The sequence below is a fragment of the Nocardia sp. NPDC024068 genome (assembly GCF_040638875.1).
Classification (GTDB): Bacteria; Actinomycetota; Actinomycetes; order Mycobacteriales; family Mycobacteriaceae; genus Nocardia.
This window is the reverse complement of sequence record NZ_JBEZYU010000001.1, coordinates 424,972-539,414: the sequence shown is the minus strand read 5'-3', so window position 1 is coordinate 539,414 and position 114,443 is coordinate 424,972. Positions and strand designations below refer to the sequence as shown.

General features: G+C 69.6%; 105 protein-coding genes and 1 pseudogene. 50 read left to right on the top strand and 56 right to left on the bottom strand.

The features are described 5' to 3' along the window. Positions 1-89 precede the first annotated feature (89 nt). The 4 genes from AB0F41_RS02330 (at position 90) to AB0F41_RS02315 (ending at position 4,316) form a co-directional block, all read left to right on the top strand. Positions 90-1,211 carry an acyl-CoA dehydrogenase family protein gene (locus AB0F41_RS02330; RefSeq protein WP_357420860.1) on the top strand — a complete coding sequence of 374 codons (1,122 nt, stop codon included), beginning with the start codon at positions 90-92 and terminating at the stop codon, positions 1,209-1,211. Continuing rightward, positions 1,208-2,443 (top strand): acyl-CoA dehydrogenase family protein, encoded by a 1,236-nt coding sequence (locus AB0F41_RS02325; protein ID WP_357420859.1) that lies wholly within the window; start codon positions 1,208-1,210, stop codon positions 2,441-2,443. The genes AB0F41_RS02330 and AB0F41_RS02325 overlap by 4 nt, the downstream gene beginning before the upstream one ends. Positions 2,444-2,769: 326 nt before the next feature. Continuing rightward, positions 2,770-3,864: a molybdopterin-dependent oxidoreductase gene (locus AB0F41_RS02320; protein WP_357420858.1), complete on the top strand. Its 1,095-nt coding sequence runs from the start codon at positions 2,770-2,772 to the stop codon at positions 3,862-3,864. Continuing rightward, the gene (locus tag AB0F41_RS02315; RefSeq protein WP_357420857.1) at positions 3,861-4,316 is read left to right on the top strand and encodes a hypothetical protein; all 456 of its coding nucleotides are present in this window, start codon (positions 3,861-3,863) and stop codon (positions 4,314-4,316) included. Before AB0F41_RS02320 ends, AB0F41_RS02315 begins: the two co-directional genes overlap by 4 nt. A 22-nt stretch (positions 4,317-4,338) precedes the next feature. Here the strand turns inward: AB0F41_RS02315 and AB0F41_RS02310 are convergent, their stop codons facing one another. Next, a complete protein-coding gene (locus tag AB0F41_RS02310; protein WP_357420856.1) occupies positions 4,339-5,391 on the bottom strand; it encodes a phosphotransferase family protein in 1,053 nt (350 codons plus the stop codon). A gap of 125 nt (positions 5,392-5,516) precedes the next feature. Next, the gene (locus AB0F41_RS02305; RefSeq protein WP_357420855.1) at positions 5,517-6,041 is read right to left on the bottom strand and encodes a VOC family protein; all 525 of its coding nucleotides are present in this window, start codon (positions 6,039-6,041) and stop codon (positions 5,517-5,519) included. 163 nt (positions 6,042-6,204) lie between these two features. On the opposite strand from AB0F41_RS02305, the gene AB0F41_RS02300 reads away from it, so the two are divergent. The 3 genes from AB0F41_RS02300 (at position 6,205) to AB0F41_RS02290 (ending at position 10,274) form a co-directional block, all read left to right on the top strand. After that, on the top strand, positions 6,205-7,299 hold the full coding sequence (locus AB0F41_RS02300; protein WP_357420854.1) for a PQQ-dependent sugar dehydrogenase: 1,095 nt from the start codon (positions 6,205-6,207) through the stop codon (positions 7,297-7,299). A gap of 123 nt (positions 7,300-7,422) precedes the next feature. Next, positions 7,423-9,732, top strand: coding sequence for an esterase-like activity of phytase family protein (locus tag AB0F41_RS02295; RefSeq protein ID WP_357420853.1), 2,310 nt, complete (start codon positions 7,423-7,425; stop codon positions 9,730-9,732). A gap of 80 nt (positions 9,733-9,812) precedes the next feature. Continuing rightward, positions 9,813-10,274: a hypothetical protein gene (locus AB0F41_RS02290; RefSeq protein WP_357420852.1), complete on the top strand. Its 462-nt coding sequence runs from the start codon at positions 9,813-9,815 to the stop codon at positions 10,272-10,274. Here the strand turns inward: AB0F41_RS02290 and zapE are convergent. After that, entirely contained in the window at positions 10,268-11,338 is a 1,071-nt protein-coding gene (zapE, locus tag AB0F41_RS02285) for a cell division protein ZapE (RefSeq protein ID WP_357420851.1), read from the bottom strand. The genes AB0F41_RS02290 and zapE overlap by 7 nt on opposite strands. A gap of 93 nt (positions 11,339-11,431) precedes the next feature. Continuing rightward, the gene (locus AB0F41_RS02280; protein ID WP_357420850.1) at positions 11,432-12,898 is read right to left on the bottom strand and encodes an NAD(P)/FAD-dependent oxidoreductase; all 1,467 of its coding nucleotides are present in this window, start codon (positions 12,896-12,898) and stop codon (positions 11,432-11,434) included. Positions 12,899-13,147: 249 nt separating this feature from the next. Here AB0F41_RS02280 and AB0F41_RS02275 point away from each other — a divergent pair, with 249 nt between their 5' ends. From AB0F41_RS02275 to AB0F41_RS02260, 4 genes are all read left to right on the top strand, one after another. Beyond that, the gene (locus AB0F41_RS02275; RefSeq protein WP_357420849.1) at positions 13,148-13,636 is read left to right on the top strand and encodes an FBP domain-containing protein; all 489 of its coding nucleotides are present in this window, start codon (positions 13,148-13,150) and stop codon (positions 13,634-13,636) included. Positions 13,637-13,858: 222 nt separating this feature from the next. Next, positions 13,859-14,734 (top strand): nucleotidyltransferase domain-containing protein, encoded by an 876-nt coding sequence (locus AB0F41_RS02270; protein ID WP_357420848.1) that lies wholly within the window; start codon positions 13,859-13,861, stop codon positions 14,732-14,734. Between the two features lie 152 nt (positions 14,735-14,886). Next, the gene (locus tag AB0F41_RS02265; protein ID WP_357420847.1) at positions 14,887-15,252 is read left to right on the top strand and encodes a metalloregulator ArsR/SmtB family transcription factor; all 366 of its coding nucleotides are present in this window, start codon (positions 14,887-14,889) and stop codon (positions 15,250-15,252) included. Between the two features lies 1 nt (position 15,253). Continuing rightward, complete coding sequence (locus tag AB0F41_RS02260; protein WP_357420846.1) at positions 15,254-15,811, top strand: SRPBCC domain-containing protein; 558 nt, start codon at positions 15,254-15,256, stop codon at positions 15,809-15,811. A 12-nt stretch (positions 15,812-15,823) separates the two neighbouring features. Here AB0F41_RS02260 and AB0F41_RS02255 read toward each other — a convergent pair whose 3' ends face one another. After that, positions 15,824-16,822: a zinc-binding dehydrogenase gene (locus tag AB0F41_RS02255; protein ID WP_357420845.1), complete on the bottom strand. Its 999-nt coding sequence runs from the start codon at positions 16,820-16,822 to the stop codon at positions 15,824-15,826. A gap of 177 nt (positions 16,823-16,999) precedes the next feature. On the opposite strand from AB0F41_RS02255, the gene AB0F41_RS02250 reads away from it, so the two are divergent. Then, positions 17,000-18,055, top strand: a complete 1,056-nt coding sequence (locus AB0F41_RS02250; protein ID WP_357420988.1) for an NAD-dependent epimerase/dehydratase family protein — start codon at positions 17,000-17,002, stop codon at positions 18,053-18,055. Positions 18,056-18,180: 125 nt separating this feature from the next. On the opposite strand, the gene AB0F41_RS02245 is transcribed toward AB0F41_RS02250, so the two are convergent. The 3 genes from AB0F41_RS02245 to AB0F41_RS02235 are packed head-to-tail and all read right to left on the bottom strand — an operon-like array spanning position 18,181 to position 21,347. Next, a complete protein-coding gene (locus AB0F41_RS02245) occupies positions 18,181-19,206 on the bottom strand; it encodes a HAMP domain-containing sensor histidine kinase (protein ID WP_357420844.1) in 1,026 nt (341 codons plus the stop codon). Continuing rightward, positions 19,199-19,927: a response regulator transcription factor gene (locus tag AB0F41_RS02240; protein WP_357420843.1), complete on the bottom strand. Its 729-nt coding sequence runs from the start codon at positions 19,925-19,927 to the stop codon at positions 19,199-19,201. The genes AB0F41_RS02245 and AB0F41_RS02240 overlap by 8 nt, the downstream gene beginning before the upstream one ends. A 7-nt stretch (positions 19,928-19,934) precedes the next feature. Further along, positions 19,935-21,347 (bottom strand): hypothetical protein, encoded by a 1,413-nt coding sequence (locus tag AB0F41_RS02235; RefSeq protein WP_357420987.1) that lies wholly within the window; start codon positions 21,345-21,347, stop codon positions 19,935-19,937. A gap of 122 nt (positions 21,348-21,469) precedes the next feature. On the opposite strand from AB0F41_RS02235, the gene AB0F41_RS02230 reads away from it, so the two are divergent. The 3 genes from AB0F41_RS02230 to AB0F41_RS02220 are packed head-to-tail and all read left to right on the top strand — an operon-like array spanning position 21,470 to position 23,573. Next, positions 21,470-22,141: a glycosyltransferase family 2 protein gene (locus tag AB0F41_RS02230; RefSeq protein ID WP_357420842.1), complete on the top strand. Its 672-nt coding sequence runs from the start codon at positions 21,470-21,472 to the stop codon at positions 22,139-22,141. Continuing rightward, a complete protein-coding gene (locus AB0F41_RS02225; RefSeq protein ID WP_357420841.1) occupies positions 22,138-22,845 on the top strand; it encodes a DUF2064 domain-containing protein in 708 nt (235 codons plus the stop codon). Before AB0F41_RS02230 ends, AB0F41_RS02225 begins: the two co-directional genes overlap by 4 nt. After that, the gene (locus AB0F41_RS02220) at positions 22,842-23,573 is read left to right on the top strand and encodes a class I SAM-dependent methyltransferase (RefSeq protein WP_357420840.1); all 732 of its coding nucleotides are present in this window, start codon (positions 22,842-22,844) and stop codon (positions 23,571-23,573) included. The genes AB0F41_RS02225 and AB0F41_RS02220 overlap by 4 nt, the downstream gene beginning before the upstream one ends. On the opposite strand, the gene AB0F41_RS02215 is transcribed toward AB0F41_RS02220, so the two are convergent. From AB0F41_RS02215 to AB0F41_RS02205, 3 genes are all read right to left on the bottom strand, one after another. Next, complete coding sequence (locus AB0F41_RS02215; protein WP_357420839.1) at positions 23,543-24,028, bottom strand: nucleoside deaminase; 486 nt, start codon at positions 24,026-24,028, stop codon at positions 23,543-23,545. The genes AB0F41_RS02220 and AB0F41_RS02215 overlap by 31 nt on opposite strands. 111 nt (positions 24,029-24,139) lie before the next feature. Further along, entirely contained in the window at positions 24,140-25,864 is a 1,725-nt protein-coding gene (locus tag AB0F41_RS02210; RefSeq protein WP_357420838.1) for a cutinase family protein, read from the bottom strand. 102 nt (positions 25,865-25,966) lie between these two features. After that, on the bottom strand, positions 25,967-27,547 hold the full coding sequence (locus AB0F41_RS02205; RefSeq protein ID WP_357420837.1) for a putative glycoside hydrolase: 1,581 nt from the start codon (positions 27,545-27,547) through the stop codon (positions 25,967-25,969). Between the two features lie 121 nt (positions 27,548-27,668). Between AB0F41_RS02205 and AB0F41_RS02200 the strand changes: the two genes are divergently transcribed. Then, positions 27,669-28,676 (top strand): polysaccharide deacetylase family protein, encoded by a 1,008-nt coding sequence (locus AB0F41_RS02200; protein ID WP_357420836.1) that lies wholly within the window; start codon positions 27,669-27,671, stop codon positions 28,674-28,676. A 16-nt stretch (positions 28,677-28,692) separates the two neighbouring features. Here AB0F41_RS02200 and AB0F41_RS02195 read toward each other — a convergent pair whose 3' ends face one another. The 3 genes from AB0F41_RS02195 to AB0F41_RS02185 form a co-directional block, all read right to left on the bottom strand. Then, positions 28,693-29,658, bottom strand: a complete 966-nt coding sequence (locus AB0F41_RS02195) for a TIGR00341 family protein (protein WP_357420835.1) — start codon at positions 29,656-29,658, stop codon at positions 28,693-28,695. A gap of 9 nt (positions 29,659-29,667) precedes the next feature. Beyond that, positions 29,668-29,871, bottom strand: a complete 204-nt coding sequence (locus tag AB0F41_RS02190; protein ID WP_357420834.1) for a hypothetical protein — start codon at positions 29,869-29,871, stop codon at positions 29,668-29,670. A 165-nt stretch (positions 29,872-30,036) separates the two neighbouring features. Next, entirely contained in the window at positions 30,037-32,670 is a 2,634-nt protein-coding gene (locus AB0F41_RS02185) for a LuxR C-terminal-related transcriptional regulator (RefSeq protein ID WP_357420833.1), read from the bottom strand. Positions 32,671-32,892: 222 nt separating this feature from the next. Here AB0F41_RS02185 and AB0F41_RS02180 point away from each other — a divergent pair, with 222 nt between their 5' ends. From AB0F41_RS02180 to AB0F41_RS02155, 6 genes are all read left to right on the top strand, one after another. Beyond that, the gene (locus AB0F41_RS02180) at positions 32,893-33,267 is read left to right on the top strand and encodes an SHOCT domain-containing protein (RefSeq protein WP_357420832.1); all 375 of its coding nucleotides are present in this window, start codon (positions 32,893-32,895) and stop codon (positions 33,265-33,267) included. A 35-nt stretch (positions 33,268-33,302) separates the two neighbouring features. Then, entirely contained in the window at positions 33,303-34,415 is a 1,113-nt protein-coding gene (locus tag AB0F41_RS02175) for an AI-2E family transporter (RefSeq protein WP_357420986.1), read from the top strand. A gap of 92 nt (positions 34,416-34,507) precedes the next feature. After that, positions 34,508-34,933 carry a hypothetical protein gene (locus AB0F41_RS02170; RefSeq protein WP_357420831.1) on the top strand — a complete coding sequence of 142 codons (426 nt, stop codon included), beginning with the start codon at positions 34,508-34,510 and terminating at the stop codon, positions 34,931-34,933. A 58-nt stretch (positions 34,934-34,991) separates the two neighbouring features. Next, positions 34,992-36,683, top strand: coding sequence for a SulP family inorganic anion transporter (locus AB0F41_RS02165; RefSeq protein ID WP_357420830.1), 1,692 nt, complete (start codon positions 34,992-34,994; stop codon positions 36,681-36,683). Positions 36,684-36,736: 53 nt separating this feature from the next. After that, the gene (locus AB0F41_RS02160) at positions 36,737-37,396 is read left to right on the top strand and encodes a GAP family protein (protein WP_357420829.1); all 660 of its coding nucleotides are present in this window, start codon (positions 36,737-36,739) and stop codon (positions 37,394-37,396) included. Further along, positions 37,393-39,102, top strand: coding sequence for a SulP family inorganic anion transporter (locus AB0F41_RS02155; protein ID WP_357420828.1), 1,710 nt, complete (start codon positions 37,393-37,395; stop codon positions 39,100-39,102). Before AB0F41_RS02160 ends, AB0F41_RS02155 begins: the two co-directional genes overlap by 4 nt. Before the next feature lie 23 nt (positions 39,103-39,125). Here the strand turns inward: AB0F41_RS02155 and AB0F41_RS02150 are convergent, their stop codons facing one another. Next, positions 39,126-39,356 carry a LapA family protein gene (locus tag AB0F41_RS02150; RefSeq protein ID WP_357420827.1) on the bottom strand — a complete coding sequence of 77 codons (231 nt, stop codon included), beginning with the start codon at positions 39,354-39,356 and terminating at the stop codon, positions 39,126-39,128. Between the two features lie 286 nt (positions 39,357-39,642). On the opposite strand from AB0F41_RS02150, the gene AB0F41_RS02145 reads away from it, so the two are divergent. Further along, positions 39,643-41,460, top strand: a complete 1,818-nt coding sequence (locus AB0F41_RS02145; protein ID WP_357420985.1) for an alkyl sulfatase dimerization domain-containing protein — start codon at positions 39,643-39,645, stop codon at positions 41,458-41,460. A 236-nt stretch (positions 41,461-41,696) separates the two neighbouring features. Beyond that, positions 41,697-42,107, top strand: a complete 411-nt coding sequence (locus AB0F41_RS02140) for a hypothetical protein (RefSeq protein WP_357420826.1) — start codon at positions 41,697-41,699, stop codon at positions 42,105-42,107. 3 nt (positions 42,108-42,110) lie between these two features. Here AB0F41_RS02140 and AB0F41_RS02135 read toward each other — a convergent pair whose 3' ends face one another. The 7 genes from AB0F41_RS02135 to AB0F41_RS02105 form a co-directional block, all read right to left on the bottom strand. After that, entirely contained in the window at positions 42,111-42,830 is a 720-nt protein-coding gene (locus AB0F41_RS02135; protein WP_357420825.1) for a response regulator, read from the bottom strand. Further along, on the bottom strand, positions 42,830-45,373 hold the full coding sequence (locus tag AB0F41_RS02130; RefSeq protein ID WP_357420824.1) for a sensor histidine kinase KdpD: 2,544 nt from the start codon (positions 45,371-45,373) through the stop codon (positions 42,830-42,832). Before AB0F41_RS02130 ends, AB0F41_RS02135 begins: the two co-directional genes overlap by 1 nt. A 26-nt stretch (positions 45,374-45,399) precedes the next feature. Next, entirely contained in the window at positions 45,400-46,341 is a 942-nt protein-coding gene (locus AB0F41_RS02125; protein ID WP_357420823.1) for a potassium-transporting ATPase subunit C, read from the bottom strand. A 1-nt stretch (position 46,342) separates the two neighbouring features. Further along, complete coding sequence (gene kdpB / locus AB0F41_RS02120) at positions 46,343-48,493, bottom strand: potassium-transporting ATPase subunit KdpB (protein ID WP_357420822.1); 2,151 nt, start codon at positions 48,491-48,493, stop codon at positions 46,343-46,345. Beyond that, on the bottom strand, positions 48,493-50,163 hold the full coding sequence (gene kdpA, locus AB0F41_RS02115) for a potassium-transporting ATPase subunit KdpA (RefSeq protein ID WP_357420821.1): 1,671 nt from the start codon (positions 50,161-50,163) through the stop codon (positions 48,493-48,495). Before kdpA ends, kdpB begins: the two co-directional genes overlap by 1 nt. Further along, positions 50,164-50,253, bottom strand: coding sequence for a potassium-transporting ATPase subunit F (locus AB0F41_RS02110; protein ID WP_082681168.1), 90 nt, complete (start codon positions 50,251-50,253; stop codon positions 50,164-50,166). Between the two features lie 598 nt (positions 50,254-50,851). After that, positions 50,852-52,174 carry a bifunctional o-acetylhomoserine/o-acetylserine sulfhydrylase gene (locus AB0F41_RS02105; RefSeq protein ID WP_357420820.1) on the bottom strand — a complete coding sequence of 441 codons (1,323 nt, stop codon included), beginning with the start codon at positions 52,172-52,174 and terminating at the stop codon, positions 50,852-50,854. A gap of 292 nt (positions 52,175-52,466) precedes the next feature. On the opposite strand from AB0F41_RS02105, the gene AB0F41_RS02100 reads away from it, so the two are divergent. Both AB0F41_RS02100 and AB0F41_RS02095 read left to right on the top strand, forming a co-directional pair. Beyond that, positions 52,467-53,690, top strand: a complete 1,224-nt coding sequence (locus AB0F41_RS02100; RefSeq protein WP_357420819.1) for a cytochrome P450 — start codon at positions 52,467-52,469, stop codon at positions 53,688-53,690. 24 nt (positions 53,691-53,714) lie between these two features. Beyond that, positions 53,715-54,302, top strand: a complete 588-nt coding sequence (locus tag AB0F41_RS02095) for a TetR/AcrR family transcriptional regulator (RefSeq protein ID WP_357420818.1) — start codon at positions 53,715-53,717, stop codon at positions 54,300-54,302. 64 nt (positions 54,303-54,366) lie between these two features. Here AB0F41_RS02095 and AB0F41_RS02090 read toward each other — a convergent pair whose 3' ends face one another. Beyond that, positions 54,367-54,972 (bottom strand): TetR/AcrR family transcriptional regulator, encoded by a 606-nt coding sequence (locus AB0F41_RS02090; protein ID WP_357420817.1) that lies wholly within the window; start codon positions 54,970-54,972, stop codon positions 54,367-54,369. Positions 54,973-55,103: 131 nt separating this feature from the next. On the opposite strand from AB0F41_RS02090, the gene AB0F41_RS02085 reads away from it, so the two are divergent. After that, on the top strand, positions 55,104-55,847 hold the full coding sequence (locus AB0F41_RS02085) for a maleylpyruvate isomerase family mycothiol-dependent enzyme (protein ID WP_357420816.1): 744 nt from the start codon (positions 55,104-55,106) through the stop codon (positions 55,845-55,847). 83 nt (positions 55,848-55,930) lie between these two features. After that, the gene (locus AB0F41_RS02080; RefSeq protein WP_357420815.1) at positions 55,931-56,755 is read left to right on the top strand and encodes a cyclase family protein; all 825 of its coding nucleotides are present in this window, start codon (positions 55,931-55,933) and stop codon (positions 56,753-56,755) included. A 4-nt stretch (positions 56,756-56,759) separates the two neighbouring features. Here AB0F41_RS02080 and AB0F41_RS02075 read toward each other — a convergent pair whose 3' ends face one another. From AB0F41_RS02075 to AB0F41_RS02045, 7 genes and pseudogenes are all read right to left on the bottom strand, one after another. Continuing rightward, positions 56,760-58,424 (bottom strand): FUSC family protein, encoded by a 1,665-nt coding sequence (locus AB0F41_RS02075; RefSeq protein WP_357420814.1) that lies wholly within the window; start codon positions 58,422-58,424, stop codon positions 56,760-56,762. A gap of 25 nt (positions 58,425-58,449) precedes the next feature. Further along, positions 58,450-59,427, bottom strand: coding sequence for a glycine betaine ABC transporter substrate-binding protein (locus tag AB0F41_RS02070; RefSeq protein ID WP_357420813.1), 978 nt, complete (start codon positions 59,425-59,427; stop codon positions 58,450-58,452). A gap of 13 nt (positions 59,428-59,440) precedes the next feature. Beyond that, the gene (locus AB0F41_RS02065) at positions 59,441-60,232 is read right to left on the bottom strand and encodes an ABC transporter permease (RefSeq protein ID WP_357420812.1); all 792 of its coding nucleotides are present in this window, start codon (positions 60,230-60,232) and stop codon (positions 59,441-59,443) included. Beyond that, on the bottom strand, positions 60,229-61,401 hold the full coding sequence (locus AB0F41_RS02060) for an ATP-binding cassette domain-containing protein (protein WP_357420811.1): 1,173 nt from the start codon (positions 61,399-61,401) through the stop codon (positions 60,229-60,231). The genes AB0F41_RS02065 and AB0F41_RS02060 overlap by 4 nt, the downstream gene beginning before the upstream one ends. Then, positions 61,394-62,044 (bottom strand): ABC transporter permease, encoded by a 651-nt coding sequence (locus tag AB0F41_RS02055; RefSeq protein WP_357420984.1) that lies wholly within the window; start codon positions 62,042-62,044, stop codon positions 61,394-61,396. Before AB0F41_RS02055 ends, AB0F41_RS02060 begins: the two co-directional genes overlap by 8 nt. 588 nt (positions 62,045-62,632) lie before the next feature. Next, positions 62,633-64,119: pseudogene (locus AB0F41_RS02050) on the bottom strand (ornithine decarboxylase). Next, positions 64,109-64,432: a hypothetical protein gene (locus AB0F41_RS02045; RefSeq protein WP_357420810.1), complete on the bottom strand. Its 324-nt coding sequence runs from the start codon at positions 64,430-64,432 to the stop codon at positions 64,109-64,111. The pseudogene AB0F41_RS02050 and the gene AB0F41_RS02045 overlap by 11 nt, the downstream one beginning before the upstream one ends. Positions 64,433-65,058: 626 nt before the next feature. On the opposite strand from AB0F41_RS02045, the gene AB0F41_RS02040 reads away from it, so the two are divergent. Continuing rightward, positions 65,059-65,526 carry a PPOX class F420-dependent oxidoreductase gene (locus AB0F41_RS02040; RefSeq protein ID WP_357420809.1) on the top strand — a complete coding sequence of 156 codons (468 nt, stop codon included), beginning with the start codon at positions 65,059-65,061 and terminating at the stop codon, positions 65,524-65,526. 46 nt (positions 65,527-65,572) lie between these two features. Here AB0F41_RS02040 and AB0F41_RS02035 read toward each other — a convergent pair whose 3' ends face one another. From AB0F41_RS02035 to AB0F41_RS02015, 5 genes are all read right to left on the bottom strand, one after another. After that, positions 65,573-66,544, bottom strand: a complete 972-nt coding sequence (locus AB0F41_RS02035) for a glycerate kinase (protein ID WP_357420808.1) — start codon at positions 66,542-66,544, stop codon at positions 65,573-65,575. A gap of 72 nt (positions 66,545-66,616) precedes the next feature. Further along, a complete protein-coding gene (locus AB0F41_RS02030; RefSeq protein WP_357420807.1) occupies positions 66,617-68,074 on the bottom strand; it encodes a catalase in 1,458 nt (485 codons plus the stop codon). Between the two features lie 260 nt (positions 68,075-68,334). Beyond that, on the bottom strand, positions 68,335-69,399 hold the full coding sequence (locus AB0F41_RS02025) for a tartrate dehydrogenase (RefSeq protein WP_357420806.1): 1,065 nt from the start codon (positions 69,397-69,399) through the stop codon (positions 68,335-68,337). Then, complete coding sequence (locus AB0F41_RS02020) at positions 69,396-70,868, bottom strand: NAD-dependent succinate-semialdehyde dehydrogenase (RefSeq protein ID WP_357420805.1); 1,473 nt, start codon at positions 70,866-70,868, stop codon at positions 69,396-69,398. The genes AB0F41_RS02025 and AB0F41_RS02020 overlap by 4 nt, the downstream gene beginning before the upstream one ends. A gap of 115 nt (positions 70,869-70,983) precedes the next feature. Further along, entirely contained in the window at positions 70,984-71,949 is a 966-nt protein-coding gene (locus AB0F41_RS02015; protein WP_357420804.1) for an endonuclease/exonuclease/phosphatase family protein, read from the bottom strand. 252 nt (positions 71,950-72,201) lie between these two features. Between AB0F41_RS02015 and trpB the strand changes: the two genes are divergently transcribed. The 5 genes from trpB to AB0F41_RS01990 all read left to right on the top strand — a co-directional run bounded on the left by trpB (position 72,202) and on the right by AB0F41_RS01990 (position 77,592). Then, the gene (gene trpB, locus AB0F41_RS02010) at positions 72,202-73,443 is read left to right on the top strand and encodes a tryptophan synthase subunit beta (protein ID WP_357420803.1); all 1,242 of its coding nucleotides are present in this window, start codon (positions 72,202-72,204) and stop codon (positions 73,441-73,443) included. A 262-nt stretch (positions 73,444-73,705) separates the two neighbouring features. Continuing rightward, positions 73,706-75,169, top strand: coding sequence for a DHA2 family efflux MFS transporter permease subunit (locus AB0F41_RS02005; protein ID WP_357420802.1), 1,464 nt, complete (start codon positions 73,706-73,708; stop codon positions 75,167-75,169). Between the two features lie 80 nt (positions 75,170-75,249). Next, complete coding sequence (locus tag AB0F41_RS02000) at positions 75,250-76,077, top strand: mycofactocin-coupled SDR family oxidoreductase (RefSeq protein WP_357420801.1); 828 nt, start codon at positions 75,250-75,252, stop codon at positions 76,075-76,077. A gap of 151 nt (positions 76,078-76,228) precedes the next feature. Further along, positions 76,229-76,702 (top strand): hypothetical protein, encoded by a 474-nt coding sequence (locus tag AB0F41_RS01995; RefSeq protein WP_357420800.1) that lies wholly within the window; start codon positions 76,229-76,231, stop codon positions 76,700-76,702. Positions 76,703-76,806: 104 nt separating this feature from the next. Further along, entirely contained in the window at positions 76,807-77,592 is a 786-nt protein-coding gene (locus AB0F41_RS01990; protein ID WP_357420799.1) for an IclR family transcriptional regulator, read from the top strand. Positions 77,593-77,619: 27 nt separating this feature from the next. Here the strand turns inward: AB0F41_RS01990 and AB0F41_RS01985 are convergent, their stop codons facing one another. The 9 genes from AB0F41_RS01985 to AB0F41_RS01945 all read right to left on the bottom strand — a co-directional run bounded on the left by AB0F41_RS01985 (position 77,620) and on the right by AB0F41_RS01945 (position 88,111). Beyond that, positions 77,620-78,612: a D-glycerate dehydrogenase gene (locus AB0F41_RS01985; protein ID WP_357420798.1), complete on the bottom strand. Its 993-nt coding sequence runs from the start codon at positions 78,610-78,612 to the stop codon at positions 77,620-77,622. Beyond that, positions 78,609-79,547 carry a hydroxymethylglutaryl-CoA lyase gene (locus tag AB0F41_RS01980; RefSeq protein ID WP_357420797.1) on the bottom strand — a complete coding sequence of 313 codons (939 nt, stop codon included), beginning with the start codon at positions 79,545-79,547 and terminating at the stop codon, positions 78,609-78,611. Before AB0F41_RS01980 ends, AB0F41_RS01985 begins: the two co-directional genes overlap by 4 nt. Further along, positions 79,544-80,785: a CoA transferase gene (locus AB0F41_RS01975; RefSeq protein ID WP_357420796.1), complete on the bottom strand. Its 1,242-nt coding sequence runs from the start codon at positions 80,783-80,785 to the stop codon at positions 79,544-79,546. The genes AB0F41_RS01980 and AB0F41_RS01975 overlap by 4 nt, the downstream gene beginning before the upstream one ends. Positions 80,786-80,850: 65 nt before the next feature. Next, positions 80,851-82,260 carry an SLC13 family permease gene (locus AB0F41_RS01970; protein WP_357420795.1) on the bottom strand — a complete coding sequence of 470 codons (1,410 nt, stop codon included), beginning with the start codon at positions 82,258-82,260 and terminating at the stop codon, positions 80,851-80,853. Between the two features lie 138 nt (positions 82,261-82,398). Beyond that, on the bottom strand, positions 82,399-82,827 hold the full coding sequence (locus tag AB0F41_RS01965) for a hypothetical protein (RefSeq protein ID WP_357420794.1): 429 nt from the start codon (positions 82,825-82,827) through the stop codon (positions 82,399-82,401). Next, positions 82,824-84,434, bottom strand: coding sequence for a GMC family oxidoreductase (locus AB0F41_RS01960; protein ID WP_357420793.1), 1,611 nt, complete (start codon positions 84,432-84,434; stop codon positions 82,824-82,826). Before AB0F41_RS01960 ends, AB0F41_RS01965 begins: the two co-directional genes overlap by 4 nt. Before the next feature lie 36 nt (positions 84,435-84,470). Next, positions 84,471-85,985: an aldehyde dehydrogenase family protein gene (locus tag AB0F41_RS01955; protein WP_357420792.1), complete on the bottom strand. Its 1,515-nt coding sequence runs from the start codon at positions 85,983-85,985 to the stop codon at positions 84,471-84,473. Continuing rightward, positions 85,982-86,716, bottom strand: a complete 735-nt coding sequence (locus AB0F41_RS01950; RefSeq protein ID WP_357420791.1) for a GntR family transcriptional regulator — start codon at positions 86,714-86,716, stop codon at positions 85,982-85,984. The genes AB0F41_RS01955 and AB0F41_RS01950 overlap by 4 nt, the downstream gene beginning before the upstream one ends. Positions 86,717-86,752: 36 nt before the next feature. Further along, the gene (locus tag AB0F41_RS01945; RefSeq protein WP_357420790.1) at positions 86,753-88,111 is read right to left on the bottom strand and encodes an MFS transporter; all 1,359 of its coding nucleotides are present in this window, start codon (positions 88,109-88,111) and stop codon (positions 86,753-86,755) included. Between the two features lie 527 nt (positions 88,112-88,638). On the opposite strand from AB0F41_RS01945, the gene AB0F41_RS01940 reads away from it, so the two are divergent. After that, positions 88,639-89,436: a VOC family protein gene (locus AB0F41_RS01940; RefSeq protein ID WP_357420789.1), complete on the top strand. Its 798-nt coding sequence runs from the start codon at positions 88,639-88,641 to the stop codon at positions 89,434-89,436. An 81-nt stretch (positions 89,437-89,517) separates the two neighbouring features. Here the strand turns inward: AB0F41_RS01940 and AB0F41_RS01935 are convergent, their stop codons facing one another. The 4 genes from AB0F41_RS01935 to AB0F41_RS01920 form a co-directional block, all read right to left on the bottom strand. Continuing rightward, complete coding sequence (locus AB0F41_RS01935; RefSeq protein WP_357420788.1) at positions 89,518-89,700, bottom strand: hypothetical protein; 183 nt, start codon at positions 89,698-89,700, stop codon at positions 89,518-89,520. Between the two features lie 31 nt (positions 89,701-89,731). After that, positions 89,732-90,793, bottom strand: a complete 1,062-nt coding sequence (locus tag AB0F41_RS01930; RefSeq protein WP_357420787.1) for a Vms1/Ankzf1 family peptidyl-tRNA hydrolase — start codon at positions 90,791-90,793, stop codon at positions 89,732-89,734. A gap of 58 nt (positions 90,794-90,851) precedes the next feature. Next, on the bottom strand, positions 90,852-91,826 hold the full coding sequence (locus AB0F41_RS01925) for a TIGR03557 family F420-dependent LLM class oxidoreductase (RefSeq protein ID WP_357420786.1): 975 nt from the start codon (positions 91,824-91,826) through the stop codon (positions 90,852-90,854). 121 nt (positions 91,827-91,947) lie between these two features. Beyond that, entirely contained in the window at positions 91,948-92,823 is an 876-nt protein-coding gene (locus tag AB0F41_RS01920; protein ID WP_357420785.1) for an alpha/beta hydrolase, read from the bottom strand. Between the two features lie 78 nt (positions 92,824-92,901). Between AB0F41_RS01920 and AB0F41_RS01915 the strand changes: the two genes are divergently transcribed. Then, complete coding sequence (locus tag AB0F41_RS01915; protein WP_357420784.1) at positions 92,902-93,678, top strand: helix-turn-helix domain-containing protein; 777 nt, start codon at positions 92,902-92,904, stop codon at positions 93,676-93,678. A gap of 88 nt (positions 93,679-93,766) precedes the next feature. After that, on the top strand, positions 93,767-94,594 hold the full coding sequence (locus AB0F41_RS01910) for a YceI family protein (protein WP_357420783.1): 828 nt from the start codon (positions 93,767-93,769) through the stop codon (positions 94,592-94,594). A 10-nt stretch (positions 94,595-94,604) separates the two neighbouring features. Here AB0F41_RS01910 and AB0F41_RS01905 read toward each other — a convergent pair whose 3' ends face one another. Together AB0F41_RS01905 and AB0F41_RS01900 are read right to left on the bottom strand one after the other, a co-directional pair. Beyond that, positions 94,605-95,819: a flavin-dependent oxidoreductase gene (locus AB0F41_RS01905; RefSeq protein ID WP_357420782.1), complete on the bottom strand. Its 1,215-nt coding sequence runs from the start codon at positions 95,817-95,819 to the stop codon at positions 94,605-94,607. Next, a complete protein-coding gene (locus tag AB0F41_RS01900; protein WP_357420781.1) occupies positions 95,816-96,271 on the bottom strand; it encodes a hypothetical protein in 456 nt (151 codons plus the stop codon). Before AB0F41_RS01900 ends, AB0F41_RS01905 begins: the two co-directional genes overlap by 4 nt. A 234-nt stretch (positions 96,272-96,505) precedes the next feature. On the opposite strand from AB0F41_RS01900, the gene AB0F41_RS01895 reads away from it, so the two are divergent. Together AB0F41_RS01895 and AB0F41_RS01890 are read left to right on the top strand one after the other, a co-directional pair. Next, on the top strand, positions 96,506-97,585 hold the full coding sequence (locus AB0F41_RS01895; protein ID WP_357420780.1) for a dihydrodipicolinate reductase: 1,080 nt from the start codon (positions 96,506-96,508) through the stop codon (positions 97,583-97,585). Next, positions 97,582-98,097, top strand: coding sequence for a carboxymuconolactone decarboxylase family protein (locus tag AB0F41_RS01890; RefSeq protein ID WP_357420779.1), 516 nt, complete (start codon positions 97,582-97,584; stop codon positions 98,095-98,097). The genes AB0F41_RS01895 and AB0F41_RS01890 overlap by 4 nt, the downstream gene beginning before the upstream one ends. Positions 98,098-98,121: 24 nt before the next feature. Here AB0F41_RS01890 and AB0F41_RS01885 read toward each other — a convergent pair whose 3' ends face one another. The 3 genes from AB0F41_RS01885 to AB0F41_RS01875 form a co-directional block, all read right to left on the bottom strand. Further along, positions 98,122-98,850, bottom strand: coding sequence for a CoA pyrophosphatase (locus tag AB0F41_RS01885; RefSeq protein WP_357420778.1), 729 nt, complete (start codon positions 98,848-98,850; stop codon positions 98,122-98,124). A 64-nt stretch (positions 98,851-98,914) separates the two neighbouring features. After that, complete coding sequence (gene lexA / locus AB0F41_RS01880; protein WP_357420983.1) at positions 98,915-99,526, bottom strand: transcriptional repressor LexA; 612 nt, start codon at positions 99,524-99,526, stop codon at positions 98,915-98,917. A gap of 90 nt (positions 99,527-99,616) precedes the next feature. Next, entirely contained in the window at positions 99,617-100,210 is a 594-nt protein-coding gene (locus AB0F41_RS01875) for an NAD(P)H-dependent oxidoreductase (RefSeq protein WP_357420777.1), read from the bottom strand. Between the two features lie 223 nt (positions 100,211-100,433). Between AB0F41_RS01875 and AB0F41_RS01870 the strand changes: the two genes are divergently transcribed. Beyond that, positions 100,434-102,014, top strand: a complete 1,581-nt coding sequence (locus AB0F41_RS01870) for a Na+/H+ antiporter (RefSeq protein ID WP_357420776.1) — start codon at positions 100,434-100,436, stop codon at positions 102,012-102,014. An 81-nt stretch (positions 102,015-102,095) separates the two neighbouring features. Here AB0F41_RS01870 and AB0F41_RS01865 read toward each other — a convergent pair whose 3' ends face one another. Then, positions 102,096-102,425, bottom strand: coding sequence for a plasmid stabilization protein (locus AB0F41_RS01865; protein ID WP_357420775.1), 330 nt, complete (start codon positions 102,423-102,425; stop codon positions 102,096-102,098). Between the two features lie 83 nt (positions 102,426-102,508). After that, positions 102,509-103,021 (bottom strand): MarR family winged helix-turn-helix transcriptional regulator, encoded by a 513-nt coding sequence (locus AB0F41_RS01860; RefSeq protein WP_357420774.1) that lies wholly within the window; start codon positions 103,019-103,021, stop codon positions 102,509-102,511. Between the two features lie 77 nt (positions 103,022-103,098). Between AB0F41_RS01860 and AB0F41_RS01855 the strand changes: the two genes are divergently transcribed. The 10 genes from AB0F41_RS01855 (at position 103,099) to AB0F41_RS01810 (ending at position 112,848) form a co-directional block, all read left to right on the top strand. Continuing rightward, positions 103,099-105,156 carry an MMPL family transporter gene (locus AB0F41_RS01855; RefSeq protein WP_357420773.1) on the top strand — a complete coding sequence of 686 codons (2,058 nt, stop codon included), beginning with the start codon at positions 103,099-103,101 and terminating at the stop codon, positions 105,154-105,156. Between the two features lie 32 nt (positions 105,157-105,188). Beyond that, complete coding sequence (locus AB0F41_RS01850; RefSeq protein ID WP_357420772.1) at positions 105,189-106,169, top strand: DMT family transporter; 981 nt, start codon at positions 105,189-105,191, stop codon at positions 106,167-106,169. Positions 106,170-106,279: 110 nt separating this feature from the next. Then, positions 106,280-107,422, top strand: a complete 1,143-nt coding sequence (locus AB0F41_RS01845; RefSeq protein WP_357420771.1) for an ABC transporter substrate-binding protein — start codon at positions 106,280-106,282, stop codon at positions 107,420-107,422. After that, entirely contained in the window at positions 107,403-108,491 is a 1,089-nt protein-coding gene (locus tag AB0F41_RS01840; protein ID WP_357420770.1) for an iron ABC transporter permease, read from the top strand. Before AB0F41_RS01845 ends, AB0F41_RS01840 begins: the two co-directional genes overlap by 20 nt. Beyond that, complete coding sequence (locus AB0F41_RS01835; RefSeq protein ID WP_357420769.1) at positions 108,484-109,239, top strand: ABC transporter ATP-binding protein; 756 nt, start codon at positions 108,484-108,486, stop codon at positions 109,237-109,239. The genes AB0F41_RS01840 and AB0F41_RS01835 overlap by 8 nt, the downstream gene beginning before the upstream one ends. Then, positions 109,236-109,853, top strand: a complete 618-nt coding sequence (locus tag AB0F41_RS01830; RefSeq protein WP_357420768.1) for a hypothetical protein — start codon at positions 109,236-109,238, stop codon at positions 109,851-109,853. Before AB0F41_RS01835 ends, AB0F41_RS01830 begins: the two co-directional genes overlap by 4 nt. Next, positions 109,850-110,500: a hypothetical protein gene (locus AB0F41_RS01825; RefSeq protein WP_357420767.1), complete on the top strand. Its 651-nt coding sequence runs from the start codon at positions 109,850-109,852 to the stop codon at positions 110,498-110,500. The genes AB0F41_RS01830 and AB0F41_RS01825 overlap by 4 nt, the downstream gene beginning before the upstream one ends. Then, entirely contained in the window at positions 110,494-110,991 is a 498-nt protein-coding gene (locus tag AB0F41_RS01820; RefSeq protein ID WP_357420766.1) for a hypothetical protein, read from the top strand. The genes AB0F41_RS01825 and AB0F41_RS01820 overlap by 7 nt, the downstream gene beginning before the upstream one ends. Positions 110,992-111,155: 164 nt before the next feature. After that, a complete protein-coding gene (locus tag AB0F41_RS01815) occupies positions 111,156-111,527 on the top strand; it encodes a VOC family protein (RefSeq protein ID WP_357420765.1) in 372 nt (123 codons plus the stop codon). A gap of 19 nt (positions 111,528-111,546) precedes the next feature. Beyond that, complete coding sequence (locus tag AB0F41_RS01810; RefSeq protein WP_357420764.1) at positions 111,547-112,848, top strand: deoxyribodipyrimidine photo-lyase; 1,302 nt, start codon at positions 111,547-111,549, stop codon at positions 112,846-112,848. A gap of 146 nt (positions 112,849-112,994) precedes the next feature. Here the strand turns inward: AB0F41_RS01810 and AB0F41_RS01805 are convergent, their stop codons facing one another. Continuing rightward, on the bottom strand, positions 112,995-114,014 hold the full coding sequence (locus AB0F41_RS01805) for a DoxX family protein (protein ID WP_357420763.1): 1,020 nt from the start codon (positions 114,012-114,014) through the stop codon (positions 112,995-112,997). Between the last annotated feature and the right edge of the window lie 429 nt (positions 114,015-114,443).

Below are 114,443 nucleotides of genomic sequence, written 5' to 3'. Positions count from 1 at the left end.
ATCGGAGGCCGCGCCGATTCGTCGGCTCCGTGCCGTCGCGGTGTTCACCGCTGCATCGCAGCCGAGAAAACGCCGCATCGGAGGACCACATGCTGTTCGATATCACGCCTGAACAGGAGTTCTTCCGTTCCACCACGGCGAAGTTCCTGAGCGCGCGGGCCCCGGCGGCCCAGCTGCGCGCACTCCGATACGACGAGCACGGATTCGAAGCGCAGTACTGGAGTCGCGGAGCCGAACTCGGCTGGACCTCGCTGCTGGCGGGGCAGGATTCGATCAGCGGCCGGCCGGTCGTGGATCTCACGCTGATCGCCTACGAATTCGGCCGCCATGCCGCACCGGGCCCACTGGTCCCGGCCAATATCGCGGCCGCCGCGTTGAACGACACCGGCACTCATCCGGAGGTCCTCGCCGAACTGGTATCCGGTGAATCCGTCGCGACCTGGTGTCATGCCGAACCCACGCCGCATCACGCGCTCGGGGCGGTCGGGCTGGAGATTCGCGCCGACGGCGGGGATCTGGTGCTCGACGGCGTCAAACAACCGGTCGAGTCGGCCGGGGCGGCCCGGTACCTGCTGGTCACCGGGCGGTGCGAGGGCGGGCTCACCCAGGTTCTGGTGCCCGCGGACGCCCCCGGGGTGTCGGTGACCCCACTGCGCTCTCCCGATATCACCCGCCGGTTCTCGGCGGTCGCCTTCGACGGTGTCCGGGTTCCCCGCACCGCGCTGGTGGGTGAACTCGGTGCGGGTGCACAACAGATCGAGCGGCAGCTGGAACTGGCGGTGGCGGTGCAGTGCGCCGAAACGACCGGGTCCATGCAGACAGGGTTCGAGATGGTGCTCGACTGGGTGTCCGACCGCTATTCGTTCGGGCGCCCGCTGGCGTCGTATCAGGCGCTGAAACACCGGATCGCCGATCTGAAATCGTGGCTGGAGGCGGGGCACGCGATCGCCGACAGCGCCGCCGCCGCGGTCGACGCGCGCAGTCCGGAAGCGGGCGCGCTGACCGATGCCGCGCAGGCGTTCATCGGGCAGCACGGCCCGGAACTCCTCCAGGACTGTGTACAACTGCACGGCGGTATCGGCCTGACCTTCGAACACGATCTGCATCTGTTCCTGCGTCGCGCCACCGTCAACCGCATGCTGTACGGCACGCCGGCCGAACACCGCCGCCGCCTCGCCGACCGTCGCATCGAACAGGAGCTGCCGGTATGACCGTCGAAACCGTCGAGAACTTCCGGCTGCGGGCCCGCGCCTGGATCCGGGCCGAACTCGGCCCCTACCGTGCCGAAGCCACCTCCGGGCTGCGGAAAACGGCGCGCGCCGACGAGCTGGCGGCGGTCGCCTACGACCGGCAGCTGCAGCGCAGGTTCTACGACGCCGGGTTCGCCGGTATCGCCATCCCGGCCGACTACGGCGGGCAGGGACTCACCGCCGCCCATCAGCGGGCCTTCACCGACGAACTCGCCGGTTACGAATATCCGTCCCGGTTCCAGGTTCCGACCATGTCGCCGTGCGCGGCGGTGCTGCTCGATTTCGGCACCGAGGAGCAGAAGCGCCGCCATATTCCGGCCATGCTGCGCGGTGAGGAGATCTGGATGCAGTTCCTCTCTGAACCCAGCGGCGGCTCCGATGTGGCGGGTGCGGTGACCACCGCGGTCCGTGACGGTGACGACTGGGTGCTCAACGGCGCCAAGATCTGGACCACCGGCGCCTGGTACTCCGACTGGGCCCTGTGCCTGGCCCGGACCAACTGGGATGTTCCCAAACACCGCGGGCTCACCGTATTCATCCTGCCGATCCAGCAGCCGGGAATCGCGGTGCATCAGATCGAGATGCTCAACGGCGCCCAGGATTTCTGCCAGGAATTCCTCACCGATGTCCGCGTACCCGATTCCGACCGGATCGGTGCCGTGGACGACGGCTGGACGGTCGGGACCCGGTGGATGTTCCACGAACGGCTGCTCTCGGAATCCCCGTACACGACGGTGCCGGAGAAACCCGCCATATCCGATCGCACCCCGGTGGAGATCGCCCACCACGCCGGAACCCTGGACGACCCCGGAGTCCGTGATCTCATCGGTGAATCGGAGATGCTCGAGATCGTCGGCACCGAATTGCAACGGCGGCTGGGCGCCGGGATGGTGTCGGGCGCGATATCCGATCATTCGGCCGCCCTCGGCCGCCTGTTCCGCGGGCTCGCCGAAACACGGCGGGCGACGATCGAATTCGAGATCGCCGGGTCCGGCGGCGCGGTGTGGACCGAGGAACTCGGCGATATCGGGGATACGTTCCTGATGCGTCAGGTGAGTTGTATCGGGGGCGGGACCACCGAGATGGCACGCAATGTGATCAGTGAACGGGTGCTCGGTATGCCGCGGGAAGCGCGTTCCGATCACAACGTCCCCTTCCGGGACGTTCCTCGAGGCGGTCGCCGGTCCTCGTGACGCCCACGTGGGCGGTGGCGAGCGAGCTGCGGAAGATCTGTCCAGGGCTGCGGCTCATCACGGGCGGCGGCACCACATAGGCTGGGACATCCGGGTGATCCACAGATATTGCGAACGGTCGCCCGGCCGGATCGGACGGCCCAAGATCGGTGGCCCGGCGACTCGGCCGCGCGACCCGCTGGTCATGTCACGGATTTCGCCGGTTCGACGCCTAGCGTGACAGGTATGTCCCCAGATCGGACCGATACCGCCGGGCGGCGCACCGGCCCGGGCCGGTGCCGCGATGCAGCCGGCTCCCCGTCCGGCCCGCGCGGGCGGTCTCGTCGATGAGCGGGCGGGGGCCCGACGTCGCCGCCAGGGTCGGGCGGTGGCTGGGCGCCGCGATAGTCGTCTGTTTCCTCACCGGGCTGCTCAGTCATCTGATCCAGCACCCGCCCGGGTGGTTCCGGTGGCCGGCGAACCCGGCCTGGCTGTACCGCGTCACCCAGGGCACCCATGTGCTGTCCGGTATCGCCGCGATACCGCTGGTGCTGGTGAAACTGTGGGCCGTGTACCCGCGACTGTTCGCCCGCCCGATTCTGGGCGGGCCGCGGCGGGTCCTCGAACGGTTGTCGATCGCGGTCCTGGTCGGGTCGGTCCTGTTCCAGCTCGCCACCGGTCTGTCGAATATCGCGCAGTTCTACTGGTGGGATTTCTATTTCCCGTCGGCCCACTACGCGATGGCCTACATCGCCGTGGGGGCGCTGGCCGTCCATCTCGCGGTGAAACTGCCGGTGATCCGCGACGCCCTGGGCGCGCGGCCGGGCCCGCCGCCCGATACCGCGACCCGGTTGTCACGCCGGGCCGCGCTGGCCGGAGCCGGTGTCGCGGCCGTCGCGGCCGTTCTCACCGTGGCCGGGCAGTCGGTCGGGTTTCTACGCCCGCTCGCGGTGCTGGCCCCGCGCAGCGGGAAGGGGCCGCAGGGACTTCCGGTGAACCGCACGGCGGCCCGGGCCGGTATCGAAGAACCGGCCCGTGACCCCGCCTACCGCTTGACCGTGGTCGTCGGCGCGCAGCGCCGCGAGTTCACCCGCACCGAACTCCTCGCGCTTCCCCAGACGGCCGTGCGTCTTCCCATTGCCTGCGTAGAAGGATGGAGCGCCACCGCCCACTGGACCGGAATCCGGCTCCGGGATCTCCTCGCGGCGGTAGGGGAGTCCCGGGTCGGCGATGTCGGGTTCGAATCACTGGAACCCACCGGCCTGTATCGGGTGTCTCGACTCCCGCACCCCCATGTGGTCGACGACCGCACCCTGATCGCGCTCACTGTCAACGGTGAGACCCTGGATCTCGATCACGGATACCCGTGCCGCCTCATCGCACCCAATCGCCCCGGTGTGCTGCAGACGAAATGGTTGTCCCGGATAGAGGTGCTCGGATGACCGGCACCCGCGTCCTGCTCCTGCTCGGTGGTCTGGCGCTCGCCGGATACGGAGCCACCCTGCTCGTGGACCTGGGCCCCGACGTCGTCCGTGAGATCGCCCTCTGGGCGCTCCTCGCGATCGCGGCGCACGACGCGGTGTTCGCTCCGCTCTGCGCGGCCGCCGGATACTCGGTGGGCAGGGCGGTCCCGGCGAACTGGTGGGGTGCCCTCACCTGCGGCGCGGTGTGCACCGTCACGCTGATCCTGGTGGCGCTTCCGGTCCTGCTGGCACCGGCGTCCGACAACGCGAGTCTTCTCGACCGCAACTACCCGGTGGGACTCGCGGTCGCGGTCGCGGTGGTGTGGACGCTGCTGTTGTGCGGCCATCTGATGAACCGCCGTCGACATGGTGGATGGGCGAAACGGTTCTCCGGATCTGTGGCCGGGGACGGAAACTCGGGGCAGCGCTGACTCGGGGCAGCGCTGACAACGATCAGCGTGTTCCGCTTGTCGTCAGGATCTCGCGCGCGGCGTCGGCGAGCCGCGCCGGGCGCCGGGAGAGCTCCGCCACGTCGACGTCCTGTGCACCCATCACCCCGGCGCGGAAGCGTGCCGCCACCCCCTCCGCGATGGCCGCCAGCCGCCACAGGGCGAAGGCCTGGTAGTAGGGCAGATCGTCGAGAGCGCGACCCGTGGCGTCGGCATAGCGCGACAGCACGGCATCGAGGTCGAGGTAGCCCGCCGCGGGTTCGGGGGCCCAGCCGAACACCTCCGCCGACGACCAGGAGGCCGCGAGCCAGCCGATATCGGCCATCACATCACCGACGGTCCACAGCTCCCAGTCCAGGACCGCCCGGACGGTGCCGTCGGTCCCGATCAGCAGATTGCCCGGGCGGAAGTCGCCATGGGCGATACCGGTCCACCGTTCGGCCGGCATGTTGCGGGTCAGCAGTTCGTGGACATCCCAGAGTGGGCCCGGACCGACACCGCCGGCGCTCAGCTGGCGATGCCAGCGGCGCAACTGACGTTCGAGATAGCTCCCGGATCTGCGCAACTCGGCCAGTGGGCCGGTGGTGGTATCCACGGCGTGGACCGCTGCGAGCGTATCGACGATAGCGCGGGACGCGGCGGCCCGGCTCGCGCGCGGAATACCGGCGGCCGCTTCGGCATCGTCCGGGACTATCCCGTCCACGAATTCCATGACGTAGAAGTCCGCGCCGGTCACGGCATGGTCGGTGCAGCAACCCAGGACCGGCGGGACCGGGACCGGGCTGTCGGCGAGCAGGTCGAGGATCCGGAACTCCCGCACCACATCGTGCGCGGAGGCCAGGACGTGCCCGGTGGGCGGGCGGCGGAGAACCCAGCGGGATCCGGCCTCATCGTGCACGCGATAGGTGAGATTGGACCGGCCACCGGTGATCAGGCCGAAACGCAGGGGTGGCTCGACCCGGGGGAGATGCTCGGCGAACCAGGTCGTGACGCGCTCCACGTCGATACCGGCGGGCGCCGACCCGGGCGTCGCTTCGTCGTACTCGTCGGGGGTCATCGATGCGCCATCTCCTCGGGTCCTGCCACCGCGGCCGTACCGCGGTTCGTCCAACGAGGTCAGTCTCCTATAAATGAGACGTTTTGCGCCAGTGTTTCATAGTGGGCGGGGCGGCGGCGATGACGTCAGGATCGGTTGCCGTGGCGGGCGTAGAGGTGGCGGTCGGTGCGGGGGCCGCCGGAGGTGTGGGCGCCGTAGCGGGCGATCTCGGCGTCCAGGTCGAGGGGTCGGGTGGGGGGAACGCCGGGGCCGAGTTCGGCGGCTACCAGGTGGTCGGGGACCAGCCAGGTGACCTCGAACTCGATACCGTCCGGGTCGCGTCCGTACAGGGCCTTGGTCGCGGCGTGGTTCGCGGCACCGGTCAGCGCGTCCGCCTCGCGGAGGCGGGTGCGGGCGCCGGCGAGGTCGGTGAGGGTTTCCACCTCCCAGGCCAGGTGGTAGAGGCCGACCGAGCCGTCGGGGGCGCGTTCACCGCGCGCCTGGAACAGGCCGAGGTCGTGGTCGTTCGCGGAGGCGGTCCCGCGCAGGAACGCGGCGCCCGGGAAATCGGCGGGGAGACGTTCGAAGCCCAGTACCCGGGTGTAGAAGTCGACGCTGCGTTCCACGTCGGAGACGAAGAGCACCGCATGGTTGAGGCTACGGATCGACATTCGGCACTCCTGGCTGTCGGACTCGGTGGCGCGGGTACCTCCGACCCTACGTTCCCCGGTGCTGCGTGAACCTCCGGCTTCCGGCCGGTGAGGTCGGCGATCCCGGAGGCCCGGCCGCGTAGCCTGAACTGATCCCGGTCCTCGGAGACGGAAGTGGCTCGGTATGGGTGTGAGGTGGCCTCGGATCAGGCTTTCCGGAACGTTCGCGGCAGCGGTGGTGCTGGCGACGGCCCTCGTCGCCTGCTCGGACGAGACCGCCGAAACGCCCGGTTCGTCGTCGAAGCCGCACCCGGCGCCGGCCGTGTTCGGTGCGACGTCGGTGGTGACGGACCGGCTCGCGGCCCCGTGGTCGATCGCGTTCCACGGTGGTGTCGCGCTGATCGGGGAACGTGATTCCGCCCGCGTCCTCGAACTCGATGCGCGCGGCGGTACGCGTGCGGTCGCCACGATTCCCGGGGTGGCCGGAACGGGGGAGGGCGGGATGCTCGGGATCGCGGTGCGCGACGGGAACCTCTACGTCTACTCCACGACGCCGGACGGAAACCGCCTCCAGCGATACCCGCTCACGGGGCAGCCCGGATCGCTGGGAATCGGACCGGGAGAAACGCTGCTGAACGAGATTGCCTCGGCGCGTTACCACAACGGAGGCCGTATCGCCTTCGGGCCCGACGGGATGCTGTACGCGACCGTCGGAGACGCCGGTGACCGTGCGAGTGCGCAGGACCGGAATGCGCTGACCGGCAAGATTCTGCGGATGACGCCCGAGGGGCGGGTGCCGCGGGACAACCCGTTTCCCGGGTCCCTCGTCTACAGCTATGGGCACCGGAATCCGCAGGGCATCGGATGGGCCGCGGACGGAACCCTGTACGCGTCCGAGTTCGGCCAGGACACCTGGGACGAGCTCAACATCATCGAGGCGGGCGGCAACTACGGGTGGCCCGAAGTCGAAGGGGCCGCGGGGCGTCCGGAGTTCATCGACCCGGTGCAGCAGTGGGAGCCCGCCGTCGCGAGCCCCAGCGGTGTGGCGGTCACCGAGGATGCGCTGTTCGTCGCCAACCTGCGCGGCGAGCGGCTCCGTGAGATCCCGCTTTCCGATCCGTCCGTATCGGCCGAACATCTGGCCGGTGAGTACGGGCGCTTGCGGGACGTGGTGACCGCGCCGGACGGCGCCCTCTGGGTGCTGACCAACAACACCGACGGCCGCGGTGACCCCCGCCCCGGCGACGACCGGGTGCTCCGCATCGTCCCGGGCCGGTGAGTCCGGCGCCCCTCCGTTGTTGGACGCTTGTCCGTTTCCCCGATTTCACCGAAGTCCCCCCGGCAGCTCACCTACCGGCGTCAAGCTCACTCGACTGCCCGGTAGAGCTGAATTCGAGGAACAATGACGACGGCGAAGACGGGTCGAGTGCTGGCGGTGGCCGCTGCCGTAGCCCTGTTGGTGGCTGGATGCTCGGGCGACGGGAACGACGGGGCCGGCTCCTCGATCCAGTGGAAACTGCCGGACTCGCAGCGTTATCACCGGGCGTCCACCTATCCGGTGTACCTGAACCGGCCGGCCGGGGAGCCGCTCGATACCGAGACGGTGGCCGAGATCTCGACCGTCACCCCGGACGGCAACACCGTCATCTACACCGACGCCGCCGCCAAACGTATCGGGTTCCTCGATATCCGTGATCCGGCGAAGCCCGCGGGCCTGGGCACACTGTCGTTGAAGGAGCTGGGCCACGCCGACGATCAGCCGACATCGGTGGTCGCGTACGGCGGGTACGTGCTGGTGGTCGTCGACACCACCGGCGGCGATTTCGCGAAGCCCGCGGGCCGCCTCGATATAGTGCGCGTCGCCGACCGGACCCGGGTGCGCAGTATCGATCTCGGTGGACAGCCGGATTCGATCGCCGTGAGCCCGGACGGGTCCTTCGCGGCGATCGCGATGGAGAATCAGCGCGACGAGGAATTCGCGCCGGCGGGCGGCGAAGAGGGGGATCTGCCGCAGCCGCCGACCGGGTTCGTCCAGCTCATCGGCCTCGCCGGAGTACCGGACGCGTGGACGGCCCGCAAGGTCGATTTCGATGTGGAGGCGGCCCGGGCCGCGGGTCTGGACAGTCCCGAGGACCTCGAACCCGAATACGTGAGTATCAACTCGCGCGGTCAGGTCGCGGTGACGCTGCAGGAGAACAACGGTATCGCCGTGATCGACGGGACCACCGCGACGGTGACGTCGATCTTCGAGGCCGGGTCCGTGGCCGTGAACGGTATCGACACCGCGGAGGACGGCGTGCTCGACCAGACGGGTTCGATCCCGGCGGCGCCCCGCGAACCCGATGCGATCGGCTGGATCGGCGACGACCATCTCGCGACCGCCAACGAGGGCGACTGGAAGGGCGGCACCCGCGGTTGGTCGATCTTCGACGCCGCGACCGGTGCGGTGGTGTGGGACGCCGGGAACTCGGTCGAGCGGCTCGCGGTACAGACCGGTCTGCACAGCGAAGGGCGTGCCGAAGCGAAGGGGCCGGAGCCCGAAGGTCTCGCGATCACCGAGATCGGCGGCCGGCCGGTGGCGCTGGTCGCCTCCGAACGCGGCAATTTCGTCGCCGTATACGACATCGGTGAGGTGACGGCTCCGAAGTTCCTCCAGATCCTGCCGACGACGCCGGGTCCGGAAGGTGTCGTGCCCGTTCCGCAACGGGATCTGCTGGTGATCGCCTCGGAAACCGATGACGCCGAGGGCCGGGTCCGCGCCGCGGTGAATATCTACGGATTCGGCGAGGCGTTCGCCGGCGGCTCGGGCACACCGGCTTTCCCGTCGATCGTGTCCGCCGAGGCCGGCGGAACGCCGATCGGGTGGGGTGCGCTCGGTGCCCTGTCCGCCGACCCGGCCGCCGCGGGCCGGCTGTACACCGCTACCGATATCGCCTACGGTCCGGCGCGCATCCTCGGGGTGGACGTGACACGCTCGCCCGCGGTCATCGATCGCGAGCTCGCGATCACCGAGAACGGCGCGCCGGTGGCGCTCGATATCGAAGGGTTGTCGGCACGGCCCGGCGGCGGTTTCGTGCTGGCCGTCGAGGGGGAGAAAGGGCCCGGCAACGAGCTGATCACCGTCGCCGCGGACGGTGGAATCGAACAGCGGGTCGCATTACCGGCCGAGATCGCGGCCGGGCTGGGCGGTCAGGGACTCGAAGGGGTCGCGGTCGACGGGGACGCGATCTGGGTGGTGTTGCAGCGGGAACTCGAGGGTGACCCGAAGGGTGTCGCCCGGATCGGTCGCTATACCCCGGCCGGCGATGCGTGGGAGTGGTTCGGCTACCGGTTGGAGAAAACGGCCGCGAAGGGCGATTGGGTCGGACTGTCCGAAATCGCGGTGCACGATGGCGGATTACTGATTCTCGAACGCGATAAACTCAACGGCCCGGACGCCGCCCTCAAAGCCGTCTACCGCGTCGAGATCCCCACCGTGAGCGGTGTGACCGGTGCCGGTGCGCCCCCGCAGGTTTTGCCGAAGAAACTGGTGCGGGATCTGCTGCCGGATCTGCGGGCCACCCGCGGTTTCGCCCAGGAGAAGGTCGAGGGTCTCACTGTCGGCGGTAACGGGAACCTGTTCGTGGTCACCGATAACGACGGCCTCGACGACGCGAACGGCGAAACGGTGTTCCTCGATCTAGGCCCGGCCGGGGCCGCGCTCGGGAACTGACGCCGTGCGCACCCGGTGGCTCGATGGGAGCCGGACCTTCCCGGCGGCGCGCGCGCCCCACACGCTCTAGGCTCTGACCCATGGGACTCGACGTGTACGCGGTCCGGCCCAGCCAGGAGCGGGTGACCGATATGGCGGCCTTCCAGCAGCTACAGGCGACGCCGGAGGAGGAGCGGGGAGAGTTCGGATGGCTGCATCCGGCCGATCTCACACCCTTCCACGATCTCCCGCGCGATTTCGCCGAGGGCGGCCTGTTCTGGCCGTCCGACGGCGACCCCACCGGGTTCCGGGGGCAGGTGTACGAGAAATGGGTGTCCGACGAGTTCCGGATGAGCCTGTACGACCTGTTCGACCCGGACGATGTGCGGGTCCTGCTGGAGCGCGTGGACGAATGGTTCGACCGCGCCGATGCCGGGGATGCGCAGGTTCCGCTGTTCGGCCACGACAGCGACGACGGGCACGCGCTCGAGCGGGTGCGGGCCTTCGCGGCGTTCCTGCGAGCCGCGGCGGACCAGGATCTCTGGTTCTTCCCGGACTACTGATCCACGCGGGCGGCCGCCGGGCCGGCGCCCTGTAGCAGGGACAGCCGGCTGGCGGTGCGGTGGATATCCGGGGGCAGGTGGTCGCCGGAGAGGCATGCGGTGAGCGGCGCCGCCGCGATGAGGTCGGCGGTGATATCGCGGTCGCAGAGCACGTCGACGAGGTTGGCGAAACGCTGGACGGCATCGCGGGTGGTACCGGACAGGACCGGGATGCCGGAGAGGGTCCAGCGGCGGAAACGATCGGTGAGTGCCAGATAGTCGATGGTGGAGTGGGGGCGGTCGCACAGTTCCGTGAAATCGAACCAGACCGCCTCGCCGCGGACGGCGCGCGCGAGAACGGTGTGGGTGCCGACCGTGACCGGTCGCCGTTCGGCGGGCAGTGGGGCGTGCAGGCCGGCGGCGGTCAACTGTTCTCCGGTACCCGGCCAGAGGTAGCGGCCGCCGCGGAAGCCGGCCGGCACCGGCCCGGCCCGGTGGGTGCGGCGATAGTCCCGGGGGCCATCCACGGCGACGATATCGAGTGTCCGCTCCAGTGCGGCCGCGACCGGTTCGATCAAATGGTGGAACAGCGGATTGGGCAGCAGACCCGAGGGCGGATAGTTCGACGTGGCCACCAGAATGATCCGCTGTGCGAAAAGGGAGCCCAGCACCCGGCCGATGATGGTGGCGTCGCCGGGGTCGTGCACATGGAATTCGTCGAAACACACCAGGCGGTAATCGCCGAGCAGATCCCGCACCGCCCGATCACAGGCGTCGCGCGCGCCGCGGTGGGCGGCGTAGCGGCCGTGGAACTCGCGGAAGAATTCGTGGAAATGCACCCGGTGCCTGCGGGTGGGTGCGGCGTCGTAGAAGGTATCGGCGAGCCAGCTCTTACCGCGGCCCACCGGACCCCAGAGGTATACCCCGCGCGGGGTCGCACCGAATACCTTTCGGCGCCCGGATAATTCGGAACCCAGTTGGGAGAGCCGGGCCGCGGCGGCGCGTTGCGGGTCGTCGAGAACGAATCCGCGGCGCCGTGCCGCCGACTCGAAGACATCCGGTGCCCATCCGCTCGATTTCCCCACCGCGATACCTCCTCCGGGTCCCGGAGCCAGCCTGGCAGGCCGGCGCCACCGAGCCCAGAGACGAGTCGCACATGTGAGGATCGTCGCGGTGGATCACGCGGCGGGAGTGAGGGTGTAGTCGTCCGGGTCGAGGGTGCGCACCCGGCGCCGGTAACGGGTGACGGTGCCGGGCCAGTTGTTGGTGATCTTGCCGGCCGCGTTGCGATACCAGCTGGAGCAGAAGTTCCAGGGGGTGCGGTCGAGACGTTTCTGCAACTCGTCGTTGAACGCCCGCTCGGTCTCGGCGCGGACCTCGAGGGTATGCCCGGGAGTGGCGTCGAGCAGCTGCACCGCCTGGCGGATATAGCGCGACTGCGATTCGATCATGTAGATGATCGAGCCGACGCCGAGGTTGGTATTCGGTCCGTACACCATGAACAGATTCGGGAATTCCGGCACCGTGATCCCGTAGTAGGCGTGCGCGCCGTCGGCCCAGGTGTCGGCGAGTTCGCGTCCACCGCGCCCCCGGATCCGCATCGGCCACAGGAATTCGGTGCCCTTGAATCCGGTGCCGTAGATGATCACATCGGCTTCGTGGAGGGTGCCGTCGCCGGTGCGGACGCCCTGCGCGGTGATCTCGGTGACGGCCGCGGTGGTGACCTCGACATTGGGCCGGGTGAGCGCCGGGTAGTAGTCGCTGGAGAACAGGGTGCGTTTACAGGCGATCGGGTAGTCGGGGGTCAGTTTCGCGCGGAGTTCGGGGTCGTCGACATTCTTGGTGAGATTGCGCGCCGCCATCCGGGAGACCAGCCGGCTGATGATCGGCAGTTCCACCAGTCCCAACGAGGAGATTTCGGCGGTGAGCCACCAGCCGAGTCGTTCCAGCAGCAGCATGCCGGGAATCTTGGCGAAGAGTTTGTGCTGGATGGGGGAGTAGTCGGTATCGAATTTGGGCAGCACCCAGGCGGGGGTGCGCTGGAACAGAGTGAGCTGCGCGACCTGCGGCTGGATCGCCGGAACGTATTGGATGGCGCTCGCGCCGGTGCCGATACACGCCACCCGCTTACCCGTGAGATCGACGCCGTGGTCCCACAGCGCGGAGTGGAAGGCGGAACCGGTGAAGCTCCCGATCCCCGGGATATCCGGCAGTTGCGGGCGCGACAGCTGGCCGACCGCGGAGATCAGGACATCCGCCACGCGGGTGTCGCCGTCGGCGGAATGGACGGTCCAGCGGCCGGATTCCTCGTCGAAGACGGCATCGGTGACCTCGACGTCGAATTCGATCCGGTCGAGTAGCCCGTGCCGTTCGGTGACGCCGCGCAGGTATGCGTGGATCGCCGCCTGACCCGAGTAGCGCTGCGGCCAGTCGGGCTTCTGTTCGAAGGAGTAGGAGTACAGCGGGGACGGCACATCACAGGCCGCGCCGGGATAGGTGTTCTCCCGCCACACCCCGCCGAGATCGGGGGCCTTCTCCAGAATGGTGATGTCGCCGAACCCGTGGCGGCGTAGTTCGATCGCCACGCCGATCCCGCCGAATCCGGCGCCGATGACGAGAACCGACACCGGGCATCCCGCACTCATATGAACTCCTGTTCCTTCGTGTGTTCTATCTCACTTTAGAACGCCGGTGGGGAGCCGGATCGATACTTTCGGCCAAAGATCGGCGGCCGCCCGGCGCGGCCGCGACCGGGAGAGCCGGTGAAACCGAAGGCCACCGGGGTGGTGCCGGGTGCGGCGGCTCTCCGGACGGGTGCGGAAAAATGTTTGCCCCGGGTGGCGGGCACCCGATAGGTTGTCGCGGTTTGTCCACTACACGCAAGGAGACACCCCGTGCAACCCCTGACCGAGCCGGAGATCAGAGCGTCGTTCGTGAACTGTTCGAAGGGCGACGCCAAACGGCTCACCCTGCCCCCCGATCTCGCCGGCCGTCCCTGGGCGGATCTGGACTTCCTGGGCTGGGCCGATCCCGGACTTCCGGGCCGCGCCTACCTGGTGGTGCCCGAGGAGGCGGGATTCGCCGGTATCGCGCTGCGCTTCGAGACCGGCGGACCGCGCCGCTCCCAGATGTGCACGATCTGTTCGACCACCCACAGCAACGGTGGGGTCGTACTGATGACGGCACGTAAGGCCGGTGAAGCCGGGCGGCGCGGCAATACGACGGGCACCTATATCTGCGACGATCTGGCCTGTTCGCTGTACGCCCGGCGTAAGAAGACCCCGGCGATGGGTCGCGCGTACCGCGACGATTTCGATTCCGAGGACCGGATCCGCCAGGTACAGGACAACGTGACCGCATTCCTGGCCCGGGTCCGCAGCTGATCATCATCTGAAGTTCAACCGACAGCACAAGAAAGAGGTCGAGGCTCGTGCGCCGATCTTCGAGACCCGTCTCCGGTGTTCCGGACTCCCCGTCACGCGGGAATCCGGAACACCGTGCTCCCTCCCCGGCCGGGGCGGCCCGATATGCGGGCCGTGCCGGTCGGGGAGGGGGAATTCCACGCGTACCGTCCCGGATCCGAACGCGGGATTAGCCTGGGTGCCATGACCCGATACGGCGGCGAACAGGCGGCGTCAGGGGATTCCGGGAATTCCGGCCCACCGCCGCCCGCCGTCCCGGCGGCCGAACCGGGGGCTGCCGGGAGCCGGGCGATACCGCCCGGGATACGGGCCTATCTCGAGCGGCTCGTCGGCCGGGTGGAAGCCGTGTACGGCCGGTATCTGACCGGCGTATACGCGGTCGGATCGCTGGCTCTGGGCGACTATCGGCACGGCCGCAGCGATATCGATATCGCGGTGGTCGTTGCGCCCGTCGCGCCCGGGGAATCGGCACGCGAGCTCGCCCGGGTGCTGGCTCATCCGGAATTCCACTGTCCCGCGGCCGGACTCGAGCTGGTGGTCTACGACGCGGATTTCGCCGCGACGCCGTCGCCGCGGGCGGGATATCTGCTGAATCTGAATACCGGCGCGGCTCTGCCGGAGGTCGCCGATCTCGATTCCGGCCGGGCGCCGGATTTCTGGTTCGTCATCGACCGGGCCATCGCCTACCAGAGTGGCCTGGTGCTCGCCGGACCTCCCGCGCGGGAAGTGCTGGCGGCGCCGCGGCGGGACCTGGTGCTCGCCGCGATCGGGGATTCGGTGCGCGAACACGCCACCGCACCCGGTCATCCGGCGGACAACCGGGTGCTCAATGGATGTCGTTCGGTGGTGTTCTGCCGCACCGGGCGGTGGACGGCGAAACGGGCGGCGGCGCGGGTCATCGCGGCATCGGAGCCGCGATTCCGGGCGCTGGTGGTGGCGGCGGTCCGTAGTTTCGAGCGGCCGCGCGGCGCGGCGGAGACCCTCCCGGCCGCGGCGGTGGGCGATTTCTCCGCCTGGGTGGCGCAGGTCGTGGCGGCGGCACAAGGCGCGACCCGCTGACCGCATGCCGCATGCCCGGAGGCCTGAGGCCTGAGGCCTGAGGCCGCATGCCGGACGCGGACCTCGGTCATATCTGCGCCTTTATCAGCGCGGATTCTTTCCGGCGGGCATATTCCTTGACAGGAATATGCCTAGGGAGGAATTATGGGGCCGTGGCACGCGATGTATTCGAGGTTCTCGCCGACCCCACCCGGCGGCGGATCCTCGACCTGCTCCGCAACGGTGAACGCACCGTCGGTGATCTGGTGGATGCGCTCGGGACCGCACAGCCCAATGTGTCGAAACATCTGAAGATGCTCGACGCGGCGGCGCTGGTGCGGGTACGGGTGGACGGCCCGCGCCGGCACTACGGTCTCGCGCCGGCCCGGCTCCGGGAGATCGATGCGTGGCTGGCCCCGTTCCGGGAGATATGGGCCGACCGGCTCGACGAATTCGAGCGCTATCTCGATGCCATGCCCGATGAGGCACTGCCCGGCGAGGCGACTCCCGGCGCCCCCAACAGCGACAACGAGGAGTGACATGACCGAAACGACCGAACGTCTCGGCGAGGTGCTGCGCGACGGTGACCGTCTGGGCACCCGCTACGAACGCCGGCTGGCGCATCCGCCGGCCAAGGTCTGGCGGGCGCTCACCGAATCCGAGCATCTGCGGGCCTGGTTCCCGGCCGATATCGTCGGCGAGCGCCGCGCGGGTGCGGAGATCCGGCTGCGGTTCTGGCCGGAATCGGTCGAACACGCCGAGGCGGAACTCACCGAAGTGGGTGTCGACCTCGACGATCCGGAACTGCCCGGCCGCATCCTCACCTGGGAACCGCCCCGGGTCTTCGAATTCCTCTGGGACGACGAACATCTGCGGTTCGACGTGCTCGAGGACGGTGCCGGAACCCGGTTGCTCTGCACGGTCTGGTTCGGGCGGCCGGGACCGCGGGGGCATTCCGGAACGGCCGCGGGCTACCACGTCTGCCTGGATTCGCTGCGGGATTCACTCGACGCGGGGCCGGGTGGAATTCCCGACCCCGCGCAGATCGGCGCGCTCGAGAGCCGTTACGACGACCTCATCGAGCAGACTTCCGCCTGAGCCCCGGGCCCGTCATTCCGGGATGACCAGGGTGCGGCCCAGGGCGGACCGGTTCTCGATCGCGGTATGCGCCCGCGCGGCGTCGGCGAGCGGGTAGGTCTGGCCGACGACGACCTCCACCCGTCCGGCCGCGACCTCGCCGAGCATCCGGGTGGCGTAGGCGGACCGGTGATCACCGCCGGTGGGGAGGTCGAACAGGCTCAGCACCTCGACACCACGTTCCCGGGGCTGTTCCGATCCGGTATCGGCGAATTCCCCGGCGGCGGCGCCGTAGCCGATGAACCTGCCCTTATCGGCGGTGATCGCCAGCGCGGCGTCGCCCGGCTGCCCGCCGGCGCCGTCGAACACCACATCCGGGCCGCGGCCGCCGGTCGCGGCCCGGACCCGTTCGGCCCACCCGGGCTCGGAGTAATCGATCGCCGTTGCGGCGCCGAGCCTGCGGGCCAGGGCGAGTTTCGCCTCGCCACGGGCTGCGGCGATCACCTCGGCGCCGGCCTGCCGTGCCAGCTGGGTCAGCAGGGTGCCGAGTCCGCCCGCCGCCGCGGTGATCAGGACAGTATCTCCGGGGCGGACGGCGGCGCGGTCGAAGGCCGCCGACGCGGTGTGGCCGTCGTGGACCAGGGCGGTGGCCTGCTCGACGGTGACATCGCCGGGAATCTCGGTGAGATGCGCGAGCTCGGTCAGCGCCGATTCGGCGTAGCCGCCGATGGGCAGGCCGCCGCCGATACCGCTGGCGGCGGTGGGGGCGGCGACCCGCTTGCCCAGGAGGGCCGGATCGACATCCGATCCCACCGCCGTGATCACGCCGCCGATCGCCCCGCCGGGTACGTACGGCGGCCGGACGGGGAAGAAATCGGTTCCCCACCCCGACCGCAACCGGGTGTCGAGGAACATGACATCGGCCGCCGCCACCCGCACCAGGACCTGCCCGGCCGCGGGCTCCGGGTCCGGCAGTTCGTGTAGTTCCAGTACCTCGGGCCCGCCGAATTCCCTGACCTGCACCGCTCGCACGATGAACCTCCTCCGGTTCGTTTCCGTCGAATATCCACAGTCTCGAACCTTTAGTTAAGTTCAGGTCAAGTGCGGTGTTGTCACGACCCGTTTCGGACACGCCACGGCGGGGATAGGTATGACGAATCCGTGACATCGGCGCTCGCGTCCCACGTCCGGCGCGGTGCGGCGGGCAGGATCGGGAGGATGCGAGTACTGCTGACCGGCGCGGCCGGGTTCATCGGGTCCCATATCCACACCGCATTGCTCGCGGCCGGACACGAGGTGGTGGCCGCCGACCTGATGCTGCCCGCCGCGCACGGACCGGACGCGCACCCGCCCGCCGGGGTCTCCCGTATCGATATCCGCGAGCCCGCCGCCCTCGACGCCGCGCTGCGCGGTGTGGACGTCGTCTGTCATCAGGCCGCGGTGGTGGGCGCCGGGGTGAACACCCAGGACGCGCCCGCCTACGCCGGTCACAACGACTACGGCACGGCGGTTCTGCTGGCCGCGATGGAGCGGGCCGGATGCGCCCGGCTGGTCCTCGCCTCCTCGATGGTCGTCTACGGGGAGGGGCTGTACCGCGGACGCGACGGGGTGGTCGCGGTGGGTCCGCGCACCGACGCCGACCTCGCGGCGGGCCGGTACGAGCACCGGCACGAGGGCGAGGAACTCGACTGGGCGCCGGTACCCGAGGACACGCCGTCGCGGCCCCGCAGCCTGTACGCGGCCAGCAAGGTGGCGCAGGAGAACTACGCGACGGCCTGGGTCGCGGCGACCGGTGCGGCGGTCACGGCGCTGCGCTACCACAATGTCTACGGTCCCGGAATGCCCAGGGATACGCCGTATTCCGGGGTGGCGGCGATCTTCCGTTCGGCGCTGGCCGCCGGGCGGGCGCCGCAGGTGTTCGAGGACGGCGGCCAGACCAGGGATTTCGTGCACGTCAGCGATATCGCCGCCGCGAACCTGGCCGCGGTCGAGGCCCGGCTGCCGGGGTTCGTCCCGCTGAACATCTGCTCCGGGCAGCCGATCACCATCGGCGCTGTCGCCCGGACCCTGGCCGCCGCGCACGGCGGCCCCGATCCGGTGACCACCGGCGGGGCCCGGCCCGGCGATGTCCGGCATATCGTCGCCGACCCCACCCGCGCCCGGCGGATCCTCGGCTTCACGGCACAGGTGCGCCCCGAAGAAGGCCTGGTGGAGTTCGCCTCGGCACCGCTACGGGGCACCGCGGCGGCCGCGCCGATCGGCTGAACCGGCCTTTCGTGTCCGGCCTTACGGAATCCCGATCGCTGCCGTGGGCCGCCCACCGATATCGCGCCCGAGGCGGGTGCGGGGTGTGGAATCGGTGCGCGCCGCGTCAACGGCACCGCGGCGAACTACCCGGGTTCGGCCGGTAGCCGGATCTCGAAGCGGCAGCCGACGTCCCGGTTGGCGGCGGTGATCGCGCCCCGATGCGCTTCGACCAGGCCCGCGGCGATGGCCAGGCCCATTCCGCTGCCCGTCGGCACACCGTTGTCCGCGACCGGCGAGCGCACCGCCGTACCGCGATAGGCCACTTCGAAGATCCGGGGCAGATCGCCCGCGGCGATACCCGGCCCGGAATCGTCGACCCTGGTCCACACCTGGCCGTCGGCATGCCCGGCGGTGATCACCACCTCGCCGCCGGGCGGGGTGTGGGCGATCGCGTTGGACACCAGATTCGCCAGTACCCGGCCGAGTGCGTGATCGTCGGCGGAAACCGGTAGCGGGGCCGCGGGCTGGCGGGCGGTGAACCCCACCCCCGCCCGATCGGCGGTGGCCCGGTGGGCGGAGTAGATCTCGTCGATCAGTTCCCGCAGATCCAAGGGTTCCAGGTCCAGGCGCAGCGCACCCGCGGAGATCTTGGACATCTCGAACAGATCGTCGACCATCCGGGAGAGACGGTGGGTCTCCCGGCCGATCTGGTCGGCGTACCGGGCGATATCGGCCGGATCGTTCACCACGCCGTCCGACAGTGCCTCGGTCATCGCGCGGATACCGGCCAGCGGGGTGCGCAGATCGTGGCTCACCCAGGCCACCAGTTCCCGGCGGGACTGTTCGGCGGCCCGTTCCTGCTCCCGGATCTGCTTCTCCCATACCGTTTTCCGGGCCTGCTCGCGGCCCAGCAGGATGGCCGCCGGAACGGTCACCGCGGCCACCAGCAGCAGGACCAGGGAGGTGCGCCGGAACTCGGCGGTGAACATCAATCCGCTGACACCGGTGATTCCGGCCAGGGTCGCCAGCGTCGGGATGAGGACGAGTACGGCCATACTCGCGGTGAGCGAGCGGTCCCGCAGTGCGCGCAGAGCGAGCGCGCCGGCCAGCACCACCGGTAGCGAACACGCCAGGGTATACCCGATGATCTCCAGCAGGTTCTCAGGCATCGGGCGGCTCCGCGATGAGGCCATCGGTGGGCTCCGTGTGGAGATCGTCGCGCCCCCAGGCGTACCCGCGACCCCAGACGGTGTCGATGCGGTGGTCCGCGCCCAATTTGGCGCGCAGCCGTTTGATATGCACGGTGACGGTGGACAGATCGCCGAAGTCCCAGCCCCACACCCGATCCAGCAGCTCCTCACGGCTGTACACCCGGCCCGGATTGCGCAGCAGGAACGCCAGCAGATCGAATTCGCGGGGGGTGAGCTGGAGTGGGAGATCACCAGCGAAGGCCAGCTGGGCCGCCGGGTTCACCGTGACCGGGCCGTCGCGCAGGACCCGCCGATCGGTGGCGGGTCCGCGGTGGGAGCGGCGCAGTACCGAGGCGACCCGCAAGGCCAGTTCGCGCGGGCTGAACGGTTTGGTGACGTAATCGTCCGCGCCCGCCTCCAGTCCCAGGACCCGGTCGTCCTCGTCGCCGAGAGCGGTGAGCAGGATGATCGGGGTGTCCGGGTGATCGCCCGCGCGAATGGTCCGGCACAGGTCGATCCCGGTGGGCGCCGGCATCATCACATCCAGAACGGCCAGTTCCACCTCGCCGGCGGTCCGGGTCAGCGCGTCGTGGGCAGCGCGGCCGTCACCGGTTTCCAGGACGGTGCGGCCGTCGCGCTCGAGATAGCGGCGCACCACTTCCCGGACCACCGGGTCGTCGTCGGCTACGAGTATGCACATGGGCACCTCACCAATTCGTCTTCAGCAGATGGACCAGGATCACGGCGCCGGCGGCCTGCACCGCCAGCCAGGGGCGGGTACGCGCGGCCGGCAGGAACGCCGTCGCCACGAGCAGCCACATATCGAACGGTAACCAGATCCGTTCGGTTTCCGCTTTGCTCAGCCCGCTGATATCGGCGGCGGCGATCGCACACAGCGCGGCGGCCACCAGCAGCGACCCCGGTTCCAGTGCCCGGAGCCGGGCGGGCGCGAGGGCGTGCGAGAGCGCGGCCGCGGTCGCGAGACCGACAGCGCAGACGGTGGCGGCGAGATTGCCCCACCACCAGTAGCCGTACGGCCGATCCATGGCGATCCCCTGGTAGTAGCGGTCGACCACGAGGTGGTACCCGTCGAACCACCAGAAACCGGCGATCGTGAACGCCGCGACCACGAAGAGCGCACCCAGCACAGCCGGGATCAGCGGTCGCGCGGTCCGTGCCGCGAACAGCACGGCGACGGCGAGAAAACCCATGAGCACCAGCCCGTAGTTCAGGTAGATCCCCAGGGCGAGCAGCATTCCCGCGGCGACCGCCGCGACCGGGTACCGCCGGTCGGCTCGCGAGGTAGCGGTGGCAGCTGTGTTCATCGGAGTGGTCACCGGCGGCGCACCGCTCGCCGCCGGTGCGATCGCGCGGCCCGCCGCGACGGCCAGCAGGGCGACCCCCCACGCGGTGACGCCGGTGAACACCGCGTCGGCCGAGACCGCGATCCAGATCGCCGCCGGTGCGAGCACCAGGAACGGCAGCACCGCGCGGGCGCGGTCCTCGCTGCCCAGGGCCCGCAGGGCCACCGCGACCGCCAGCGGTGCGGTGCAACCCACCAGCACACAGACGATTCCCGCCCAGGTCGGTCCGCCGAGGCCGAGGCGGTCCAGCAGCACGAAGAACAGCAGCGCGCCGGGCGGATGCCCCGAGACGTGTGTGGTCCAGGAATCGGGTTGCCCGTCCAGGATCCGGTCGGCGAATCCGTGCAGCATGGCGGGGATATCGGTCACACCCGGTACCTCGGCGAGGTACTCGTGCCCGTCCGCCAGCCGGGAGGTGATCCCGCGTTTCCAGCCGTCCACGAATGCGAGGGCGAACGCCCAGGTGAGGGCGGTCAGATAGCTCGCGCCCAGCAGCGGCCGCCAGGCCAGCCGGTGCGTGAGAGCCGGGCCCCACAGCACCACCGCGACCGCCAGGGCCAGGGCCGGGAAGGTGCCCCAGCCGACCCGCGGGGCCCAATGCCCGAATATCGGGGCGGCGGCGGCGAAAACGCTGTCCCGCCACGATTCGCTCGCCAGTTGCGGGACGAGGAAGGCCACCGCTACCAGGAGCGCGGCGAGGCCCGCGCCGAGCAGTTCGCCGCGGACCCGGGTCGGGGGTTTCGTGAGGTCGATCAGATCCGGCACAGAGGCCACCCTATGCCGGTTCACTCGGTGAACAGCGGATTCATCGCGACCCAGGACACGACGTCATGGTTTTGTCACAGGTTTCCGGCCGATTCCGGCTTAGCGTGACACCTATGGCGACAGATCCCCCTACCCCGGCCGGTGTGACCGTCGTGATCCCGTGCCGCAACGAAGCCGAAGCGTTGCCGGGCGTCCTGGCCGCCCTACCGCCCGGCTACCGGCCGATCGTGGTGGACAACGGCTCCACCGACGGCACGGCCGCCGTCGCCGCCTCCTGCGGGGCGCGCGTGATCACCGAGACCCGGCCCGGTTACGGTGCCGCGGTGCAGGCCGGAATCGCGGCGGCGGGTACCGGGCTGGTGGCCGTCCTCGACGGCGACGGGTCGATGGACCCGGCCGAACTCCCGCTGCTGGTGGCGGCGGTGCGCGCGGGTGCCGACCTCGCGGTCGGGCGGCGCCGGCCGGTATCGCGCGGGGTGTGGCCGTGGCATACGCGCCTCGGCAACCGGGTCGTCGCGCACCGGCTGCGCCGCCGCTACGGATTGCCGGTGCACGATATCGGCGCCATGCGGGTCGCGGGGCGGGAGCGGCTGGAATCCCTGGGCCGGCTGCACGACCGGTTCGGATATCCGCTGGAACTGCTGGTCCGCGCGGCGGACGCGCACTGGGAGGTCCGGGAGGTCGATATCAGCTATCACCCCCGTGCCGGCGGAACATCCAAAGTGTCCGGATCGGCGCGTGGTTCGCTGCGGGCCACCCGCGATTTCCTGGCGGTGCTGCGGTGACCCGCATCGGGGCCGGCGGTCGTGGATCGGCGATACTGCCGGCGACAGTGCTGATCGTGGCCAAGGCTCCGGTCGCGGGTTTCGCGAAAACCCGCCTGACACCGCCCCTGTCGCCGGTGCAGGCGGCCCGGCTGGCCGCCGCCGCGTTGCTGGATACGCTGGCCGCGGTCCGGGACTGTCCGCTCGCGCACCGGATGGTCGCGCTCACCGGGGATCTGGGCGCCGCCGAGTACGGCGCGGAGATCGCCGCCGCGCTGACGGCCTTCGAGGTGCGGTCGCAGCGTGGCGACGGTTTCGGGGTGCGCCTGGCGAACGCGCACGCCGACGCCGCCCGGGCCGGGCTCCCGGTGCTGCAGATCGGGATGGACACCCCGCAGGTCACGTCACGAATGCTTGCCGACGCGGCCGGTGCCCTCGTCGCCGCTGGTGATGCTCTCCTCGGACCGGCCGCGGACGGCGGGTGGTGGGGGCTGGGGCTGCCCGACCCGCAAGCGGCGCGTCTGCTCGCCGACGTGCCGATGTCCACACCGGCCACCGGCGAGCACACCCGGCGGGCGCTACGGTCGTGCGGCTACCGCGTCGGTCCGTTGCCGATGCTCACCGACGTCGACCACTACGACGACGCGCTGCGGGTGGCGGGTGATTGTTCCGGCCGGTTCGCGGCGGAGATGGACGCGCTGACGGCCGGACAGGCGGCCCGGTGATCGGGCGCTTCGATCCGGCTCTCACCGGCGGTGAATGCTGGATCCGCACCGCCGACGGCGACCGGACCCGGTTGCCCACCCGGCGGTGGCTCGGCGGCGGCCGCGTCAGCGCGGCCGACCGGCAGGTGGATTCGGCGCTGGTCGGCTGTTGTGACGGCCCGACCGTCGACCTCGGATGCGGTCCGGGCCGGCTGGTCACCGCGCTGTGCCGGCGCGGTGTGATGGCGCTCGGCGTGGATATCTCACCCGTGGCGATCGCGGTCACCCGGCACCGTGGCGCGCCCGCCGTGGCGCGTGATGTCTTCGGCCCGTTGCCGGGTGACGGGCGCTGGCACTACGCGCTGCTCGCCGACGGCAATATCGGGATCGGCGGCGACCCACGCCGGTTGCTGGGCCGGGTGGCGCGGTTGTTGCGCCCCGACGGCTTGGCGGTGGTCGAATTCGACTGTCCGGGAACGGGTATCGTGGTCCGGCAGATCCGGCTCGAGACGCGGGATCGGGCCGGTGACTGGTTCCCCTGGGCCGAGGCCGGTATCGACCGGGCGGAGGCGCTCGCGGCCGAAACCGGATTCGAACTGCTCACCGTCGCCGAAATATCCGGCCGGCATCTGGCCTGGCTACGCCGGACCGGTGCGGGCCCGGCCGCGATCGCGCCCCGGCCGGTCGGGGACCCCGGCCACGGACCCGCTGCCGGGGATCACCGGGCCGGGGCGAAACAGGCGCGGTAGAGCGATTCCATCTCCGCGGTGAGTTCGGGCGCCGGACCGTCGGTGACCGCACCCGGCACCACCTCCCCGATCGCCAGGGTCGCGACCGGGGAAGCGGGTGCGCCCCAGGCATGCAACCAGTCCGCGAGCTGACGCCCCGAGGCCGCGTACACGATTCGGCCGAGGCCCACCCAGCCGTGGCTCGCCGAGCACATCGCGCAGTGTTCGCCGGAGGTGTACACGGTGGCCGAAGCACGTTCCTCCGGATTCAGGTGGGCGGCCGCCCAGCGGGAGATCTCGAATTCCGGATGCCGGGTCGGATCGCCACCGGCTACCCGGTTGCGGTCCTCGAACAGCACCGCGCCGTCGGCGCCGGCGAGTAGCGACCCGAACGGCTGGTCGCCGGCGGCGAGCGCCTCCCGCGCCAGATCGACGCAGCGGCGCAGATAGTCGAGATCGTGCGAGGTGATCGTCATGAACGCATCCTCGCGTACGAACCGGCGGCGGGCGGTGACCCGGGGTGGGTCACCGCCCGCGCGGCGTGTGGCCGCACCCGGAGTCCGGGCGCGTGGCTCTCGCCGACCGGATCAGCGAGCCGTTTCGGCCGGCGAGCCCGTGGACGGTGTCACGGTGGGCTCGGTGGTGCGGGTGGGTTCGCCGCTGGTGGCCGGCGCCGCCGAGGTGGACGGCGTGGCCGTCTCGGTGCCGCTCGACGAAGGGGTGGCCGGGACCGGGGCAGGCGCGGCGACTTCCGACGGTGCGGTCGTGGTTCCCGAGGGGGTCGCCGGCAGGGTGCCGGACGGTTCCGTCGTGGTCGGCGCGCCGGTCGTGGTGGTACCTGTCGCCGATGTCGTGGTCGGCGCGGTGGTGGTCGTGGTGGCGGTGGCCTGGGTGGAGGTGGCCGCCGCCGCCCGGTACGCGTCGTCGAGATCGGCCGCGGTGGGGGTCGACTTTGTGTTCACCGGTTCCCCGGCCTGCGCCTGTTTCGCCAGATGGGTGAGCCATGCCGCCGCGTACTCGGCCGAGGTCAGCGGTTTACCGTTGTTCGGGTCGGCGTCACGCCAGTAGTCGAAATGATGACCGGTGGCGTTCGGGCCGAGGGTGAGTTTGTAGGGGTCGGACAGGATCACCGGAATGGTGTTCTGGTTGGTGACGATCAGGCCCACGATCTCGTTGAGGACCTTCTGCGGCAGATAGGCCAACGGCGATATCTCGTCGGTGGAGATGGCGTCCGCGGGCTGCTGCGGGGCGGGTGCCACCGCGGCGGGGTCGTAGGCCGGATCGGAGACCCGCAGCAGCACCTCGAGGAACGTCTCGTCACTGGCCATCCAGTTCGGCTGCGAGCGGATATCGCCCAGGGCCAGCAGCGCGACCCGGCTGAGTGCCACGGCGACGTCCTGCCCGGTTGCGGGCGTCAGGCCCTCACGTTCCAGGGCGTCGGCATTCACCTGCCGCGCCACATTGACCACCAGTTGCAGCAGCGCGATATTGTCCGGCGCCGCGCAGGTCAGGTCGCCGTCGGAACAGAAGGAGGCGATCTTGCCGTTCAGCGATCCGAAATCACCGGCGGTGCCGGGCAGCGCGCCCTGCCCCGGGACCGGCGTCTTGCCGTTCTGATAGACCTGATCGAATCCGTCCGGGTTGCCGAACGGGTTCTCCGCGCCGGGGAACGGGCCGTCACCTGCGGTCCGGCCGCCGTCGGCCAGGATCACCACACCGGTCACCTTGTCCGGATCCACGATCGCGTAGCCGCCGCCGGTCTGTTCCTGGTGGCCGACGTCCATGGCGACCCGGCGGACCACATCGGCGCCCTCGCTGTAGCCGACGATCGCGAACCGGGTGTCCGGGCAGGCCTGCGCGATCTCCCGCATCACCTGCTTGGTGTTGGCCGCACCGGTGGTGACGGCGTCCTCGTAGGTGGCCATATTCGCCGGGTAGGCGATGTAGACGGCGGCATAGGAGCCCGGCGCCACATCGTCGGCGGGGGCGTTCACCACCGGGTCGACCCATTCGCTGCTGTGATCGCCGGACAGCGCCGCCGGCAGCGGGTTCCCGTTGGCATCCACCAGCAGTTTCGTCGTGCCCGCGGCCGGGGTGTCACCCCGTCCGGCCACCGAGATGGTGACCATATCGTGGCATTCGGTGACCGAGGCCCGCAGCTGGGTGTCCACCTGCTGCGGTGCCGTCACCGAGTAGGCGGCGCCCACGGCGGCGACCACGCCCAGCGTGGCCGGTGCGGCGATCGCCGCCGCGAGACGGTGCTCTGCGAGATAATCGCGACAGCGCACGAGGTAACCACTTCGGAAAGCCATGTCCCCAGCTCCATTCCACAACCGATAAATGGACGGGCCGGCCCCCCGACGGGCCATTACGTCACCGGAGACGTCGCCGCGCGGGTCCGCGGCGTTACGCGGTCACTTCACGGGCAGGGCCCCGCCGTGGTAGGTCACCGACGGACTCCACAGGAAGAAACTGTGGATCCCTACTTTCGCGGCAGCGTCGATCTGTGCTCTGACCTGGGCATCTCCATAGTCGACGCCGAGGCTGAAATCCTGCAGCCAGGGGATCACCCGGGCTCCGGTGCCTTCGGTCACGGTCTGGAAGTCCCGCAGTGAGGCGGCGACGATGTCGTAGGGCTGGGAATTGGGGTCGGCCACTCCGTATTCGCCGGGGCCCCAATGCGACGGGTAGATCATCGGCGCGACATAGTCCACCTGCCGGGCCATGAGGCCGATGTCCTGGGCGATCTGGTCGGGCCGGGTGGCGGCGATACCGTAGACCGCGGCGCTCTGATGGGCGCCGGCGGCCTGCACCGGGGTGCGGCTCTGCCGCAGGAATTCGGCGACAGCGACCGTCGCCGGCCCTTTCAATCCCGCGAACCGCATGCTGGACAAGGGCCCGTCGGGGCGCCGGACGTAGTCGTACATGATGCCGTCGAATCCGAGCTCGGCGGCTTCCACGGCGAGTGCGATGTTGTAGCCGCGTACCTCGGGATGGGCGAAATTGGTGAACGCGATCGCGCCGTAATGGCTGGAGTACGGCTGCCCCGCGGGATTCTGGATCACCCAGTCGCGCCGGCCGTGATGCCAGGCCCATTCGGCGAGCCCGGGATCACGGAAGGCGACGATACGGCCCACCACCTGCACACCCATATCGTGTAGCTGCCGCAGTGCCGCCCGGGCGTCGTAGATGGGGGTGGCGGCGCCGGTGGTGCGGGCCAGCGGCACCTTCGAGTTGTAGCCGACCACCCCGTCCTCGTCCTTGATATCGAGCTGCACGGTGTCGATCCGGCCCTGACGGGCCAGGTCCAGAATCTCGCCCCGCATCCCGTCGTGGGACCAGGCGTGCGCGGTGACGTGGACGGCGCGCATCCGCGGCAGGTCGATACCGGTGGTGAGCGCGCGGGTGGTGGTATTGCCCGCGGCGTCGGCCGCGACCACTTCCGAACCGCCCGGACTGTGCGGCAGCTCGGTTTCGAAGTTGCCGTCGGGGCCGGGGGCCACCGCGTGTTCGCCGATCGACACCCGCGCGGCGTCCGGTGCGCGGCCGCGCACCGTCACCGGGTCGCGGTAGGAGCCGACGGTTTCCGGCCGCGCCACCTCGAGTTCCGGGGCCGCGGTATCGACGGTGAAGGTCGCCGAGACCGCGGGGTCGCGGCGGAACCAGCCGGCCGGTATCTCCGCGGCGAAGGTGTGGTCGCCGTCGGTGAGGTTCTCCGGGTGATAGAGCACCGTCGCGCCCTCCACCCGGCCCTCGACGGGCGCACCGTCCAGGGTCAACCGGACCGACCCCGGATCGTGTCCGGCGGCGTCCACCCGCAGCGTCAGATCCGGTAGCGCCGCCGCACCCACCGGCCCGGGTGGTAATCCGCTCAGCGGGAGTTGTTCGACCGGTTGCCGGGCGGCGCCGACCCCCACCGACACCAGCACGATCGCCAGGACGACACCGAAAACCAGGACCGCCGACCGTTTCCGGCCGAGGGCCCGCACCCGCATGAGCACAACGCACCAACTTCCACAAGAACCCGTTCCCGGACAGGATGGCCAGTGCGCGCCGTCACCAATCTGTTTCGCGGAGATGAACCGTAAATCGTTGTCGGCACGTAACATTCGTCCGATGGTTCGATACCCGGTGAGCATTGTTCGGGTCGTCGTGGCGGCTCTGTGTGCGATAGGTGCCGCGGCCTGCGGTGGGACGGCCGAGACCGCGCCCGCCCCACCGGCGCCGCCTCCGCCGGTGACCACCACCGCGCGGCCGGATCCCGCGGCGGTCGGCGCCGACGAACTGGGACAGGTCCCGATCCTGATGTACCACCAGCTGTCCGCGCAGCCGGCCGGTGAATACGACCAGACACCGGCCGAGTTCCGCGGGGAACTGGACCGGTTGTACCGGGAGGGCTACCGCCCGATCACCGCGGCCCAGTACATCGCCGGGTCCATCGATATCCCCGCCGGAACGCACCCGGTGGTGCTCACCTTCGACGATTCGACCACGAGCCAGCTGCGATTCGGACCCGACGGCCGCCCCGCCCCCGGCTGCGCGGTCGCGATCCTGGAGGAGTTCGCCGCCGCCCATCCGGATTTCCCGGCCCGCGCGACCTTCTACGTCACCAACGATCCCTTCGGCGGCGACCCCCGTGCGCTGCCCTATCTGGCCGCGCACGGTCACGAGATCGGCTCCCATACCGCGACCCACGCGAACCTCGCCGAATCCGATCCCGCGCGGGTGCGGCACGAATTGGCGTCGAACGTGGCCGCCATCGGCACCGCCGCACCGGGCGTGCCGGTGCGCACACTGGCCCTGCCCCTCGGTATGGCGCCCGAAGATCCCGCGCTGGCGCGGGCCGGGACCGCCGGTGGCACGTCCTACCGGTTCGATGCCGTGATGCTGGTCGGCGCGAATCCGGCGCCGTCACCGTTCGGCGCGGGGGACCAGGGAGCAGTACCGCGGATCCGGTCCGGCCTGGGGGCCGTCCCGTTCGACAGCGCCTACTGGCTCGATCAGCTGGCGGCCGAACCCGGTTCCCGCTTCACCTCCGACGGCGACCCGGACCGGATCTCGTTCCCCCGGGATTCGGCGGACGGACCCACCGGCAGGTGGGCGGGGCAGGCACAGCCCTATTGATCCCGCCCGGCCCGGTTCAGTCGCTGACCCGGGATCCGACGGTATGCACGATCACCACCTCGGGGTCCCACGGCACCAGCGAATAGACCGACTGTTTCAGCGTGTCGACCGGCGGCAGTTCCCCGGGCGCCCGGATCTCGATGGTGGCGGTATCGCTGTGCAGCGTCACATCGGTGACCTGCGCCCCCGGGATATCGCGCAGCCACTGCCGGGTCGCGTCGGCGATCTGGTCGGCCCACAGCGAGGTGAGCGAGTTGACCACCATCGGGATCGCGACCACGACCAGCGCCGCGGCCAGTACCGCGTAGGCCCGCCCGCGCCGCGCGGCGCCCGCCCCCGCTTCGTGGGCATAGCCGGTGAACACCAGCACTACCGCGGCGGTGATCATCATGGCCACCATATTGGAGGCGAAGAGCACGAACGCGCCCACTCCGAGTGACGGCGAACCCGACCCCAGGCAGACGCCCACCACCGCCAGCGGCGGCACCAGGGAGATGGCGATCGCGACACCCGGCAGCACATCGCCCACATCGCGACGGGTGATGGCTATCGCACCGACCAGCCCGGTGGCCAGGGCCGCGGAAAGGTCGACGATCCGGGGCGAGGTCCGCCCGAGGACCTGGGAGTTGCCGAGTACATCGGTCGGATTCGGCAGCAACTGCGCGACCAGGAATCCCAGCAGGATCACCGCGGCGGCGCCGGCCGTCACCAGCAGCAGGCTGCGGACCACGAGCCGGGCGTCGCTGGTGGCGATCCCGAGACCGACCCCGAGGATCGGGACCGACAGCGGTGCGACGATCATCGCGCCGATCACGGTGGCGGTGGAATCACCCACCACCCCGGATACCGCGATCACGCCCGAGAGCACCAGCATGATCCAGAAGGCCGAGCGCTTGGCCCGCGAGTCGCCGGTTCCGAGATTCAGCCGTTCGGTGACCTCGTCGAGGGTGCGGCGCTGGCTCGCGGGTACCAGGACAGACATCCCGCGTCCTCAGTCCGGGAGCCGGTGCATCTCGAGCACGGTGAGGCCCAGATTGTCGATGCGGGCGAGGATCGTGCGGACACCGGTGGAATCGGTGACCGGTCCCGACAGCACCGTGGTGCCCTGGCCCCGGTTTCCGATGAGCTCGGGGAAGGCGGCGAGCGCACGCTCGGAGAGTTCGCCGTCGATGGTGAACTGATATCGCATCGCCATCTCCTGCATGGTCGCGGCTCGGGTCGGCGGCGGTCCGGGCGTGGAGAGAGCGGTCCGGTTGCCGGGAACCAAGTGTCACCCGGCAACCCGGTCGCACACCTCGTCCGCTTCGGGTGAAAGACGGGCGCGGTGGTCGGATCTCGTGGCCGGGAGCCGTTCCCGGCGTCAGAGCAATCCGGAGCGGCGCGCCTCTTCCAGTGTCTCCATGCGCGAACTGGTGCCCAGCTTGGCGTAGATACCGCGCAGATGGGTTTTCACCGTGTTGATGGAAACCCCGAGATCATCGGCGATGTGCTGGGTCGTCCGGCCCGAGGGCAGCTGGCGCAGGATGGTCGCCTCGGTCGCGGTGAGCGGCGGATGGTCGGTCCGGCGGTGCGCGTGATGGCTGGCCCGCACGGTATCGGCGAACGCACTGTGGTGGCCGAAGCATCCGGCGTAGTAGTCGAGTAGTTCGACCGCGCCCGGTACGTCGAAGAACGGCCGGGTGATCTGATGGCCGGCGGCGATCCGCAACCCCTGCTCCACCGCCTCCCGGGATTTCGGATCGTTGCCGAGCTGATGATGTGCGCGGGCGTCCAGCAGCAGCGCGGTCAGCCGGCTCACCGGATGCGCGGCGGGGGTGGCCGTCAGCAACGGCTCCACCTGGGTCACCACCGCCTGATGGTTTCCGGCGAACGCGGCCAGCGCCGCTCCGGCCAGCACCGTATCGGGAGTGCGGCCCAGGACCGCGCGGGCCCGTTCGACCAGCCGCTGCGCGGTCGGCGCCTCGTTCACGCCCAGCAGGGTCCACACCGCGGCGCCGAGCAGGCCGCCGCTGAGCGCGGGCGGGGGGTCGGCGTCGAGAACCCGGCCGATACTGCGGCGCAGCCGGTCGGTGGCCGTGGCCCGGTCGGTGGCGCACTGGCAGTGCAGCAGCGTACCCACGGTATGCGGCAGCCAGCCCGCGACCGGTCCCGGTGTTCCGTCGCGCCGGATACGTTCGGCGCACAGGATTTCGATCCGGCCCGGCTGCGGATCGGTGCCCTGCAGGTAGGCGCCGTAGGCCTCCAGCGCCGTGGCGTGCACGGCTTCGGGGAGGTCCAGCAGATCGTGGTCGCGGGCGATGGCCCGGGCGCGTTCGGCCCGCTGCCGCATGGTGGTGATCGATCCGGCCAGACCCGCGGTGACGGCCAGCCGGGTCACCGCGATGAGCCGCAACCGCGGATGGCAGCGGGACCGGGTGCGCGTCAGTGCGACCCGTAACCGCTCCTCGCCGCGGGCGAGTTCGCCGCGCAGCACCAGCACGGTTCCCGTGGTGACGGCGAGGTAGCCGTCCAGGTCGGGCCGGTCGGCCGGCGGCAGCCGCTCCGGCAGCGCCGTCGATTCCGGCGCGGTGCCGGTGGCCACCGCGAGTTCGGCGTTCACCGCGGCGCCCAGCGCGTCGAGCCGGTACGGGCCCGCCAGGGAAACCGGCTCGTCGTCGGCCTGCAAACGGGTGCTGTCCCGGTAGGCCTGCGCGGATCCACTGTCGCCGTGCAGCAGCGCGTCGGTGGCCTGCAGCAGCCGCAGGAACGGGTCGGTCAGCACCTCGGGAGCGGCCCCGGCCAGCGCATCGAACAGCGCTTCACCGTGATCGGCCAGCACCAGCGCCAGCGCATGGTCGGCCAGGAACGATGCCAGCGGCCGCCGGTCGGGTACGGCCAGCAGATGCCGCAGCGCCGCCCACAGCTCACCGGTGGCCATCAGTTGCCGGGCCGCCCGCAGATGCAGATCCGCACACAGATCCGGGCCGAGGCGATTGGCCTCGGCCAGGAAGTAGGCCCGCAGCATCGGATGGTAGGAGAACCAGACGGCGCCACCGCGGGAGAGCGAGGTCATCGGGAAGTTGAGCCGATTCAGCTCGTAGAGCTGGTGCGCCGCACCGCCGCCGACCAGATCGTCGGCGAGTTGTTCGGTGAACTCCTCCGGGATGCTGGTGCAGGTCAGGAACTGGCGCAGCGACGGAGAGAGGGTGTCGATGAGTTCGCCGACCAGGATATCGGCGAACGCGTGCGGCGGCCGGGCCAGTGCGGCCAGGGCGTCGGTGTGGTCGACGGTGTTGGCCGTGAGATAGATCGCGGCGATCCGCACCAGGGCGGCCCAGCCCTCGGTCAGCGACATGAGGGTGTCGAGGGTGTCGCCGTCGAGTTCGCATTCGTGGCCGTCGCAGAGCTGGGCGGCCTCACCGGCGGAGAGCGCGAGATCCCGGGCACTCCACCGGGTCAGCCGGGAGTGCAGGTCGAGCAGATGCCAGCGGATCGGCGGATCGAACCGCGCGCAGAGGACGGTGGTCACCGATTCGGGCGCGTTCTGCAGGAAGTATTCGAGTCCGGCCAGGGCGAGTGGGTCGGTGATCAGATGCGCGTCATCGATGATCAGGACGGTCGGTGTGCGCTGGGCGGCCAGCGCCTCGAGGAGCGTATCCGCTTCCCCGATCCCCGCCGCCGGCCGCCCCGCGCCGAGGCCCCGCAGCTGCAGGCGCGCGCGCAGTTCGGCCCACAACGACATCTGATCGCGCACCGTGATCCACGCCGTGCGGGTGTCCGGATGGGTTTGCGGCAGATGGTTCGCCGCCCAGTCGGCCACCGTCACGGTTTTCCCGATTCCGACCGCTCCGCAGATCAGCAGAACTCCGCCGTGACCGCGATCGGCCACCGAGTCCAGTGCGGTGTGCAATCGATGCCGGGACACCGGGGTGAAGGGGAAGACCGGGATATGTGATCGCGACCGAGCTCGCGATACCGGGCGGCCCGTCAGATCCAGTGTTGGCGAAGTGGTCACGGTGCCTCCCGACGAAGATGTCCGAAACAGCACTAGCACGCACTGAGCGGGAGCCTACCCGAGGCGAGACCCGGGTCGAGCGGTCCTGAACCAACCTGTTACCAGGGCGTATCCGGTCGGATTCATCCGTAGCGGGTGAACCGGATGCCCACGCGCGCGGCATACGGTGGCGGCTGTCGCCGCCCGCGGGGACCCCTGTATCCGAGGCAAACGAGGTGGGCCATGTCGTTCTGGGAAGCGCTCTGGCTGGTCGTGGTGAGTTTCGCGTTCATCGCGTATCTGCTCCTGCTGTTCCACATCATCGGTGACCTGCTGCGCGACCGGGAGACCTCCGGGTGGGTCAAGGCGCTGTGGGTGGTGCTGCTGATCCTGCTGCCGCTGCTGTCGTCGCTGGTGTACCTGATCGTGCGGGGCCGCGGGATGACCCAGCGGTCGATCGCGGTGGCCGAGCAGATGCAGACGGCCGAGAAGCAGTACATCCAGCAGACCGCCGGAACCAACCCCGCGACGCAGATAGCGGACGCGAAACTGCTTCTCGCCGACGGCACCATCACCGAGGCCGAATACGAACGACTCAAGGCCAAGGCCATGTCGTGACCGATCCGGCCGCCGGCGCGGCATCGGCATGGTCGATGCCGCGCGGCCTGATCGTGCTGCTCGCGGCGGCCTCGGCGGTCGTGGCGATCGGCGGTACGAAGATTTTCGCCGGTGTGCTGGGCCCGGTTTTCCTGGCGCTCATGCTCGCCGTCGCGGCGCAGCCGATCCAGACCCGGATGCAGCGCCGCGGGCTCCCGCCGTGGCTGGGCATGATCGTGGCGCTGGTGGTGGTGTACCTGCTGCTGCTGGGATTGGTCGCCGCGCTGGCGGTATCGGTCGCGCAGCTGGCGACGGCGCTGCCCGGCTACTCCGACCAGTTCGGTGATCTGCTCGACCAGGTCAGGGCACTGCTGGCCGATTTCGATATCGACAAGGAACGGATCGAGCACGCGCTGAGCGGATTCGATCTGGGCAACGCGGTCGGGGTCCTCGAATCGCTGCTGCGCGGGCTGACCGGGATCTTCTCCGATCTGGTCTTCATCCTCGCGCTGCTGTTGTTCATGGCCTTCGACGGGATGACCATCGGCCGCCGCACCGGTGCGCTGGCCACCATGCGTCCCGATATCGCGCGGGCGCTGAACGCATTCGCCGCCGGAACCCGCAAGTACCTCATCGTGTCGACGGTGTTCGGGCTCATCGTGGCGGTGCTCGACGGTGTGGCGCTGTGGTTGCTGGCGGTACCTTTCCCGCTGCTGTGGGCGCTGCTGTCGTTCATCACCAACTACATCCCGAATATCGGGTTCGTGGTGGGCCTGGTGCCGCCCGCGCTGCTGGCGCTGCTCGACGGCGGCTTCACCAAGATGATCTGGGTGATCGTGCTGTACTGCGTGTTCAACGTGGTGGTGCAGTCGGTGATCCAGCCCAAATTCGTGGGCGACGCCGTCGGCCTGAGCGTGACGGTCACCTTCCTGTCGCTGGTGTTCTGGGCGTGGGTGCTGGGTGCGCTGGGCGCGCTGCTGGCGATCCCGCTGACCCTGCTGGCCAAGGCGCTGCTGATCGATATCGATCCGTCGACCCGGTGGCTGACCCTGCTCATCAGCGATCGTGCCCCCGACCGGCCGGACCCCGAGGACCCCGGGCGACCGGATGCCGTGGACCCCGGGCCGGGGAGCGGCGGCGCCGATCCGGTCGCGAAACCGGACGGCTGAGCCCGGATCTCCGGATTCACCCGCGCCGGGTGAGGCGCGGCGTCCGCCGGGGCGCGAGAGTCGTGCCACACCTGCGCGCGGAAGGAGTGGAGATGACAACTGCACCGGACCGGAGGGCGAGTACCTCCGTCGAATCACCGCTCCGGCAGGGGGTGGCCGCCGGCACCTCGATCGGGGCGGCGATCCTGCTGCTCACCGTCGGCGTGCTGTCGCTGCTGCAAGGTATCGCGGCGCTCGCCGACAACGGGCTGTTCGTGGTCGGGACCGAGTACATCTACGAATTCGACCTGAACACCTGGGGCTGGATCCATATCGTGCTCGGCGCGGTGCTGATCATCAGCGCGCTCGGCCTGATGACGGGTACGGCGTGGGGCCGGGGTCTGGCCATCGGCATCCTCGCGCTGTCGATCCTGGCGAATTTCCTCTGGCTGCCCTATTACCCGTGGTGGTCGACGCTGGTCATCGCGCTGGATATCGTCGTGATCTGGGCCATCGCCACATGGCGGCCGCGGACCTGATCCGGCTCCCCGGCGTGGGTCCCGGCGCCAGCCGGATCCACCGCTACCGTCGGAATCCATGAAACGCCGGGTCCGGTGGCTGCGCGCGGTGCTCCCGGACGAACGGATGCGGCGCGACGACGTCTTCGCGGGCCTGGCCGGCGCCATCGGCAGCATCCCGGACGGTATGGCGGCCGGGGTGCTGGCCGGGGTCAGCCCGGTGCACGGGCTCTACGCCAGTATCGCGGGCCGGATCGCCGGTGGTTTCGCCACCGGGACCCGGCGGATGGTCGTCACCGCGACCAGTGCGTCCGCGCTGGCGGCGGGTTCGGCGCTGCTGGCTGTCCCGGCGGACAACCGTCCGGAGGCGCTGGCGCTGCTGACGCTGCTCGCCGGCATGTTCATGGTGCTGGCGGCGGTCCTGCGGCTGGGCCGCTACACGCGATTCGTCTCGCATTCGGTGATGACCGGATTTCTCGCCGGGATCGCGGCGAATATCGCCTTCGGCCAGCTCGCCGACCTCACCGGGTCCGATACCGACGCCGATATCGCCGTCGCGCGGGCGGTGCAGGTCCTCGTGCATCCGGGCCGGATCGATCTGCCGTCGCTGCTCACCGGTGTCACCGCGATCGCGCTCATGCTCGGACTCGCGCGCACCCGCCTGCGCGTCGCGGCGGCGCTGGCGGCACTGGCCGTGCCGACGGCTCTGGTGGTCGTCTTCGGGTGGGATTCGGTGGAGCGGGTGTCGGGTAGCGGCGAGATCCCCTCGGGACTGCCGAGTCTCGGCCCGCCCGACCTCACCCTGCTCAGTCCGGCTCTGATCAGCGGTGCGCTGGCGGTGGCGGTCATCGTGCTGGTCCAGGGCACCGGGGTCGCGGAGGCGGCACCCAACCTCGACGGCACCCGCGGCGAGGTCAATCGGGATTTCACCGCGCAGGGGGTGGGCAATATCGCCGCCGCGCTGGTGCGCGGGATGCCGGTCGGCGGTTCGATGGGGCAGACGGCGCTCAACGAGGTGGCGGGCGCCCGCACCCGCTGGGCCGGAATCTGGTCCGGGCTCTGGGCGCTGGCGATCCTGGCCGCGTTCGCGCCCGCGGTCGGCCGGGTGCCGATGCCGACCCTGGCCGCCGTGCTGATCGTCGCCGCGGTGGGGTCGATATCGCAGTCCCGGATCAGCGCGATCTGGAGCAGCGGTTCCAGCTCCCGGATCGCACTGGTGACCACCTTCGTCGCCACGCTGGTGCTACCGGTCGCGGCAGCCGTGGGCGTCGGCGTCGCGCTCTCGCTGCTGCTCCAGCTCAACCGTGAGGCCATGGACCTGAAGGTGGTCCGGCTACGTGCCGAGGGGCATCGGTTACGCGAAGCGCCGCGGCCGGCGACGGCATCGGACGGCGAGATCATCATCCTGGACGTCTACGGGAGCCTGTTCTACGCCGGTGCCCGGACCCTGCAGGCCCAGTTGCCCGATCCGGCCGGCGCCCGTGCCCCCGTGGTGATCCTGCGGTTACGCGGCCGCACGACCGTGAGCGCGACCTTCTTCGTGGTCGTCGCCGGCTACGCGCGGCGGCTGGCCGAACACGACGGCCGGCTCTATCTCAGCGGGGTCGATCCGCGGGTCCGCCGGTTCTGGACCGACGATCTGCTGGCGGCGCAGGGCGTGCGGCTGGAGTTCTTCCCGGCCACCGCGACCATCGGTGAATCGACCCTGGCCGCCTACGCGCAGGCCCGGGTGTGGCTGCGAGATCAGGACCGAGCGCCGGATCCGGACTGATTTCACCCGTCACGTATGACGGGACGCGCGACCCCGTTGCCTAGCGTGACGGTATGGGCACAGTGATCGGTGATCTTCTCCCGCTGGCGGTAGGAGTGGCGATCTCACCCATTCCGATCGTGGCGGCCATCCTGATGATCCTGTCGAGGCACGCGTCGGCGGCCGCGGGTGGGTTCGCCCTCGGCTGGACGCTCGGGATCGTCGTCGCGACAGAGGTGTTCATCGTGCTGGCGAGTGTGTTCGGGATTTCCTCCGATACCGGGCCCGGCACCGCCGCGGCCTGGATAAAGATCGTCCTCGGGGTGCTGTTACTCGCGTTGGCGTTCGTCCAGTGGCGGCAGCGCGCCGACACCGCCACCCCCGGATGGATGCGGGGTCTCGACGAACTGACCGCCGCCAAGGCCGTCGGGCTGGGCGCACTGCTCTCGGGTGTGAACCCGAAGAATCTACTGCTGTGCGCGTCGGCCGGTGTCGTCATCGGCTCCGCCGGATTGAGCGCGGGCGGGCAGGTCGTCGCCCTGGTGGTGTTCACCGTGATCGCCGCGGCCAGTGTGCTGGCCGTGGTGCTGGGATATGCGCTGGCGGCCGACCGGTTACGCGATGTACTCACCCGCATCCGGGCCTGGCTGGAGGCCAGCAACCATATGGTCATGGCGATCGTGCTGCTGGTGATGGGTGCGGTGGTGTTCGGCAAAGGGCTCGGCGGGCTGTGAGCGAGGGGCGGGTGGCGGCCGCGCGGTGGCAGCCCTTCGAGTCCTTGCGCGGTTACCGGAGGTCGTGGCTGCGGCCCGATGTGATCGCCGGACTCACCGTCTGGGCGGTCCTGGTCCCCGAGGCGCTGGCCTACGCGACGATCGCGGGCGTGCCGCCCGTGGTCGGTTTGTACGCGGCGGTGCCCTCCCTGGTGCTGTATGCGCTGGCGGGCAGTTCACGGCATCTGGTGGTCGGGCCGATGTCGGCCACGGCGGCGCTGTCCGCGGCGTTGATCACGCCGCTGGCGGGTGCGGACGGCGGGCGCTATATCGCCCTGACCACCGCGCTGGCCATCGCGACCGGAGTGGTGGGGTTGATCGCGGGACTGCTACGCCTCGGGTTCGTGGCCGCGTTCATCTCCGAACCGGTTCTGAAAGGGTTCATCATCGGGCTGGCGCTGGTGATCATCATCGGGCAGGTGCCCAAACTGTTCGGTATCGAAAAGCACGAGGGCAATTTCTTCGAGCAGGCGTGGGGCGTGCTGACCGGTCTCGGCGATACCCAGTGGCGCACACTGCTGGTCGGTGGTCTGAGTCTCGTGCTGGTGCTCGGCCTGAAACGCTGGTTGCCGCTCGTCCCCGGTTCGCTGGTGGCCGTGGTCGCCGGGATCGTGGCGGTCGCGCTGTTCGACCTGGACGACCACGGGGTCGAAATCGTCGGGACGATCGAATCCGGCCTGCCCGTTCCCGGCCTGCCCGACGCGGGTTTCCACGACTATCTGGATCTGCTGGGTCCCGCCGTCGGAGTCCTGCTGATCGGTTTCGCGGAAGGCCTGGGCGCGGCCAAGACCTACGCGGCCCGGGAAGGGTACGAGGTCGATCCGAACCGGGAGTTGATCGGGCTGGGCGCCGCGAACCTGGGGTCCGGGCTCAATGCCGGGATGGTCGTCAACGGCAGTCTGTCCAAAACCGCGGTCAACGGTTCGGCCGGAGCCAAGAGCCAGGTCAGCGGGTTGGTGGTGGCGGTCCTGACGGTATTCACCCTGCTGCTGCTCACCGGGCTGTTCGAACAGTTGCCGGAGGCGACGCTGGCGGCGGTGGTGATCGCGGCGGTGATCGAGCTGGTCGATATCGCGGCGCTGCGCCGCTTCTACCGGGTGTGGTCGCACTGGCTCGGCAGTATCTACGGCCATGCCGCGCGGGCGGATTTCGTCGCCGCGGTGACCGCGATGATGGGGGTCCTGATCTTCGATACGCTGCCCGGGCTGCTCATCGGTGCGGGTGTCGCCATCCTGCTGCTGGTGTACCGCACCTCGCAGCCCCATATCGCCGCGCTGGCGCCGAGCGACGGGTTGTGGCTGGATACCGCACGGCATCCCGGCCTGCGCGGGCGGCCGGAGGCGCTGGTGGTCCGGGTGGAGGCGGGGCTGTGTTTCGTGAACGCCGATTTCGTCCGGCACCGGATCGAGGAACTGTGCACCGAGCGGACCCGGCTGGTGGTGCTGGACGCCGAAACCTCGCCGGCCATCGATGTCACCGCCGCGAGCATGCTGATAGACCTGCGCGACACGCTGGCCCGGCGCCGGATCGTTTTCCGGATCGCCCGCTCCATCGGTCAGTTCGGTGAGGAACTCACGGCCGCCGAGGCGGGTAGCCACAGTATCGCCGTGTACCCGACGATCGCCGACGCGCTGGGGGATACCACCATGCCGCACGGCAAGGGCTGAAGAAGGCCGCCGGCCGGGAACGGTCAGCGGCGGGAACGCCGGAAAAGCCAGCCCGCGACCATCCCGGCCAGGAACATGATCAACAGGATCAGCCACATCGGTGAAGTGACCGTGACCAGCAGGAATTCGATATCGACCCGGTCGCGGTTCGCGAAGATGAACACCACCGCCAGGACGGTCACGACGAGTGCCAGCCACTGGTTGAGCGTGATCCGGGACAGCAGCGACTTCTTCGGGGCGGTCTGGTCGGTCATCTCGGTCCTCCGGATATGTCTCGGACGGTGCGGACTGCCCGAAGTGTGGTCCCCGTGGCGCACCGGCACCTCACCCGTGGGGGATGAGGTGCCGCCGAAGCCGGTCGCCGGGCAGCCCGCGGGCGTGGGATTTCACCCGCGACGGGCGATTGCCGCGGTGCGACGAGTGGCTAGCGTCGCCAGGGCCGGTGAGCCGAACGCCACCCCACTTGCCCGGGGAAGCCGCCGAATTTCTCACCGGTATCCGTAAGGCCGGCCGATATCGCGGAGTGAGGTAACGATGACCATGCAGGTGGACTTCGACGACACCACCGATTTCGACAACGCGTCGCGCGGTTTCGTCGCCGAACTCGATACGCCCCAGGTGCGTACGGCCGACGGCCGGGTCATCTGGGACGTCGACGCCTACCGCTTCCTGGATGGGGACTGCCCGCCCACCGCGAATCCGAGCCTGTGGCGGCAGAGCAAGCTATGCAATATCGGTGGCCTGTTCGAGGTCACCGAGGGTATCTACCAGGTGCGCAATCTGGATCTGTCGAATATGACGTTCGTCGAAGGGCGCGAGGGCGTGATCGTCATCGATCCGCTGATCTCGGCCGAAACCGCTGCCGCGGGCCTGGCCCTCTACCGTCGTCACCGGGGTGACAAACCGGTCACCGGGATGATCTACACGCATTCGCATGTGGACCATTTCGGCGGTGCCAAGGGAATTCTGCCGGAGGGACATCCCGCCGTCCCGATCCTCGCGCCCGAGGGCTTTCTCGAACACGCGGTGGCCGAGAACGTCTACGCCGGAAACGCGATGAGCAGGCGCGCGGTCTTCATGTACGGGGCCGTGCTGGCGAAAGCGCCCGATGGGCAGATCGGCACGGGGCTGGGGATGACCAACTCCACCGGTACCGTCACCCTGATCCCGCCGACCGTCGACATCACCCATACCGGTCAGGAAGAGGAGATCGACGGGGTGCGGATCGTTTTCCAGCTCACCCCCGGTACCGAGGCCCCGGCGGAGATGAATTTCCTGTTCCCCGACCGGCGCGCCCTGTGCATGGCCGAGAACGCGACCCACAACATGCACAATGTGCTGACTCTCCGTGGGGCGGTGGTGCGTGATTCGCGGATCTGGGCCCGGTATCTGGACGAGGCCATCGCGCGATTCGGCGACAAGGCCGATGTCGCCTTCGCCTCGCACCATTGGCCGACGTGGGGCCGCGAGAACTGGACGGCCTGGCTCGCCGGGCAGCGGGATATGTACTCCTATATGCACGATCAGACCCTGCGGCTGACCAATCAGGGCTTCACCGGACCCGAGATCGCCGAGCAGCTGGAGTTCCCGCCCGCGCTCGACAGCCTGTGGGCGAACCGGGGTTACTACGGTTCCACCAGCCACAACACCAAGGCGATCTATCAGCGCTATATGGGCTGGTTCGATGGCAATCCGGCGCATCTGTGGGAACATCCGCCGGTCGAACAGGCCCGCCGCTACGTCGCCGACTACGGCGGTATCGACGCGATCGTCGCGAAGGGCCGGGAGTACGCGGACGCCGGTGATACGCGGTTCGCCGCCACCCTGCTGGGCCACGCGGTCTTCGCCGAACCCGGCCACGCCGGCGCGAAGGAGGCTCTGGCGCAGGTGTACGACACCCTCGGCCACGGCTCCGAGAACGGTACCTGGCGCAACTTCTATCTGGTGGGGGCCGCCGAACTGCGGGGTGGACCCAGCCCGATCGGGGCGCAGACGGCGAGCACCGAGATGCTGGGGGCGCTGAGCCTGGACATGATCGTCGACTCCCTGGCGGTGCGGCTCGACGGGTTACGCGCGGCGGAACGGGATTTCATCATGGATTGGGAACTCACCGACGAGAACCGGGTGCACCGGATCACGGTGTCGCGAGGTGCGCTCACCCACCGCACCCCGACCCCGGAGACCCCGGCCCCCGAACCCGCGGACCTGATTCTGTCCCTGACCAGAGCGCAACTATTGGGTGCGGTCGTCGGCGGAGGGCTGGACGGGATCACGATGAAGGGCGACGAGACTCTGCTCGAATGGTTCCTCGGGCTGCTCGACAACCCGGACCCGCGATTCCCCATCGTCACCCCGTGAGAGCGGGCGCGGTTCCCGCCCGGCCGGGTGCGCCCGGTCCCGGCGGGAGCGCGGGGCCCGGTCGCGCACCCCGGAGGGCGACGTTCCGGCGGCCCGCGCGGACACCGGTTCACCCCCGGAGGGTGATCATTGCGGCCGCCGGTCCGGGGAGGGTGAGGGCACCCGGCGCGCCGGTGCCCAGGTCCCGGCGCGCCGGTGCAGTCCACGGCACGGCACGGCAGGAGGTGAACGCGCGGATGCAGTCGAAGTTCCGGGAGCGCAGGCCCGCCGGATCGGCTTTCGCGGCGGCCGGTTCCGTGGCGGTCGCGGTGCTGCTGCTCGGTCTGGCGGTGCTGGAGCTGGTGCAGGGGATCGCGGTCGCCCGGGAAGCGTCCTGGCTGTCGTCGGTACCGCGCTACCGCTACCGCTTCTCGTCGACCACCTGGACCTGGATCCATATCGTCGACAGCATTGTGCTGACAGTGGTCGGTATCGGCCTGCTCGCCGGTGCCGCCCGGGCCCGGACGGCCACCGTGGTCCTGGCGGCGGTCACCATCGCGATCAACTTCCTGTGGCTGCCCCGGGCGCCCCTCTGGTCGATCATCGTGATCGCGGGGTGCGCGATCGCCATCTGGGCGGTCACCGCGTGGCGCCCCGAGGAGATGTAGGGACTACGCACGGAAGCGGTGTCCCATTCCGGGTTCGGTGAGCAGATGCCGCGGATGGGAGGGGTCGTCCTCGAGCTTGCGCCGCAACTGGGCCATATAGACGCGCAGATAGTGGGTTTCGGTCTGGTAGGCCGGACCCCAGACCTCGCGCAGCAGTTCGGTGCGGCCCACCAGCTTTCCGCGGTTGCGCACCAGCATCTCCAGTACGCCCCACTCGGTGGGGGTCAGATGCACTTCGGCGCCGCCTTTGACGACCTTCTTCGCCGACAGGTCGACGGTGAACGAATCGGTCGTCACTATCGGTTCGTCGGTTTCGGCCGACGCCGCCGCACGCCGCAGTGCCGCGCGCAGCCGGGCCAGGAACTCATCCATACCGAACGGTTTGGTGATGTAGTCGTCGGCGCCGGCGTCCAGCGCGTCGACCTTGTCGGCCGAATCGGTGCGGGCCGAGAGCACGATCACCGGGACCCGGGTCCAGCCGCGTAACCCGGCCAGCACCTCGATACCGTCGATATCGGGGAGCCCCAGATCCAGGACCACCGCGTCGGGCCGGCGTTCGGTGGCGGCGCGCAACGCGCCGGCACCGGTGGACGCGGTCACCACCTCGTATCCGCGCACCGACAGGTTGATCCGCATGGCGCGCAGTATCTGCGGTTCGTCGTCGACCACCAGAACGGTCGGATGCGGGCCCTGCTCCTGCCCGGACTCCGGCGCGGACTTCATCACGGCACCTCCGTAGGCAGCGGGTCGTCGCCGACGTTACCGGTCGCGTTCGCGAGTTCGACGGTGACCGTCAGCCCGCCGCCGGGTGTCGGCCCGGCGGCCACCGAACCGCCCATGGCGACCACGAATCCGCGGACCACCGAGAGTCCCAGGCCCAGTCCACTGGTGTTGTCGCGGTCACCGAGTTGCTGGAACTGGTCGAAGACCCGCTCCGGGTCGGTACCCGGGAGCCCGGGTCCGTGATCGACGACCCGGACGACCACCTGACCGTCCACTGTGGTGGCATCCACCTTGACGGGGGATTCCGCACCGTAGCGCAGGGCGTTGTCGACGAGGTTGGCCAGCACGCGTTCGAGCAGGTCGGGGTCGGCTTGGACCGCTGTCGGCCCCACCCGCACCGTGACCCGGTCCAGCGCGCCCCGGCGCGCGCCCCGCGGGCTGACTCCGACGCTGACCAGTGCCCGGTGCACCACTTCGTCCAGATAGACCGGCCGCAGCGTCGGGCGCACTACGCCCGCGGCCAGCCGGGAGGAATCGAGAAGATTACCCACCAGCGCGGTGAGCTGATCGGCCGATTCCTCCACCGTGGCCAGTAATTCGGCACGATCATCGGCGGAGAACTCCACATCGTCGGAGCGCAGGCTCGAGATGGCCGCCTTCACCGCCGCCAGCGGGGTACGCAGATCGTGGCTCACCGCCGACAGCAGATCGCGTCGTAACCGATCGGCTTCGGCCAGCGCCGCCGCCTCGTTGGCCTCTTCGGCCAGTTGCTGCTGCCGGACCAGTCCGGCGGCCTGGTTGGCGACCGCCTCCAGCACCCGGCGATCGCGCGCCCGCAGGGTCGGCCCGGCGAGCAGCAACCGGAAGTCGCCGTCGTGGACCTCTACCGCGGTATCGGCGTCGCCGGCGCTTCCGGGCGGGTCCGCGCCGACGGCCGCGATCACCGCGCCGTCTCCGTGTCGCAGGCATACCGCGCGCTGGCCGTAAGTCTGGCGTAGGCGCTCCAGCAGCGCGGTGAGATCGGCCCCGCGCAGTACCGAACCCGCGAACAGGGCGAGCAGCTCGGCCTCCCGAGAAGCCTGACCGGCCTGCTCGGCCCGGCGCGCGGCCGTGTCGACCAGTACCGCGACCGCGACCGCGACGACGAGCAACAGCAGCGCGGGCAGGAAGCTGTTCGGTTCGGACACACTGATGCTGTACCGGGGATCGGTGAACAGCACATTCAGCAGGACGCCCGCGATCAGCGCGGCGGCGATCGCGGGCAACACTCCGCCGAACAGCGCCACCGCGAGCACCGCGACGAAGAACAGCGCGCCCTCGCTCACCAGATCCAGGTAAGGGTCCAGCCAGACCGCGATCGATGCCGCGATCAGTGAAGGCACCGCCAGCGCCGCGATCCAGGAGGCGGTGCGCCGGCGCAGCGGCCGCCACCGGCGTCGCTTCCGCCGGCCCGCTTCCTCATGGGTGACCATATGGACATCGATCGCCCCGGAGCGCTGCACCACCTCGGCGCCGATGCCCTCGTCGAACATCCGGGCCCAGCGCGAACGCCGCGAGGTTCCCAGAACCAGCTGGGTCGCGTTGACCAGACGGGCGAATTCCAGCAGGGCAGCCGGAACGTCGTCGCCCACGACCGTATGCAGTTCCGCGCCGAGATGGCCGGCCAGCGACCGCACCACGGCCATCTGCGGTGCGGCCACACCGGCCAGGCCGTCCCCGCGCACCACGTGCACGACGATCAGCTCGGCGCTGGACTTGGCCGCGATCCGGCCCGCCCGGCGCACCAGCGTCTCCGACTCCCGCCCGCCGGTGACCGCCACCACCACTCGTTCCCGGGCCTCCCAGGTCTTGGTGATCCGGTGGTCGGCGCGGTATTTCGCGAGGGCGGCGTCCACCTGGTCGGCGAGCCAGAGCAGGGCCAGTTCGCGCAGCGCGGTGAGATTGCCGCGCCGGAAATAGTGCGCCAGCGCCGCGTCGGCCTTCTCGGGCGCGTACACATTGCCCAGCGAGATCCGGCGCTGTAAGGCCTCCGGGGTGATATCGACCAGTTCGATCTGGTCGGCGGCCCGGACCACCGCGTCGGGAACGGTTTCGCGCTGGGTGACACCGGTGATCTGCTCCACCACATCGTTGAGACCCTCGAGGTGCTGGATGTTCACGGTGGACACCACATCGATCCCGGCGGCCAGCAACTCCTGGACATCCTGGTAGCGCTTGGCATTGCGGCTGCCCGGGGTGTTGGTATGCGCGAGTTCGTCCACCAGCACCAGATCGGGCCGCCGGGCCAGCACCGCGTCCACATCCAGCTCGTATTGCACCGTGCCGCGGTAGGGGATCGTCAGGCGGGGGAGCTGTTCGAGGCCCTCCAGGAGATCCGCTGTCTGCTCGCGGCCGTGCGTTTCCACCACTGCCGCCACGACGTCCTGCCCGCGGCGCAGGCGGCGGTGCGCCTCCCCGAGCATCGCGTAGGTTTTGCCGACCCCGGGTGCTGCGCCGAGATAGATGCGCAGTTCACCCGGGGTGCGGTCGTGTGTGGTGCTCACGTCGGCATCATGTCACCGTGCACGGTTCACGCGCCCGCGGCGGTGCCGGATACCGGGTAACGGCGATCCAGATCGAGATTGAGTTCCAGGACGTTCACCCGGGGTTCGCCGAGGAATCCGAGCTCGCGGCCGGTGGTATGGGCCGCGATCACATCCCGCACCGCCGCCGGATCGATACCGCGGGCGGCGGCCACCCGGGCGGTCTGGATCTCGGCGTAACGGGGCGAGATATGCGGGTCCAGACCGCTGCCGCTGCTGGTCACCGCGTCGGCGGGGACCGCGGGATCCGCGGGGGCGTCGCCCCTGACCGGAACGATCCGGCCCGCCGAGTAGTCCTCGCCGTAGCGCGCGCATTCCACCGGCACACCCTGGTACTCGGTACGGAACACCGAAGTCCGCCGGCCCGCGGCACAGGGTTCGTTCACGCTGACCACCCGCCGCGGGGTCAAAGTCCCGTCGTGGTGATGGTCACCGAGCACGGCCAATACCGCACCGACGCCGTCCGGCGTGCAGAACGGGCGCGATCCGTCCAGGCCTTCGCGCAGGCCGATCTCGTGGCTGCGGGTGCAGACCCGGGTGAGCAGGCTCGGCGCGAAACCCGCCGCCTCGGGGTCGGATCCGGCCGCGAGGAGAGCCGGGTCGGCGGGGGTGTCGACGATATCCTCGGGGCCGAGATTGCTGCCGCCGGAGGCGAGCCCGTCGTATCCGGCACCGGCCGCCGAGGGCCGGCTCTGGAAATACCACGCGATGGGTGCGCCGTCGGCGTCGGTGAAGGACTGGCCGATCAGCGAACTGCCGGCGATCCGGCCGTCGTCCCATACGAGGGAACCGTGTGATTTGTCGTGCAGGCCCGGTAATTGTCCCAGCGCCCATACCGAGGCGGGGTAGAGCAGGCCGGTCAGCACGGTCAGCACCAGCAGCGCGCGCAGCGCCGCGACATGCTGTCGGATGAGTTCGGAAATACGCATATCAGGCCATCCCGGGAAGGAACTGGACGAGCAGGTCGATGAGTTTGATCCCCAGGAACGGCGCGATGATCCCGCCCAGTCCGTAGATCGACAGGTTGCGGCTCAGCAGGCTCGACGCACTGCTGGGCGTGTACTGCACCCCGCGCAGCGCCAGCGGGATCAGCGCGACGATCACCAGGGCGTTGAAGATCACCGCGGACAGGATCGCCGACTGCGGGCTGGCCAGTCGCATCACGTTCAACAGATCCAGGCCAGGGAACAGGCCCACGAACAGAGCCGGGATGATCGCGAAGTACTTGGCGATATCGTTGGCGATCGAGAATGTGGTCAGCGCGCCGCGGGTGATCAGCAACTGTTTGCCGATCTCGACGATCTCGATCAGTTTGGTGGGATCGGAGTCCAGATCCACCATGTTCCCGGCTTCTTTGGCGGCCGAGGTCCCGGTGTTCATCGCCACACCCACGTCGGCCTGGGCCAGCGCGGGCGCGTCGTTGGTGCCGTCGCCGGTCATCGCGACCAGCCGGCCGCCCTGCTGCTCGCGTTTGATCAGCGCCAGCTTGTCCTCCGGGGTGGCCTCGGCGAGGAAATCGTCCACGCCGGCCTCGTCGGCGATGGCCTTGGCGGTGCGCGGGTTGTCGCCGGTGATCATCACGGTTCGGATGCCCATCCGGCGCATCTGCGCGAAGCGTTCCCGCATTCCGTCTTTCACCACATCCTTCAGGTGGATGACGCCGAGAACAGTCGCCCGGCCGTCGCGAACCTCGCCCACCACCAGGGGGGTGCCCCCCGAACCGGAGATCTCGTCGACGACGCGGTCCAGTTCCGCGGGAACGGTGCCGCCCTCGGCGCGGATCCAGTCGGCGACCGAATTGGCGGCGCCCTTACGCAACCGGTGGTCGTCCACGTCCACCCCCGACATCCGGGTGGCGGCGGTGAACGGTACCCAGTGGGCGTGGGTGAGCTCGCCCGGTGTGCGTTCCCGCAGACCGAAGACCTCCTTGGCGTAGACCACGATCGACCGCCCCTCGGGAGTCTCGTCGGCGAGGCTGGCCAGTTGTGCCGCGTCGGCCAGTCGCGCGGCGTCCACGGCATCGCCGACCGGGACGAAATCCGCGGCCTGCCGGTTACCGAGGGTGATGGTGCCGGTCTTGTCCAGCAGCAGAGTGTTCACGTCACCGGACGCCTCGACTGCGCGACCCGACATCGCGAGTACGTTGCGCTGCACCAGCCGGTCCATCCCCGCGATCCCGATGGCCGACAGCAGCGCTCCGATGGTGGTCGGGATCAGGCAGACCAGCAGCGAGACCAGCACGATCCCCGTGATCCCGTGCGCGTCCAGCGCCGGGCCGTCCGGTACGCCGGGATTGTTCGACTTGGCGAAGATCGCCAGCGGCTGCAGGGTGGCCACCGCGATGACGAACACGATGGTCAGGGCCGCCAGCAGGATGTTCAGGGCGATCTCGTTCGGCGTCTTCTGCCGGGCGGCGCCCTCGACCAGGGCGATCATCTTGTCGATGAAGCTCTGCCCCGGTTCCTGGGTGATCCGGACGACGATCCGGTCGGAGAGCACCGTGGTACCGCCGGTCACCGCCGACCGGTCGCCGCCGGATTCCCGGATCACCGGCGCGGATTCGCCGGTTATGGCGGATTCGTCCACGGAGGCGATGCCCTCGACGACATCGCCGTCGCCGGGAATCACCTGGCCCGCCTCGACCACGACATGATCGCCGCGACGCAGCTCGGGCGCCGGCACGCTTTCCTCGACACCGGCCGCGCCGGCCTGCCAGCCGAGCAGTCGCCGGGCCACCGCATCGGCCTTGGCCTTGCGCAGCGTATCGGCCTGCGCCTTACCGCGACCTTCCGCGACGGCCTCGGCGAGATTGGCGAACAGTACGGTCGCCCACAACCACACCACGATGGCCCAGGCGAAGAAACCGGGATCGGTGACGGCGAGCACGGTCGCCCACACGGCACCGATCTCGACGATGAACATCACCGGATTGCGCCACAGGGTGCGGGGATCCAGTTTGCGCAGGGCCTGTGGCAGCGAGGCGGCCAGCATGCGCGGATCGAGCAGGCCGCCGCGGCCGCGGCTCCGGCCGGACTGCGGTCCGGGCGCCACACCGGCCTTTTCGACAGTGGGAGCGGACATCAATGGATTCCTTCGGCGAGAGGCCCGAGCGCCAGCGCGGGCAGGAAGGTGAGGGCGACCAGGATGACGGTGACCCCGACGACGAGGCCGACGAACTGCGGTCGATGGGTCGGCAGGGTCCCGTCCGAGGCGGGGGTGGTGCCCTGCCGGGCCAGTGAACCGGCCAGGGCCAGCACCAGGATTATCGGGAGGAACCGGCCGAAGAGCATGGCGAGGCCGAGCGCGGTGTTGAACCACTCGGTGTTACCGGACAGACCCGCGAACGCGGAGCCGTTGTTGTTACCGGCGGAGGTGAACGCGTACAGCACTTCCGAGAGGCCGTGCGGTCCGGAGTTCAGCATGGACGCGCGCTGACCGGGCATCGCCATCGCCAGTCCCGTGCCGACGAGCACGACCACCGGCGTCACCAGGAAGTACGCCGCGGCGAGTTTGATCTCGCGCGGGGTGATCTTCTTACCGAGATACTCCGGCGTGCGCCCGACCATCAGTCCGGCGACGAATACGGTGATCACCGCGAGCACCAGCATTCCGTAGAGACCCGACCCCACCCCGCCCGGAGCGACTTCCCCGAGTTGCATATTGAACATCAGCACCATGCCGCCGAGGCTCGTATAGGAGTCGTGCATCGAATCCACCGAGCCCGTCGAGGTCAGGGTGGTGGCCGCCGCGAAGGCCGCCGAATTGGCCACCCCGAAGCGTTGTTCCACACCCTCGGAGGCGGCTCCGACCGCGGTCGGCACGGTCCCGTGGTGCTGGAGCTGGAACAGGCTGACGAAGGTCATGCTGAGCAGGGCGAGTACGGCCATCACGGACGCGATCGCATAACCCTGTTTCCGGCTGCCGACCATGCGACCGAAGGTCCGGGGCAGCGAGAAGGCGATCACCATCAGCAGGAAGATCTCGAGCCAGTTGGTCCACGCGACCGGATTCTCGAAGGGGTGCGCGGAGTTGGCGTTGAAGAATCCGCCACCGTTGGTGCCCAGGTCCTTGATGGCCTCCTGGCTCGCGACCAGCCCGCCCGGCAAGGTCTGCTGAGTACCGTTCAGTGTCGCCGCTACCTGATCGTGCAGGTGGAAGTTCTGGATCACTCCGCCGCCGATCAGTACCACGGCGGCCACGGCGGAGATCGGCAGCAGGATGCGCACCGTACCGCGGACCAGATCGACCCAGAAGTTGCCGAGTGTCCCCGCCCGGGCTCGCGCCAGACCGCGGACCACGGCCATCGCGACCGCCATCCCGACCGCGGCCGAGACGAAATTCTGCACGGTCAGCCCGGCGGCCTGGGCCAGATGGCCGAGCGTGGACTCGCCCGAGTAGTTCTGCCAGTTCGTATTGGTGACGAAACTGACCGCGGTGTTCCAGGCCAGCGCCGCGGTCATCGGGGTGGCCGGGTCCTGCGGGAACAAGGGCAGTTTGTCCTGGACGAGCAGCAGCGCGAACAGGAAGACGACGCCGACGGCGGAGAAGGCCAGAACACTGCGGGCGTATCCGCCCCAGGTCTGTTCACGGTCGGGATCGGCGCCGATCAATCGGTAGACCGCCTGTTCGAAACGGGAGTGCCCGGTGCGGGTGTAGACGCGGTACATATAGTCCCCCAGCGGGACGTGGACCACGGCCAGCGCGATCACCAGGGCAGCGAGGAACACGATCCCCGCGGTGGTGGTACTCACTCAGAACCTCTCGGGAAACAGCAGGGCGGCCACCAGGAATGCGGTCACCAGAACAGCCAGGACGAGTCCCACGGCATTGACGACGTTCACAATCGCTCCACCATCCGCTGCACCACACCGAGCACACCGAATACCGCGATCGTGACCAAGAGAAAGGCCAGGATCGACACTGTCGCCTCCGTTCCGGGAACCTGGGGCAGCGCGACACAACCGAACCGGCTGCGGCTGCCGAACCGGATCGAAACTACGAGCCGTGGGACCCGGCGCCGCCGACGTTGACGGCTCCTTTACGCCCGCACTTCCGGCATTGACGCGTTCCTTGCGTGCCGCCGCCACGTTCCGGCGCGCGGACATATTCGGATCGTGACCTCGAATTGCGCCGCCACCGGGACCGGTGAGCGCACCCTGTACGGAGACCGCACGCGCGGAACGACCACCAGTTCGGATCTGCCGATCACCCCGCGGAGGACCGTCCATGCATCCGTTCGACTATCAGCCGCTCGATCTGCTCCAGGCCGTGATCCTGGCCGTGCGGTGTGTCCTGCACGTCTATTCCTCGGGCACTCCCTGCGTGCCGATCTGAGCGGGCCGACCGCCCCGGCCCGGTCATCCGGTTCCGGTGCACGGAAACGGAAAGCCGGGCCCGCCACGTGGCGGGCCCGGCTTTCCGGTGGGGCGGGAGCGGACGCTACCCGGCGGCGTCGAATCCGGCGCGCAGATCCGCGAGGATATCGTCGATGCCCTCGATTCCCACCGCGAGCCGCACCAGGCCGGGCGTGACGCCGGAACTGAGCTGTTCCTCGGGAGTCAACTGGGAGTGGGTGGTCGAGGCGGGATGGATCACCAGCGAGCGGACATCACCGATATTGGCGACATGGCTGTGCAGGGTCAGGGCCTCGACGAACCGTTTGCCTGCGTCCACCCCGCCGGCCAGTTCGAACCCGACCACCGCGCCGGTACCCCGCGGCGCCAGCTGCTTACCGCGCTCGTACCAGGGCGAGGACGGCAGACCCGCATAGGACACCGTGGTCACCTCCGGCCGGCCGGCCAGGAACTCCGCCACCGCCTGCGCGTTCTGGACATGCCGCTCCACCCGCAGGCTCAAGGTCTCCAGACCCTGGCTGATCAGGAAGGCGTTGAACGGGGCGATGGCCGCGCCCAGGTCGCGCAGCAGCTGTACCCGCGCCTTCAATGCGAAGGCAGGCGCGCCGAGGTCGGCGAAAACGGCGCCGTGGTAGCTCGGGTCGGGTTCGGTGAACCCGGGGAAGCGCGGCGCGTCACCGGCGCGGACGGTCCAGTCGAAGGTGCCGCCGTCGACGATCACGCCCGCGATGGCCGCGCCGTGCCCGCCCAGGTACTTCGTCGCCGAATGCACGACGATATCGGCGCCGTGCTCGAGGGGCTTGATCAGATACGGGGTGGCGACCGTGTTGTCGACGATCAGCGGTACGCCCGCGGTGTGCGCGGCCTCGGCCACCCCGGGGATATCGAAGATATGGTTCTGCGGGTTGGAGACGGTCTCGCCGTAGAACGCCTTGGTATTCGGCCGGACCGCCGCGGCCCACTGGCCGAGATCGTCGGGATCGTCCACGAACGAGACCTCGATACCCAGTTTGGGCAGCGTGTAGTGGAACAGGTTGTAGGTGCCGCCGTACAGGCGCGGACTGGAGACTATGTGGTCACCGGCACCGGCGAGGTTCAGGATCGCCAGGGTTTCGGCGGCCTGACCGGACGACAGCAGCAGGGCGGCGACGCCACCCTCGAGGGCCGCGATGCGCTGCTCCACCGCGTCCTGCGTCGGATTCATGATCCGGGTGTAGATATTGCCCGGCTCCGCCAGCCCGAACAGCGCCGCCGCGTGCTCGGTATCGCGGAATGTGTACGAGGTGGTCTGGTAGATCGGCAGGGCACGGGCGCTGGTGGTGCCGTCCGGGACCTGCCCGACGTGGATCTGCTTGGTCTCGAAACTCCAGGCGGCGGAGGGGTCGGCCGGTGGGGTGGAATCGGTCATCGCGAAGTCTCCTGTCGGTGGGTGTACAGCCGATCGCGCCGGGGTGCGCGGTGAATCCGATTCGGGCAGCGCGCGTTCCGGCCTGCCGCGGCCGTGCGCCGCTGCGGCCCGTTCACGCTAGGGCCACTGCGCGGGGGCGGCCACGGTTGTGTTCGCCCTGAGTTCAACTGTGCCGCGTCCAACTATGCCCCCGGCGCGGGATCGGCGCGAGGCTTTGCGCCATGCCCGGCCACGCGGAGGTGCCGCCGGACCGATGTTAGACATAATTGAATTTTTGTCTTACTGTCGGAACATGACGGCAGAAACGTTTCAGCGGCCCGCCCGATTCGAGTTGTGCTCCGAGGAATCCTGGCGCGCACCGTGGGCCATGTACGCCGCGCTGCGCGACCACGATCCGGTCCACCGGGCGGTACCCGCGCAGCGACCCGAGAACGACTACTGGGTGCTCACCCGGCACGAGCACGTCTACAACTCGGCCCGTGACGTCGCCACCTTCTCCTCGGGTCAGGGACTGACCGTCGAATACGGGGAGCTGGAACAGATCGGGCTCACCGGCAACCCGCCGATGGTGATGCAGGATCCGCCCGAGCACACCGAGTTCCGCAAACTGGTGGCGCGCGGATTCACCCCCCGCCAGGTCGCGGAGGTCGAACCGGTGGTGCGCCGCTACGTGCGGGAACGGCTGGACCGGCTGGCCGGGCAGGGCGGCGGCGATATCGTCGCGGAACTGTTCAAACCGCTGCCGACGATGGTGGTCGCGTACTACCTCGGCGTCCCGGAAGAGGACCGGCACCGGTTCGACGGCTGGACCGACGCGGTGGTGGCGGCCAGTACCCAGCGCACCGCGGACGCCCAGGCCGCCTCCATGGAGATGCTCGCCTACTTCGCCCAGCTGATCGCCCGGCGCCGCACCGACCCGGGCGACGATACGGTGTCACTGCTGGTCCAGGCCGGGTTCGCGGGCGACGAATCCGATGTGGACGGTCTGGTGCAGATCCTCGCCTACACCTGGACCATGGTGGCCGGCGGCAACGACACCACCACCGGACTGCTGGGTGGCGCGGTGCAGCTGTTGCAGCAGAACCCGGAGCAGCGCGCCGCGCTGGCCGCCGACCCCGAGCGGATCCGGGTCGCGATCGAGGAGCTGGCCCGGCTCACCTCACCGGTGCAGGGTCTGGCCCGTACGACCACCCGGGATGTCGAACTGGACGGCGTGACGATTCCGGCGGGCCGTAAGGTACTGCTGGTGTACGGATCGGCCAACCGCGACGAACGCGCCTTCGGCGCCGATGCCGCGGATCTGGATATCGACCGTGATCCGCAGCGCATCATGACCTTCGGTCACGGCCCGCATCACTGCCTGGGCGCGGCCGCGGCACGGATGCAGGCGCGGGTCGCGCTGGAGGAACTGCTGGACCGGTTCCCGGACTATTCCGTCGATATCGATGCCGTGACCTACGCGCCCGGACCGTACGTGCGGCGGCCGACCGGTGTCCCGTTCCGATGCACGGCCTGAACCGGGTCGCCGCGGGGGTGTGCCGTGGGCGGTGACTGGCTGGCCGAGGGCCGGACCGAACTCGCGGCCGAACGCATCCTGGATGCCGTACGCGCCCTGGTCATCGACAAGGGCGCCGGTACGGTCGGGATGGCCGAGGTCGCCGAGGCGGCCGGATGCTCACGGGCCACCCTGTACCGGTATTTCGACAACCGGCAGACGCTCTACGTCGCCTTCGCCGGCCGGGAGGCGACCCAGCTGATCGAACGGGTCTGGCGCGCACATCCCCTGGATGGGCCGGATCGGGCCGAACGGCTACTGGACGGCCTGGTCGCCACGCTCGCCGAAACCCGCAAGACTCCGCATCTGGCCGTCTGGTTCGACCCGGCGAACGCGGGCATCGTGGCGCGACTGTCGGATTCGTCGACGGTGATCGACGCGCTGGTCACCGCCTTCGTCGCGCGGTTCCGGCACGATCTGTCGCCGGCCGCGGCCGAGCGGCTGGGCCGGTGGGCGGTGCGGGTGATGGTCTCGCTGCTGACCTTGCCGCCCGCCGGGGAGGATGAGGAGCGGGCTCTGCTGCGCACCTTCCTGCTGCCGTTCCTGCTGGACCCCGGCCTCCCGATCGGCTGACACTCCGCGGGAAGCCCGTCGACGGGATGGGCCGAACCGCCCGCATTCCCGGTATCCGGGTGGCCTAGCCGTTCGGCGGGTCCGGCAGATCGAGCATCCGCTGGGTGAGCTGGATCAGGGTGGTGCGCAGGGTCTCGTCGTCGAGTTCGGTGACCAGCGGGTTGACCACCGAGCCGGCGATCGCCGCGGACAGCACCGCCGCCGAGACCCGGGCGACCGTATCGTCGGCCTCGCGTTCGTCGAGCAACACCGCGTAGAGCCGGCTCATGAAGTGGCGGAACGGTTCGTGTTCGCCGAGGACCCGGATGATCACCGGATCGTTGGTCAGTGTGCTCACCCAGCGTCGCCGGGTGACGGCGAGATCGATCACCCGCGTCAGCAGGACCCTGCGGGCGTGGGGTCGTTCGGGTTCCGCCTCCGCGGCGAGGAGCGCGTCCTCGAGGATGGCGAGTTCGTTCGCGGCGACCGCGATGACGATTTCCTCTTTGGTCTTGAACTGGTAGTAGACCGCCGCCTTCGTCACCCCGACCATATCCGCGATCATCTGCAGCGAAGTACCGCTCACCCCGTGCATGCCGAACAGATCCAGCGCCGCCGTCATGGTCCGCTGCTGCGCCGCGGTCCACCGGATGGTGCTGAACGGACGCGGTGACGGCGTATCGGCGAGCATGACTGCAGGTTATCCGACCCCGCGACCCCGTCCGGCGACCGTGCCGCCCGGGCCGGGAGCCACGATGAGTTCGGTCACCGGCCGCTGTTTCCGATGGGCGGGCAACGTCGGCGGACGGTACCTTTGGCCCCATGGGTACCCCGGTGAGTCTCGACTTCCCGCTGCTGCTGGCCGATTTCCAAGGGGAGTTCCTCGCCTCCATCCCGGACGCGGATCCCTCGGCGCCGGTGCCGCGCTGCGGCGACTGGACCGTCCGCGATCTGGTGGAACATCTGGCGTTCGTGCATCACTGGGCCGCGGCGAACGCGCGGGCGCACAGGGCCGAACCGCTGGGGGATGGGCCGTTCGACCTCGTCGCGCACTATTCCTCCTGCGCTACCGAACTCCGCGAAACGCTGGCCGAACTGGACCCGGCGGCCACCGCCCGGATCCTGGCCCATCCCGAGCCCATCGGAGAGGGCCCGGTGTCGTTCTGGCAGCGCCGTCAGGTGCACGAAACCCTTGTCCACGCCCACGATCTGCGCGCGGCGATCGCGGGCCGGGGCGCGCTCGGCCTGGTCCGGGCGGTGCCCGAGGTCTGGGCGGATACCGTCGAGGAGGTGCTGACCGTGTTCTATCCACGCCAGGTGGGCACCGGACGGATGGCGCCTTTGCCCACAGCACTGGCGCTGACCGCGACCGACCTCGACGGCACACCGGAGTGGGTGCTCGGCGAACCGGGCGCCGGCGGCGAGATCGCGGTGCGGGTGTCCGGTCCGGCCGAAGGGCTGGCGCTCCTGCTGTGGGGCCGGGTGACCGCCGCCGAGGCGGGACTCACCGTCACCGGCGACCCCGCCGACCTCGACAAGATCCTGGGTCAACCGATAGTCCCCTGAGCGCGGGAGATATCGCGGACACGGCCGGGCCCACGCAGGAGAATCCGGCCGCCGCGCGGTACGCGGGCGTAGGCTGCGCCGTTATGTGCGCACCGGAGATCATCGGCACCGTCCGCGATACCGTCGCCCGGGCGCCCCGGGCCGGGCGCCGCGCGTTCTTCGGATTGTCGGCAGCCGCGGTACTGGCGGCGTCGGCCGCTCCGGCCGCCGCGCGCGAACCTCGTGGCGCCGTAGTCGATCTCACCCATCCACTGAGTTCGCGGACACCCGTGTGGCCCGGTAATCCGCCGTTCGCGATGGTGCCGGTCGCCTGGGACCGGATGGGCGGTTTCAACCAGAACATGCTCACACTGTGGGAGCACACCGGCACCCATCTGGATGCCCCGGTGCACCGGCGCTCCGGTGCCGCCACCACCGATGCCCTGGTCGCCGAGGATCTGGTGGCCCCGTTGGCGGTCGTCGATATCAGCGCCCGCGCGGAGCGCGATCCGGAGGCCGTGGTGACCCTCGCCGATATCGCCGAGTGGGAGTCGCGGCACGGGCGTCTCCCCGAAAGGGCGTTCGTGGCCATGTATTCCGGCTGGGAGCGGCGCCTGGCGACACCGGAGCAATTCGTGGGCCTGGACGGCAACGGTGTTCCGCACGCCCCGGGGTTCGCCGGAGATACCGCGGATTTCCTGGTGTCCGAGCGGGGGATCGTCGGTGCCGGGGCCGACACCCTCAGCCTGGACCGGTCCGCCGATCAGGACTTCCCGGCGCATACCGCGATTCTGGGTTCCGGACGCTACGGGGTGGAGATGCTGGCGAACCTGGCGGCGGTGCCGCCCGCGGGAGCGACGATCGTGGTCGGCGCCCCCAAACATATCGGCGGCACGGGTGGGCCGTGCCGGGTGCTCGCGCTGACCTGATCGATCAGGCCAGTTCGGCGAGCTCACGCGACCAGCGGTCCAGCCGCGCGGTATCGGTGGGGGAGTCGGGTGAGAGCCGCCAGGTGGCGGCCAGCACTCGGTGTCCGAGGCGGCGGATGCGCTGGTGGCGGGTCCAGTGCCCGTGGGTCCAGCCGGGTTCGTTGTGCGCGGCGTCGATCGCGGCCAGGGTCGAGCCCATCAGTTCGAATTCCAGTTCCCGCCGTCCGGTGGGAACCTCCGCGCGTTCGCCCGGCGGACGCGCGATCAGCCGGAGCAGCCGGTCGAGCGCCTCGGTGACCCGCTGGTCGTCGCGTATCAGCACCCGCCGGTGGGCCCGGCGGTCGACCGACCACAGCGCCGCCAGGCCGATCACCACCCCGATCACGCTCTCGATGAGGCGGTCCCGCAAGACCGGGAACACATCGCCGTAGGTTCCGCCGCCGCCCATCAGCAGGGCCAGCGGCGTGATGAAAACGACCGCGAGACCGTAGTTGCGGGCCACCAGCAGTTCGATCGCGAATTGCAGCGCCATCAGGATCAGTACCAGCGCCCACGCCCGGGGCTCGAACGCGTAGAGCCCGGCGAACAGCACCAGACCCAGCGCCGTTCCGCCGATACGGTGCACTCCGCGGTAGGTGCCGCGGACGCGGTCGGGGCCCTGATGCAGCAGTACTGTCACCGTGAGCACCGCCCAATCGGGGCGCCCGAGGTCGAGAGCGACGGTCAGGCAGCCGGCGGCCAGGGCGGCGAGGGCGAGGCGGTGCGCCGAGACCGCGGCATGGCTGTCCGGCGATAGCGAGCGCAGGATCCGGTAGCGCAGCGAGGGGCGCGGGGTCGGCGCGGGGTGTCCGGTATCGAACAGCAGATCGGACTCGTCGTCGCCCTCGTGATCGCGGTACAGCGCGGCGGCGAACCGCCGCTGCGCGTGGTCGAGCGTGCCCGCGAGGTCGCTCTCGGTGCGTCCGGCGTCGTCGAGCAGGGTCCAGGCGGTGCGCACTTTCATCGTGGTCGAGTAGCGCGCGGCGGTGCGATCGGCGGTCGCGGGATCGAGGCCGGCATACCCGTCGACGGCGGCGACCGCGTCCACCACCGCGCGTTCCTCCGGGGGCCGGGCGGTGGTGAGCGCCGCCGACATACCGACGATCAGGGCGCTGACCCCGCCTGTCGCCGTCCACAGCGCGATCTGGTCCGGGGCGACTCCGTGACCCGCGATGAGCGCACCGACTCCGGCGGCCAGAACGAAGAAGAACCCGCCCGGCGGCCCCAGGCGCAGCGCCGAGTTCACGAAAGTCGCGGCCACCGCGACCGCCGACATCAGCATCACGAGCAGCAGTTGCCACCAGTGCGACCCGCCGGCGTCGAGCTGCCGGTGAACCAGATGCCCCACCAGGCCGCCCGCGAACGCCACACAGATCAACGACAGTGCGGCCGTCCCCACTATCCGCAGCCGCCGCCGGTAGGCCTGGCCTTCGCCGAAGATCACCGCCAGTGCGCCCGTCGCGGCCATGAGGCCCTGCTGTTCGTGGCCCAGTGCCACCGCGAGCAGTGCGGGCGCGCCGAATGCCACCGCCGCGCGGACCGCGCCGGGCAGCCGGCGTCCCACCGGCGGCAGGCCGAACAGTACCGCGCGGGCCGGTGCGGGTGCGGGGAGCTTCGGACCGTCGGTCACCGTCGCCTCCTCCGCGTCCGCCGGTTCACTCCTTCGTCACGAAACCCTGCGCCACCATCCAGTCGCGGGCGACCTCCTCCGGTTCCCGGCCCTCCACATCGACCTGCCGGTTCAGCTCCGTGATCGATTCGTTGGTGAGCAGCCGCGAGATGGGTGTCATGATCCGGGCGACCTCGGGATGTGCGTCCGCGAATTCGGCCCGCATCACCAATGCGGCATTGTACTTGGGAAAGAAGGCCCGATCGTCCTCCAGTAGCACCAGGTCCAGTGCCGGGATCCGGCCGTCGGTGGCCGCGACCGATCCGAAGGCGCACTGATCGGCGTCGGCGGTCGCCTGATAGACGACGGCGTCCTGCACGATCCGTTTCTGCGCGCGCCCGTTGTCGATCCCGTACGCGCGCGCCATACCGGGATATCCGTCCTGGCGCACACTGAATTCGGTCCCGACACAGGTCGCGGCGGCGGCCGGGTCGGCCGCGAGGAGCTCGGCGTAGTCGGAGAGGGAGCGGACACCGGTGCGTTCGGCGGTCCGCCTGCTGGTGGCGATGGCGTAGGTGTTGTTCATCGGGGCCATGGCCGCCCAGACGATGCCGTGGGCGGCGCGGTCGGCCGCGCGGACCGCGTCGAACTGCGCGCGCTCGTCGGGTACGGGTGTTTCGTTGCCGAGGTAGTTGACCCAGCCGGTGCCGGTGTAGTCGTAGGCGATATCGATCTGGCCGCTGAGCTGCGCATCGCGCAGGCTGTTCGAGCCCTGGATATCGGTCAGATCGCGTACCTCGGCGCCGGCCGCGACCATCGCGAACTCGATGATGAACCCGAGGATGTTCTGTTCGGTGAAATCTTTGGAACCCACGGTGATCGGCACCCCGCGTAATGCGGGGTCGGCCACGATGCTGCCCGGACCCACCGGCAGCGGCACCGAGCCGCCCGACTGCAACCCGCATCCGGCCAGCAGGACGGCCGCCGCCGCCAGCAGCACCCGCAACGCCCGGTTCGTTCTCATTCCAGTCCCCGACTCATTCCAGCCCCCGAGGCCCGAGAAAGCGTTCGGCCACCGCGCCGAGCCAGTCCACCAGCAATGCGAGCGCGACCGCCAGGACCGCTCCGACGACCAGCGTGACATTGTCGCGCAGTTTGTAGCCGGTATCGATGAGAATCCCCAGCCCGCCCGCGCTCACGAGGAACGACAGGGTGGCGGTGCCGACGGCCAGGACCAGCGAGGTGCGCAGGCCGGCCAGGATGTAGGGCACCGCGAGCGGGAACTCGATCCGGCGCAGCACGGTGGTCGCGGACATGCCCTGGCCGCGGCCCGCGTCGATGAGCATCGGATCGACCTGCTGATAGCCCAGGATGGTGTTGCGCAACACGGGCAGCAGCGAGTAGAAGGCGATCGGCGCGACCCCGATCCAGAATCCGGTGGTCCGGGTGAGCAGATAGAACAGCACGATCAGGCCGATGGCCGGCGCCGCGGCGCCGATATTGGCGATCGTGACCACCAGCGGCGTCAGGCGCCGATACCCGGGCCGGGTGAGCAGGGTTCCGAGCGGGACGCCGACAATCACGACGATCAGTGTCACGGTGGCGGTGATGACGATGTGCTGCCAGGTGACGGTGACGATATTGTCCGCGTTCAGGCTGGTCTGCTGGGTGACGGTGAGATCGCGTCGCAGTGCCCAGACGAGAACGCCGACGGTGAGCAGCGCGACGACCGCGGGCTGCACGATCAGCCGCAGCGTATCGGCGCGCCGCTCCGCCGACCTGCGGCGGGGTTCCGGGCGGGTATCGGTGATCGAGGTGCCGGCAGTCATGCGGTCGCGTCCGAATCGGCCCGATCGCCACGCAGGGCGGACAGATGCGCGACCAGGGTATCGATGGTGACCACCCCGGCGTACTCACCGCGCGAGCCGGTGACCACGGCCGTCGCGTTCTGATCGTTGAGCAGGGCTTCCAGCCCGTCCTGCAGGGTCGAGGCCGTCGAGAGGGTTTCGCCGAGCGCGGATCCGGCCTCGCCTACCGTGCGCGCGTGCGCGAGCTGTTCGGCGGAGATCCGGCGCAGCGGGCGGCGCCGGGGGTCGAGCACCAGTACCCAGCCGTGGCCCGCCTCGGCCAGCGCGGCGCGGGCGGCCTCGACCGTGACGTCCTCGGCGACGGTGGGATAGTCGTCCAGTTCGACGTCGCGGATACGGGTCAGCGTCAGCTGTTTGAGCGAGGCGTCGGAGCCGACGAAACCGGCCACCGTTTCATCGGCCGGGTCGGCCAGGACCGCGGCGGGCGTATCGTATTGCAGGATCCGGGAGCCGGTGCCCAGCACCGCGATCCGATCGCCGAGCTTGACGGCCTCGTTGAAATCGTGGGTTACGAATACGATGGTTTTACCGAGTTCGGTCTGTAACCGCAGCAATTCGTCCTGGAGCAATCCGCGGGTGATCGGATCGACCGCGCCGAACGGTTCGTCCATCAGCAGGATCGGCGGATCCGCGGCGAGAGCGCGGGCCACGCCCACCCGCTGCTGCTGGCCGCCGGACAGTTGCCGCGGATAGCGCTCCCGGTACGTATCCGGTTCCAGACCCACCAGTTCCAGCATCTCGTCGGTACGGGCGGTGATCCGGGCGCGGTCCCAGCCCATCAATCCGGGAACGGTCGCGATGTTCTTGGCGACGGTCATATGCGGGAACAGCCCCGCCTGCTGGATCGAATAGCCGATACCCCGGCGCAGCCGGTCCGGATCGATGGCGGCCGCGTCGCGGCCGTCGATGGTGATCGTGCCGGACGTCGGTTCGATGAGGCGGTTGATCATCCGCATGGTGGTGGTCTTACCGCAACCCGACGGTCCCACCAGTACCACGATCTGGCCGGCCGGGATCGTCAGCGATACCGCGTCGACCGCGGGTTCGCGCTGCCCCGGATACCGTTTGGTGACGGCGTCGAGCACGATCTCGACACCGGACACCGCCGCGCGGGTCTGGGAATCAGTCACGGATACCCCTCGGAATGGTGAGACGTCCGACGAGTACGAAGATCCCGTCGAGTAGCAGGGCGAGAACGACGATCAGCACCGTGCCCGTCAGCGCCTGCGGGACCGCGTTCGGGCTGCCGAGCCGGGAGAGCCCGGAGAAGATGAGATTGCCGAGCCCCGGACCTTTGGCGTAGGCGGCGAGGGCGAGAATGCCCATGATCAACTGTGTGCTCACCCGCATACCCGCCAGGATCGCCGGCCAGGCCAGCGGCAGTTCGATGGTGGTGAGCACGCGCAACCGGTTCATACCGACCCCGCGCGCCGCGTCGACGACCGCGGAGTCCACCGACGACAGGCCGATGAGCGTATTGCGCAGAATGGGTAGCAGCGCGTAGAGCACCAGCGCGGTCACGGTGGGGATCACGCCCAGGCCGAAGATCGGGATGAGCAGCCCGAGCAGGGCGAAGGACGGCACCGTGAGAATCGCGCCCGCCGCCGCGGTGGCGGCCGCGGAACCGATCGGGCTGCGATAGACCAGGATGCCGACCAGTACCGCCACCACGGTGGCGATCAGCAGTGACTGGACCACCGCCGAAACGTGCAGGTACGAGTCGATGAAGAGTTGCTGGCGCCGTTGCACGACGAAGGACCACCACGTGTCCAGGATCCGACCTCCCCGTGCCCGGTGTCCGGCGACTGTCGCGGCCTTCCCGCATCCGGACCGGTTCCGGGCGCGGCGCGTCGCCGTCGAGAGCGAAAATCAGGGCAGGGGCGTACGCGCGGCGCCGTCCGGGCCCGGATGAGAGATGCCCAGCGCGGGGGAGATCGAAACATGATGTGATCTGTGTCTTGATCCGGGAGTGCCGGTTACCGGGCGGACGGGCCCCGGCCGCGGATCCACCCGCCGCCGTGCGTGGCCGCCCGGCCGATCCAGTAGCTACCGCATCAGGTCGTCCGGCGGTTCGGAGCCGTCCGGGCGCTCACCCGCCCACCGCCGATAGCGGAGGGCCAGCGCGATGAGGACCGCGATCGCGAGGACCACGAGGAATTCCATCGCGCGGCTACCGGCCGTCGTTGCCGGGGGATTCCGGCGTTCCGGGGCGTCGGCCCGTGAACCGCCGATACAGGACGACCGCGGCGACCAGGATTATGATCCCGAGGATCACCAGTAGTTCCATGACCAGCGCGTACCCCCGCCGGCGGTTCCGAACCAGGTCTCGAGGCCTGCCGTATCCGGACGCGTGCGGGTGGATCAGCGGCCGGCCACCACGCGAACCGTGCGCAGGCGGTGATCCGAGGCATCGGGGACATTGAGCCCGTGGTCGTGCCCGGTGCGCAGATAGTCGAGTACGGCCGCGTCGAGCCGCTCGCCGGGCACGACCACGGGGATCCCCGGCGGATACGGGGTCAGTTGTTCTGCCGCGACCCGGCCGGCCGCCGCACGGATCGGCACCATCTCCGTGGGCCCGAAGAAAGCGTCGCGAGGCAGCATCACCGTGTCGAGCTGCAATTCGCCGGGCTCGGGGAGCCGGATCTCCTGCGGGGCGCGATCCGGAGTCGCCTGATCGCGCCAGCGTGTGATCGCCGAGACGAGTTCGCCGGTCGTCGCGGTGTCGTCGGCGAAGGAGAGGGTGGCAAGGATACGGCGGTGATCGCTGAGACCCAGGTCGATGTGCTCGTGTTCGCGCAACCATGCCTGGGCGTCGTACCCGGTGACACCGGTTTCGGCGATATCCATCAGCACCTGGAGGCGATCCAGGTCGTGGGACGCCTCCACACCCAGCAGCTCATCCTCCAGAACCCGCACCCCGGGGATACGGTCCAGGTCGGCGCGGGCCCGCACCGCCGTGTGCAGGGCGCGGTCCAGCAGACCGTATCCGCGTTCCACCATCTGCCGGCGCCAACCGTCGAGCGCGGCGTAGACGAGCACATTCGGACTGGTGGTCATGAGCAGGTCGGCGCAGTGGCGTAGCCGGACCGGGTCCACCAGGTCGCCCTGGTGATGGAAGACCGAGCCCTGCTCGAAACCGGCACCCATCTTGTGCACGCTCACGACGCAGATATCCGCGCCGACATCCATGGCCCAGGTCGGCAGATCCGGGTGGAACGGCAGATGCGCACCCCATGCCTCATCCACGATCAGCGGTTTCCCACGCTCATGGCAGATCCGGGCGATGCCCTCGATATCGGCGCTGGTGCCGTACGGGCTGGGACTGACGATCAACGCGCCGGCGGCATCCGGGTGCTCCTCCCATGCCGCCCGTACCTGTTCCGGCGACGGTGGGTGCGAGAAGTGGTGTTCCGCGTCCCAGCGGGGGGCGATCCAGCGCGGCAGTACTCCGGAGAAGATCAATCCGGCCACGATCGATTTGTGACTGTCGCGGGCCACGAGCAAACCACCGTCGCATCCGCCGGCCACTGCCATCATTGCGGCCTTGACGGACAGGGAACTCCCGCAGGTGGAGAAGAAGGCGTTCTCCGCGCCGACCGCGTCGGCCATGAGTTCCTCGGCTCGCGCCAGATGGCCACCGGTCGAGAGCCGGTCGTCGAGGCCGGTGTGGCCAGGAGGTCGGCGTCGAACGCCTCCCTGCCCAGAACCGCCAGGACGCGTTCGTCTACGCCGCGGCCCTGGCGGTGCCCCGGCGGTGTGAAACCGTAGCGGCCGAGTTTTCGGTATTCGGTGAGCGCGTCGAGTATCGGTGCCCTGGCGTGATCGAATACCGCCCGGTCAGTGTCCACGTGGCTCCCGCAGGGACGCACCCTCCGCGACCTTGATCCGGCGGTGTTCGGCGACCACGATCAGCACACCGGCCACCAGGCACACCCCGCCCAGGATTCCGGCGACGATCGCCCAGCCCGCGAACCCGTAGCCCGCCGCGGTGAGAGTGAGACCCACCAGCACGATGCCGAGCGCGGCCAGGATGATCCCCGGCCAGTTCCGGGTGTCCTCGATGGATTCACCGGCGTGCGAGCGGGTGGTACGGGCGTCGTCGGGGAAGTTGTGCTCGGTGGTCGGGATGTTCTGATTCGGATCGTCGTGTCCGGCGACCATGTTCTGTCCTTCCTGTCGGGCGTACGACCAGGGGCAATGGCTCGGATACCCGGTCCGGGGCGGTTCAACCACGGGCGGCCGGGCGGGGTGCTGCCGCTCACAGCCACGGTTCGGGGGGTGGCGGGGGCGGCTGCCCCGGGTCGGGTACGGGTGGTTTGTCCGGGGAAGGGCCGGGGAGCGGATCCGGTGCCGGTACCGGCGGGGGAGTGGGCGGTGGGCCCGGACCGGGAGGGGGTCCGGGTTCGGGTACCGGACGTGGGTCCGGGATCGGCTGTGGGTCGGGGGCCGGGACCGGATCGGGTGCCGGGGGCGGCGCCGGATCCGGCAACGGGTCGGGTTCGGGGGCCGGCGGCGGTGCCGGCGCAGGCTCGGTATTTCGCATGACTGCTCCTCTCACCGAGAACCGCGCGGAGCCGGGTTTCCGGACGGTCCCGCCTGCGGGGGCGTATCCGGTCCGTTGTCAGCGGTACGGCCGCTCGCCCGGCCACCTCGCTCGCTTGCGGTCATCACGCGCGTACCCGTCTACCCGGTGTCGAACCCGTTCGTGCGGCGGCCCGCGGGGCGGATGCCCGGCACGCTCCGCTCGCTATGCTCGGGGAATCCCCGATATCGAACGGAGAGTCCGTATGCCGCGAATCGCCACCGCCGACACCGTCGGCCGGTCCGCGCTCCTGGAGTTTCTCGGGTCCCGTCATCACGGCGTCCTCGTCACCCACCGATCGGACGGGAGTCCGCAGATGTCCCCGGTGACGTGCGGGCTCGATCCGGAGGGGCGGGTCGTGGTCTCGACCTATCCGGGCCGGGCGAAAACCCGCAATATCCGGCGCGACCCCCGGGTGTCGATCTGTGTGCTCTCCGATGAGTTCAACGACGCCTATGTGCAGGTCGACGGCCGCGCGGAGGTGATCGATATGCCCGCGGCCGCCGACGGCCTGGTGGACTACTACCGCGGTATCGCCGGTGAGCACCCGGATTGGGACGAATACCGGGCGGCCATGGCCCGGCAGAACAAATCGCTGATCCGGATCGAGATCGACCGGTGGGGGCCGGTCGCGACGGGCGGTTTCCCACCGGACCTCGCGCCGCCGCAGTGAGTTCCGGGCACGCTGCCGAGCGGCTCCGGCCGGTCGGGCACCGGTATCAGTTCGCGGTGACGGCCGCGCCGATCCGCTGCCCCGCCCGGCGCATGGCCGCGGCATCGGAGGCCACGATCACCTCGGCGAAACGGGACCGGTAGTCGCCCAGGTCCGCGCCCACCGACCCCACCACGGCGAAGACGGGGAGACCGTCCGCGCGGTCCAGGATCGCCGAGATGATCTTGCCCGCCCGGGTCTGCCCGTCGAGCCGCCCTTCGCCGACCACGATCGCCGACGCCTGCCGCGCGTGCTCGTCGAAACCGCCCGCGTCCAGGACGAATTCCGCGCCGGAACGCAGCTCGGCGCCGTACTGGGCCCACATTCCGCCGGAGAATCCACCCGCCGCGCCCGTCGCGTCGACACCGGACGGGTCGCGGGGTAGTCGCCGCGCCGTCTCGGCGAGCCGCCGGGTGAGCAGCTCCACCGTCGCCGGATCGGCGCCCTTCTGCGGAGCGAACACCCGGGCGGCGTCGACGTACCGGGTGGTGACATCGGTGAGGACCACGATGGTGGCCGTACCCGGCCCACCGGCCTCCTCGAGCGCCGCGATCGCGCCGGTCCCGCCGTCGGTCGTGGCCGATCCGCCGGCCGCGACCACGATCCGGCGCGCGCCTTGCCGGACGGCCGCCGCCATGAGCATTCCGGTGCCGTACGTATCGGCGGTCACGGGATCCCTCGGCCCGTCGTGCGGGGTGGTGATCCCACTGGCCGCGGCGATCTCGATGACCGCGGTGCCGTCGCCGGAGAGCCCGAATTCCGCGCGGCACGGCACACCCCACGGATTGCGCGCCTCGGCCGTCACGATGCGCAGGCCGAGTGGGCCGGTGAGTACCGCGAGAGTGCCTTCACCGCCGTCGGCGACCGGCAACCGCGTCGCGGCACCGCCGGATTCCTCGATGCCCGCGGCAACGGCCTCGGCGACCTCGGTGGCGGTATAGGTGCCCTTGAAACTGTCCGGGGCGACGAGAACGGTCATGGTCGCCGACTCTATATCCGGAGCGGAGCCGCGGGGTCCGTGACCTCCGCGGCTCCGCTCGGGATCGGCCGATCAGGCCTGGGACTTCACGCCCCGCTCGACCCGATCGCCCAGATCCTTGTCGACGCTGCGCCAGTACTCGAACGCGCGGTGCAGCACCGGTTCGCTCACTCCGTCGAGCAGATGCCCGACGATATTGTTCACCAGACGTTCCCGCGCCGCGTCGTCGAGAACCTCGCGCACCATCGTGCCCGCCTGACCGAAATCGTCGTCTTCGGCGTGCAGGGTGTACGCGGACCGCACCATGGCGCCGTCGGACTGCCAGCCCGCCGGTTCGCCGTAGCGATCCGTATCCGGCCGGGCGCCGCCCTTCGAATTGGGCGTGTACACCGGGTCGGTGACCGGCTCGACGCGCATCGCGCCGTCCTTGCTGTAGCTGTGCACCGGCACATGTGGCGCGTTCACCGGGATCTGCTGGTAGTTCGCGCCCAGCCGGGCCCGGTGGGCGTCGGCGTAGGAGAACACCCGGCCCAGCAGCATCTTGTCCGGGCTCAGGCCGATTCCCGGCACCAGATTGTTGGGCTGGAACGCCGCCTGTTCGATCTGAGTGTGGTTATCGGTGGGATTGCGGTCCAGCGTCATCCGGCCGACCTCGATCAGCGGATAGTCGCCGTGTGGCCACACCTTGGTGAGATCGAACGGGTTGAACCGGTAGTTCTGGGCGTCGTGGAACGGCATGACCTGCATATGCAGCGTCCAGCTGGGGTGGTCGCCCCGGTCGATCGCCTGGTACAGGTCGCGCATGTGATAGTCGCTGTCCGCCCCGGCCGTGCGATCGGCCTCCTCCTGGGTGAGGAAGTCGATGCCCTGATCGGTTTTGAAGTGGTACTTCACCCAGAACTTCTGGCCCTCGGCGTTGACCCACATATAGGTGTGGCTGGAGTAGCCGTTCATATGCCGCCAGGTCTTCGGGATACCGCGGTCACCCATCAACCAGGTGACCTGGTGTGCCGATTCCGGTGACAACGTCCAGAAATCCCACTGCATATCGTGATCACGCAGGTTGCTGTCCGCGCGCCGCTTCTGGGAGCGGATGAAGTTCTGGAATTTCAGCGGGTCGCGGACGAAGAAGACCGGCGTGTTGTTGCCGACCATGTCGTAGTTGCCCTCGGTCGTATAGAACTTCAGGGCGAATCCGCGCGGATCGCGCCAGGTGTCGGGGCTGCCCCGCTCGCCGGCCACGGTGGAGAACCGGGCGACCATCTCGGTTTTCGCGCCCGGCTGGAAGAGGGCGGCCTTGGTGTAGGCGCTGACGTCGTTGGTGACCTCGAACCGGCCGAACGCGCCGCTGCCCTTCGCGTGCGGCTGGCGTTCCGGGATGCGTTCCCGGTTGAACTGCGCCATCTGCTCGATGAGGTAGTGGTCCTGCAGCAGGATCGGGCCGTCGGGGCCGACGGTGAGTGAATGCTCGTCACTTTCGACCGGGATACCGGCGTCAGTGGTCAGGATTTCGGGCTTCTCGCTGGTCATGCTCGCGGCGTCTCCTTCCGAGCGTTCGTGACGGCACCGCGAACGCGGTGCCGGCGACCGGACGGACGACCGGATCGAGCGCGAGGAAACGAGCTGGTCGCAGCCGTCCACACACTGGCAGTACCCAGCATGTCATCGAGTACTCGGGTTGGGAAGATTCGATTCGCGATGCCGGTATCCGAGCAGTTCGGAAGGTGTTCTTCTGTCGGAGACGGGTACCGGGTGCGGCCGTACGGGTAGCCGGCCGCCCCCGGCCCGGCTCAACTCGGCAGCAGCAGCGCGGAGGCCCGGTCGGCGATGGCGTCACCGACGTCGGTGGTGGTGGCGGTACCGCCGAGATCGGGGGTGTACGGCCCGCCGGAACCGAGAACCTCGGTCACCGCCCGGTCGACGGCCGCCGCCGCCGAATGCTCGCCCAGATGGTCGAGCAGCATGGCGCCCGCCAGGATCTGCGCCACCGGGTTGGCGATGCCCTGACCCGCGATATCCGGTGCGCTGCCGTGCACCGCCTCGAACATCGAGGGAGCGTCGTGGGCCGGGTTGATATTGCCCGACGGCGCCAGCCCCAGCCCGCCGGTGACGGCGGCGGCCAGGTCGGAGAGAATATCGCCGAACAGGTTCGACCCGACGATCACGTCGAGCCGGTCCGGATGCAGCACGATCTCGGCCGCGAGCGCGTCCACATGCATCTGCCGGGTCTCGACCGCCGGATATTCGGCGGCGATCCGCTCGAAGATCTCGTCCCAATAGGGCATCGAATGGATCAGCCCGTTCGATTTGGTCGCCGAGCACAGCCGGCCCGCGCGTTCGGAGGCACGCTCGAACGCGTAGCGGATGATCCGTTCGCAGCCGACGCGGGTGAAGACCGATTCCTGCAGGACGAATTCGTCGGGGCGGCCCGGATTGTGTTTGCCGCCGATCTCGGAGTACTCGCCCTCGGAGTTCTCCCGCACGATCAGCAGATCGAGATCGGCGGCGTCGCGGTCCCGCAGCGCCGATGTGGTGCCGGGCAGCAGCCGTACCGGGCGCAGGTTCACGTACTGCCCGAACGCGCGCCGCAGTGGAATCAGCAGCCCCCACAGGGAGATATGGTCGGGGACGCCCGGAAAGCCCACGGCGCCCAGCAGGATCGCGTCGAAGCCCGCGAGGCGTTCGGGGCCGTCGGCGGGCATCATCGCGCCGGTGCGCAGATAGTTCTCGCAGGACCAGTCGAACTCGGTCCATTCGATACCGGGCAGTACCCGGTCGAGAACTTTCACCGCTTCCGCCGTCACGTCGACGCCGATACCGTCGCCGGGGATGGTCGCGATCCGATAAGTTCTCACAGAGTCACTCCGATGTATTTGATCTCGAGGAATTCGTCGATTCCGACCAGGCCGCCCTCGCGGCCGAGACCGGATTCCTTCACCCCGCCGAACGGTGCGGCCGGGTTGGACACCACGCCCTGGTTCAATCCGACCATGCCGGTGTCGAGTGCTTCGCAGACCCGCAGTCCGCGGCGCAGGCTTTCGGTGTACACATAGCCCACCAGACCATAGGGGGTGTCGTTGGCGCGGTCGAGGACCTCGGCCTCGGTATCGAAGGCGGCGATGCTCGCGACCGGGCCGAAGACCTCGGTATGGCAGATCCGGGCGTCGTCGGGCACATCGACCAGCACCGTGGCCGGATAGAAGTTCCCCGGTCCGGTCATCGGCTCACCGCCGACCAGGGCGCGGGCACCGCGTTCCCGGGCGTCGGCGACGAGTTCGGTCACCTTCGCCACCGCGTCCTCGTCGATCAGCGGTCCGACGACGACTCCGGGTTCGGTGCCCCGGCCCAGCGGCAGCGCGGCCATCCGCGCGGCCAATCGCTCGGCGAATTCGGCGACCACCCCGCGCTGGACGAAGAACCGGTTCGCGGCCGTGCACGCCTGCCCGATATTGCGCATCTTGGCGGCCATCGCGCCCTCGACGGCCGCATCCAGGTCGGCGTCGTCGAAGACGAGGAACGGCGCGTTGCCGCCGAGTTCCATCGAGGTCCGCATGACGGTCCGCGCGCACTGCTCCAGCAGCAATTTGCCGACCGCGGTGGAGCCGGTGAACGACAGTTTGCGGGAGCGTTCGTCGAGAATCAGCGGTGTCATGAGGCGTCCGGGGTCGGAGGTGGTGACCACGTTGACCACCCCGGCGGGAACCCCGGCCCGGTGCAGGATCTCCGCCAGCGCCAGGGTGCACAGCGGGGTCTGCTCGGCGGGTTTGACCACACTGGTGCATCCCGCCGCCAGCGCCGGGCCGATCTTGCGGGCGCCCATGGCCATGGGGAAGTTCCACGGTGTGATGAGCAGACTCGGCCCGACGGGCTGTTTGGTGACGAGGAAGCGGGAGCCGCCGCCGGGGGCGGGCATGTAACCACCGTCGAGCCGGACGGCCTCCTCGGCGAACCAGCGGAAGAATTCCGCGGCGTAGGTGATCTCGCCGCGTGCCTCGGCCAGCGGTTTACCCATTTCGAGGGTGGCGACGGTGGCGAGGCGATCGGCCTCGTCGAGCAGGAGGCGGTGAGCGCGCATCAGGATATCGCTGCGTTCGCGTGGCGGTGTCGCCGCCCAGCCGGCCTGGGCGGCCGCCGCGGCGGTGAGTGCGGCCAGGCCGTCGTCGGGGGTCGCGTCGGCGACCGAGCACAGCGGTTGCCCGGTGGCCGGGTCGAGTACCGGCAGGGTGCTCGCGGTGGTACGCCACTCACCGTCGATGAAGAGCCCGGTGGGCACGGACTCGATGGCGGCGCGTTCCTCGGCGGTGAGTGTGTCTTCCGTGAGCATGGCGACTGCTCCTCCCTGTTGGCGGCCGGAGATGCCACGGCCATGATTGTCGACAATCCTACAATAGGGTGACCGCAGGATCGGCGTTACGCAAGGGCAGCCGTCGATTGCCTTGTCAGCGCGGTGGATCGAGGTGGATCGCCGCTACCAGGGCGCGGTGATCGGCGCCGGGAAGACCGGCCGTTTCCACCGCGACCGCGCGCCCCCCGGCCACGAGGATGTGGTCGATGCCCACGAGGGGCGGCCACCGCTTATCGGTGGGATAGGTGAAGAGATGTCCGGCGCCCGCCTGGGCCGCGGCATCGGCGAAACGCCCCGACAACAGGGCTCGGTACTGCGCGTGGTCGTAGGTCGCGTTGAAATCGCCGCCGGCCACCGCCGGGCGGTCCGCGGGCGCCCGGCCGAGGATGTCACGCAGCCGGGACAGCTCGTCGGCCCACTCCCGGATCCCGTACACCGGAGGGACCGGATGGAACGCGTACACCGAAACCGGGCCGGTGCCGGGGATCGTCGCGGTCGCCGAGAGCTGGTTCAGGACGAATCCGTCGTACTCGACGGTGTCCGACAGTGGATACGCGCTCCATATCCCGGTTCCGGTGGCGGTTCGCCCGGGAGAGAGGTGCCGGTACGGCAATTCACCGTCGAGACCCGCGCGCTCGAGGTCGGCGATCGCCGCCGGGGTGAGCTCGTTCACGGTGAGCACCGTGACGTTCCGGGCGCGCACCTCGTCGACGAGGGTGCGTGAATCGGCGCCGTCGAACAGTAGATTCGCCTGCATCACGATGATCGCGTGCCCGCCCGGGGTATCCGCCGCGCCCGCCGTACCGGCGTACAGCGGGGCCTGGGTCCAGACCGCGGTGGCGAGGACGATCGCGGCCGCCCCCGCACCGCCCCACCGGCGCAGCGCGAGGCAGCCTCCGGCGCCGATGAGAGCGCAGCACATCAGATAGGGCGCTCCCGAGGCGGCCAGAACGAGGATTCGAGCCGACGACCTGCTGAAATGCAACGCGACTCCGGCGGCTCCCACGAGGGTGGCGCCCCAGGCGAGTGCGCCTCCGACCCGGAGCAGTGTTGATCTCACGCGTACAGGTAAGCACACGATTCCACGGTCGCCCGTGATCATGACCCATCGGCGGGGGCCGGCCGAGACCCCCTCGCCCGCGGCCGATTCCGGGCGACTTCTCCTGGGCGGGAATTCGGGGGCCGCGAACATCCTGTAATAGGCCATATCTTGAGAACTGTTAACTAATTCGTTGCCGAGAGATGACCCGGTGCTCGTACCCGCGGCACAGACTGCTCACCAACGGATCGATGTGGAGAGTGTGGTTCCGGGATGGTCGCGCGTAGCGGAGTGGATGAGAGTTCGTGTCGTCGCCGGGAGCTGCCGGACGAACACGGTCGATTCGGGAAATTCGGGGGCCGGTATGTGCCCGAGGGGCTGATGTCGGCACTGCTCGAACTGGAAGCCGCCTACGATCGTGCGCGGGTGGACCCGGAGTTCACCGGAGAATTGCGTGAACTGCTGCGGACCCGGGTCGGGAGACCCACACTGCTGCACCAGGTTCCGCGTTTCGCCGCGGGCCTGGCGACACCAGGCGTGAAGGTCTACCTGAAGCGTGAGGATACGGCGCATACCGGATCGCACAAGATCAACAATGCGCTCGGGCAGGGCCTGCTGGCCCGGAGGTTGGGCAAACGCCGGGTCGTGGCCGAGACCGGTGCGGGACAGCACGGGGTCGCGGTCGCCACGGTCTGCGCCATGCTCGGCATGAGCTGCACCATCTACATGGGTGCGGCCGATATGGCCCGCCAGCAGCACAATGTGATCCGGATGGGGCTGCTGGGCGCGGAGATCCGGGCCGTGGAAGCCGGGAATCGGCGCCTCAAGGAGGCGATCAGCGAATCCGTGCGTGATTGGGTGACCAATCTGGATTCCACCCACTATCTGTTCGGGACCGCCGCCGGACCGGCCCCCTATCCCCGGATAGTGCGCGATTTCCAGACGATCATCGGCGTCGAGGCCCGGGCGCAGATGCTGGCGGCCGCGGGCCGGCTGCCCGATCATGTGCTCGCCTGTGTCGGCGGCGGGAGCAACGCGGTGGGTGCCTTCCATCCGTTCGCCGACGATCCCGGGGTCCGGCTGCTCGGCGTGGAGGCCGCGGGACGGGGCGTCGACACCGGTGAACACGCCGCCTCGCTGAGTGCCGGGCGCCCCGGCGAGATCGACGGCAGTTTCAGCTATCTCCTGCAGGACGACGACGGCCAGATCGCCGGAACGCACAGCGTCGCGGCGGGGCTGGACTATCCGGGCGTGGGCCCCGAACTCAGCCATCTGAAGGAAACCGGTCGCGTGGCCTACGCCGCCGCCACGGACGCCACCGCGCTGCGTGGTCTGCGGGCGCTGAGCCACAGCGAGGGCATCATCGCGGCGCTGGAGTCGGCCCACGCCGTCGGTCACCTTCTGGAACTCGACGATCGCCGGGAGCTCGAGGACGGTGCGGTGATCCTGGTGTGCCTGTCCGGACGCGGGGACAAGGATCTCGAGGTCGCCGCGCGCCGGTTGGAGATCGGCTGACCGTCCCCGCGCGGCGATGACTCCGGTCACACCCGGACCGCCACGGCGGTTGCCCGGCGGGGCGCTGACCGGCCGATTCTCTTCCCGGTCCGGGAATACGACGGCCGGAAAATCGATTGATCCGGTGAGTAGCCCAGGGAACACTGACCCGTCGCCGATGAGCGCGGCAGCGTTGTCTCGTCTGCCCTCATATGGCGTCCGGGCACGGCCGCCGCTGCCCGTTCCCGCCCATACCACTCGTTTCGCCACCCGGAGGTAGCCGATGTCCGCTCGATTATCCGTTCGCAAGACCGGGGGCGGCACTCCGGCGGTGGTCCGGCTGCTGGTGATCGCGACATTCGTGGTGATCCTCAACGAGACCATCATGATCAACGCGATTCCGCGGCTGATGCACGATCTGCAGGTCACCGAACGGGCCGCCCAGTGGGTGTCCACGGCGTTCATGCTCACCATGGCGGCCGTGATCCCGGTGACCGGCTGGTTCCTGCAGCGGGTCACCACCCGGCGGGCGTACGCGCTGGCCATGGGGGTGTTTCTCGCCGGCACCGCGCTGTCGGCAGTGGCGCCCTCGTTCGCGGTCCTGCTGATCGGGCGGATCATCCAGGCGGGTGGTACCGCGGTGATGATGCCGCTGCTGATGACCACCCTGATGACGGTCGTGCCCGAACGTGACCGCGGCCGGGTCATGGGCACTGTGACCCTCGCGATTTCGGTGGCTCCCGCCATGGGTCCGGTGATCTCCGGCCTCGTCTTGCAGGTGGCGTCGTGGCGCTGGCTGTTCGTGCTGGTGCTGCCGATCGCAGGCGCCGTCACCTGGTTCGGACTGCGCCGCCTGGAGAACGTGGGCGAACCCGAGACCGGCACCATCGACTGGATCAGTGTGGTCTTCGCGGCGCTCGGGTTCGGCAGTCTGGTCTACGGCCTGAGCCGTTTCGAGGCCGGCAGTGCGGCCGTGCCGGCGCTCATCACGGTGGCCGGGATCGCCCTCATCGTCCTGTTCGTGGCGCGGCAGCTGTGGCTGCAGCGCCATGGCACTCCGCTGCTGGATCTGCGGATCCTGCGGTCGGGCACCTATACCAAGGGCCTGGTCCTGATGGCGGTCGCGTTCCTGGCGATGCTCGGCTCGATGATGTTGCTGCCGCTGTACCTGCAGAATCTGCGCGAGCTGTCACCGCTGGAGACCGGGCTGCTGGTGATGCCCGGCGGGCTGGCGATGGGTCTGCTGGGGCCGCTGGTCGGCCGCGTGTACGACCGGTTCGGCGGCCGGATCCTGGTGATCCCGGGTTCGATCGGCATCACCGCCGCCCTGGCCGGGTTCACGCAGATCGCGATCGCCACCCCCTATTGGCAGTTGCTGGCCCTGCACATCCTGCTGATGGTGTCGCTGGCGGCGGCGTTCACGCCGGTGTTCACCCTGGCACTGGGGGCGTTGCCGGAGGATCTCTACTCGCACGGCAGTTCCATGCTGGGCACCCTGCAGCAGGTCGCCGCCGCCCTGGGCACCGCACTGGTGGTGACGGTGATGGCCACCCGCAGCAGTGCGCTGGTGGCAGCGGGTACCGACGCGGTGACCGCGCAGCTGGACGGGATGCGGCTGGCCTTCGCGGTATCGGCGGCGCTGTCGCTGGTCGTGGTGGTCACGGCCGTGCTGCTGCCGAATCGCTCGACCGCACCGGAGGTCCCGGCCGAATCCGGCGAACCGGAAACCGCACTCGTCGAGGCCTGATCCCGGCGTTCCGGCCATTTTCGGCACCGACAGTCATTAGTCTTTCGGCGAGTACCGGGCGAGTAGTGACGGAGATGGCCATGGGCACAGTGGACGGCAAGGTCGCGTTCATCACGGGGGCGGGCCGGGGCCAGGGGAGATCCCATGCGGTGCGGCTGGCGGCGGAAGGTGCCGATATCGTCGCGATCGACACCACCGCCGGGGCCGCGACGGTGCCCTACCCGCTGGCGACCGCCGCGGATCTGGCCGAGACCGCACGGCTGGTCGAGGCGACCGGCCGCCGGATCGTCGCCCGGGACGCGGATGTCCGGGACTACGGGGCCCTGGAGGCCGCCGTGGCGGCGGGCGTCCAGGAATTCGGCCGACTCGATATCGTCGTGGCGAACGCCGGAATCTCCAGTCCGGCGCCGACCCTCGAGATGAGCGAGGACGCCTGGGACGAGATGATCGATATCAACCTCACGGGGGTGTGGAAATCCCTCAAGGCCTCGGTCCCGCATATCGTCGCGGGCGGTCGCGGCGGATCGGTCGTCATCACCAGCTCGGTGGCCGCCATGGTCGCCAACCACGGCCTCGCCCACTATGCGGCGGCCAAGGCGGGTCTGGTGAGCCTGATGAAGGTGCTGGCCAAGGAACTGGCTCCGCAGAACATCCGGGTCAATACGATCCACCCGGGCACGGTCGGCACCGATATGGTCTACAACGAATCCACCTACCGGCTGTTCCGGCCGGATCTGGAGAATCCCGGCCGCGCCGATTTCGAGGCGGTCGCGGCGAAGATGAACAAGCTGCCGGTGACAGCGTTGGACGCCGACGATATCTCGAATACGGTGCTGTTCCTCGTCTCCGACGCCGCGAAGTACATCACCGGCACCACCCACGTCGTCGACGCCGGAAACGCGCTGTAGGGGTTGCGACTCCGGTTGCCGGGTAACCGGGCCCATGGCAGCCACCCCGCGGTGTGCCCTTCCGGGCCGCCCCCGCGAGTGTTCGCGGACGGCGCGGCGCGTGAAGGTGGCGCGGGAGGCGACGTTTCCGGACGAAAGGGCAGGTGGAAACATGTCGGACAAGGGTTCTCGGATACTGCGCGGGGTTGTCGCGGCGGTCTTCGGGGCGGCGGCGGTCGGGGTGCCGATGGCGGCGCCGTCGGCCGGGAGTACGGCAGTGGCGAACGCGGCGGTGGCGCCGGTGGTCCGGCTCGACCTGCTCGGCGAGCCGACCACAGCGTCGGCGAACACGGTGCCGGTCGGATGCACCTTCATGCTGGAGGCGCAGGTGACACTGCCCGACGGCAGTCCCGTGGAAAAAGGCACGATCCAGTTCTTCCACCGCCGGCCCGGTGGCGGCGATGTGCTCCTCGGCGAGGTACCGGTGCAGTACGGGAGGGCGAGCATCCTGTGGACCCCGGAAGCGTTCGGCGGCAACGGGCTCAGCGCGGGTTACGCCAACGGGCTGCCCGATGTCCTTCCCGCCTCCGCCGGCATCCAGGTGACAGCCCGGCCGGGGCCGCGGTTCGGCACGCTCTGTCTCTGACCGCCGGGTCTCTGACCGCCCGCCGGGTATCCGGGTTACCGGCAGGACCGGATACCCGGCGGCCCCGGTCCCGCGCCTGTACCGCGCGGCGTAGATTCTGCGCTATGGCGAGGGATGAGGGTGCGGCGTCGGGAAACCACCAGCCGCTGCTGGTGCTGGGGAAGATCACCGAGATCCTCGATGCCTTCACCCTGGCGCGTCCCTCGCTGACCCTCGGGGAGATCCAGCAGGCCACCGGATTCCCCACCTCCACCGTGCAGCGACTGGTCACCAATATGGTCGCCCAGGGGCTGCTGGACCGGGCCGGTGACCGGATCCGGATCGGGCTGCGGATGAGCTACTGGGCGGCCACGGCCGTGAAGGGGCTGGATCTGCTCGCGATCGTCGACCCGGTGCTACGGGAGATCCGCGACGAAACCGGTGAAACCGCCTGCGTCTTCCGCACCGATCACGGGTTCCGCGTCTGTGTGGCCATCGCCGAGACCCGGCACGCGCTGCGCCGCGATATGTATATCGGCAAGATCATCCCGCTCTACGCCGGTTCGGCGGGCCGGATCCTGCTGGCATGGAACCCGGAACTCGCCGAGCAGGTGCTCGCGGCGCCGATGGAGCCCCTCACCGAGGGCACCGTGACCAGCCCGCAGGAACTGCGGGCGCTGATCGACCGCGCGAAGGCCGACGGGTACGCCATCAGTGCCGGGGAACGCGAGGATTCGGCGTCCGGTCTGTCGGCGCCGATATTCGACGCGAGCGGCGCGGTACTCGCCGCGCTGACCATCAGCGGCCCCACCATCCGGATGCCACAGGAGCGTTGCGAGGCATGGGTGGACCTGCTCGTCGGTTACGCCGAACAGGTCACCCGCACCCTGGGCGGCCGGAGCCCCGCCTGATCCGGAAGCCCCGCCCGATCCGGAAGCTCAGCGCGCCATCGCCTCCGGGTTCACCGGGTACGGCGGGAGTTCGCCGTGCGCGAGCGCGATCGCGTTCTCCGCGCAGCGGCGGGCCATCTCGGCGCGTACCGGGACGGTCGCACTGCCGACATGGGGCAGCAGCACCGTGTTCGGCAACTCCGCCAGACCCGGCGCCAGCCGGGGTTCGTCCTCGTAGACGTCGAGCCCCGCCCCGGCGATGGTGCCGTCGCGCAGGGCCGCGACCAGCGCGGTCTCGTCCACGATCGGCCCCCGCGCGGTATTGATCAGAATCGCCGACGGTTTCATCGACCGGAGCACGGATTCGTCGACGAGGTGGCGGGTTTCGGGGGTGAGCGGGACGTGGACCGAGAGGAAGTCGCTTTCCGCGACGAGATCCGGCCAGGACAGATGCCGGACCCGGCCGGCGAACTCGCCCAGTTCCTCGTCGTCCACCGGCCGGTCGCCGGGCGGGCGCGGGCAGAAGGCGACCGTCATCCCGAACGCGAGGGCGCGGCGGGCGGTGGCGCGGGCGATCCGGCCGAATCCGGCCAGCCCGAGCGTGCGCCCGCTGACATCGTGGCCGAGCAGTAGTTCCGGCTCCCAGCCCTGGAACCGGCCGGCGCGGACGTACGCGTCCGCCTCCACACACCGCCGCGCGACCGCCAGCATCAGCAGGACGGCGATATCGGCGGTGGCGTCGGTGAGGACACCCGGGGTGTTGCCGACCACGATGGAATTCGCGGTCGCGGCCTCGATATCGATGTTGTTGTAGCCGACGGCGAAATTGCTGATCCCGCGAATCTTCGCCGACGCCAGCAGCGGCGCGTCGAAAACGTCGCGTAACTGTGCCACCACCACCTGGTAGTTCCCGGAGGCGCAGGCCCGCGCGAGTTCCGCCGCCGACATCTTCTCGGCCAGGGTGACGGTGCCGGCTGCTTCGAGTAGTCGCATCCCGGGGTCCGGCAGCGCCGTGGTGACGAGGAAATCCGTGGCGCTCAAGCGGTTTCGCCGATCACCCATTCGAAGGCGTCGGCCTTGGACCGCGCGCCCTGGGCGGTTTTCGAGCGATTGGGTTCGCCCAGTTCGGCGAGCAGGGTCTCACCCGTGCGCACGAGTACGGCCAGCGCGTCCGGGGTGAGCCAACCGGGCCGGGTGGCGAACAGCAGATCCTCGGTGGCCGTGTTGCCGCTGGCGCCGGGGGCGAACGGGCAGCCGCCGAGTCCGCCCAGCGAACCGTCGACCATGGTCGCGCCCGCGTCGATGGCCGTCAGGGTATTGGCCACGCCCAGACCCCAGGTGTCGTGTCCGTGGTACAGGATGCGCCGCGGCGGGGTCTCGTCGCGGACCGCCCGGATCAGCCCGCGCACCTGTGCGGGTACGGCCTGGCCGAGGGTATCGCAGATGACGATATCGTCCGCGCCGTCGGTGCGCGGGTCCGCGGCGATGCCCAGCACCCGCGCCGGATCGACGACACCCTCGAACGGGCAGGTGAACGAGGTGGCGATACAGAGCTGGATGGAACCGCCGCAGTCGCGGGTCAGCGCGACGGCCGCCGGCATGGCGGCGACGCTGTCCTCGGTGGTGCGGCCGATATTGGCCTTGTTGTGCGAATCCGTCGCGGACAGGCAGTACTGGAAATTACGGGCGCCCGCGGCGGCCGCTTTCTCGATATGCCGGGGCGTGGCCACCCACACCCAGCACCGGGCCAGCTCCTCCGGCGTGAGGGCCGCGATCACATCGAGGGTATCGGCCAGCGGGGGGACCAGATCCGGTCGCGCCATGGAACCGATCTCCAGTGCCGGGACCCCCAGCGCGAGCAGTTCCCGCGCGATCTCGACCTTGCGTTCGGTGGCCAGCGGTTTTCCGGTGAGCTGCAACCCGTCGCGCAGGGTGACATCGCGCAGTTGCGCCTCCGGCGTATAGGTGAAGGTCATACCGCAACCCCTGTCTCGGAAGTACCGGCGACGGCTTCGATCTCGTCGTCGGAGAGATGTAGTACCGAACCGAGTACTTCGCGTGTGTGTTCGCCCAGGTCGGGTCCGATTGTACGGATGGGCAACGAGGTGCCCCCGATCACCGGGACGATGCCGGGGAATCCGACCGTCCGCGGTTCCGGTGCCCCGGTATCGACCTCGAAGGACTGGATCATATTGCGCGCCGCGTACTGTTCGTCGGCGCAGATATCGGCGGCGGTGTAGATCGGGCCCGACGGGACTCCGGCGGCGTCGAGGATCTTCAGCGCCTCCGCGCGTGATCGGCCGGAGGTCCAGGCGCCGATCGCGGCATCGAGTTCCTCGCGGCGGTGCCAGCGCGCCGCGTTATCGCGCAGGCCGGGATCGGCGCCCAGATCGGACCGGTCGATGGTCTCCATGAAGCGCTGGAAGATCCCGTCGCCGTTACCGGCGATGATGATGCTGGTGCCGTCGTCGCACGGATAGGCGTTGCTCGGGGCGATACCTTCCATCCGCCCGCCGACCCGCTCCCGCCGCACCCCGTAGGCCTGATAGTCGGGGACCAGCGATTCCATCACCGACAGGATCGATTCGTTGAGCGCGACATCGATGATGCGTTCGGCCAGCGGGAGCGAGGCGTCGCTGCGCGCGCGCTGGAACAGGGCCATCACGGTGCCGAAGGCGGCGTAGATCCCGGCGATCGAATCACCGATCGAGACCCCGGTGCGCACCGGCGCGCGGTCCGGATCACCGACCAGTTCCCGCAGCCCGCCGACCGCTTCGGCCACCGCCGCGAAACCGGGCCGGGCCGACTGCGGTCCGGTCTGCCCGTAGGCCGAGATCCGCGTGATGACCAGATCCGGATTCGCCTGCTGCAGCGCCTCCGGGCCCAGCCCCCATTTCTCCAGGGTGCCGGGACGGAAATTCTCCAGCAGCACATCGCATTCCCGGGCCAGGTCGAGCACCAGGGCGCGGCCGCGCTCGGTCTTCAGATCGAGCACGATCGACTTCTTGTTGCGGTTGATCGTGCGGTACAGCATCGAGGTCTCGCCGTCGTACAGCCGCCAACGGCGCAGTTCGTCACCGGTGACGGGCCGCTCGACCTTGATCACCTCGGCGCCGAAGTCGGCGAGCATCCGGCCGGCCGTCGGCGCGGCGATGTAGTTGCCCAGTTCCAGGACACGGACGCCGGCCAGCGGCCGGATTGCCTGATCGCTCATCTCTTCCTCACGGTTGGGTGTTCCTCGGCCGGCTCCGTCGCCGGTTCGATATCGACGCTCGCGGCCTACATCACGACGCTCAGCGGCAAGATCAGCAGAATGGCCACCACCGAGGCGACCGAGACGCCCACGGAGCAGGTTTTCAGGGTGCCCCGGGTGGTCTGTCCCATCAGCGATTGCAGCAGCCAGAAGGTGTTGCTGGTGACGTGCACCGCGAACAGGGACCCGGCGCCGGCGGCCAGGGCGATGAGCACCGGGTCGAGGCCGATCGCGGGCGCGACGGGCGCGAGGATCCCGGCGGCGGTGATGGCCGAGATGGTCACCGAACCCACCGCGATATGCAGGGCGGCCGCGATCACCCACACCATCAGCAGCGGGGCCGCGGTACTGGCGGTGAAGTATTCGCCGAGGATATCGCCGAGACCGATGGCGGACACGGTGGCCGCGAGAGAGCCGCCGACACCGGTCAGGATGAGAATCTGGCCGCTCTCCTTGAAACCCGTGCCCATGGCGTGCTGGATCCGATCGATCCCCACGGCGCGCCGCCCTACGACACTGGTGCCGACGAGGCCGATCAGCAGGGCGATCACGGGGGTGGAAAGGAACTCGACCACCGGGTTGTGGACTTCGGCGACATCCAGGATCGCCCCGACGGCGATCAGGACCAAGGCGGTGAACAGGGGCGCCAGCAGCAGGGCGAGTGGTGTCTTCGTGCGGGTGGTGGCGGCGATCTCCGTGGTCACACCGGCCGAGGTGGTGGTGGCGACACCACCGGTGGCATCCGCGGTGCCGGGCCCGGCGGGTTCGGTGCCCGGCTCCTGGTCCGGGTCGGCCTGTTCGTCACGTTCCTCGTTCCACCAGCCGCGATCGAACAGGAAGCACATGATGCTGACCGAGATGGCGACGGTGGGGATCACCAGCAGAACCCCGAAGAGCAGCATTTTGCCCAGTGGTACCCCGAGCAGCCCGGCCAGCGCGAGTGCGCCGACGCCGGGCACGGTCAGCACGATGCCGCATTCGCCGCCGATGGCCAGCGCGGTCGCCATCCGGGCGGTGCCCTTGCGGTCGAGTTTCGCCGCGATATTGCGGGCCAGCGGTGCCGAGATCACCATCAGCACATCGAGGTAGATCGATTGCAGGGCGGTGGCCAGGGTGAGTGACAGCGCATGCGGCATGCGGTTGACGCCGAATATCCGGATCAGCGATTGGACGAGCCGTTCGATCGCACCCGTTTCCTGCAGCATCGCGCCCATCAGCACGCCGAAGGCGATCAGCAGACCGACCTCGGCCATGATGTCGCCGAAACCCGTCGCTATGGTGTCGACGGTTTTCTCGACTCCCAGTCCGGCGGTGAGCCCCAGATAGGCCGAACCGATCACCAGCGATACCGCCGGATTGATTTTGAACCGGATGATCAGCACCACCACGGCGAGGATCGCCGCGGCCGTGTTGATCATCGTTGCAACGTCTGACATGTGCTTATCCCATCGAGTCGCACCCGTGACGAGTGCTCGTCCCGCCTATCCGGCGGTCGTGCGCCGTGACCCGCGCCACAGCTGGCTCACATTATGAGCGGAGACTCACAATATAGGCAAGCGGCGGAGCGGTCGATCTCATGGGGTGGGCCGGTAGATACTGCCGCGGGCCCGCACCAGTTGCAGCAAGCCGTCCCCGGCGTACTCGGGTTGCGCTTCGCCCAGCTGTGGTTCGCCGATCTGACCGCGGTAGTTCAGCCGGTCGCGGACCCGCGGGCTCATCAGATAGGCGCCCGCGAGGACGAACGTCAGCCGTTCGAACTCGGCGGGTTCGGAGGCCATGAGGTGATCGCAGAACGCGCGGGCCGGCCGATCGTGGGCCCGGGCGAGCAGATCGCGGAAGCCGGGCACCAGATCCGGTCGCAGCGCGAGCACCCGATCGAGGAATTCGGCGGAGAGGCCGGCCTGATCGGCCGACAGTTCGCCCGGCTGCTCGGGAATCAGTTCTTCGGCCAGCAGGTAGGCGGTTTCGCGTTCCGCGTCGGTCAATTCGGGCTGGTGGGTCATATCGACTGCCCTCGGTTCTCGATGAGGTGGCGGCTGCCCCACAGGGCCAGCGCGGCCTGGGTGGCGGCCGGATTGACGCCGCCGCTGGTCACCCAGGTGCTGGAATCGAAGACGAACAGATTGCCGACATCATGGGTGCGGCCGTACCGGTCGGTCACCGACGTCCGCGGATCGTCGCCCATCCGGGCGGTGCCCATCAGATGCCAGCCGCTCTCCTTGACCATCGGGCCGACGATGGTCTCCACGGCCCCGGCCGCCTCGAAGGATTCGACCGCTTTCCGGGTGTGCCAGTCGAGCATGGCGCGGGAGTTCTCGTCGGTGCGGTAGCCGATCTTCGGCGCGGGCAGTCCACTGCTGTCGGTGAGCGTGCCGGACAGCGTCACCCGGTTGGACGCGACCGGGAGGTCCTCGGCGACGATGCTCCACATCGGGGTGTGCCCGAGGCGGCCGCGCAGGGTGCGGTGGAAATCCTCGAACCACATCGGCGCGTCGGACTGGGCCCAGGGATAGGACCGGGTGATCCCGAGCGGACCGCCCGTCGGTTGCAGACCCCATTTCGCCCCGCGCACGAAACCGCGCGATTCGTCGGTCTCGTAGAACTGCATACTGTGGATCTGCTGACCCCACGACCCCGCGGTGGTGCCCAGATCCTGGTCGAACACGCCGGCCACCGCCGCGAACGGATGCATCATCAGATGCGTGCCGACCAGTCCCGACGAGTTGGCCAACCCGTCGGGGTGACCGGTGGTCGCCGACATCAGCAGTAACCGGGGCGTGCCGAGCCCGTTGGCGCACAGCACCACCGCCCGGGCGTACACCGCGTCCAGGCGGCCCTCGGAATCGATGTACTCGACGCCCGCGGCCTGTCCGTTCTCCATCAGGACACGGGTGGCCCGGGCACCGGTGCGCAGCCGGGCGCCGTCCCGTAGCGCACCCGGCCAATGGGTGATATCCGTCGAGGCCTTGGCGCCCTCGGGGCAGCCCGACATACAGGTACCGTGCTGGCGGCAGGGTTTGAGATCGCGGTAGACGCGGGTGGAGATGGCGTTGGAGCCGGGCCACCAATGCCAGCCGAGATCGTTCAGGGTGTTCGCCATCAACCGGCCCGACGCCCGCAACGGCACCGGCGGGTTGGGCGGACCCTCCCCGGGCGGATAGGCGGGATTACCCGCCAGCCCCGAAACCCCCAGCTGCCGTTCGGCTTCCACATAGAACGGCTCGAGGTCCTCGTAGGAGATCGGCCAGTCGTCGGCGACGCCGTCGAGGGAGCGGACCCGGAAATCGCCGGGGGTCATCCGATGCCATTTCGCCGAGTACAGCACCGTACCGCCGCCGACCCCGTTCCACATCAGCGGGCTGATATCGGATTCCGCGTCGTCGACCGGATAGTCCGCGGCCGCGGCGCGCTTGTTCGGGTTGCGCGCCCAGTGCAGATCGGCGGTGACCTCGTAATCGTCGAAATCAGCGCGGGCCTTGGCGTAGTCGGGCCAGTCGCCCTGTTCGAGGCAGACCACGGACAGCCCCGCCCGCGCCAGCTCGGCGGCGGTGATACCACCGGCCAGGCCGGCTCCGACGATGACCACGTCGACGGGATCGGATCGATTCATTGCAGCACATTCACTTTCGCGTACACGCGGACTCGGCTAGCGGTGCCAGGTCACAACCTTCTCGACGGACATTTCGCGGATGGCCGATGCGGGCCCCTCCTTGCCGTAGCCGCTGCCCTTCACACCGCCGTAGGGCATGTTGTCGGCCCGGAAATTGGCGCAGTCGTTGATATGCACGCCACCGGTTTCCAGCGCCTCGGCCAGCACGGTGGCGGTTTCCAGGGAGCGGGTGAAAACACCGGCCATGAGCCCGAACTCGGGACCGTTGGCCGTCGCGACCGCCTCGTCGAGGGAATCGAACGGATAGATCGCGACCACCGGCCCGAACGCTTCGATATGGCCGATCTGCGCGTCGGCCGCCGGGTCGAACAGCACGGTCGGCAGCACCGTCGAATCCCGGACACCGCCGGTGAGCAGTTGCGCGCCGTGCTCGACCGCGTCGTCGATCAGCGCCCCGAGCCGTGCCACCGCCTCCGGGGAGATCACCCGGCCCAGTTCGGTGCCCGGATCGTAGGGATCCCCGACCCGCAACGCGCGGGCGTGCCCGGCGATCGCGGCGGCCAGTTCCGCGGCGATCGACCGGTGCGCGAGCACCCGCTGCACCGAGATACAGGACTGTCCCGAGGACACCATCGCGCCGGATGCGCAGCGGCACGCGGCCAGGTCGAGATCGGCGTCGGCGGCGACCAGGGTCGCGGTATTGGATCCGAGTTCGAGGACGGTCCGCTTCAGCAACCCGCCCGCGGCCGCGGCGATCCGGCCGCCCACGGCCGTACTGCCGGTGAACGAGACCAGTCGCACCACCGGGTGTTCGACCATCCGGGCACCGACGGCGCCGTCGCCGCACAGCACGCTGATCGCGGCCGGGGGCCACCCGGCCCGGACGGCGTATCCGGCCAGCGCCAGCGTGGCCAGCGGGGTCCGGTCGCTGGGTTTGAGCAGGACCGGGCAGCCCGCACCGATGGCCGCGCCGAGTTTGTGCACGGCCAGCAACAGCGGGAAGTTGAAACCGCAGATCGCGGTGACCACCCCGACCGGTTCCCAGACGGTATGGGCGCGGCGCCCGCGTCCGGAGGGCACGGCGTCGACGGGAATCTCCCGGCCGGCCAGCCCGGCGGCCGCGTGGGCCGCGGCGCGCAGGGTCGCGACGGCGCGGTCGACCTCGCCGAGGCTGTCGCGCAGCGCCTTACCGACCTCCCGGGTCAGCACCGCGGCCAGCACCTCGCGGTCCCGGTCGACGGCCGCCGCCATGCTCTCCAGGATCCGGGCGCGGTCGGCGCGATCCAGCCGGGCGCACCGGGCGCGGGCGGAATCCGCGGCCGCGGCGGCGGCATCGACCAGGTCCGCGTCGGCCACATGGAAGCGGATCACATCGGTGTGGTCGGCCGGGGACCGGACCTCCGCGACCGTGCCGGTGGCACGGGCGACCCCGGCGACGACCAGCGGCGCGGGATCCACCGGGGCGCCCCGCACGAAATGCCGGGGATCCAGCGGAGCCTCCGAGGCGCCGGACAACGATGCGGGCGTGGCGGATTCGGCGGCGAGTGTCACGACAGCTCCTCGTCGTCCGAGAGGGCCGCAACGCTGCACTGGTCCTGATGTGGCTGGTCCTGACGGGGCTGGTCCTGACGCGCCAGCCGGTTCAGCAGTACCGACCGGGCCGCGAGGATATGCGCGTGCTGGATACCGGCGGCCCAATCGGGGTCGCCGGCGTTGAGGGCGTCCACCAGGAGATGGTGTTCCTGCAGGGTCTTCTCCATCTCCGAGCGGGTGTAGATGAAGAAGATCCGGTGCATCAGCGGTACATGGGTCACCCCGGTGAGCGCCGCGACCAGGCGGGGACTGCCCGAGGATTCGAAGACCAACTGGTGGAATCGCAGATTCAGCTCGCCCAGCAGGTGCCGGTCCGGCTCGTCGTCGCGCCCGATCCGGGTCATCTCCGCGGCGAGATCGGCCAGCCGCGCGATCGGCACCTGATCGGAGCGCATGGCGGCCCGGCGGGCGGCGAACGATTCGAGTACCGCCCGCAGCTGGTAGATCTCGTCGATCTCCTCGCGCGACCAGTGCGGCACCTCGAAACCGCCGGCCGGTCGCGCGTCGAGGATCCCTTCGGCGCTGAGCAGCTGGAACGCCTGGCGTACCGGGGTGCGGCTCATCCCCAGCCGGGCGGCCACGTCCACCTCGCGGACGCGTTCTCCGGGTTCGATCTCGCCGTTGAGCACCCACTGCCGGATGTCGTCGACGGCGCTGCGGGTCAGCTCACTGGCTCTGGATGTGGGCATTGCGGTCCTCGCCTGGATTCTCGGTGTGCCGGATGGTCAGTGGATCGGATCGGGGGAGCGGCGCAGGGTGGCGGCAGGGAGGGCCGTCGCGCGGGATTCGTCGATATCGACGAGATCGTCGGCGTGTAGATCGCTGCCCTTCAGCAGGCAGGCGGCCACCGCTCCGCAGATCGCGGTGAACAGCAGATATATCGACGGGGCCGGGGTCCAGCCGGTCTGCTGGATCAGGAAGGTGGCGACGAAGGGCGCGCTGCCGCCGAAGACCGCGGCCGGGATGTTGAACCCGATCGAGACACCGGTGGAGCGGATCGCCGCCGGGAAGAGTTCCGGCATGGCCGCCGCGGACGCGGACAGGTACACGGCGGTGAGGATGCCCAGCGCCAGCTGGGAGGCCAGTGCGAGGACCGGGTTCCCGAGAGTGATCGCGGCGAAGACCGGGAAGACGAGCACCGCGAAACCCAGCGAGCCCGCCAGCAGCACCGGCCGGCGGCCGATCCGGTCGGAGAGCCGGGCGACCAGTGGCAGCGTCACCATGGTCGCGAGACCCGCGCACATCGTGGAGACCAGTGAGAAGGTCGAGCCGTAGTCGTTGACCGTGCCGATATAGGTCGGCATATAGGTGAAGACCGCGTAGAAGCAGGTGGCGTGCATGGCGCCGATGCCGACGATGAGGGCGAGGCGGCGGCCCCGGCCGAGTACCTCGCGGGCGGGCGATGTGCTCAGCGAACCCGTTTCGCTCATCGTCCGGAAATCGGGCGTCTCTTCGAGTTTCGCGCGAATGTAGAGAGCGATACCGGCCAGCGGCGCGGCGAGTAGGAACGGTATCCGCCAGCCCCAGTCGGCCATGGTCGCATCACCGAGGGCCGCGGTCAGACCGGTGACCACGGTGATGCCCAGCATCAGGCCGGCCGTGGTGCCGAAGGTGAGCCAGCTGATACCGAACGCCCGGCGGTTGGGGCCGGCGTATTCGAGCAGGAAGGCGCTGCCGCTGCCGTATTCACCGCCGGCGGAGAAGCCCTGCAGCGTGCGCAGCAGCACCAGCACCAGCGGTGCCGCGATTCCCCAGCTGTCGTATCCGGGCAAAACGCCGATACCCACCGAACAGGCGGCCATCACCGTCAAGACGAGCACCAGGACCCGTTTACGGCCGATCCGGTCGGCAAGCGGGCCGAGCACGAATCCGCCGAGTGGCCGCGCGAGGAAGGCCAGGCCGAACACCGCGAAACTGCTCAGTAGCTCCGCCGTCGGATCCTCGGACGGGAAGAACGTGGCTCCGATGTGGACGGCGAGGAAGCCGTACACGGTGAAATCGAAGAACTCGATCGTATGCCCGACGGTTGCTCCGACGATGGCGCGAACGCGCCCCGGCGAGCGCGCGGGTGCCCGGGTACTCATGGTCACTCCTGACTGACGGCGGCGATGCCGTCGGCGGATATCCGCCTCCGATGTGCCGCGGACGGCACGGTGTAGCTGCTAGCGGTGTGGTGCGTGCCGCAGGCCGGTAAGCCTTGTGATCGGACCCACATACCGCGCACACTGTATGCAGAAAGGTGGGATGTATGCAAGAAATTGCGATAAATCCCAGTTCGCCTGTGTTCCGGCCTGCGATATGTATACATTTTCTGGATGGATTCGGTACGCCGGGCCGGCTCGCATGCCAGGAGGTCGAGGGGGTCCCTGGGCCATCCGGTGGGACCGGGACGAGTGGCGCATCCGCGCCGCGGACAGCGGACCCGACAACGCGGCCGGAACTGCCCGATCGCCCTGGCGCGGCCCGTTGCCCGGGAGGTTCGTGATGGCTACGGTTTAGCCGGCAGCGGACCCGGGGAAGGGCTCCGCGGAGTGGAACGGCTGTCGGTGCCGGGCTGAAATGCGCCCCGCTATCGCTCGACTCGTGCGAAACCGAGAACGAAGGACACGATATGCCGGTACGTGAACAACCCTGGCCCGCCGGTACTCCGTGCTGGGTCGACTGCCAGGTCGACGACACCGCCCGGGCGCGCGAGTTCTACAGCGCCCTGTTCGGCTGGGAGATCGGCGACAGCGCGCCGGAAGCCGGCGGCTACCTGATGGCGATGCGCAACGGCCGCCCGGCCGCCGGAATCGGGCCCAAACCGTCCGGGCCCACGATGCCGTCGGTGTGGACGACCTATATCGCCAGTGACGACGCCGACGCGACCGCCGAGGCGATCCGCGCGGCGGGCGGCACGGTCCTCGTGGAACCCTTCGATGTGATGGATGTCGGGCGCATGCTGGTGGCCGCCGACCCTACGGCGGCCGTGTTCGGCGTATGGCAGTCCCGGCAGCATTTCGGCGCCGCGATCTACAACGAGCACGGCGCCTACTGCTGGAACGAACTGCACACCGACGGCTACCGGCGCGCCCAGGACTTCTACGCCCAGGTATTCGGCTGGGTGTTCACCGAGGTCGGCGACGGGGAGAACGTCACCTACGCCACCTTCGCGCCGGGGCCGGGCGCCGATCCCATCGGCGGGATCAACGATTCCACCCTCTCACCCGGATCCGCGCCACCGTACTGGCTGGCCTGGTTCCAGGTCGACGATACCGATGCCGTGCTCGCCGCGGCGACGGATCTGGGGGCGTCGGTGGCGATGGGGCCGCAGGACAGCCCGTTCGGGCGAATGGGGGTGCTCATGGCACCGCAGGGTGAGGCCTTCGGCGTCATCGATATCTCGCCGCCGGAAGGGTCGCCCTCCTGAGCTGCCCGCCCTGTTCGCGCCACGGACGAAAAGCCGCACATCCCGCGTGCGCGCGGATGTGCGGCTCCCGCCCGGCCGGGTTCAGCCGCCGGGGCGTTCGAGTCGATCCACCCGTTCGTTGATCATTTCGTAGTCGTCGGCGGGCGGCTCCGGATCGTGCCACTCCTCGGCCCGGCTCGAGCGATTGCCGCGCAGCGTGCCCTGGAGTTCGTGGGCGAGTTCGTCATCGCGAATCGCGCTGTGCTTGCTGTTGCCTCGTTCCATTCGATCCTCCTGTCTCGGCTCGCGGTGCTGATCAGGCGTGGCGCAGCAGTGCGCCCACACCCTCCGGCGGCGCGGCGGTCTCGTCGACCGGTGTGATGGTCGCGCCGCGCACCAGCGTGGCCACCGGTAGCGCCTCGTCGGCGCGGCATGTCCACGTCGTTTTCTCACCCGGCGCGCCGAGCGCCGCGGGATCGCGCAACGGCTCGGGATCCAGGGCGACCGTACGGTCACCGAGCGCCGCGGAATTGATCAGCAGGTTCTCGGTATTCGCCGCCAGCAGCGCCGATACCGTCGGGGCCAGCCCGCTCACCGCCAATCCCTCGGCGCGGCCGCGCGCCTTGTCGTACCGCGCGACCACCTCCTCGTGCCGATGCCCGGCCTCGGTCGCGACGATATCGGCGACCTCGGCGTCGAGGTCGCCGCCGTCGGATTCGACCTCCACCACCTGCGCCCCGGTCGACCCCAGCGCCGCGCGAACCGCGGACCTCACGGTCACCTCACCGGAAACGACGATCACCTGCGCCCGGATCTCGCGCGCCAGGCGCGTCAGCTCGGCGGCGACCTCCGCGGTATTGCGCTCGACCTTCTCCTCGACGCGCCGCTGCATCGACCGATGCGACCAGCCGCCGCCGTGCCGCACCTTGTGGATCGGATGACCTTCACCCTGAACGGTTTCGCCGACCACCGTGCCGTGCGCGTCGACGCCGTACATCTCGGAGCCGACCTTGTCGACCGACGCCACCGCGTGCGGGACCTCCCGGGCGTCGGATTCGATGAGCGGGAGCAGGTACGGCAGCGGTGAGACCCGCACGGTATCGCGCGGTGGCGGTTCCGGTAGCCGCCGGTCGATCAGTACGGCACCGGAGTCGGCGATGAGCGCGCGCCCGGTATGCCCCGGTTCCGGCGGACTGCCGGTGACCGCGGCGCCCAACGCGTCGATCATCGTCTCGGTCGCGCCCTGCTCGGCGAGTTGTCCGGCGAGGGCGCGCCACTGCAGCGCCCGCCGGTGCTCGGCGTCCTCGGTGTCGTGTTCGGCGTCGATATACAGCGACGCGAACGGTCCGGGTCGTTTCGCTACGTCTCTGATAGTCATGCCAGTCACGACGAGCGCTTACCCGCCTCGACAGTTTCGAATCCGGCCGCCGGCGATCTCAGGCCGTCCCCGCGGTGAGCGCCCGCAGCGGTTTGTCCAGTTCGCTGCGGTAGAAATCCAGGAAACCGTCCGGGTCGGGACCGGTGTTCATCGTCACCAGGTGGTCGAACCCGGCGTCGACGAACGGTTGGGCGACCTCCAGGCAACGCTGCGGATCGGGGCCGCAGGCGAAGTTCTCCAGAATGTCTTCCGTACGAACGGTCGCCGAGGCCGCCGCGAAATTCACCGGGTTCGGTAGTTCGCTCATCACCTTCCACCCCGTCAGCGCCCAGCGGGTGGTCTCCCGGGCGGCCCGGGCGCCGGTCTCCGCGTCGGGTGCCCACGCGATCGGTATCTCGGCGTAGCGGGGGCCGCTGCCGCCGGCCTCGCGGTAGCCGGTGACGAGTTCGGGTTTCGCCTCGGTGGCGAACAACCCGTCACCCAGCTCGGCGGCGATCCGGGCCGCCCGGGTGCCGCCGGCGGCCACGGCGATCGGCGGCGGCTCGTCGGGCAGATCGAACAGCCGGGCATCCGACAACCGCAGATAACGGCCGTCGTAGGACTGGTATCCGCCTCGGAACAGCAGGCGGATGATCTCCAGGGCCTCGCGCAGCAGCCGGTGGCGTCCCGCCACATCGACCGGGAATCCGTCCCCGACCACATGCTCGTTGAGCCGTTCGCCGGACCCGACGCCCAGTGTGAACCGGCCGTCGGAGAGCAGGGATACCGTCGCGGCCGCCTGGGCGATGATTGCGGGGTGGTATCGCACGGTCGGGCAGGTGACTCCGGTGGCCAGTCCGATCCGGTCGGTCTCGGCCGCGATCGCTCCCAGGACGCTCCAGGCGAAGGGAGAATGACCCTGATCGTCCAGCCAGGGGTGGTAGTGGTCGCTGATCTCGACGAAATCGAATCCTGCCTCTTCGGCCTTCACGGCCTGTCGTACGAGTTCCTGCGGTCCGAAGGCCTCGGCGGCCAGTTTGTACCCGATCTGCATGGTTCCTCCGAAAACTGTCGTCGGCGATATCGCCTGCGTATCGGCATGGTTCGGATGCGATCGCGATACCCGTGCGCGACGCGGTGAAACCGGAGCCCGGCCGAAACCCCGGCCGGGCCGATTACCGGGCGGGCCGGCGCAGCCAATCCCGCAGTGCCGCGGTGACCGGGCCGGGGCACTGTTCCATCAGGAAATGGTCGGCGTCGACGCGTACGAGTTCGGCACCGGGAATCCCCGCGACGAGCCCTTCCGCCGTCGCGAACGGAATGGCGGGTTCGCGGGTACCCCAGATCACGGTCGTGGGGCAGGCGATCTCGCGCAGCCGCGCACCGAGTTCGGGCCGTACGCGGACCTCGTAGCCGGACCAGAAATGGGCGTACCAGCGGCGCCCTTCGGGTGTGCGCAGGAACGCGAGACAGCGGTCCAGTTCCGGCGGATCGAATGTTCCGTTGCGTAGATACCCGGCCAGCCCCCACCGGTGGATCCGGTGGATCGCCGCCGTGGTGACCAGCCGCCGGGTCGCGCGGTGCCGGGCGGCGACGGTGAACGTGCCGAACAGCAGCCGGTACGGCGTGGTGAAGGTGCCGTGCGCCCGTGAGTTCAGCAGGGCCAGCCGCCGGACCCGGCCGGGGTGGCGCTGGACGAACCCCAGCCCGAGGAAACCGCCGTAGTCGTGGCAGGCGAGATCCACCCGCTCCAGCCCCAGGGCATCGAACATCCGAGCGATCCGATCGACCTCACTGTCGTAGTCACAGCTCAACGCGGTGTCGCGGGCCGAACCGCCCCAGCCGAACCAGTCCGGGGCGATGACCTGGCGGGTCGTGGACAGTGGTCCGATCTGATGCCGCCACGCACGATGCGATTCCGGCCAGCCGTGCAGCAGGACCAGTGGATCACCGGATCCGGCCGTGGCGTAACACAGCCGGGCGCCGTCGACGGTCGCCTCGTGCAGGGCCGGGTCGCTCCCGGTGCCGTATCCGGTCGGTTCGATGGTCATCGTCGCCTCCTGATGCCGGTGGTCGCGGCCGCCGGAAAAGGGCCGGCCGGTTGTGCGCGTGCCGGTATCGTCGCCCGCATGACCGCGTCGGCACTTCCGGAAACGTGTCCCGCACCCGAGGTCACCGCGCGGCTGTGGGTGCGGCTGGGTCACGCCGTCTATCTGGGGCCGAGCCTGGGCCTGGACGCGCATTCCACCGCGATCCCCTCGCTCGGAGTCGGCGTGGATGCCCCGTTCCGGGTAGGCGTGGCCGCGGCGCCGGATATCACCACGCGCAGTTTCCTGTTCCGGGCACGGGTGACCCACCACCTGGTGGAGAGTCGCGGCACGATGCTGTTCTGCTTCTTCGACCCCACGAGCGCGCGGCTGTCGCGCTGTCTGGGCGGGATGACCCGGACCGCGGGCGCCTACCCGTACGCGCACCGGCGTGAGGACGAACTCGTCGAACGCTGCCGGGCCCCCGAACCCGATATCGAAGGCCTGCTCGAGGCGGCCAGTATCCCGTTACCCACGCTGCGCGACGATCGGATCGCCGCCACCGCGGCCGCGATCCGCGCCGACCCGGCCGGACCGCACCGGGCCTCCGACAGCGCTCACGTGGTGGGCCTGTCCACGTCGTATTTCCTGCGCACCTTCGCCGCGCAGACCGGCACCAGCTTCCGGCGCTATGTGCAGTGGGCTCGGATGGTGCGGGTGGCGCGGTCGTTCGCCGCGGGCCACGATATGACCCGGGCGGCGATCGATGCCGGGTTCGCGTCGCCGTCGCATTTCAGCGATACGTTCCGGGCCATGTTCGGCCTGACTCCCACCGCCTTCACCCGCATCGGTGGCGAGCTGCGGATCATCGACCGCTGACCGGCGGCCACACGAGCCTGGGTATATTCGCCCTGGGGGAAGTGTTTGCTCGTGCTGACCAATTCGCGACGGGTGAGAAGGTGATGTCATGGGCGGTGCCGGGTTGACCGCTCGTATCCGCGGTGCCGACGGCTGGCCGGTGCCGCACGCGGTGCTGACCGTCACGGATATGAGCGGCCGCCAGCTGACCCGGGCCGTCGCCGACGACACGGGCGCCGTATCGACCGAACCCTTGCCGCCCGGCGTGCACACCGCGGTACTCACCGCCGCCGGATACGAGCCGGCCGCGCGGGCGGTGCAGATCTCCGCGGCCGGCCGGGCCGCTCTCGGTGATCTCGCGCTGACCGCCGTGGCGGAGGCGGTCGCCGTACCGCCGGCCGGGCCGTGGACGATCGACCCGGCGCATTCGTCGGTGCTCGTGACCGCCCGCCACCTCGGCATCTCGAGTATCAAGGCCCGTTTCGGCACGGTTCGCGGGCGGCTCGAGGTGGCGCCGGTGTTCGAGGAGTCCACCGGCCGCGCCGAGATCGACGCGGCCGGTATCGATACCGGGATCGCCATGCGGGACACCCATCTGCGGTCGGCGGATTTTCTCGATGTCGGCAACTATCCGCTGATCACCTACACCGGCACGGGGATGCGCCGCACCGGCGCCGACACCTGGGTGATGTCGGGTGAGCTCATGGTGCACGGACAGCGCCGTCCGGTGGACCTCGACCTGACCTACGGTGGGTTCGGCGCCGATCCCTGGGGTGGGGTTCGTGCCGCGTTCCACGCCGAAACATTGCTGCGGCGTGCGGATTTCGCGATCGACTACAACGCGATGGTGCGGGCCGGAGTCGCCGCGGTGGGCACCACGGTCAAACTGGACCTCGATATCCAGGTGGTCCAGGGCGATCGGCTGCCCCAGGCCTGACGCGCCGTACTCACCGCGTCGCGCTGGTGCGGCGGTAGCCGTCGGTGATCGCCCGCAGTTCCGCGGTGCTCAGCACATCCTCGACGCGGGTGAAACCGTGCGGTGCGCGTTCGGCGACCAGCCGCAAGGTGCGGTCCATCGGCATATCCCGGTTGGCCAGCACCACGGCGTTCGCCGATTCCCGGCGCGCCGATTCGTAGGCGGCGAGCCCGTCGGCCGGGTCGGCGCACTCGCGCAGTGCGGCCGCCAGGGCAATGGCGTCGAGGATCGCCTGTGAACCGCCGTTGGAGCCGATCGGGTACATGGGGTGCGCGGCATCGCCCAACAGGGTGATCCGGCCGAAACTCCACCGCGGCAGCGGATCCCGGTCCACCATCGGATACTCGAGCACCGTCTCGGTGGCGGCCAGCAGGGCGCCGATATCCAATCCGGCGATATGCCAGTCCCGGTAGTGCGGCGCGATATCGGCGAGCCGGCCGGTGCGGGTCCAATCCGCCGCGCCCTGCGCACTGTGCGGTGTCTGCACCTCGGCGACCCAGTTGACCGGTACGGTGCCGTCATCCGCGGCAGTCGCCAGTGGGTAGGCGACCATTTTGGCGGTGTGGTTGCTCCCGGCCATCAGCATCGACGAGCCGGTGAGAAACGGTGGCGCCGCGGCTGTCCCGCGCCACATCCGGATACCGTTCCAGCGTGGTGCGCCCTCCTTCGGGTACAGGTACGAGCGCACCGCCGAATGCAGGCCGTCGGCGCCGACGAGCACGTCGGTATCCCACTCCGTGGTCGTTTCATCGCGCCGGTCCTGGATTACTGCGCGTACCCGGCCGGATTCCTCGACGGCGGTGACGAACCGGTGGCCGGTGCGTACGGCACCGGCGCCGAGCCGGTCGCGGACCGCCGCGAGCAGCAGCGCCTGCAGCCGGCCCCGGTGGACCGAGTACTGCGGCCAGTCGTGCCCGGCGGCCAGCCCGCGGGGTTCGCGCCAGATCTCGTTGCCGAACCGGTCGAAATGCACGAGTTCCGAGGTGGCGACCGCCTGTGCGGCAAGGTGCTCGTGCAGTCCGAGTCCGGCCAGTGCGCCGGTCGCGTGGGGGAGCAGGTTGATCCCGACACCCAGCGGCCGCAGTTCGTCCGCGCGGTCGACCAAGCGGACGTCGATCCCGGCGGCGTGCAGACTCAGCGCTGCGGTCAGGCCGCCGATACCGGCGCCGACGACGAGAACTCTCACCGCGGTACCCCGAGCGGGACCACGGCGGGGTTGAAACGCTCGTGCAGGTGGACCACCGCGACCGACCGATGGTCGATGAGCACGCTCTCCTTGTATACGCAGGGTGGGCCCGGTTCGTCGTCCGCGGTGGCCCAGCGCGTGAGACCGGCGCCGAGGACGGTGCGCGCCAGATGCCGGCGGCCCGCGGCGAGACTGTGCCCGATCGGCAGGTGTTCGTCGGTGAGTAGTTGGGTGAGTTCGCGATCGGTGGCCACGATGGTGACGTGGTTCAGCGACACCGCGACCCCCTCGCCGGTGACCAGGGTGGACCGGCGCTCCACCACCGGGTCGGCATCGTCGCATCCCAGCGCGGTGCGTACCGGGGCCGCCAGTGTCCGGGCGGTGGTGACGTGCTGGGCGGTGAGGTCGAGGGTGAGCGACCGTCCGACCAGGGCTTCGAGCAGAACGGTCATCGAACCGTCGGCTTGTAGTAACATCCGGGTAACCGAGGGGAAATCGTATGCTACTGTCTCAGTGAGGAATTCCGTCACCGCGGTAACGATACGGATCCGATCGATGTCCGGCATTCCCAGCCGCGGAGACATGCGACACGCCGTCGCCGCATCGGTATCAATGCGCCGGGCGCCGTGGACCGGCGATTATCCGGAATCCGCCCTCCACAACCAAGCGCTTGTTAGACTTCGGCGATGATCTCGACGGTCGTCTGGGGGACCGGCAATGTGGGCCGGGCCGCGATACGGGCGGTCGACGCCCACCCCGAACTCGCCCTGGCGGCGGTGCTCGTGCACGACCCGGGCAAGGCCGGTAAGGACGCGGGTGAACTGGCCGGACTGGACCGGGCCCTCGGTATCGCGGCCACCACCGATATCGACGCGGTCCTCGCCACCCGCCCCGGTGCGGTCGTCTACGCGGCGTCCGGCGAGATCCGGCCCGATGACGCCCTCGCCGATATCGTCCGCGCGCTGACGGTGGGTGCGATTGTCGTGACACCCGCGCTGTACGCGCTCTACGACCACCGCGGCGCGCCCCCGGAGACCCGCGAGCCGGTCCTCGCCGCGATCGAAGCGGGCGGCGGCGCGCTCTTCGTATCCGGTATCGATCCCGGCTGGGGCAACGATGTGCTGCCGTTGCTGATCAGCGGTCTGGGCAGCGTGGTGGAGGTGGTGCGCTGCCAGGAGATCTTCGACTACTCCAGTTACGACCAGCCGGATTCGGTGCGCTACCTGGTCGGTATGGGGCAGCCCATGGACCAGGTCCCGCCGATGGTGTCGCCGATGGTGCCGACCATGGTCTGGGGCGGACAGGTGCGGTTGATGGCCCGCGCACTCGGTGTCGAACTCGACGAGATCCGCGAGACCCTGGAACGCCGCCCGCTGGAGACGACGATCGAGACCGCGACCATGGGCAAGTTCGAAGCCGGTACCCAGGGCGCCATGCGATTCGAAGTACAGGGAATCGTCGACGGCGTCCCGCGGATCGTGGTGGAGCACATCACCCGGATCCATCCCTCCTGCGCCCCGGACTGGCCCGCCCCGCCCAACGGTGAAGGCGCGCATCGCGTCGTCATCGAGGGCCGTCCCCGGATCGAGGTCACCGTCGAGGCGACCGATGAGGGCGGTAACTACGCGGCCGGGGGCAACGCCACCGCGGTCGGCCGCCTGGTCGGTGCGATCACCTGGCTCGCGGAAGCCGGACCCGGCCTCTACGACGCACTCGACGTGCCGCTGCGCCCCGCGGCCGGACGACTCGGAAAGGATCGGTCATGAGAGTCGATATCCCCGAAGGTAAGGACCCCATCGGCTACGTCTGGGGCGAGATGGTTCCCGGAATCGGTATCGCCGCATCCAACTTCTCGATGGCGGTCTACGCCCACACCACGCTGGGCCTGCGCGAGTTCGAGGCCGCGCGGCTACGGATCGCGCAGATCAACGGATGTGTTTTCTGCCTGGACTGGCGCACCGAACGCGACGGGCAGAAGGTGGAGGAGGGGTTCGCCGACGCGGTGTCCGATTGGCGCGGCACCGAGGCCCTCGACGAGCGGGCGCGGCTGGCCGCCGAATACGCCGAACGCTACGCACTCGACCATCACAACCTCGATGAGGATTTCTGGTCCCGGATCTCGGCCCGGTACACCCAGACGGAGATCGTCGAACTCAGTATGTGCCTGGGTTCGTGGCTCGCGTTCGGCCGCCTCAACCATGTCCTGGGCCTCGACGCGGTCTGTGTCCTGCCGGGTCACAGCGGCGCGAGCCCGGCCGGAGCGCGCCCGGGGGCCTGACCTCCCGGCCGGCACCGGACCTGCTCAGTGGTGGGTCCAGTCGGGCTGGAGGAAATCCGCGACCCGGGCCTGTGCCGGAGGTCGTGCCCGCAGTACGACCTCGCGGAACTGCCACAGCATGGCGCCGGTGGGCGCGTGGATCGTCATATCCGGCGCCAGCCGCATCTGCAGTAACCCGGTGCCCTCGGCCGGTACGGCGGCACCGGGTGTCGCGGGCCCCGGGGGGATCCAGTGCGGTGTATCGTCGGCGGCCAGCCTGGTGAGGTCCACGAAATGCACCGAGTACACCTCGTCCGGGCTCGGGTGCAGGGCCGAGGTGTCGGCGAGTGTCGCGACCACCGGGGTGATCGCGAACCCCGAGGCGGCGGGGAAGTCGTCGAGGACGCCGAGAACGTCGGCGTCGCGGGTGGTGAGGCCGAGTTCCTCGTGCAATTCCCGGGCCGCCGCGTGCGCGAGTGTCTCCCCGGATTCCACACGCCCGCCGGGCAGACCCCACTGGCCGGCGTTGCGGCCCTGGTACGCCCGTTTGATGACGATCACCGCGAGGGTTTCGCCGGTGTCGACAACGCACAGCACCACCGCTGCCCGTCGCATACCCGGTGCGTCCGGCACGGCGATCCGCGGGAACGAGTCCAGCCGGGTATGTGCGAGGGCGCGGAATTCCTCGATCGTTGCGGGGACCTGCGGTCCGGGCGTTGCGGGAACCTGCGATCCGGGCATATCGGGGACCTGTGGTCCGGGGTCGGCGGCCATGAATTCGATCATGCCGCATCGGCGGCCGGGGCGGGGCGGGTGTCCCGCCGGGCGGGAGCGCCGATCACATCCGGCGCATCACCGAGACGACCTTGCCCAGTACGACCGCGCGGTCACCGTCGATGACCTCGTAGGCGGAATTGCGGGGTTCCAGGTAGACATGCCCGCCGCGGCGCCGGTACACCTTCACCGTGGCCTCCCCGTCGAGCATGGCGGCGACGATCTCACCGTTGTGCGCTTCCGGCTGCTGCCGGATCACGACGATATCGCCGTCGCAGATGGCGGCATCCACCATCGAATCACCCCGCACCCGCAGCCCGAAAACCGTGCCCCGGCCGACGAGTTCGCGCGGCAGCGACAGGACGTCGTCGATATGTTCCTCGGCCGCGATCGGTGTGCCCGCGGCGATATCGCCGACCACGGGTACGGCCACGGCGTCCCCGCCGGCGGCCGGTTCCGCGCCGGTGTTCAGGAACAGCCGCACATCCATCGGCCGCGACACCCCGTCCCCGCGGCGCAGGAACCCCTTGTCCTCCAGGCTTTTCAGATGCCGGGCGACCGAAGAGGCCGAACGCAGCCCTACCTCATCGCCGATCCGGCGGGTACTCGGCGGATAGCCGTGTCGTACGACGAAATCGCCGATCGCGGCGAGAATCCGCCGTTGGCGCTCGGGCAGGGTCGAGGTGTCGAGATGGTCGTATTCGGTCACCGATGCATCGTATTGCCTGGTCCGGCAGGCCCTACCGGCCGCGCCCCCGAGAGGTGCTCACCCCGGGTAGGGGCGGGCGGCGCGGGCGGTGCGCAGGGTCTCGCCCCACCAGACGAGCTGGTTCAGAAGAGTTTTCGCCGCGGTATCGGCGGCGGGGTCGCCGATCAGCGCACCCGCATCGTCGCGGCGCTGCCACGGGTTGTGGAAGCTGACGGTGTCGCGCACGGTGACCGCGTGCAATTCGGCGAACACCGTGCGCAGATGTTCGGTGGCCCGCAGGCCGCCCGATACTCCGCCGTAGCTCACGAAACCGACGGGTTTGGCCTGCCATTCGGAATGGTGCAGGTCGATGAAGTTCTTCAGCGTGCCGGGGTAGCTGTGGTTGTACTCGGGGGTGACCACCACGAAGGCGTCGGCCTCGGCCAGGACCGACCCGACCGCTTCGACGGCGGGCGCGGGGGCGCCGAACGTATGCGGGAGTTCGGTGGTGGCGAGGTCGATCGGGGTGGTGTCCAGATCCGGGTCGGCGGCGGCGCGTGCCAGGAACCAGTCGCCGACCACGGGGGCGAAACGGCCGTCGCGGCTGCTGCCGATGATCACGGCGGTACGCAGCGGCGCGGTCAGGGTGCCGGAATCGGGGGTGAGGGTCATGGGGGCCTCCATAGCGTGGTCGTGCGGACCGATCCGGCCCACACGACCAGCTTGATACCTCAACTATTATTGAGGTCAAGGATCGAGTTCTCTCGTGCCGATTTCGCCGAAACCGCCCCGGGGTGTGCCGACGATCCTGGTCCGACCGCGCCGGCAACAGAATCGGTACCCACCCGGCATTGCGTGGCCCCGCGGACGCCTCGGCATCGCAGACTGGACGGTCATGGACCAGTTGGTGCTGATGTTCGCCATCCTGTTCGCCGCGGTACTGGCCGAAGCCCTCGGTCGCCGGCTCGGGGTGGCCTCCGCGGTGCTCATGACCCTGTTCGGCTGCGCCCTCGCCCTGCTGCCCTTCGTGCCCGCGATCCGGGTACCACCGGATCTGATCCTGCCGCTGGTGCTGCCCCCGCTGCTCTACGCCGCCGCGCGCCGCACCTCGTGGCGGCAGTTCGCGGAGAACTGGGAACCCATCGTGTTACGCGCGGTAGGGCTGGTCGCGGTGACCACGGTCGCGGTCGCGGCGGTGTTCCATGCCTGGTACCCGGGTCTGCCGGTGGCCGCCGCGGTTGTCCTCGGTGCCATCGTGGCCCCACCGGACCCGGTCGCGGCCACCGCGATGGCGAGCCGGCTGGGGCTACCGCGGCGGCTCGTGGTGGTTCTCGGCGGTGAAGGCCTGTTCAACGATGTGACTGCCATCGTCATCTACACGGTCGCGGTCCAGGCCGTGGTCACCGGGCATTTCTCGGCGCCGCGCGCGGCCCTGGAGTTCGTCGTGTCGGCGGCGGTCGCGGTGCTGGTCGGCCTGCTGCTGGGGATCGCGGGAAGCCGGCTGACCCGGCATCTGGAGGAAGCGGCCTGGCAGGTGGCGTTGAGCCTGTTGCTGCCCTTCGCCGCTTTCGGGCTGGCGGAGGCATGGGGCGGGTCCGGGGTGCTGTCGGTGCTGGTGTGCGCCCTCTATCTCACCGACGCGGCCACCGAATTCGGCGACGCCGACTATCGGATGGTCGGCGATTCGTTCTGGGATATCACCGAACTGCTGATCAGTGGTTTCGCTTTCGGATTGATCGGCCTGGAGCTGAGCGCCGTACTGCAGGCGACCGGGCACAGCTGGCCGCAGCTGCTCGGCGGCGCGGCCGCGGTGGTGGGCGTGGTGGTGGGACTGCGCCTGGTCTGGTTGCTGATCACCTGGTGGCTGCGCGGAAAATGGTGGCGCGACGAGGACGCGGATGAGCCGTACACCTGGCGTGAAACGGTGGTGACCTGGTGGACCGGTATGCGCGGGGTCGCGACGGTGGCCCTGGCCCTGGCGATCCCGCTGCTCACGGAGGACGGCGCGGATTTCCCGGGGCGTACGCAGATCCTGTTCACCGCGTTCGCGGTCGTGCTGTTCACGCTCCTGATCCAGGGGCCGACACTTCCGTTGATCGTCCGTCTCACCGGAGTGCGGGCCGATACCAGTGCCGAACGCCGCCTCGAGCGGCAGTTGTGGGAGCGGGTCGTCGATGCGGAACTGGTTCGCCTCAAAGAGCTCGCCGCCACCGAGCACATACCCGAAGAAATCTACGAACGGCTGCGTGAGAGTGTGCGCAGGCGGATGGCCCGCGCGGATCCGCAGGCCGCGGACGACGAAGCCCGCCAGCAGGCGGAGCGGGACGCGCGGATGGCCGCGAAGGTCAAACATTTCCGGGCCGAGATCCTGGATGCGGGCCGGCGCGAAGCGCTGGCCGCGCGGCGCGAGCCCGGTATGCCGCCCGACCTGGTCGATCGGGTGACCCGGCGGCTGGATCTAGGGCCCCGGCGCTGAGTACGCGCCGGTACCCGGCCCGGCGCGGCGGCAAGTACGACCGATCCGGGTCCGGGTGAGCGTTCGCGGAGCGCTACCTCGTCACGACTTTCCCAGCGCCCGCGCCAGTTCGCTCTTGGTCATCTTGGAGCGGCCCTCGATATTGCGTTGCCGGGCCTCGTTGTACAGCTGATCGCGGGTCGGGCCCTTCGGCCCGCCGGTACCGGAGCGCAACCCGCCCCGGCGCTGCGGGGAGATATCGCGGGTCGAGGTCCGGCTCGCGGTTCGGGATTGCCCGGCCTGGGCCCGGTTCTTGTTGACGGTGCGCGAGGCGATCTCCTTCGCGCGCCCGGTTCCGGCGCCGCGTTCCTGCGCCGAATCCTTGATGTGCTCGTATTGCCGTTCCTGTTTGCGGGTCCATTCCTTCGGCATGACACACCTCCTGTCGACATCGCGTGTACCCGGGTCCGGTGCCTTCAATCAGCGGCCGCACACCCGCTCGCAGCGTGGGGCGGTCACCCGCCCCGGGTCGTCTTCGGGGTGAGGCTCGCGTGGTGTTCCCGCATGGCGGCGACCACGGCGTTGAGCACCCGGTGCGCGGCGGTGAGGTCCGCGGTCGGCAGCTCCGCCATCGCGGACCGGGTCCGCCGGCCCAGTGGGTGGAAGAATCCGCCCGCGACCGCCATGCCCCGGTCCGAGTAGTGCAGCAGCACCCGCCTGCGGTCGCCGGGATCGGTTTCGCGCCCGATATGGCCGGAGGCGATCATCCGTTCGATCAGGTAGGTGATGGCGGCGGGCGAGAGCCCCATGAGTTCGCGCAGTCCGCCCGCGGTGAGCGGCCGGCCTTCCGCGTCGGCGGTGGCGATATGCATGAGGGCGCGGAAATCGTTGGCGCGCAGCTCGTGGGCATGGGCGAAGAGGTGCCCGATCTGCTCGGATATCGCGGTCAGCGCCCGGATATCGGTGGCGATATCGGTTTCCGCGCGGTCGCGCGCCGCGCCGTCCCCTTCATCCTCCGGTGCTGTCACCCTCGCCATCCTTCCTGTTCGCCCGCTCAGTGTAGGCGCCGGTTGCGTATTATTTCAGTTTCTGAAATAGTCGCGGCGTGAATGCGTGGGATCGTTATGCCGCACTGGTCACCGGTCGCCGTTCCTGGTGGCTGCTGCTGGCCGTTCTCGTCGCCGCCTGCGCCGTGATCCTGGGTACCGGCGAGAACGATGACGCCGGCCGGGCGCCCACCTCGCTCCCGGAGAATTCGGAATCGGCGCGGGTGAAGGCCGCTGTCGCCGAATTCCCGGGCGGCGCGGACGCTCCGGTGATCCTGGTGGTCACCCGTACCGACGGCGCCGAACTGTCCGACGCCGACCGGGCGGCCGCGGGCGAGGCGGTGGGCCGGATCGGTGGTACCCCCGGGCTGGTCGTCTCGCCGGACGGCAAGGCGGCGCTGGGTCGCGCGAACGTCTCGGCGGAGCTGAGCGGTGAAGCGCTCACCGAGGAGATCGGCCGGCTCCGCGAGGCCGCCGACGCCCAGGCGCCACCGGGACTGACGGTACAGATCACCGGCGGCCCCGCCTTCGGTGCCGATATCGCCGACTCCTTCGCGGGCGCGGATGTGACCCTGCTGGCGGTGACCGCGCTGGTGGTCGCGATTCTGCTGATCGCCACCTACCGGTCGCCGGTGCTGTGGCTGGTGCCGCTGCTGGTGATCGGCCTGGCGGATCGGACAGCCACCAGCACCGGCACCGCGCTCGCCCGCGTGACCGAGCTGAGTTTCGACGGTTCCACCTCCGGTATCACCAGTGTGCTGGTCTTCGGCGCGGGGACGAACTACGCGCTGCTGCTGGTATCGCGATATCGCGACGAACTGCACCGGCACTCCGCGCACCGGGACGCCCTGCGGGAGGCGGTGCGGCGCGCCGGGCCGGCGGTGCTCGCCAGCAATGTGACCGTGGTCCTCGCCCTGTGCTCGCTACTGCTGGCGACCTTGCCCAACACCCGCTCACTGGGGCTCATGGCGGCCGCCGGCCTGCTGGTGGCCGTGGTGTTCGTCCTGGTGGCACTGCCGCCGGCGCTGGCGCTGTGCGGCCGGCGCATCTTCTGGCCGTTCGTGCCCCGGGTGAGCGACGAAGATCTGACCGAACAGGGCCTGTGGCACCGGATCGCGACCGCGGTGGTCGCCCGGCCCGTCACGGTCGCGGCCGTGGCCATCGTGGCGTTGCTGGGGTGCGCCGCCGGATTGGCCGGGGTCACCATCGGGTTGTCGCAGACCGAACAGTTCCGCGTGGAGGCGGAATCGGTCGACGGGCTCGACACCCTGGCCGCGCATTTCCCCTCGGGCGCTTCCGACCCGACGATCGTCCTGGCCCGGCAGGGTACCGCGGATGAGGTGCGGCGTGTGCTGGAGAGCACACCGGGCACCTCCGGCGTGACCCAGGCCGGCAGCCACGCCGGGATGGACCGATGGACCGTGACCCTCGACGCCGCACCGGAATCGGAGCAGGCGTTCGGCACCGTCGAGCAACTGCGCGCCGGTCTCGCCGGGATCCCCGAGGCGCAGGCGATGGTCGGGGGCAGCGATGCCCAGGCCCTCGACACCCGCGACGCGGCCCGTCACGACCAATTGCTGGTCATCCCGCTGATTCTCGTGGTCGTCTTCGCGATCCTGCTCATCCTGCTGCGGGCGCTACCCGCCGCGCTGCTGCTGATCGGTGTCACCGTGCTGAGCGCCCTGGCCGCGCTCGGCCTGGGCAGCCTGGTCGGTACCCATCTGTTCGGGTTCCCGGCGCTGGACACCACGGTGCCGCTGTTCGCGTTCCTGTTCCTGGTGGCGCTGGGCGTCGACTACACGATTTTCCTGGTGACCCGGGCGCGGGAGGAGACTCCGGGCCACGGGACCGTGGACGGGATCGTGCGCGCCGTCTCCGCTACCGGTGCGGTCATCACCAGTGCCGGCATCGTGCTGGCGGCAGTGTTCTGCGTACTGGGGGTGTTGCCACTGATCACGCTCACCCAGCTCGGCATCATCGTCGGCATCGGTATCGTGCTGGACACCTTCCTGGTACGCACGGTGGTGATTCCCGCCCTGTTCACCATGGTCGGGCCCAAGGTCTGGTGGCCCAGCGCGCTGGCCCATGCGGAAGAGCGGCGACCGAAATCCGCGTGATACCGGGGCCGGCCGGCCCTTAGGGTCGGGGCATGGAGCTGGTGGATCGGGCCGGGCGCGGGCGGGCAGCGGCCGCCGCGGCGGTGACCGTGACGTTGTGGGCGTCGGCGTTCGTCTTCATCCGGGCCGCGGGGGAGCATTTCTCACCCGGTGCACTGGCGCTCGGCCGGCTCGTGTCCGGGGCGGTCGTACTGGTCGCGCTGTGCGTGCTGACCGGCGCCGGGGTACCCCCGCGCCGCACCTGGCGTGCCATCGGTATCTCCGGTGTGCTGTGGTTCGCGCTGTACATGGTGGCGCTGAACTGGGCCGAACAGCATGTGGACGCCGGTACCGCCGCGCTGGTGATCAATATCGGCCCGGTGCTCATCGCGCTGCTGGGCGGTGTGCTACTGGGTGAGGGCTTTCCGGCCCGGCTGATGGCCGGGATCGCCGTATCGTTCACCGGCGCGGTGGTGGTGGGCCTGTCCAGTTCCGACGGCGCCGCGACCGTGCTGGGAGTCGTGCTGTGTGTGATCGCGGCGGCGGCCTGGGCGATCTCGGCGATTGTGCAGAAGCCCGCTCTCGCGCACGCGTCGGCACTCCAGGTCACCACCGGCGGGTGTGTGGTGGGCGCGCTCGCCTGTCTGCCCTTCTCCTGGCAACTGGCGGGCGAGGTGGCCGCGGCGCCGATTCCGGCGACCCTGAGCCTGATCTATCTCGGCGTGTTCCCGACCGCTGTCGCCTTCACGACCTGGGCCTACGCCTTGGCGCGGATGACGGCGGGCCAGGTCGGCGCGACCACCTACGCCTCGCCCGCCCTGGTCATCGTGATGGCCTGGGCCGTATTGGGGGAATTCCCGAGCGCGCTCGCGCTGGCCGGCGGTGTGCTCTGCCTGGCGGGGGTGGCGATCACCCGCGGTGGGCTGCCGGCACTCCGGGCCCGGGTAGCCCGCAAAGATCCGGAAGTGGCTCGCGAGACGAAATCCGTTGACCTGCCGCGGGAGTCGTCTCCCGGCTCGGCGGACCGCGCCTGACCGCGCGGTATACCGCCGTGAAGTGAAACAACCCCCGTTGACACGCGGTATGTAGGTAAGGCTAACCTGTGTCCGTTGTGTACGGATTCACAGGCAGGACGGTACGGCGCATGACAGTGAACGCGCAGCGGGCACTACGGAAAACACGGACGGGTCCGTCCCGGCGCTGGATGGTCGCGGGCCTGATCGGCGCCTTGACACTGGCAGCGGGATGTTCCACGCGGGAAGCGCAATCCGAAACCGCGGATACCGGTTCGGCGGTGTCCTTCGTGGATCAGCGCGGGCAGACCGTCACCCTGGACGGCCCCGCCGAAAGGGTGGCCTTCGCCGTGATGCCGGCGCCGTCGATCTTCGCCGCGGTCGATCGCGGCTACGACCGGATCGTCGGCATCAACCGCTCGACCCTGGTGGCCAACCAGGGCGGCATGTTCGCGACCATGTTCCCGGAATCCGCGAATTCGGCGGTCGTCGCGGGCAACGACTTCATGCCGAATGTCGAGACGCTGCTCCAGCTCGACCCCGATGTGGTCGTCCAGTGGGGCGATCGCGGCACCGATGTCACCGCACCGATCGAATCCGCGGGTTTCCCGGTCGCCGGACTCGAATACGGCACCCAGGAAGACCTCGAAACCTGGATCACCCTGTTCGCGCAGATCGCGGGCAAACCCGAGCGCGGGCAGCACCTCGTCGACTGGCAGCGCGACGAGCAGGCGGCCATGCGTGCCGAGGTCGCGGCGCAGACGGTGCCGCGCCCGCGAGCGATGATCCTCTCGCGCACCGGCGATACCTACAGCACCACCAGCGCCCAGGGCTACGACGGATTCCAGTTCGACCTGGTCGGCGCGGAACTGGTCACCGAGGGCTTCACCTCCGATTCCGGCCAGGTGAGCCCGGAGCAGATCCTGGCCTGGAACCCGGAGGTCATCATGCTCAGCGGATTCGACGAGAGCACCCCCGCCGATATCTACGCCGACCCGCGGCTGGCCAGTGTGAGCGCGGTCCAGAACAAGCGCGTCTACAAGACGCCGCTGGGCGGTTATCGGTGGCAGGTGCCCAGTGCCGAATCGCCACTGATGTGGCAGTGGATGCACAAGATCCTCTACCCCGCGGCGCGCGACGGCGCCCTGCGCGCCGATATCCGGGCGGCATTCGATGACCTGTTTGCCTACGACATCTCCGAGGCGGAGATCGATGAGGTGCTGCGTATCGATATGAACCGGGATGCCGCGGGCTATGACCAGTTCCTCCGTTGACCGTCCGGCGGTCGCGGCGGCGCAGGATCGCGCGCCGCGCCGCCGGGGGTCCGGCCGCGCTCTCCTGACCCTGCTCGGTTTCGCCGCGTTCCTCGTGATCGTGGCGATCGGCGCCCTCGCGATCGGCCGCTACACCGTGCCGCCCAACGAGATCGTGCGCATCCTGCTCGGCCAGGTCCTCCCGCTGGAGCAGACCTGGTATCCGCAGGAACGCACCGTCGTTCTCGAAGTGCGGCTGCCGCGCGTGCTGCTCTCGATACTGCTCGGCGCGGGTCTGGCGGTCGGCGGCGCCGTGATGCAGGCGGTGTTCCGCAACCCGCTGGCCAGTGCCCAGGTGCTGGGCGTCTCCTCGGGGGCATCGTTCGGCGGGGTGCTGATCCTGCTGGCCGGGTTCGGGGGCGCGGCCCTGGTGGGCGGTGCGTTCGCGGGCGGGATCCTCGCGCTGGTGCTGGTGGTGTCCATCGCGCGGGCGGTGCCCGGCGCGCCGCTGCTGATGATCATCCTCGGCGGCACCGTGGTCGGGGCGATGTTCCAGGCCATGGTCTCGTTCATCACCTATATCGCCGACCCCTACAGCGAACTGCCCTCGATCGTGTTCTGGCTCATGGGATCACTGGCGACCGCGAGCTACACCAAGGTGGCCACCGCCGCCGTCCCCATCGTGCTGGCAGGCGTCGTGGTCCTCGCCCTACGCTGGCGGCTCAACATCCTGGCGATGGGTGACGAGGACGCCACCGCGCTCGGGGTGAACCCGCGGCGCCTGCGGAATCTGCTGCTGGTGTGCGTCGCCCTCATCACGGCCGGGTCGGTATCGGTCGCCGGTGTGGTCGGCTGGGTGGGTCTGGTGGTCCCGCATCTGGTGCGCATGATGGTCGGTACCGACAACCGGATGGTGCTGCCGGTCAGCGCCCTGCTCGGCGCCGCGTATCTCACCGTGATCGATACGCTCTCCCGGAGCCTGACCACCGCCGAGATCCCGATCGGCATCCTCACCGCCATCATCGGCGCCCCGTTCTTCGTGCTGCTGCTGATCCGCAACCGATCACGTCTGTGGGGTTCCGATGCTTGAGGCCCGGTCGCTGTCGTTCCGCTATTCGGCCAAGGGGCCGTGGATCTTTCGCGATGTCTCGGTGCGGGCCGCGGCGGGCGAGGTGCTCGCCGTGCTCGGACCGAACGCGCGCGGGAAGACCACCATGCTCAAATGCCTGGCCGGAATCCATCGTCCCGTTTCCGGGTCGGTGCAGATCGCAGGCCGGGTGGGCTATGTCCCGCAGAGCCATTCGGTGGTGTTCGCGTTCTCGGTCCTCGATATCGTGCTGATGGGCCGGGCACGGACGGTGAAGATGTACAGCACCCCCTCCGCTGCCGACCGGGCGGCCGCCCGGGAGGCGCTGCGGCGGGTGGGCGCGGCCCACCTCGCCGAACGCGAGTACACCGGGCTCAGCGGCGGGGAACGGCAACTCGTGCTCATCGCGCGGGCCCTGGTCTCCGACTGCGACACCATCGTGCTCGACGAGCCCGCCTCGGCGCTGGATCTGCGGAACCAGGCCCGGGTGCTGATCGTGCTGCGTGCCCTGGCCGACGAGGGGATGGCGGTGGTGATGACCACCCACCACCCCGACCACGCCCTGCACGTGGCGGAACGATCGATGCTGATGGTCGACGCGGACGACCAGCGCGTCGGCCCCACCCGGGAACTGCTCACCGACGCTCTGCTCTCCCGGATGTACGGCGTGCCGATCGTCACCGCGGAGGTGGAAACCCCCAGCGCGGTACGCCGGCTCACCGTCCCCGATTTCGGGCGGGGTATCGCGTGACCGTGCTGAAAGCGGTGATGGCGCCCCGCGACGGGACTCCGGCCGGCGGTTTCCACGAGGTCGATGTCTACGACCTGCCGAAGGCGTGCGCCGCGGATACCACCGGCATCTATCTCACCGGCGACGTGGACCAGGAGTATCTCGCCGAACAGCGGCCGCTGCTGGACGCTTTCGTCACCGGAGGCGGGCGCGTCCTGGTCAACGGCCACGTCCAGCGCGTCTTCCTCCAAGGGCTGACCCGCTGGCGGAAACTCGAATTCCGGACGCCACGGGACCTGGTGCTCACCCGCGTGACCGACCACCCGGTCTGGGCGGGTACCGATCCGTTGGCATTCCTCTACAACACCGGAACACCGGGCCCGGTGCCGTTCGCAGAACTGGAACGGATCGGGGTCGCCGGGTTCTACGGCCGCGGGTACTACCTCGACCTGCCCGCCGGCGCGCGGATCGTGCACACACTCGGGCCCACCGCGGCACCCATCGACTACGACTATCCGCTGGGTGCGGGACGGGTGCTGGTGCACGGCGGCAACGATCTGCTGCAATTCGCCGGCGCCGACCGCGGCACCGCGCGGCTGGCTCCGCAGATCGTGCGCTGGCTGGAGGGCCGATGACCGGAACCGCCGATACCGCCCTCGACATCGTCTTCCTGCACGGCGGCAGCCACGCACAGCTGGCGACCCTCGCGGATCCGGCGCTCGCGCCGTACCGGCTCCGGCCGGTCCATATCCGGACCGGGACCCCCGCCGACCTCGGCACCGCGGATATCGTCGTGGTCTCCGACCGCCTGCGGCCCGATCTGCTGATCCGGTGGGCGGATTCGATCCACGAGCGCCTGCACCGGGGCGCGACCGTTCTCCTCTTCGGGGAGAATTCCGCGGGTCGATGGTTCCCCGGTAGCCGGGAACAGAGCCGCCCCACCGTGTTCTGGTGGTGGCGCACCGGCGAGGACCACCGGCTGCGACCACGTTCACCCGGACACCCCGCCTGGCAATACTTCTCCCGGCGGGCCGTGATCTGGCACTACCACGGCGTCCTGGAACCACCCGAAGGCGCGGTGAGCCTGGTCGACCTGCACACCGAAACCGGCGACCGCGACGGTTCGATTCTCTATCTCGACGAGACCACCACCGCGGGACGGCTACTGGTCACCACGATGGATCCCGTCTACCACCACGGCTCCGGATTCATGCCCGGCGCCACCCAACTGCTGTATTCGGCCCTCTACTGGGCCACTTCCGGAGGTAGGAAACCATGCTGACCGTCCACGAATCGGGTGTGCCGATCGAATTCTCGTTCGCCGATCTGATGAAATACCACGGCTCCGAATTCCCCGGCGGTGTCGCGCACGCGTACTGCGCCATGCGCCACGCCGTGACCCTGCTCGGCGACGTCGAACGCCGGGCGGTCACCGTGCGTACGGCCTTCCCCGGACCCGGCGGGCGCGATGCGGTGGAGATGGTGCTGCGGGCCGTGACCGGCGGTCGCTTCACCGTCGAGCCCGCCCTCGCCGAACCCGCCCGCGGCGCGACCCTCGCCCGCTACGTCTGGGAATTCACCCACCGCGACACCACGGTGACCCTGCGCCTGCGCGACGCCGGGTTCGTCACCGCGGAATTCATCGCGCTCGGTGCCCGCACCGACCGCACCGACGCCGACGATGCGCGGCTGCGGGTGCTGAAGCAGGAAATGACCGACAGGTTGCTGGCCGGCGCCGTCGGGCAGGTCTACGAGCAGGTGCCGACACGCTGACCGGAACTCACCGCTGCCGTGCGGGTCACCGGTCTACTGTCGAAAGGCCCTGAACACTCGGGGGACCCGGCGACGAGATCGTCCGGACCGGTCAGGTGTTTTCCTGGTTCCGGTCCGGGTACGCGATGGTCATCGTCCGGTCGTGTGGTGAAGGAGGAGCCGGCATGGCAGCCGAAGGTGTCGAAGGTTTACGGACAGTCGTCCTGGACTGTCCGGACCCGTGGAAGCTGTCCGAGTTCTATCTCGGTCTGCTCGGCGGGGAAGTGGTGCGGGAGGAGAGTGACGACACCTGGGTCGCGATGATCGATCCCCAGGGGCGCCGGATCGCGTTCCAGCTCTCGCCCGACTACCGGGCACCTCTCTTCCCGGACCCGGCGGGATCTCAGCAACTGCATCTCGACATCCTCGTCAGCGATGTGGAGATCGCCGAGCCCGCCGTTCTGGCCCTGGGAGCGACCTTCGTGCAGGCCGCCGAAGGGTTCCGGGTGTACACCGATCCGGTGGGTCACACGTTCTGCCTGGTGTGGTTCACATGAGCCGCCCGGCGCGGGCCGCATGAGCGCGGGAGCTCTTGCCCTGTTCACCCGTGATCTGCGGGTACGCGACAATCCGGTGCTCACCGCTGCGCACCGCGAGGGCGCCACAGTGCTGCCGCTGTTCGTCCTCGACGACGCGATACTGGCGGGATGCCCGCCCAATCGCGCGTATTTCCTGGTGGCGGCGCTGCGTGAACTCGACGACGAACTGCGTGAGATCGGCGGCCGGCTGGTGGTGCGGCGCGGCGATGTGGTCGAGGAGGTGGCGCGGGTCGCGGCCGAGACCTCTGCCGCGGTGGTGCATATCGCCGCCGATGTGAGCGCCTACAGCCGGGCCCGGGAGCGGCGGCTCCGGGAACGCCTGGCCGCCGACGGGCGTGAACTGCGCGTCCACCCCGCGTCGCTCACCGTGGTGGCGCCCGGCGAGATCCTCCCGTCGGACCGGGACCATTTCGCGGTTTTCACGCCCTATCACCGGCGCTGGCTCGAGGCCGACCGCCGTCCGGCGCTGCGCGCCCCCCGGGAACTGCGGTTGCCGCGTATCGCGGCCGGTTCGCTGCCCGCACCCGACGACCTCACCGCCGAGCCGCCGTCCCCGGGTCTCTCGGTCGGCGGCGAAACCACCGCCCGGAAAATGCTGCGCGACTGGCTTGCCGGCGCAGTCGCCGAATACTCCCGCACGGGTGATGATCTGGCCGCCGACGCCACCTCCCACCTCTCGCCCTATCTGCATTTCGGGTGCCTCTCACCCGGAGAACTGGTCCGCCGGGTGGACGACGGCACCGAGTTCGTCCGGCAGCTGGCATGGCGCGATTTCCATCACCAGGTGCTCGCCGCCCGCCCCGGTGCCGCCTGGCACGACTATCGCGACCGCGCGATCCGGTGGCGCACCGATGCCCAGGCGGTGACGGCCTGGACCGAGGGCCGCACCGGTTTCCCCATCGTGGACGCCGGTATGCGGCAGTTGCGGGAACAGGGCTGGATGCACAACCGGGCCCGGTTGATCACCGCGAGTTTCCTCGCGAAATCGCTGCGGGTGGATTGGCGCGTCGGGGCGCGGCATTTCCGCTACTGGCTGGTCGACGCGGATATGGCGAACAACCAGCTCAACTGGCAGTGGGTCGCGGGCACCGGTAACGACACCCGGCCGAACCGGGTGCTCAACCCGCTGCGCCAGGCCGAGCGCTACGACCCCGACGGGGCATATGTCCGGCGCTGGGTGCCCGAACTCGCCGGCATCGAGGGCCGTGCGGTGCACCGACCGTGGCGACTGGACAGCGTGGATTATCCGGCACCGATCATCGAAGTCCCCGGTATGTAGGTCCCCGTGCGCGGGGAACCCGGATCACCGAGACCTGGTACGACGACCGCGCCTGTCGATCCGTACCGGGGTCCTGGCTCGGTCAGCACGAATAACGAGCCCGGGGATATCCCGGGCTCGTTATTCGTCGGCTCCCGGAACGAGTCTCAGCGGGCCTTGTCGCGGTATGCCTTCGCCAGCTGGGCACGCTGGTCCTTGGCCGCGGCCCCCAGCTCACCGCCGCGCTGCTTCGTGTAGTCGGCGAGTTCGCTGCCGCGGTGTTTGGTGTAGTCGGCGAGTTCCGCGGCGCGGTGCTTGGCCGCCTCGGTCCATTCCGGGCCGCGGGCCTGCGCGGTTCCGGCCAGTTCACCACCCCGGTGTTTGGTGTAGTCGGCGAGTTCGCTGCCGCGGTGTTTGGTGTAGTCGGCCAGTTCCGCGGCGCGGTGCTTGGCCGCCTCGGCCCACTCCGGCCCCCGCGCCTGCGCGGTTTCGGCGAGTTCGGTCCCGCGATGCTTGGCGACGTCGGCCCATTCCGAACCCCGGTGCTTGGCCGCCTCCGCCCAGCCGGGACCGCGTGTGCGCACGGTATCGGTGAGCTCGGCGCCCTTGCTCGCCGCCGTGCCCGCCAGATCCTGGCCGCGTTCGGCGGCCGCCGCCAGCTGCCGGCGCGCGGCGTCGGCGGTGGCGCTGCGCTCGGAGCCGCCGATCGGCAGCGCGCCGCTCACACTCGACCGCGCGCGTTTGGCGGCCCGCCGCCCGCGCCAGCCCAGCGAGGGTTTCCCGGCGGTATCCGACGCCGCGATCATGAGCCCGCCCAGCAGGCTCACATCCTTCAGGAAGGCCGTCCGCTTGGCCGCCTTGCGGGCGGGGTCGGTTTCGGCCCAGAAGTTCTGTTCGGTGACCGTCGCGGGCACGACCGTGGCGGCCAGTGCCAGCGCCGCCGGGCGCGGAACCTTGCCCAGTGCCAGCAGGGTGCCGCCCGCGATCTGGACGGCGGCGGTGACCTTGACCAGAGTGTCGGGGTCGGAGGGCAGAGATCCCGCGATATTCGACGGCAGCGTGTCCTGCCCCTTCTGCACCAGGTTCGATGCCTCCTCGACCCGCGACTGCGGATGCATCAGGGTTTCGACTCCGTTCGCGATGAACGTACTCGCCAGCAGGGGGCGGGCAAGCCGACGTATCAGCATGGTGTGCATCCCTTTCCTCGGTGTAACGCATCTGTTGCAGCAGGTCACCAGGGGCAGTGACCCAGAGTACTGGCGATCTACCCCGCATTCGGCGCGGGAAACGGTCTGCCTCCGGTCGTGTCGCGCGCGGGTAACGGGATCCCGGCCGCCCACGAGGTCATGCCGCGGCTCACCATGGCCGATCTCACACGACTGTCCCGCCCGCTGGTCGCACAACCTCCGGACAGTAGAAACAGCGGAACCCCTTGACGTTTCGGGGGTACGCTCCCGGGCGCGGTCCGAGCGCATCCGAACGGATCGGCGTCGGCCCCTGTCGAACCGGAGCTCGGCTGTCTACCCTGGTCGTCAATGGCTCGGTGGCCGCCCGGGTGGGTTCGTGTAGCGGCGGCACCGATATCACTCCGTTACGGAGGCTCGCCCGATATGGCG

Coding starts and splice junctions, on each gene's coding strand:
- AB0F41_RS02330 (WP_357420860.1), top strand. CDS start 90: ATGCTGTTCGATATCACGCCTGAACAGGAGTTCTTCCGTTCCACCACG.
- AB0F41_RS02325 (WP_357420859.1), top strand. CDS start 1,208: ATGACCGTCGAAACCGTCGAGAACTTCCGGCTGCGGGCCCGCGCCTGG.
- AB0F41_RS02320 (WP_357420858.1), top strand. CDS start 2,770: ATGAGCGGGCGGGGGCCCGACGTCGCCGCCAGGGTCGGGCGGTGGCTG.
- AB0F41_RS02315 (WP_357420857.1), top strand. CDS start 3,861: ATGACCGGCACCCGCGTCCTGCTCCTGCTCGGTGGTCTGGCGCTCGCC.
- AB0F41_RS02310 (WP_357420856.1), bottom strand. CDS start 5,391: ATGACCCCCGACGAGTACGACGAAGCGACGCCCGGGTCGGCGCCCGCC.
- AB0F41_RS02305 (WP_357420855.1), bottom strand. CDS start 6,041: ATGTCGATCCGTAGCCTCAACCATGCGGTGCTCTTCGTCTCCGACGTG.
- AB0F41_RS02300 (WP_357420854.1), top strand. CDS start 6,205: ATGGGTGTGAGGTGGCCTCGGATCAGGCTTTCCGGAACGTTCGCGGCA.
- AB0F41_RS02295 (WP_357420853.1), top strand. CDS start 7,423: ATGACGACGGCGAAGACGGGTCGAGTGCTGGCGGTGGCCGCTGCCGTA.
- AB0F41_RS02290 (WP_357420852.1), top strand. CDS start 9,813: ATGGGACTCGACGTGTACGCGGTCCGGCCCAGCCAGGAGCGGGTGACC.
- AB0F41_RS02280 (WP_357420850.1), bottom strand. CDS start 12,898: ATGAGTGCGGGATGCCCGGTGTCGGTTCTCGTCATCGGCGCCGGATTC.
- AB0F41_RS02270 (WP_357420848.1), top strand. CDS start 13,859: ATGACCCGATACGGCGGCGAACAGGCGGCGTCAGGGGATTCCGGGAAT.
- AB0F41_RS02260 (WP_357420846.1), top strand. CDS start 15,254: ATGACCGAAACGACCGAACGTCTCGGCGAGGTGCTGCGCGACGGTGAC.
- AB0F41_RS02245 (WP_357420844.1), bottom strand. CDS start 19,206: ATGCCTGAGAACCTGCTGGAGATCATCGGGTATACCCTGGCGTGTTCG.
- AB0F41_RS02240 (WP_357420843.1), bottom strand. CDS start 19,927: ATGTGCATACTCGTAGCCGACGACGACCCGGTGGTCCGGGAAGTGGTG.
- AB0F41_RS02230 (WP_357420842.1), top strand. CDS start 21,470: ATGGCGACAGATCCCCCTACCCCGGCCGGTGTGACCGTCGTGATCCCG.
- AB0F41_RS02215 (WP_357420839.1), bottom strand. CDS start 24,028: ATGACGATCACCTCGCACGATCTCGACTATCTGCGCCGCTGCGTCGAT.
- AB0F41_RS02210 (WP_357420838.1), bottom strand. CDS start 25,864: ATGGCTTTCCGAAGTGGTTACCTCGTGCGCTGTCGCGATTATCTCGCA.
- AB0F41_RS02205 (WP_357420837.1), bottom strand. CDS start 27,547: ATGCGGGTGCGGGCCCTCGGCCGGAAACGGTCGGCGGTCCTGGTTTTC.
- AB0F41_RS02200 (WP_357420836.1), top strand. CDS start 27,669: ATGGTTCGATACCCGGTGAGCATTGTTCGGGTCGTCGTGGCGGCTCTG.
- AB0F41_RS02195 (WP_357420835.1), bottom strand. CDS start 29,658: ATGTCTGTCCTGGTACCCGCGAGCCAGCGCCGCACCCTCGACGAGGTC.
- AB0F41_RS02190 (WP_357420834.1), bottom strand. CDS start 29,871: ATGGCGATGCGATATCAGTTCACCATCGACGGCGAACTCTCCGAGCGT.
- AB0F41_RS02180 (WP_357420832.1), top strand. CDS start 32,893: ATGTCGTTCTGGGAAGCGCTCTGGCTGGTCGTGGTGAGTTTCGCGTTC.
- AB0F41_RS02175 (WP_357420986.1), top strand. CDS start 33,303: ATGCCGCGCGGCCTGATCGTGCTGCTCGCGGCGGCCTCGGCGGTCGTG.
- AB0F41_RS02170 (WP_357420831.1), top strand. CDS start 34,508: ATGACAACTGCACCGGACCGGAGGGCGAGTACCTCCGTCGAATCACCG.
- AB0F41_RS02165 (WP_357420830.1), top strand. CDS start 34,992: ATGAAACGCCGGGTCCGGTGGCTGCGCGCGGTGCTCCCGGACGAACGG.
- AB0F41_RS02160 (WP_357420829.1), top strand. CDS start 36,737: ATGGGCACAGTGATCGGTGATCTTCTCCCGCTGGCGGTAGGAGTGGCG.
- AB0F41_RS02150 (WP_357420827.1), bottom strand. CDS start 39,356: ATGACCGACCAGACCGCCCCGAAGAAGTCGCTGCTGTCCCGGATCACG.
- AB0F41_RS02145 (WP_357420985.1), top strand. CDS start 39,643: ATGCAGGTGGACTTCGACGACACCACCGATTTCGACAACGCGTCGCGC.
- AB0F41_RS02140 (WP_357420826.1), top strand. CDS start 41,697: ATGCAGTCGAAGTTCCGGGAGCGCAGGCCCGCCGGATCGGCTTTCGCG.
- AB0F41_RS02135 (WP_357420825.1), bottom strand. CDS start 42,830: ATGAAGTCCGCGCCGGAGTCCGGGCAGGAGCAGGGCCCGCATCCGACC.
- AB0F41_RS02125 (WP_357420823.1), bottom strand. CDS start 46,341: ATGCGTATTTCCGAACTCATCCGACAGCATGTCGCGGCGCTGCGCGCG.
- kdpB (WP_357420822.1), bottom strand. CDS start 48,493: ATGTCCGCTCCCACTGTCGAAAAGGCCGGTGTGGCGCCCGGACCGCAG.
- AB0F41_RS02105 (WP_357420820.1), bottom strand. CDS start 52,174: ATGACCGATTCCACCCCACCGGCCGACCCCTCCGCCGCCTGGAGTTTC.
- AB0F41_RS02100 (WP_357420819.1), top strand. CDS start 52,467: ATGACGGCAGAAACGTTTCAGCGGCCCGCCCGATTCGAGTTGTGCTCC.
- AB0F41_RS02090 (WP_357420817.1), bottom strand. CDS start 54,972: ATGCTCGCCGATACGCCGTCACCGCGTCCGTTCAGCACCATCCGGTGG.
- AB0F41_RS02085 (WP_357420816.1), top strand. CDS start 55,104: ATGGGTACCCCGGTGAGTCTCGACTTCCCGCTGCTGCTGGCCGATTTC.
- AB0F41_RS02080 (WP_357420815.1), top strand. CDS start 55,931: ATGTGCGCACCGGAGATCATCGGCACCGTCCGCGATACCGTCGCCCGG.
- AB0F41_RS02070 (WP_357420813.1), bottom strand. CDS start 59,427: ATGAGAACGAACCGGGCGTTGCGGGTGCTGCTGGCGGCGGCGGCCGTC.
- AB0F41_RS02065 (WP_357420812.1), bottom strand. CDS start 60,232: ATGACTGCCGGCACCTCGATCACCGATACCCGCCCGGAACCCCGCCGC.
- AB0F41_RS02045 (WP_357420810.1), bottom strand. CDS start 64,432: ATGGTCGCCGGACACGACGATCCGAATCAGAACATCCCGACCACCGAG.
- AB0F41_RS02040 (WP_357420809.1), top strand. CDS start 65,059: ATGCCGCGAATCGCCACCGCCGACACCGTCGGCCGGTCCGCGCTCCTG.
- AB0F41_RS02035 (WP_357420808.1), bottom strand. CDS start 66,544: ATGACCGTTCTCGTCGCCCCGGACAGTTTCAAGGGCACCTATACCGCC.
- AB0F41_RS02030 (WP_357420807.1), bottom strand. CDS start 68,074: ATGACCAGCGAGAAGCCCGAAATCCTGACCACTGACGCCGGTATCCCG.
- AB0F41_RS02020 (WP_357420805.1), bottom strand. CDS start 70,868: ATGCTCACGGAAGACACACTCACCGCCGAGGAACGCGCCGCCATCGAG.
- trpB (WP_357420803.1), top strand. CDS start 72,202: ATGGTCGCGCGTAGCGGAGTGGATGAGAGTTCGTGTCGTCGCCGGGAG.
- AB0F41_RS02005 (WP_357420802.1), top strand. CDS start 73,706: ATGTCCGCTCGATTATCCGTTCGCAAGACCGGGGGCGGCACTCCGGCG.
- AB0F41_RS02000 (WP_357420801.1), top strand. CDS start 75,250: ATGGGCACAGTGGACGGCAAGGTCGCGTTCATCACGGGGGCGGGCCGG.
- AB0F41_RS01995 (WP_357420800.1), top strand. CDS start 76,229: ATGTCGGACAAGGGTTCTCGGATACTGCGCGGGGTTGTCGCGGCGGTC.
- AB0F41_RS01990 (WP_357420799.1), top strand. CDS start 76,807: ATGGCGAGGGATGAGGGTGCGGCGTCGGGAAACCACCAGCCGCTGCTG.
- AB0F41_RS01980 (WP_357420797.1), bottom strand. CDS start 79,547: ATGACCTTCACCTATACGCCGGAGGCGCAACTGCGCGATGTCACCCTG.
- AB0F41_RS01975 (WP_357420796.1), bottom strand. CDS start 80,785: ATGAGCGATCAGGCAATCCGGCCGCTGGCCGGCGTCCGTGTCCTGGAA.
- AB0F41_RS01970 (WP_357420795.1), bottom strand. CDS start 82,260: ATGTCAGACGTTGCAACGATGATCAACACGGCCGCGGCGATCCTCGCC.
- AB0F41_RS01965 (WP_357420794.1), bottom strand. CDS start 82,827: ATGACCCACCAGCCCGAATTGACCGACGCGGAACGCGAAACCGCCTAC.
- AB0F41_RS01960 (WP_357420793.1), bottom strand. CDS start 84,434: ATGAATCGATCCGATCCCGTCGACGTGGTCATCGTCGGAGCCGGCCTG.
- AB0F41_RS01950 (WP_357420791.1), bottom strand. CDS start 86,716: ATGCCCACATCCAGAGCCAGTGAGCTGACCCGCAGCGCCGTCGACGAC.
- AB0F41_RS01945 (WP_357420790.1), bottom strand. CDS start 88,111: ATGAGTACCCGGGCACCCGCGCGCTCGCCGGGGCGCGTTCGCGCCATC.
- AB0F41_RS01940 (WP_357420789.1), top strand. CDS start 88,639: ATGCCGGTACGTGAACAACCCTGGCCCGCCGGTACTCCGTGCTGGGTC.
- AB0F41_RS01935 (WP_357420788.1), bottom strand. CDS start 89,700: ATGGAACGAGGCAACAGCAAGCACAGCGCGATTCGCGATGACGAACTC.
- AB0F41_RS01930 (WP_357420787.1), bottom strand. CDS start 90,793: ATGACTATCAGAGACGTAGCGAAACGACCCGGACCGTTCGCGTCGCTG.
- AB0F41_RS01925 (WP_357420786.1), bottom strand. CDS start 91,826: ATGCAGATCGGGTACAAACTGGCCGCCGAGGCCTTCGGACCGCAGGAA.
- AB0F41_RS01920 (WP_357420785.1), bottom strand. CDS start 92,823: ATGACCATCGAACCGACCGGATACGGCACCGGGAGCGACCCGGCCCTG.
- AB0F41_RS01915 (WP_357420784.1), top strand. CDS start 92,902: ATGACCGCGTCGGCACTTCCGGAAACGTGTCCCGCACCCGAGGTCACC.
- AB0F41_RS01910 (WP_357420783.1), top strand. CDS start 93,767: ATGGGCGGTGCCGGGTTGACCGCTCGTATCCGCGGTGCCGACGGCTGG.
- AB0F41_RS01900 (WP_357420781.1), bottom strand. CDS start 96,271: ATGACCGTTCTGCTCGAAGCCCTGGTCGGACGGTCGCTCACCCTCGAC.
- AB0F41_RS01895 (WP_357420780.1), top strand. CDS start 96,506: ATGATCTCGACGGTCGTCTGGGGGACCGGCAATGTGGGCCGGGCCGCG.
- AB0F41_RS01890 (WP_357420779.1), top strand. CDS start 97,582: ATGAGAGTCGATATCCCCGAAGGTAAGGACCCCATCGGCTACGTCTGG.
- AB0F41_RS01885 (WP_357420778.1), bottom strand. CDS start 98,850: ATGGCCGCCGACCCCGGACCACAGGTCCCCGATATGCCCGGATCGCAG.
- AB0F41_RS01875 (WP_357420777.1), bottom strand. CDS start 100,210: ATGACCCTCACCCCCGATTCCGGCACCCTGACCGCGCCGCTGCGTACC.
- AB0F41_RS01870 (WP_357420776.1), top strand. CDS start 100,434: ATGGACCAGTTGGTGCTGATGTTCGCCATCCTGTTCGCCGCGGTACTG.
- AB0F41_RS01865 (WP_357420775.1), bottom strand. CDS start 102,425: ATGCCGAAGGAATGGACCCGCAAACAGGAACGGCAATACGAGCACATC.
- AB0F41_RS01850 (WP_357420772.1), top strand. CDS start 105,189: ATGGAGCTGGTGGATCGGGCCGGGCGCGGGCGGGCAGCGGCCGCCGCG.
- AB0F41_RS01845 (WP_357420771.1), top strand. CDS start 106,280: ATGACAGTGAACGCGCAGCGGGCACTACGGAAAACACGGACGGGTCCG.
- AB0F41_RS01840 (WP_357420770.1), top strand. CDS start 107,403: ATGACCAGTTCCTCCGTTGACCGTCCGGCGGTCGCGGCGGCGCAGGAT.
- AB0F41_RS01835 (WP_357420769.1), top strand. CDS start 108,484: ATGCTTGAGGCCCGGTCGCTGTCGTTCCGCTATTCGGCCAAGGGGCCG.
- AB0F41_RS01825 (WP_357420767.1), top strand. CDS start 109,850: ATGACCGGAACCGCCGATACCGCCCTCGACATCGTCTTCCTGCACGGC.
- AB0F41_RS01820 (WP_357420766.1), top strand. CDS start 110,494: ATGCTGACCGTCCACGAATCGGGTGTGCCGATCGAATTCTCGTTCGCC.
- AB0F41_RS01815 (WP_357420765.1), top strand. CDS start 111,156: ATGGCAGCCGAAGGTGTCGAAGGTTTACGGACAGTCGTCCTGGACTGT.
- AB0F41_RS01810 (WP_357420764.1), top strand. CDS start 111,547: ATGAGCGCGGGAGCTCTTGCCCTGTTCACCCGTGATCTGCGGGTACGC.
- AB0F41_RS01805 (WP_357420763.1), bottom strand. CDS start 114,014: ATGCTGATACGTCGGCTTGCCCGCCCCCTGCTGGCGAGTACGTTCATC.